This window comes from Paenisporosarcina quisquiliarum (assembly GCF_043641925.1).
In the GTDB taxonomy this organism is placed as follows: domain Bacteria; phylum Bacillota; class Bacilli; order Bacillales_A; family Planococcaceae; genus Paenisporosarcina; species Paenisporosarcina quisquiliarum_A.
The window spans coordinates 1-86,482 of record NZ_JBHZRU010000017.1 but is presented as its reverse complement, the minus strand read 5'-3'; the positions used below and the strand labels follow the sequence as shown (position 1 = coordinate 86,482).

At 36.7% G+C, this 86,482-nt stretch carries 98 protein-coding genes and 3 pseudogenes; 30 read left to right on the top strand and 71 right to left on the bottom strand.

Annotated features, from left to right (window positions below; all coding sequences use genetic code 11):
* Nucleotides 1-353: 353 nt before the first annotated feature.
* The 3 genes from ACHUE4_RS13045 to ACHUE4_RS13035 form a co-directional block, all read right to left on the bottom strand.
* Nucleotides 354-935: a hypothetical protein gene (locus ACHUE4_RS13045; RefSeq protein WP_394190727.1), complete on the bottom strand. Its 582-nt coding sequence runs from the start codon at nucleotides 933-935 to the stop codon at nucleotides 354-356.
* A complete protein-coding gene (locus ACHUE4_RS13040; protein ID WP_394190725.1) occupies nucleotides 935-1,522 on the bottom strand; it encodes a hypothetical protein in 588 nt (195 codons plus the stop codon). The genes ACHUE4_RS13045 and ACHUE4_RS13040 overlap by 1 nt, the downstream gene beginning before the upstream one ends.
* A 123-nt stretch (nucleotides 1,523-1,645) precedes the next feature.
* Entirely contained in the window at nucleotides 1,646-3,073 is a 1,428-nt protein-coding gene (locus ACHUE4_RS13035; protein WP_394190723.1) for an aldehyde dehydrogenase family protein, read from the bottom strand.
* 187 nt (nucleotides 3,074-3,260) lie between these two features.
* Here ACHUE4_RS13035 and ACHUE4_RS13030 point away from each other — a divergent pair, with 187 nt between their 5' ends.
* The gene (locus ACHUE4_RS13030; protein WP_394190721.1) at nucleotides 3,261-3,752 is read left to right on the top strand and encodes a YusW family protein; all 492 of its coding nucleotides are present in this window, start codon (nucleotides 3,261-3,263) and stop codon (nucleotides 3,750-3,752) included.
* 215 nt (nucleotides 3,753-3,967) lie between these two features.
* Here the strand turns inward: ACHUE4_RS13030 and ACHUE4_RS13025 are convergent, their stop codons facing one another.
* The 5 genes from ACHUE4_RS13025 to ACHUE4_RS13005 form a co-directional block, all read right to left on the bottom strand.
* On the bottom strand, nucleotides 3,968-4,588 hold the full coding sequence (locus ACHUE4_RS13025; RefSeq protein WP_394190719.1) for a cyclase family protein: 621 nt from the start codon (nucleotides 4,586-4,588) through the stop codon (nucleotides 3,968-3,970).
* Nucleotides 4,589-4,741: 153 nt separating this feature from the next.
* The gene (zwf, locus tag ACHUE4_RS13020) at nucleotides 4,742-6,199 is read right to left on the bottom strand and encodes a glucose-6-phosphate dehydrogenase (protein ID WP_394190717.1); all 1,458 of its coding nucleotides are present in this window, start codon (nucleotides 6,197-6,199) and stop codon (nucleotides 4,742-4,744) included.
* 192 nt (nucleotides 6,200-6,391) lie between these two features.
* Nucleotides 6,392-7,480 (bottom strand): ABC transporter ATP-binding protein, encoded by a 1,089-nt coding sequence (locus ACHUE4_RS13015; RefSeq protein ID WP_394190715.1) that lies wholly within the window; start codon nucleotides 7,478-7,480, stop codon nucleotides 6,392-6,394.
* Nucleotides 7,481-8,407, bottom strand: a complete 927-nt coding sequence (locus ACHUE4_RS13010) for an ROK family protein (RefSeq protein ID WP_394190713.1) — start codon at nucleotides 8,405-8,407, stop codon at nucleotides 7,481-7,483. It lies immediately after the preceding gene.
* A 103-nt stretch (nucleotides 8,408-8,510) separates the two neighbouring features.
* Nucleotides 8,511-10,211: a glycoside hydrolase family 13 protein gene (locus ACHUE4_RS13005; protein ID WP_394190711.1), complete on the bottom strand. Its 1,701-nt coding sequence runs from the start codon at nucleotides 10,209-10,211 to the stop codon at nucleotides 8,511-8,513.
* 185 nt (nucleotides 10,212-10,396) lie between these two features.
* Here ACHUE4_RS13005 and ACHUE4_RS13000 point away from each other — a divergent pair, with 185 nt between their 5' ends.
* Complete coding sequence (locus tag ACHUE4_RS13000; protein ID WP_394190709.1) at nucleotides 10,397-11,215, top strand: AAC(3) family N-acetyltransferase; 819 nt, start codon at nucleotides 10,397-10,399, stop codon at nucleotides 11,213-11,215.
* 351 nt (nucleotides 11,216-11,566) lie between these two features.
* Here the strand turns inward: ACHUE4_RS13000 and ACHUE4_RS12995 are convergent, their stop codons facing one another.
* Nucleotides 11,567-12,502, bottom strand: coding sequence for an HD-GYP domain-containing protein (locus ACHUE4_RS12995; protein ID WP_394190707.1), 936 nt, complete (start codon nucleotides 12,500-12,502; stop codon nucleotides 11,567-11,569).
* A 158-nt stretch (nucleotides 12,503-12,660) separates the two neighbouring features.
* Here ACHUE4_RS12995 and ACHUE4_RS12990 point away from each other — a divergent pair, with 158 nt between their 5' ends.
* The 6 genes from ACHUE4_RS12990 to ACHUE4_RS12965 all read left to right on the top strand — a co-directional run bounded on the left by ACHUE4_RS12990 (nucleotide 12,661) and on the right by ACHUE4_RS12965 (nucleotide 16,042).
* Complete coding sequence (locus ACHUE4_RS12990) at nucleotides 12,661-13,095, top strand: GNAT family N-acetyltransferase (protein WP_394190705.1); 435 nt, start codon at nucleotides 12,661-12,663, stop codon at nucleotides 13,093-13,095.
* Nucleotides 13,096-13,184: 89 nt separating this feature from the next.
* Nucleotides 13,185-13,652, top strand: coding sequence for an NUDIX domain-containing protein (locus tag ACHUE4_RS12985; RefSeq protein ID WP_394190703.1), 468 nt, complete (start codon nucleotides 13,185-13,187; stop codon nucleotides 13,650-13,652).
* A 6-nt stretch (nucleotides 13,653-13,658) separates the two neighbouring features.
* Nucleotides 13,659-14,207, top strand: a complete 549-nt coding sequence (locus ACHUE4_RS12980; RefSeq protein WP_394190701.1) for an NUDIX hydrolase — start codon at nucleotides 13,659-13,661, stop codon at nucleotides 14,205-14,207.
* Between the two features lie 74 nt (nucleotides 14,208-14,281).
* The gene (locus tag ACHUE4_RS12975; protein WP_394190699.1) at nucleotides 14,282-14,749 is read left to right on the top strand and encodes a GNAT family N-acetyltransferase; all 468 of its coding nucleotides are present in this window, start codon (nucleotides 14,282-14,284) and stop codon (nucleotides 14,747-14,749) included.
* A complete protein-coding gene (locus ACHUE4_RS12970; protein WP_394190697.1) occupies nucleotides 14,746-15,255 on the top strand; it encodes an NUDIX hydrolase in 510 nt (169 codons plus the stop codon). The genes ACHUE4_RS12975 and ACHUE4_RS12970 overlap by 4 nt, the downstream gene beginning before the upstream one ends.
* 16 nt (nucleotides 15,256-15,271) lie before the next feature.
* The gene (locus tag ACHUE4_RS12965) at nucleotides 15,272-16,042 is read left to right on the top strand and encodes an alpha/beta hydrolase (RefSeq protein WP_394190695.1); all 771 of its coding nucleotides are present in this window, start codon (nucleotides 15,272-15,274) and stop codon (nucleotides 16,040-16,042) included.
* 61 nt (nucleotides 16,043-16,103) lie between these two features.
* Here the strand turns inward: ACHUE4_RS12965 and ACHUE4_RS12960 are convergent, their stop codons facing one another.
* Nucleotides 16,104-16,817 carry an alpha/beta hydrolase family protein gene (locus ACHUE4_RS12960; RefSeq protein WP_394190693.1) on the bottom strand — a complete coding sequence of 238 codons (714 nt, stop codon included), beginning with the start codon at nucleotides 16,815-16,817 and terminating at the stop codon, nucleotides 16,104-16,106.
* A gap of 146 nt (nucleotides 16,818-16,963) precedes the next feature.
* On the opposite strand from ACHUE4_RS12960, the gene ACHUE4_RS12955 reads away from it, so the two are divergent.
* Both ACHUE4_RS12955 and ACHUE4_RS12950 read left to right on the top strand, forming a co-directional pair.
* Entirely contained in the window at nucleotides 16,964-17,500 is a 537-nt protein-coding gene (locus tag ACHUE4_RS12955; protein WP_394190691.1) for a sigma-70 family RNA polymerase sigma factor, read from the top strand.
* Between the two features lie 2 nt (nucleotides 17,501-17,502).
* Complete coding sequence (locus tag ACHUE4_RS12950) at nucleotides 17,503-18,576, top strand: hypothetical protein (RefSeq protein ID WP_394190690.1); 1,074 nt, start codon at nucleotides 17,503-17,505, stop codon at nucleotides 18,574-18,576.
* A gap of 136 nt (nucleotides 18,577-18,712) precedes the next feature.
* Here ACHUE4_RS12950 and ACHUE4_RS12945 read toward each other — a convergent pair whose 3' ends face one another.
* The 7 genes from ACHUE4_RS12945 to ACHUE4_RS12915 all read right to left on the bottom strand — a co-directional run bounded on the left by ACHUE4_RS12945 (nucleotide 18,713) and on the right by ACHUE4_RS12915 (nucleotide 24,431).
* Nucleotides 18,713-18,925 (bottom strand): hypothetical protein, encoded by a 213-nt coding sequence (locus ACHUE4_RS12945; protein WP_394190688.1) that lies wholly within the window; start codon nucleotides 18,923-18,925, stop codon nucleotides 18,713-18,715.
* Between the two features lie 211 nt (nucleotides 18,926-19,136).
* Nucleotides 19,137-19,502: a DUF779 domain-containing protein gene (locus tag ACHUE4_RS12940; protein ID WP_394190686.1), complete on the bottom strand. Its 366-nt coding sequence runs from the start codon at nucleotides 19,500-19,502 to the stop codon at nucleotides 19,137-19,139.
* An 18-nt stretch (nucleotides 19,503-19,520) separates the two neighbouring features.
* Entirely contained in the window at nucleotides 19,521-21,041 is a 1,521-nt protein-coding gene (adh, locus tag ACHUE4_RS12935; RefSeq protein ID WP_394190684.1) for an aldehyde dehydrogenase, read from the bottom strand.
* A gap of 293 nt (nucleotides 21,042-21,334) precedes the next feature.
* Complete coding sequence (locus ACHUE4_RS12930) at nucleotides 21,335-22,987, bottom strand: b(o/a)3-type cytochrome-c oxidase subunit 1 (protein WP_394190682.1); 1,653 nt, start codon at nucleotides 22,985-22,987, stop codon at nucleotides 21,335-21,337.
* A gap of 2 nt (nucleotides 22,988-22,989) precedes the next feature.
* The gene (locus ACHUE4_RS12925; protein WP_394190680.1) at nucleotides 22,990-23,457 is read right to left on the bottom strand and encodes a cytochrome c oxidase subunit II; all 468 of its coding nucleotides are present in this window, start codon (nucleotides 23,455-23,457) and stop codon (nucleotides 22,990-22,992) included.
* Between the two features lie 16 nt (nucleotides 23,458-23,473).
* Nucleotides 23,474-23,605 carry a cytochrome C oxidase subunit II gene (locus tag ACHUE4_RS12920; RefSeq protein ID WP_394190678.1) on the bottom strand — a complete coding sequence of 44 codons (132 nt, stop codon included), beginning with the start codon at nucleotides 23,603-23,605 and terminating at the stop codon, nucleotides 23,474-23,476.
* A 151-nt stretch (nucleotides 23,606-23,756) separates the two neighbouring features.
* The gene (locus ACHUE4_RS12915; RefSeq protein ID WP_394190730.1) at nucleotides 23,757-24,431 is read right to left on the bottom strand and encodes a Crp/Fnr family transcriptional regulator; all 675 of its coding nucleotides are present in this window, start codon (nucleotides 24,429-24,431) and stop codon (nucleotides 23,757-23,759) included.
* A gap of 177 nt (nucleotides 24,432-24,608) precedes the next feature.
* On the opposite strand from ACHUE4_RS12915, the gene rluF reads away from it, so the two are divergent.
* Complete coding sequence (rluF, locus tag ACHUE4_RS12910) at nucleotides 24,609-25,313, top strand: 23S rRNA pseudouridine(2604) synthase RluF (RefSeq protein WP_394190676.1); 705 nt, start codon at nucleotides 24,609-24,611, stop codon at nucleotides 25,311-25,313.
* 29 nt (nucleotides 25,314-25,342) lie between these two features.
* Nucleotides 25,343-26,062, top strand: coding sequence for a DUF6904 family protein (locus tag ACHUE4_RS12905; RefSeq protein WP_394190674.1), 720 nt, complete (start codon nucleotides 25,343-25,345; stop codon nucleotides 26,060-26,062).
* Nucleotides 26,063-26,224: 162 nt separating this feature from the next.
* On the opposite strand, the gene ACHUE4_RS12900 is transcribed toward ACHUE4_RS12905, so the two are convergent.
* From ACHUE4_RS12900 to ACHUE4_RS12865, 8 genes are all read right to left on the bottom strand, one after another.
* Entirely contained in the window at nucleotides 26,225-27,706 is a 1,482-nt protein-coding gene (locus ACHUE4_RS12900) for a hypothetical protein (RefSeq protein WP_394190672.1), read from the bottom strand.
* Entirely contained in the window at nucleotides 27,707-28,240 is a 534-nt protein-coding gene (locus tag ACHUE4_RS12895; protein ID WP_394190670.1) for a sigma-70 family RNA polymerase sigma factor, read from the bottom strand. It abuts the gene before it with no gap.
* 214 nt (nucleotides 28,241-28,454) lie between these two features.
* Nucleotides 28,455-29,021 (bottom strand): hypothetical protein, encoded by a 567-nt coding sequence (locus tag ACHUE4_RS12890; protein WP_394190668.1) that lies wholly within the window; start codon nucleotides 29,019-29,021, stop codon nucleotides 28,455-28,457.
* Between the two features lie 597 nt (nucleotides 29,022-29,618).
* The gene (locus ACHUE4_RS12885) at nucleotides 29,619-30,668 is read right to left on the bottom strand and encodes an ABC transporter permease subunit (protein WP_394190666.1); all 1,050 of its coding nucleotides are present in this window, start codon (nucleotides 30,666-30,668) and stop codon (nucleotides 29,619-29,621) included.
* Between the two features lie 5 nt (nucleotides 30,669-30,673).
* Complete coding sequence (locus tag ACHUE4_RS12880) at nucleotides 30,674-31,543, bottom strand: ABC transporter permease subunit (RefSeq protein WP_394190664.1); 870 nt, start codon at nucleotides 31,541-31,543, stop codon at nucleotides 30,674-30,676.
* A gap of 124 nt (nucleotides 31,544-31,667) precedes the next feature.
* On the bottom strand, nucleotides 31,668-32,501 hold the full coding sequence (locus ACHUE4_RS12875; RefSeq protein ID WP_394190662.1) for a hypothetical protein: 834 nt from the start codon (nucleotides 32,499-32,501) through the stop codon (nucleotides 31,668-31,670).
* A gap of 258 nt (nucleotides 32,502-32,759) precedes the next feature.
* The gene (locus ACHUE4_RS12870) at nucleotides 32,760-33,029 is read right to left on the bottom strand and encodes an RNA polymerase sigma factor (protein WP_394190660.1); all 270 of its coding nucleotides are present in this window, start codon (nucleotides 33,027-33,029) and stop codon (nucleotides 32,760-32,762) included.
* 116 nt (nucleotides 33,030-33,145) lie between these two features.
* A complete protein-coding gene (locus tag ACHUE4_RS12865) occupies nucleotides 33,146-34,330 on the bottom strand; it encodes an MFS transporter (protein ID WP_394190658.1) in 1,185 nt (394 codons plus the stop codon).
* A gap of 199 nt (nucleotides 34,331-34,529) precedes the next feature.
* Between ACHUE4_RS12865 and ACHUE4_RS12860 the strand changes: the two genes are divergently transcribed.
* Nucleotides 34,530-34,772: a hypothetical protein gene (locus ACHUE4_RS12860; protein WP_394190656.1), complete on the top strand. Its 243-nt coding sequence runs from the start codon at nucleotides 34,530-34,532 to the stop codon at nucleotides 34,770-34,772.
* A 286-nt stretch (nucleotides 34,773-35,058) separates the two neighbouring features.
* Here ACHUE4_RS12860 and ACHUE4_RS12855 read toward each other — a convergent pair whose 3' ends face one another.
* The 7 genes from ACHUE4_RS12855 to ACHUE4_RS12825 form a co-directional block, all read right to left on the bottom strand.
* Entirely contained in the window at nucleotides 35,059-35,781 is a 723-nt protein-coding gene (locus ACHUE4_RS12855) for an amino acid ABC transporter ATP-binding protein (protein ID WP_394190654.1), read from the bottom strand.
* 12 nt (nucleotides 35,782-35,793) lie between these two features.
* The gene (locus ACHUE4_RS12850; RefSeq protein WP_394190652.1) at nucleotides 35,794-36,456 is read right to left on the bottom strand and encodes an amino acid ABC transporter permease; all 663 of its coding nucleotides are present in this window, start codon (nucleotides 36,454-36,456) and stop codon (nucleotides 35,794-35,796) included.
* 24 nt (nucleotides 36,457-36,480) lie between these two features.
* Entirely contained in the window at nucleotides 36,481-37,305 is an 825-nt protein-coding gene (locus tag ACHUE4_RS12845; protein WP_394190650.1) for a transporter substrate-binding domain-containing protein, read from the bottom strand.
* A 22-nt stretch (nucleotides 37,306-37,327) separates the two neighbouring features.
* On the bottom strand, nucleotides 37,328-38,200 hold the full coding sequence (locus ACHUE4_RS12840; RefSeq protein WP_394190648.1) for a MurR/RpiR family transcriptional regulator: 873 nt from the start codon (nucleotides 38,198-38,200) through the stop codon (nucleotides 37,328-37,330).
* Nucleotides 38,201-38,578: 378 nt separating this feature from the next.
* Nucleotides 38,579-39,172 carry a 3D domain-containing protein gene (locus ACHUE4_RS12835; RefSeq protein ID WP_394190646.1) on the bottom strand — a complete coding sequence of 198 codons (594 nt, stop codon included), beginning with the start codon at nucleotides 39,170-39,172 and terminating at the stop codon, nucleotides 38,579-38,581.
* Between the two features lie 201 nt (nucleotides 39,173-39,373).
* A complete protein-coding gene (locus ACHUE4_RS12830) occupies nucleotides 39,374-40,294 on the bottom strand; it encodes an NAD(P)/FAD-dependent oxidoreductase (protein WP_394190644.1) in 921 nt (306 codons plus the stop codon).
* Nucleotides 40,295-40,307: 13 nt separating this feature from the next.
* A complete protein-coding gene (locus ACHUE4_RS12825; RefSeq protein WP_394190642.1) occupies nucleotides 40,308-41,000 on the bottom strand; it encodes a GNAT family N-acetyltransferase in 693 nt (230 codons plus the stop codon).
* A gap of 87 nt (nucleotides 41,001-41,087) precedes the next feature.
* Here ACHUE4_RS12825 and ACHUE4_RS12820 point away from each other — a divergent pair, with 87 nt between their 5' ends.
* Nucleotides 41,088-41,606 carry a cupin domain-containing protein gene (locus ACHUE4_RS12820; RefSeq protein ID WP_394190640.1) on the top strand — a complete coding sequence of 173 codons (519 nt, stop codon included), beginning with the start codon at nucleotides 41,088-41,090 and terminating at the stop codon, nucleotides 41,604-41,606.
* Nucleotides 41,607-41,620: 14 nt separating this feature from the next.
* On the opposite strand, the gene ACHUE4_RS12815 is transcribed toward ACHUE4_RS12820, so the two are convergent.
* The 3 genes from ACHUE4_RS12815 to ACHUE4_RS12805 all read right to left on the bottom strand — a co-directional run bounded on the left by ACHUE4_RS12815 (nucleotide 41,621) and on the right by ACHUE4_RS12805 (nucleotide 47,548).
* The gene (locus ACHUE4_RS12815) at nucleotides 41,621-43,324 is read right to left on the bottom strand and encodes a methyl-accepting chemotaxis protein (RefSeq protein ID WP_394190638.1); all 1,704 of its coding nucleotides are present in this window, start codon (nucleotides 43,322-43,324) and stop codon (nucleotides 41,621-41,623) included.
* A gap of 225 nt (nucleotides 43,325-43,549) precedes the next feature.
* Nucleotides 43,550-44,179, bottom strand: coding sequence for a spore coat protein (locus tag ACHUE4_RS12810; protein ID WP_394190636.1), 630 nt, complete (start codon nucleotides 44,177-44,179; stop codon nucleotides 43,550-43,552).
* 297 nt (nucleotides 44,180-44,476) lie between these two features.
* Nucleotides 44,477-47,548 carry an efflux RND transporter permease subunit gene (locus ACHUE4_RS12805; protein ID WP_394190634.1) on the bottom strand — a complete coding sequence of 1,024 codons (3,072 nt, stop codon included), beginning with the start codon at nucleotides 47,546-47,548 and terminating at the stop codon, nucleotides 44,477-44,479.
* A 133-nt stretch (nucleotides 47,549-47,681) separates the two neighbouring features.
* Here ACHUE4_RS12805 and ACHUE4_RS12800 point away from each other — a divergent pair, with 133 nt between their 5' ends.
* A complete protein-coding gene (locus tag ACHUE4_RS12800; RefSeq protein WP_394190632.1) occupies nucleotides 47,682-48,542 on the top strand; it encodes a TetR/AcrR family transcriptional regulator in 861 nt (286 codons plus the stop codon).
* Nucleotides 48,543-48,886: 344 nt separating this feature from the next.
* Here ACHUE4_RS12800 and ACHUE4_RS12795 read toward each other — a convergent pair whose 3' ends face one another.
* The 6 genes from ACHUE4_RS12795 to ACHUE4_RS12770 all read right to left on the bottom strand — a co-directional run bounded on the left by ACHUE4_RS12795 (nucleotide 48,887) and on the right by ACHUE4_RS12770 (nucleotide 54,058).
* Nucleotides 48,887-49,279, bottom strand: coding sequence for a DUF1761 domain-containing protein (locus tag ACHUE4_RS12795; RefSeq protein ID WP_394190630.1), 393 nt, complete (start codon nucleotides 49,277-49,279; stop codon nucleotides 48,887-48,889).
* 478 nt (nucleotides 49,280-49,757) lie between these two features.
* Nucleotides 49,758-50,711 (bottom strand): TRM11 family SAM-dependent methyltransferase, encoded by a 954-nt coding sequence (locus ACHUE4_RS12790; protein ID WP_394190628.1) that lies wholly within the window; start codon nucleotides 50,709-50,711, stop codon nucleotides 49,758-49,760.
* Between the two features lie 159 nt (nucleotides 50,712-50,870).
* Entirely contained in the window at nucleotides 50,871-51,536 is a 666-nt protein-coding gene (locus ACHUE4_RS12785; protein ID WP_394190626.1) for a hypothetical protein, read from the bottom strand.
* Between the two features lie 18 nt (nucleotides 51,537-51,554).
* Nucleotides 51,555-52,901 (bottom strand): arsenic transporter, encoded by a 1,347-nt coding sequence (locus ACHUE4_RS12780; protein WP_394190624.1) that lies wholly within the window; start codon nucleotides 52,899-52,901, stop codon nucleotides 51,555-51,557.
* Nucleotides 52,894-53,040 (bottom strand): hypothetical protein, encoded by a 147-nt coding sequence (locus tag ACHUE4_RS12775; protein ID WP_394190622.1) that lies wholly within the window; start codon nucleotides 53,038-53,040, stop codon nucleotides 52,894-52,896. Before ACHUE4_RS12775 ends, ACHUE4_RS12780 begins: the two co-directional genes overlap by 8 nt.
* A 37-nt stretch (nucleotides 53,041-53,077) precedes the next feature.
* Nucleotides 53,078-54,058 carry a hypothetical protein gene (locus ACHUE4_RS12770; RefSeq protein WP_394190620.1) on the bottom strand — a complete coding sequence of 327 codons (981 nt, stop codon included), beginning with the start codon at nucleotides 54,056-54,058 and terminating at the stop codon, nucleotides 53,078-53,080.
* Nucleotides 54,059-54,240: 182 nt separating this feature from the next.
* Here ACHUE4_RS12770 and ACHUE4_RS12765 point away from each other — a divergent pair, with 182 nt between their 5' ends.
* The 3 genes from ACHUE4_RS12765 to ACHUE4_RS12755 all read left to right on the top strand — a co-directional run bounded on the left by ACHUE4_RS12765 (nucleotide 54,241) and on the right by ACHUE4_RS12755 (nucleotide 55,049).
* Nucleotides 54,241-54,549 carry a YciI family protein gene (locus ACHUE4_RS12765; RefSeq protein WP_394190618.1) on the top strand — a complete coding sequence of 103 codons (309 nt, stop codon included), beginning with the start codon at nucleotides 54,241-54,243 and terminating at the stop codon, nucleotides 54,547-54,549.
* 93 nt (nucleotides 54,550-54,642) lie between these two features.
* The gene (locus ACHUE4_RS12760; RefSeq protein ID WP_394190616.1) at nucleotides 54,643-54,834 is read left to right on the top strand and encodes a hypothetical protein; all 192 of its coding nucleotides are present in this window, start codon (nucleotides 54,643-54,645) and stop codon (nucleotides 54,832-54,834) included.
* 29 nt (nucleotides 54,835-54,863) lie between these two features.
* Nucleotides 54,864-55,049, top strand: a complete 186-nt coding sequence (locus ACHUE4_RS12755; protein ID WP_394190614.1) for a hypothetical protein — start codon at nucleotides 54,864-54,866, stop codon at nucleotides 55,047-55,049.
* Between the two features lie 23 nt (nucleotides 55,050-55,072).
* Here ACHUE4_RS12755 and ACHUE4_RS12750 read toward each other — a convergent pair whose 3' ends face one another.
* Together ACHUE4_RS12750 and ACHUE4_RS12745 are read right to left on the bottom strand one after the other, a co-directional pair.
* Nucleotides 55,073-55,612 (bottom strand): GNAT family N-acetyltransferase, encoded by a 540-nt coding sequence (locus ACHUE4_RS12750; protein WP_394190612.1) that lies wholly within the window; start codon nucleotides 55,610-55,612, stop codon nucleotides 55,073-55,075.
* A gap of 97 nt (nucleotides 55,613-55,709) precedes the next feature.
* A complete protein-coding gene (locus ACHUE4_RS12745; RefSeq protein ID WP_394190610.1) occupies nucleotides 55,710-56,921 on the bottom strand; it encodes a NupC/NupG family nucleoside CNT transporter in 1,212 nt (403 codons plus the stop codon).
* Nucleotides 56,922-57,248: 327 nt separating this feature from the next.
* Between ACHUE4_RS12745 and ACHUE4_RS12740 the strand changes: the two genes are divergently transcribed.
* A complete protein-coding gene (locus tag ACHUE4_RS12740) occupies nucleotides 57,249-58,922 on the top strand; it encodes a ribonuclease J (RefSeq protein ID WP_394190608.1) in 1,674 nt (557 codons plus the stop codon).
* Between the two features lie 192 nt (nucleotides 58,923-59,114).
* Here the strand turns inward: ACHUE4_RS12740 and ACHUE4_RS12735 are convergent, their stop codons facing one another.
* Entirely contained in the window at nucleotides 59,115-59,705 is a 591-nt protein-coding gene (locus tag ACHUE4_RS12735; protein ID WP_394190606.1) for an SET domain-containing protein, read from the bottom strand.
* 156 nt (nucleotides 59,706-59,861) lie between these two features.
* Here ACHUE4_RS12735 and ACHUE4_RS12730 point away from each other — a divergent pair, with 156 nt between their 5' ends.
* On the top strand, nucleotides 59,862-60,659 hold the full coding sequence (locus ACHUE4_RS12730; RefSeq protein WP_394190605.1) for a DUF817 domain-containing protein: 798 nt from the start codon (nucleotides 59,862-59,864) through the stop codon (nucleotides 60,657-60,659).
* Between the two features lie 204 nt (nucleotides 60,660-60,863).
* Here ACHUE4_RS12730 and ACHUE4_RS12725 read toward each other — a convergent pair whose 3' ends face one another.
* The 9 genes from ACHUE4_RS12725 to ACHUE4_RS12685 all read right to left on the bottom strand — a co-directional run bounded on the left by ACHUE4_RS12725 (nucleotide 60,864) and on the right by ACHUE4_RS12685 (nucleotide 66,510).
* A complete protein-coding gene (locus tag ACHUE4_RS12725) occupies nucleotides 60,864-61,754 on the bottom strand; it encodes a TIGR01777 family oxidoreductase (RefSeq protein ID WP_394190603.1) in 891 nt (296 codons plus the stop codon).
* A 309-nt stretch (nucleotides 61,755-62,063) separates the two neighbouring features.
* A complete protein-coding gene (locus ACHUE4_RS12720) occupies nucleotides 62,064-62,444 on the bottom strand; it encodes a peroxiredoxin family protein (protein ID WP_394190601.1) in 381 nt (126 codons plus the stop codon).
* Nucleotides 62,445-62,460: 16 nt separating this feature from the next.
* Nucleotides 62,461-62,805, bottom strand: coding sequence for a DsrE/DsrF/DrsH-like family protein (locus ACHUE4_RS12715; protein ID WP_394190599.1), 345 nt, complete (start codon nucleotides 62,803-62,805; stop codon nucleotides 62,461-62,463).
* Nucleotides 62,806-62,836: 31 nt separating this feature from the next.
* Complete coding sequence (locus tag ACHUE4_RS12710) at nucleotides 62,837-63,613, bottom strand: sulfite exporter TauE/SafE family protein (RefSeq protein ID WP_394190597.1); 777 nt, start codon at nucleotides 63,611-63,613, stop codon at nucleotides 62,837-62,839.
* 49 nt (nucleotides 63,614-63,662) lie between these two features.
* Complete coding sequence (locus ACHUE4_RS12705; protein ID WP_394190595.1) at nucleotides 63,663-64,790, bottom strand: MBL fold metallo-hydrolase; 1,128 nt, start codon at nucleotides 64,788-64,790, stop codon at nucleotides 63,663-63,665.
* A 36-nt stretch (nucleotides 64,791-64,826) separates the two neighbouring features.
* A complete protein-coding gene (locus ACHUE4_RS12700; RefSeq protein WP_394190593.1) occupies nucleotides 64,827-65,222 on the bottom strand; it encodes a DsrE/DsrF/DrsH-like family protein in 396 nt (131 codons plus the stop codon).
* A 38-nt stretch (nucleotides 65,223-65,260) separates the two neighbouring features.
* On the bottom strand, nucleotides 65,261-65,830 hold the full coding sequence (locus ACHUE4_RS12695) for a sulfurtransferase TusA family protein (RefSeq protein WP_394190591.1): 570 nt from the start codon (nucleotides 65,828-65,830) through the stop codon (nucleotides 65,261-65,263).
* Nucleotides 65,831-65,881: 51 nt separating this feature from the next.
* Entirely contained in the window at nucleotides 65,882-66,178 is a 297-nt protein-coding gene (locus ACHUE4_RS12690) for a rhodanese-like domain-containing protein (RefSeq protein WP_394190589.1), read from the bottom strand.
* A 104-nt stretch (nucleotides 66,179-66,282) separates the two neighbouring features.
* Entirely contained in the window at nucleotides 66,283-66,510 is a 228-nt protein-coding gene (locus ACHUE4_RS12685; RefSeq protein ID WP_394190587.1) for a sulfurtransferase TusA family protein, read from the bottom strand.
* Between the two features lie 205 nt (nucleotides 66,511-66,715).
* Here ACHUE4_RS12685 and ACHUE4_RS12680 point away from each other — a divergent pair, with 205 nt between their 5' ends.
* From ACHUE4_RS12680 to ACHUE4_RS12670, 3 genes are read left to right on the top strand one after another with little or no spacing between them, the layout of a single operon-like run.
* Nucleotides 66,716-66,994, top strand: a complete 279-nt coding sequence (locus ACHUE4_RS12680) for a hypothetical protein (RefSeq protein ID WP_394190585.1) — start codon at nucleotides 66,716-66,718, stop codon at nucleotides 66,992-66,994.
* A 56-nt stretch (nucleotides 66,995-67,050) separates the two neighbouring features.
* Nucleotides 67,051-67,398 carry a MerR family transcriptional regulator gene (locus ACHUE4_RS12675; protein WP_394190583.1) on the top strand — a complete coding sequence of 116 codons (348 nt, stop codon included), beginning with the start codon at nucleotides 67,051-67,053 and terminating at the stop codon, nucleotides 67,396-67,398.
* Nucleotides 67,395-67,862, top strand: coding sequence for an SRPBCC family protein (locus ACHUE4_RS12670; RefSeq protein ID WP_394190581.1), 468 nt, complete (start codon nucleotides 67,395-67,397; stop codon nucleotides 67,860-67,862). The genes ACHUE4_RS12675 and ACHUE4_RS12670 overlap by 4 nt, the downstream gene beginning before the upstream one ends.
* A gap of 54 nt (nucleotides 67,863-67,916) precedes the next feature.
* On the opposite strand, the gene ACHUE4_RS12665 is transcribed toward ACHUE4_RS12670, so the two are convergent.
* The 3 genes and pseudogenes from ACHUE4_RS12665 to ACHUE4_RS12655 form a co-directional block, all read right to left on the bottom strand.
* Complete coding sequence (locus tag ACHUE4_RS12665) at nucleotides 67,917-68,648, bottom strand: hypothetical protein (RefSeq protein WP_394190579.1); 732 nt, start codon at nucleotides 68,646-68,648, stop codon at nucleotides 67,917-67,919.
* A 65-nt stretch (nucleotides 68,649-68,713) separates the two neighbouring features.
* A pseudogene (locus ACHUE4_RS12660) lies at nucleotides 68,714-68,869 on the bottom strand (exodeoxyribonuclease III); the annotation flags it as partial.
* An 82-nt stretch (nucleotides 68,870-68,951) separates the two neighbouring features.
* Nucleotides 68,952-69,074 (bottom strand): hypothetical protein, encoded by a 123-nt coding sequence (locus tag ACHUE4_RS12655; RefSeq protein ID WP_394190577.1) that lies wholly within the window; start codon nucleotides 69,072-69,074, stop codon nucleotides 68,952-68,954.
* 225 nt (nucleotides 69,075-69,299) lie between these two features.
* On the opposite strand from ACHUE4_RS12655, the gene ACHUE4_RS12650 reads away from it, so the two are divergent.
* The 4 genes from ACHUE4_RS12650 to ACHUE4_RS12635 all read left to right on the top strand — a co-directional run bounded on the left by ACHUE4_RS12650 (nucleotide 69,300) and on the right by ACHUE4_RS12635 (nucleotide 71,227).
* A complete protein-coding gene (locus ACHUE4_RS12650; protein ID WP_394190575.1) occupies nucleotides 69,300-69,575 on the top strand; it encodes an XRE family transcriptional regulator in 276 nt (91 codons plus the stop codon).
* On the top strand, nucleotides 69,575-70,213 hold the full coding sequence (locus ACHUE4_RS12645) for a hypothetical protein (protein WP_394190573.1): 639 nt from the start codon (nucleotides 69,575-69,577) through the stop codon (nucleotides 70,211-70,213). The genes ACHUE4_RS12650 and ACHUE4_RS12645 overlap by 1 nt, the downstream gene beginning before the upstream one ends.
* Nucleotides 70,214-70,534 carry a hypothetical protein gene (locus ACHUE4_RS12640; RefSeq protein ID WP_394190571.1) on the top strand — a complete coding sequence of 107 codons (321 nt, stop codon included), beginning with the start codon at nucleotides 70,214-70,216 and terminating at the stop codon, nucleotides 70,532-70,534.
* A 78-nt stretch (nucleotides 70,535-70,612) separates the two neighbouring features.
* Nucleotides 70,613-71,227 carry a hypothetical protein gene (locus ACHUE4_RS12635; protein ID WP_394190569.1) on the top strand — a complete coding sequence of 205 codons (615 nt, stop codon included), beginning with the start codon at nucleotides 70,613-70,615 and terminating at the stop codon, nucleotides 71,225-71,227.
* Between the two features lie 654 nt (nucleotides 71,228-71,881).
* On the opposite strand, the gene ACHUE4_RS12630 is transcribed toward ACHUE4_RS12635, so the two are convergent.
* Nucleotides 71,882-72,010: a hypothetical protein gene (locus ACHUE4_RS12630; protein ID WP_394190567.1), complete on the bottom strand. Its 129-nt coding sequence runs from the start codon at nucleotides 72,008-72,010 to the stop codon at nucleotides 71,882-71,884.
* 296 nt (nucleotides 72,011-72,306) lie between these two features.
* On the opposite strand from ACHUE4_RS12630, the gene ACHUE4_RS12625 reads away from it, so the two are divergent.
* Nucleotides 72,307-72,873 carry a tyrosine-type recombinase/integrase gene (locus tag ACHUE4_RS12625; RefSeq protein WP_394190565.1) on the top strand — a complete coding sequence of 189 codons (567 nt, stop codon included), beginning with the start codon at nucleotides 72,307-72,309 and terminating at the stop codon, nucleotides 72,871-72,873.
* 683 nt (nucleotides 72,874-73,556) lie between these two features.
* On the opposite strand, the gene ACHUE4_RS12620 is transcribed toward ACHUE4_RS12625, so the two are convergent.
* From ACHUE4_RS12620 to xth, 3 genes and pseudogenes are all read right to left on the bottom strand, one after another.
* The gene (locus ACHUE4_RS12620; protein WP_394190563.1) at nucleotides 73,557-73,742 is read right to left on the bottom strand and encodes a hypothetical protein; all 186 of its coding nucleotides are present in this window, start codon (nucleotides 73,740-73,742) and stop codon (nucleotides 73,557-73,559) included.
* Between the two features lie 911 nt (nucleotides 73,743-74,653).
* The gene (locus tag ACHUE4_RS12615; protein ID WP_394190561.1) at nucleotides 74,654-76,081 is read right to left on the bottom strand and encodes a recombinase family protein; all 1,428 of its coding nucleotides are present in this window, start codon (nucleotides 76,079-76,081) and stop codon (nucleotides 74,654-74,656) included.
* Between the two features lie 36 nt (nucleotides 76,082-76,117).
* A pseudogene (xth, locus tag ACHUE4_RS12610) lies at nucleotides 76,118-76,735 on the bottom strand (exodeoxyribonuclease III); the annotation flags it as partial.
* 84 nt (nucleotides 76,736-76,819) lie between these two features.
* Here xth and ACHUE4_RS12605 point away from each other — a divergent pair.
* A complete protein-coding gene (locus ACHUE4_RS12605; protein WP_394190728.1) occupies nucleotides 76,820-78,775 on the top strand; it encodes a GTP-binding protein in 1,956 nt (651 codons plus the stop codon).
* 338 nt (nucleotides 78,776-79,113) lie between these two features.
* On the opposite strand, the gene ACHUE4_RS12600 is transcribed toward ACHUE4_RS12605, so the two are convergent.
* From ACHUE4_RS12600 to ACHUE4_RS12555, 10 genes and pseudogenes are all read right to left on the bottom strand, one after another.
* Nucleotides 79,114-79,569, bottom strand: coding sequence for an NUDIX domain-containing protein (locus ACHUE4_RS12600; protein WP_394190559.1), 456 nt, complete (start codon nucleotides 79,567-79,569; stop codon nucleotides 79,114-79,116).
* Nucleotides 79,570-79,727: 158 nt separating this feature from the next.
* A complete protein-coding gene (locus ACHUE4_RS12595) occupies nucleotides 79,728-80,174 on the bottom strand; it encodes a DUF4871 domain-containing protein (protein WP_394190557.1) in 447 nt (148 codons plus the stop codon).
* A 151-nt stretch (nucleotides 80,175-80,325) separates the two neighbouring features.
* Nucleotides 80,326-80,832, bottom strand: coding sequence for a DUF3916 domain-containing protein (locus tag ACHUE4_RS12590; protein ID WP_394190555.1), 507 nt, complete (start codon nucleotides 80,830-80,832; stop codon nucleotides 80,326-80,328).
* A gap of 126 nt (nucleotides 80,833-80,958) precedes the next feature.
* Complete coding sequence (locus ACHUE4_RS12585; protein WP_394190553.1) at nucleotides 80,959-81,405, bottom strand: hypothetical protein; 447 nt, start codon at nucleotides 81,403-81,405, stop codon at nucleotides 80,959-80,961.
* A 146-nt stretch (nucleotides 81,406-81,551) separates the two neighbouring features.
* Nucleotides 81,552-81,890, bottom strand: coding sequence for a hypothetical protein (locus ACHUE4_RS12580; protein WP_394190551.1), 339 nt, complete (start codon nucleotides 81,888-81,890; stop codon nucleotides 81,552-81,554).
* 155 nt (nucleotides 81,891-82,045) lie between these two features.
* Nucleotides 82,046-82,390: a hypothetical protein gene (locus ACHUE4_RS12575; protein WP_394190549.1), complete on the bottom strand. Its 345-nt coding sequence runs from the start codon at nucleotides 82,388-82,390 to the stop codon at nucleotides 82,046-82,048.
* A gap of 154 nt (nucleotides 82,391-82,544) precedes the next feature.
* Nucleotides 82,545-83,066: pseudogene (locus ACHUE4_RS12570) on the bottom strand (SMI1/KNR4 family protein).
* A 147-nt stretch (nucleotides 83,067-83,213) separates the two neighbouring features.
* A complete protein-coding gene (locus ACHUE4_RS12565) occupies nucleotides 83,214-83,348 on the bottom strand; it encodes a hypothetical protein (RefSeq protein WP_394190548.1) in 135 nt (44 codons plus the stop codon).
* 13 nt (nucleotides 83,349-83,361) lie between these two features.
* Complete coding sequence (locus ACHUE4_RS12560) at nucleotides 83,362-83,577, bottom strand: hypothetical protein (RefSeq protein WP_394190546.1); 216 nt, start codon at nucleotides 83,575-83,577, stop codon at nucleotides 83,362-83,364.
* A 20-nt stretch (nucleotides 83,578-83,597) separates the two neighbouring features.
* Nucleotides 83,598-84,206 carry a class I SAM-dependent methyltransferase gene (locus tag ACHUE4_RS12555; protein ID WP_394190544.1) on the bottom strand — a complete coding sequence of 203 codons (609 nt, stop codon included), beginning with the start codon at nucleotides 84,204-84,206 and terminating at the stop codon, nucleotides 83,598-83,600.
* Nucleotides 84,207-84,362: 156 nt separating this feature from the next.
* Here ACHUE4_RS12555 and ACHUE4_RS12550 point away from each other — a divergent pair, with 156 nt between their 5' ends.
* Nucleotides 84,363-84,686, top strand: a complete 324-nt coding sequence (locus tag ACHUE4_RS12550) for a hypothetical protein (RefSeq protein WP_394190542.1) — start codon at nucleotides 84,363-84,365, stop codon at nucleotides 84,684-84,686.
* A 58-nt stretch (nucleotides 84,687-84,744) separates the two neighbouring features.
* Here ACHUE4_RS12550 and ACHUE4_RS12545 read toward each other — a convergent pair whose 3' ends face one another.
* Nucleotides 84,745-86,361 (bottom strand): hypothetical protein, encoded by a 1,617-nt coding sequence (locus ACHUE4_RS12545; protein WP_394190540.1) that lies wholly within the window; start codon nucleotides 86,359-86,361, stop codon nucleotides 84,745-84,747.
* Between the last annotated feature and the right edge of the window lie 121 nt (nucleotides 86,362-86,482).

The following is an 86,482-nucleotide window of genomic DNA, read 5'->3' as shown; positions in this document are numbered from 1 at the left end:
TATTTAAAATTATAGCATATTAGCCCCTGCGAAAAAAATATTAACCGTCAGGTTTATTTGGCATGCTTATTTATACATATTTCGTGATACTTGGAGTGTAGGCGAGTGACTCCTGCGGGAACCGCGCGAGCTGAAGACCCTGCAGCGAGCGGAGCGAGTGAAGCGGCTGAAGCCGTGCCCGCGGAAAGCGAGTGCCGAAACGGAAAGCAATAGGCTTATATCAGTGAACTACCTATACTTTTTTATAAAATTCCAGGAAAACGATTGACTAATGGTAAGAAAGCGTCCGACGTAATGGAATTCAATATTTTTTAATTATCTACAGTTTAATAACTTGACTGCAACTCCTTGTATTAAGGGATATATTTTTCGGCAATCAGGACAACTTTATTGTTCACGAAGTACAGATCGTATAATCCTTCGTGATCTGTTGGATCAAACTCAGCAAAGGGTTTATAGCCGATTGTGGCTCCATATAAAATGTATACTTCCACATTTGAGTGAAGGTTCACTTTTTCATGATCTCCTTCTTGATCGACAATATGACCTCCATTTGGTTCATCTGCTTTCTGTTCCCAGTTAGCATAATCCACAATCATATCACGTTCATTCACTTCTAATATAAAACCTTGCTTTCGTGTAATATCAGGTAAATGTTTAATTAATTTTTCATTCATAGCAACCAATGTACTAAGCTGATTGATGCTTTCTCTATCATAATTTTTGAGAGACTCAACCAACTCTTCTAATTCCACCATCTTTTTTGTTTTTTCCGCTAACTGATTTTCAAAGCTTAATAGCTCTTTATTCAATCTCTCAATTTCACTGTTTACTTTTTCTAGTTGTTTCGTTATTATCTCCTCATTTCTAGAAGCTTTATTAGAACAACTCGTTAAAACAACCACACTTAGTATAAGAATAAGTAACTTCTTCATTATGCTTTATTCCGCTGATATCGTTTAAACCAACTCGTTAAGATCGTTCCCACAATTAAGATAATACCGATGTATAAAAGCATGTTAATGGTGGGGTTTTTTAAATTCGATTCTTCTGTAGAACTTGCTAAAACGTTGGGTTCTTGTGATGAACTCTCTAATACGTTTTGATAAAACAATCTTTTTTCCTCATCACTTTCAACCACTTGACCATCTTGAACTTGAACCATTCCATTTGGACCGCCAACGGGTAATAAGAAATCTTCCCCTTCTTCTAAAAATAAAAGAAATTCTCCCCCGTCGTTTTGAAACTCATCCACCCATCCAATATCGAATGGATCAATGCCTACCGTTATTTGACTAGCCGATTCACCTTTATAAACTTCTTTAACTTTAAATGCTGTTCCGTGAAAAACCATTTCAGTGCCATTCGTTAATTCATCTGAAAAGTCATACGTGCCATACACAATCACGTTTGCACGTTCAGTCACTTCTTCAACTGAAAGCTCTACCCAAGATGTTGCGAGAACCTGAGTGAATGTGAATAAAGATAAGAAAACAGTTAATAGTCCAATACGTTTTTTCAAAGGGACATTCTCCTTAAACATCGATTAATTTCTTCTGAATAGTTCTATGTATATTCTACAAAGCACCTCAAAAATCCTGTTTAATATTTCCAAGATCAAAAAAAGAGCTGCCGAAGCAACTCATTAAAAAACCGTTTTCATTGTAATAAATTTCGTTTCTGTCATTTCGTCGACCGCAAACTTAACACCTTCACGCCCGTAACCACTCATTTTAACGCCACCATAAGGCATATGATCCACACGGAAAGTAGGAATGTCATTAATAATGACTGCTCCCGCTTCAATTTGATCCGCTGCCTTCATGGCATCGGTCAACACATTCGTATAAATAGCAGCATTTAATCCAAACTGAGAGTCATTGACGAGCCCAATCGCTTCCTCTAAAGTGTCATACGGAATAAGAGAGACGATTGGAGCAAATACTTCTTCACATACCACATTCATATCAGCCATCACATTCGTCAAGACAGTTGGAGAAAGGGATCGGTCGGTAAAGTCGCCACCTGTTGCAACTTCGGCACCTTGGGATTTTGCTTCCTCAATCCACTTCACGATGCGATCCACTTCACCTGGGTGAATCATCGAACTAACATCCGTCTCTTCATTGAGCGGATCGCCAACCTTTAACTTCTTCGTTTCTTCAATGAATAACTTCGCGAAATCCTCGTAAATTTCTTGATTCACATAAATACGTTGCAAAGATATACATACTTGTCCCGAGAAACTAAATGCACCCTCTGCACATCGCTTCACGATTTTTTCAATCGGTACACTTGGCTCTACGATCAGTGCGGAGTTCGATCCAAGTTCTAAGGTGATCTTACGTAAACCAACTTTTTCTTTTATTTTTAATCCGACAGGAACGCTGCCCGTAAACGTCACTTTTTTAACATCGGGATGCGTAATTAGTGAATCACTTAACTCGCTTCCACTTCCCGTTATGATTTGTAAAACTCCATCAGGTAATCCTGCTTCTTTAAAGATTTCAGCCATTGCTAAAGCACTTAAAGGCGTTTGAGTAGCCGGTTTTAAAACGACTGTATTTCCAACTGCAAACGCTGGTCCTAATTTATGTGCAACTAAATTGAATGGAAAGTTAAAAGGTGTAATTGCCGAAATGACGCCAATCGCCTCTTTTTTCGTCCATCCAATTCTGTCAGTCACGCCAGGCGCCGCATCCATTGGAATCGTTTCACCACGGTATTGCTTCGCTTCCTCTGCAGAAAATTGATACGTTGCGATCGTACGGTCAATCTCTGCTCGTGCCGTTTTTAGTGGCTTACCTGCTTCTGAAGCTAATATTCGAGCAAGATCTTCCTTCTGCTCACGCATAATCGTTACCACTTTATATAACATCTCAGCTCGATTATAAGCTGTCCACTTTTTGAATGAATGAAAAGCTTGCTCTGCACCTGCAATTGCGACTTTAACATCTTCAGCGGAACCTTTTGCTACTTTAGCAATCAAGTTCCCATCATACGGGGCTTTCAATTCATACGTCTCCGTAGATTCTCTCCAAGCACCGTTAATCCACAATTTTGTTTCTCTCAAAAGAAACACCTCCCAATATAAAGGATATACCCAAATTATCTAACCTATATGAATACGATAGCACATTATGTGATTGAATTTATTATAATATTTCGAATTTGACCGTTTGCAAATAAAAAAGTTAAAAGAGTAGTTTCAGTAATATTGGGCAAAACAATACTAATATATGTTGAAAGGATGTTTATTCATGGCAAAGTTGATGAAAGCTTTATTACCATCCGCATTCCTCATTTCCATCATCTTGTTAGGCGCTTGTGCAAATGACGATGAAGTAACAAATGACACGACTAATAATAATACGGCTGATGATATTGAAGATACGGAAACGGGTGAAAATCCAGCGAATGTAGTTGGAGAATCGTTTGATTTCAAAGGAATAGATATTGAAATTGACGTGGCTGATCAAGAAGATGCGATTATCGTGCATTACGAGGAAAAGAAAGATGCGACAGATGTTCAGTATAAAAATACTTTAACGAATGAAGATGTGCAGGGTTCAGATGCCATGACATTGTTAGAACCTATATTTGAGAAGTTGTCTATCGCTGAATCCCATACAAACGAAGAAGTCGTACGTCAGCTCGCTGAAGGATTTGGCGTAGCGGATAAATACACGGAATTAAAAGCTGAAATCACCTTTTTTAATGAACATAAACAAGCTTATGAAGGGAAAAAGTAGTGGTGAAATTGTGTGGATTTCATGAATACTTGAATAACAACTGCGAATCCTAGAATGAGGCGTGTGAATTCGAGAATAGCCCCATTGAAATGGAGAACAGACCCATCGAAGCCTTGAATGCACCCTTTGAATCCCTTGAATACCTCTCTACCTCATCACTCCCCAAATAAAAAGCCGAGTAAGGAATCTACATTCCTACACTCGGCCTTTATTCATTATCCTTGAAAATCCTCAATCAATATAACGCGTGCGGGTGCTGCGTCAGTACCTACTAATTTTAATGGTGCCGCAACCATGAAATACGATCCTGCATTTACTTCACTTAAGCGCAATCCTTCAATCACAAGAATATTTGCTCCAAACAATGCTTTATGTGTTGGATGATTAGGTTGGCTACGTTCAACGCCAAGTGCATCAATGCCGACACCTTTAATTTTAAGTTCAGCTAAGTATTGCGCACCGTCTTCTTTTAAAAAGATAAACTCTGGATTAAAGTCTTCATCAAGTGAATTTTTTGTTTTAAACAATATGAAATCATTCTCTTGAAGGTCGAGAGTTGCCAAGTCATCTTTCGTGATCCCGTCTTCAACATGCATGAAATCGAGAACTTTAACTGGACCAACCAATTGGTCAAGCGTGATTGTTTCAAAAGTCGCACCATCATTCATCATGTGTAAAGGTGCATCGATATGTGTTCCTGTGTGAACGTCAATCTCAAGACGTGATTCCGTAACATGTGCATTCGTTACACGAGAAATCTTCGGTTGTTTTTCGGGTTTGTTTTTGTAAACTGGCATCCCTTCAAAAATAGGAGCCGTAATGTCATAAATTTTCATCGTATCCTCCTTCTTTTATATCGATGCAGAATTGTAGTCTAAGTCACTTTACCTGTAAGTGTATCATTATCTAATGAACACACGTATCAATATACACATTGCGGTTACTTCAGTAGCCAACTCATTCCGATGACTACCCATCGTAAGAAACAACTATCTCCAAACAAATCCGTTCTCTTCCAATAATTCGTCGGCCGCTTTTGGTCCCATTGTTCCTGCTGAGTAAGTGTGTAGAGGTAAGCTATTTTCTTCAAATGCTTCCAAAATCGGTTGCACCCATTTCCACGAAAGTTCGACTTCGTCCCAGTGCGCAAAGAATGTAGAGTCTCCTTGTAAAGCATCCTCAATCAGCAATTCATAAGCTTCAGGCATTTCCTTCGTGTCTGCAGAGAATTCGACCGTAATTGGATCTACTTTGCCGTGATCGTTTTGATTATGACTATTCAGCTGCATCGTAATTCCTTCATAAGGACCGATATTAATAATAAGCAAATTTGGTTCAGCTTGTTGGTTCACCAACGGGTACAGCCTGTTAAAGTGATTATTAAACTCAATCACAATACGAGTAGATTTTTCCTTTAAGCGTTTTCCTGTTCGTAAATAAAACGGGACACCTATCCAAAACGGATTATCAATCCATGCTCTTGTTGCGATAAACGTGTCATTAGTAGATGATTCAGGAATTCCAGGTTCATCTTTATAGCCGACTACTGGATTTCCAACGATTTCACCATGCTCATATTGTCCTCGAATGACAGAAAGACTCACATCTTCTTTTGATAAAGACCGTAATGACCCCATTACATGTTTTTTCTCTGAACGAATATCATTCGCACTAATACTTCTCGGCAAATTCATCGTCGTCATCATGAGCATTTGTAACATATGATTTTGGAACATATCTCGAATAGCTCCAGCTTGATCATAATAACCTGCGCGCTCCTCGACACCGACTGTTTCACTTGCCGTGATTTGGATATTCGCTATGTACTCACGATTCCAAATGGCATGAATAACAGGATTCAAAATAACAAGGGTCGCTAAGTTTTGAACCATGGACTTCCCTAAATAATGATCAATACGGTAAATCTCATCTTCTTTAAAGACTTTACTCAGTTGGTCATTTAATCGTCTTGCAGAGGCTAAATCGTGTCCAAAAGGCTTTTCAATGACTAATCGTCTCCAGCCCATTGTCGAACCTAAGCCACTTTGTTCAATGTTGTAGGCAATAACCTCAAACAATGAAGGACCAACTGACAAATAAAACATTCGATTTTGAGGGATATCTAGAAGTTCTTCTGTCTGTTGAATACCTGCTAATAAGCGTTGGTATCCTTCAGGCTTTGTTACGTCAATGTGCATATACTGCAGTGTTTTAGAAAATTCAAGTAGCTGTTGTTCATCCACTTTTGTTGTTCGTGAATACATTTGAACAGACTCCATCACGTACAACTGAAAGTCATATGTGGACATCTCTTCTAATCCTGTTCCAAAAACAGAAAATGCTTTGGGCATTTTTTTATCTACGAATAAATGATATAGCGCAGGAAAGATTTTTCTCTTAGCTAAATCTCCACTCGCACCAAATAATACAAATGTCATTGAATCCATCTAGAGATCACATCCTTCCATTACACATTTAAATCTTAAAGTAATAAGCAAAATATTGCTCTTTAGTAATGTTTGAAATTCTGGCACACCAAAAAAACAGGGGGTTATCCTGTTTTTGGTTTACCTACTATTCATCATCATACCAGTGAAATCGTTTGCACAATCAAACAATTTCACTGATTTCATCTGCTTTTATACGCGAATACGAATTTCGCTTTCTTCATCAAAGAAGTGAGAACGCTCCATATTGATTGAAAGGTCAATCATTTCACCAGGATTCACGATTTCACTTGAATCTATTCTTGCGATAAATTCTTGACCTTCAATTGTAGAATAAATCATAATTTCAGCACCTGTTAATTCAGAAACTTCAACTAAAGTACGGATTTTATAGTGTTCATTTGTTACTTCGTTTGTAATTTGCTCAGGGCGCACACCAAGAATAAGGTTTTTACCTTCATATCCTTTTTCAACAAGTACTTTTGCTTGATGATCAGGTATTTTAATTGATTGTTGACCTAAAACGAATTCTCCATTTACAAAACTACCTTTTAAGAAGTTCATCGATGGTGACCCAATAAATCCGCCAACAAATACGTTTTCAGGTAAGTCATAGACTTCTTTAGGTGTTCCAACTTGTTGAATAACGCCATCTTTCATAATGACAATTCGTGACGCCATCGTCATTGCTTCCGTTTGGTCATGTGTCACATAAATCGTTGTTGTTTTTAGACGTTGATGTAATTTTGCAATTTCAGAACGCATTTGCACACGTAGTTTTGAGTCAAGATTTGATAAAGGCTCATCCATTAAGAAGATTTTCGCATCACGTACAATCGCACGACCTAAAGCAACACGCTGACGTTGACCACCAGATAGAGCTTTTGGTTTACGATCTAAGTAAGGTTGTAAGCCTAAGATGCCAGCTGCTTTTTGAACGCGTTCATCAATCTCTTCTTTAGAGAATTTACGAAGCTTTAATCCAAACGCCATATTATCGTATACCGTCATATGTGGATACAAGGCATAGTTCTGGAATACCATCGCAATGTCGCGTTCCTTTGGTGGTACATCATTCATTTTCTTTCCATCAATCAAGAAATCACCTTTAGAAATTTCTTCAAGACCCGCAATCATGCGTAATGTTGTTGATTTACCGCACCCAGATGGTCCTACAAAAACGATAAATTCTTCATCATTGATAGATAAATTAAAATCCGAAACGGCTGTTACTTTGTTGTCGTATACTTTTGAAATACTGTTTAATTCTATTTTCGCCATTTATCTCACATCCTCTATATTTTTCGAAGCGCTTTCATTTACATTATCGATTACAAGTAAGGCTGCACCAAGCATCCCTGCTTCATTTCTAAACTGAGCTTTCTTCACCGTAAGTGGTTTCAATAATAAAGGTTCCAAAGCTTCCTCTAAATAATGCCACCATTCGTTCGCTGATTCAGAAACTCCACCACCAATGACCACGCAATCCATATCTAATACTGCTTGAAGCGAACTAATCACAATCGCTAAATCACTCGTGAATTTTTTCGTTAATGACAGTGCTTCTACATGACCTGCGTTTGCCATACCGAACAATTGATGCGGTGAAATAAGCTGTTGATTGTCATCTAAGATTTGTCGTTCTCCGATTTGTCGTCTTAACGCCGTTCCAGATACATATTGCTCACTGCAACCTGGACGTCCACAAGTACAAACATGACCATTTGGATATAAAATCAAATGTCCAACTTCGCCACCACCACCGTGTGCTCCATTCAAAATCTGACCATCTAAGACGATTCCGCCACCTAATCCAGTTCCAACTGTTAAACAAACCGTTCGTCGGAAACCTTTAGCAGCACCTAATCTAGCTTCTGCAAGACCTGCGCAGTTTGCATCATTGTTAACTTCAACGCGGAGACCCGTCGCTTTTTCCAACAATGATTTCACTTCAGTACCCTGCCAACCTGGTAATGTTTCTGTTTCAAACGTGATGACGCCATTTTCAGCATCCACCATTCCACGTGTTCCAATACCAATTGCTTGAATTTGTGGATATTTCTCAATTAATTCTAGAACGTTTTCTTCTAGAAAAGGATAAAGAGGGACTTGAGTAGGCACCACATGGTCCGCTACTACTTGGCCATCCGAATCGATAATTCCCATTCGAATTTTTGTCCCCCCGATGTCTACACCAAGGACTACCATTTACACTTACCCTCCAGTTAACTAAAGTCTATAAAATATTGAATATATCCTTTAATCATACCTTATTTTAGGGATTCGTCCATCTATGATTTGTCCCATATTCCTATTCGTTATGTGATAAGTAAAAAGCTACGGCTTCATATGGACGTAAACGAATTGATTTATTCGCCAAAAGATCCTTATAATTTTGAATCAACACTTCTCCATTTTCAAGATACGGCAGAATGTCTTGGTGTTCAAAAAGAATTTCTTGATCACTAAAATGACAGATGACGAGCAGTGATTCTTGATCAGTTTTACGTTCATACGCAAAGACATTCGGGTTTTCTCGGTCAATTAATCGGAAATCCCCTGTTGTAATCACATCCACATTTTTTCTAAATTGAATCAACTGTTGATAGTAAGCAAAAATTGAATCTTTCGATTGAGTGGCTTGTGCGACATTAATTTTTGTGAAATTTGGGTTTGCCTCAATCCAAGGAGTCCCTTCACTAAAGCCACCATTCTTTTCATTCGTCCATTGCATTGGTGTGCGGGCATTGTCTCTTCCTTTTACATAAATAGACTCAAAAATTTTGTGCTCGTCGATTCCTTGCTCCATTTTTTCGTTGTACATATTTAGTGTTTCTAAATCTCGATATTGATCAATCGATTCAAACTTCACATTTGTCATACCAATTTCTTCTCCTTGGTAAATATAAGGAGTTCCTTGAAGCAAATGTAAGCACGTAGCGAGCATTTTTGCTGACTCGACTCTGTATTCACCGTCGTTCCCAAATCGAGATACAATACGAGGCTGATCATGGTTATTCCAGTACAAGCTATTCCAACCAGTTCCGTGTAAATTCGTTTGCCATTTTTCGAAGTTCTCTTTCAAATCCACCAGATGCAACGGTTTAAGATCCCACTTTTCAAACGGACCACTATCTAAACTCATATGCTCAAATGTAAATACCATATTCAACTCTTTATTCGCAGGGTTGGTATAGATTGACGCATCCTCTGGCGTTACCCCTGGCATTTCTCCGACGGTTAAAATGTCATACTTCGATAACACTTCTTCATTCATTTCTTGTAAATAATCATGAATTTTTGGTCCATTCATATAATAAGGGCTGCCGTCACCAAAACGTTGACCTTCGTTCTTTGCGCCGTTTGGAAGATCTGGATGCTTGGAAATTAAATTAATAACGTCCATTCGGAAACCGTCAATTCCTTTGTCTAACCAAAATTTCATCATGTCATATACTTCGTGTCGAAGTGGTTCATGCTCCCAGTTCAAATCCGGTTGCTTTTTAGAGAATAAATGCAAGAAAGATTCTTCGGTATTTTGATCATACTCCCAAGCAGAGCCACCGAAAAATGATCCCCAGTTATTCGGGGCTTGGTCACCTTCCCCTTTTTCCCACACATAATAGTTTCGATATGGACTTTCTTTCGAAGACTTGGACTCAACAAACCATTCATGTTCATCTGACGTATGATTGACTACCAAATCCATAATAATCTTGAGTCCGCGTTCTTTTGCTTGAGCAAGAAGCTCATCAAAATCTTCCATCGTGCCAAATTCATTCATGATTTCAATGTAGTTACGGATGTCGTATCCATTATCATCATTTGGTGAATCATAAATCGGGCTTAACCAAATCACATCGATTCCTAATTCTTTTAAGTAATCTAGTTTTTGAATGATTCCTTGAATGTCCCCTATCCCATCTCCGTTGCTATCGTAAAAGCTTCTAGGATAAATTTGATAGACCACACTTTTCTTCCACCACTCAATTTCGGATTGTTTTAATTCCAACTTGAGAGCCCCCATTCTTTTTCAATTTTATATAGGATGTCTTAAAATCATGTTCAGTTTTACTTTTATATTGTAACAAAAAACAGGAGAACTCATTTTGATTTTATTTGAATCACTTTCTGACATTCCTTCATTTGGAATAGTCTTATACAATGGAAGTATAAAACAATTGGAGGCAACAACTTATGAGTGAATTCGACACAGTACAAGCCACAAAATCATTTCAATCCGTTGACACCTTAAAAAAACAATTACACGCACTGGGAATAAAAGCTGGAGACTCTATAATGGTCCATTCTTCATTAAAACAAATCGGATGGCTACCAGGGGGAGCGAAAGCCGTAATAGATGCCTTGCTTGAAACGATTACGGAGGAAGGTACGATTGTCATGGCAGCTCAATCTGCAGAGAACTCGGAACCGTCATACTGGATGCTACCTCCAGTACCTGCAGATTGGCACGAACCAATCCGCCAACATATGCCTGCCTATGATCCTCACCTAACTCCTTTACGAGGGATGGGTAAAATCGCGGAATGTTTCCATCGCCATCCTAAAACGATTCGAAGCTATCATCCCGTTCATAGTTTCATGGCTTGGGGCAAACATGCCGAAGAATGGATGTTAGAACACCCACTGGAAGACTCATTTGGTATGAGCTCCCCACTTGGAAAGTTGGTAAATGAAGACGTGAAAATCCTCTTACTCGGCGTAGGATATGATTCTTGTACAGCTCTGCACTTATCCGAACATTTACTTGAGAATAAAACCTATACAAACCAAGCAGCAGCCATGATGGTTGACGGAGAACGTCAATGGATAGAGTTTCAATCTACAGATGGTGATTCTGATCGTTTCCCAGAAATAGGTGAAGCTTTCGAACAAGCACATCCTGAAGCCATCATTCTTGGTGTTATCGGACAAGCGAAAAGCCGTTTAATCGACATGAAACCACTAATTGAGTTTGGGGTGGAGTGGTTAAAAGAGCATCCGGTTGAAGAATAGATTGCAGACCAGCAGCTTAATAGCACAACACAAACATTCATAACAAAAAAGGACTGTCTACTAAGCCAGATGGTCCTGGATTCAATCCCGTTACAGACGGACGCGTTCCGCGGGCATGGCTTCAGTCTCCTCATCACTACGTTCTTCCGGGGCCTTCAGCTCATGCTATTCCCGCCGGAGTCGCCGTCTTCCACTACAATCTGTCAAGATTAAATAAGCAATTTACTAAAAAGATAAATAAACAGGGATAGGAAAAATCTTTCTTTTTCTATCCCTGTTTATAGCATTTCTAATTTCAGAAAAAGCTTTACCCCATCTTGTTAAAATAATCGTTTGTAATCGCCCTCATAATTATCTCCATTTAAATTGTTGGTCATGAAGTAATTGTAAAAATGCATCGACGACTTGCGGGTGAAATTGTGAGCCTCTGCCCTTTATAATTTCTTCAATTGCTTGATCCACCGTTAAAGCATCGCGATAAGGACGATTTGTCGTCATTGCATCAAAAGAATCTACCACGGCAATTATGTATGCTTCTAGTGAAACTTCTTCTTCTTTCAAACCAAAAGGATATCCTTTTCCGTCATATCGCTCATGGTGCTGCTCAACGATAAAAGCTGCTTCACGTAACCAGGCAATCTCATGATTGCGCATCATGTCTGCTCCGTTGGTTGTATGTGCTTTCATCAATTCCCATTCCTCTGGTGTAAGTTTACCTGCTTTATTCAAAATATCTAAAGGCACTGAGAGCTTTCCAATGTCGTGAAAATAAGCTCCCCATATTAACATGGTCACCCGGTCAATAGGTTGGTCGAGTTTCTTCCAAAGGTCAATCGAATAATCTTTAATTCTTGAGCAGTGCTGATATGTATAGCCATCTATTTTTTCGATTTCTTCTGCTTCCTTTTGAATCATTTCGATATCACTAAACGTTGATTCAAATACACTTTCTGTCGTCTCTACTAAAATTTCCGCACCTAATTCACTATAAATAGTTAATAATTCTTCATATTGTGAAGCATCAAGAGTTTCACCGGCGTGCAAAGTAAACATCTGATTCTCATGCTCTACCTCGACTTGTCCAAGAACGACCGTATATTTTTCAATCACTTCAATCTCTTCTTCAGGATATCTTATCCAAAATGATCGATCTGGACGGACAGAATGTAAGACGTAAGCAATTTCATCTGACTTCCCGATGTATGTAGATACCGCATTACCCATATCTAATCGATAGAGTGAAGATCGTTCTTTAATATCTTTAATTTGTTGTCTAGTAAGTGGCATGATGATCTCCTTACGGTGATTAATTCAGAATAATCAATTTTTTATTAATTATACCTTTTTTATATCCATTAGTCATTAGTATTTGCATAATATTGTATGAAAACACATTCTTTTGTTATGTTTAATGAAGAAATTCGAAGACGGGAAGGATAACTAAAATGGCTGATATACGAATTCAAGAATTAAGAACAGAGACACAATGGATTGACGCCTTCTCTCTCATGTCTCAATTAAGAACTGAGCTAAATGTTGATGAGTATTTAAAACTCTTAAAGAAAATGACATCAGAAGGCTATCAACTCTTTGCTTTATACGAAGAGAATCAAATGAAATCCTTAATTGGATTAACTATAAGAACCAATTTTTATAATAAATCACACGCATACATATATGATTTCGTTTCAGATCAAAACGAACGTTCAAAAGGTTATGGACAACAGTTGTTGTTATATATTCATCAATGGGCAAAAGAGCAAGGAGTAGAATATATCGCTCTTGAATCAGGCATTCAAAGAACAGAAGCTCATCGCTTTTATGAAGAAAAAATGGAATATGACAAGTGGTGCTATTCATTCCGCAAAAAATTGAATTGACTTTTATTGGATATAAAAGGAAGGTTTTCAGTTTAGTAGTAGCGAATAATATAGTTAACAAACTACTAAAACTAATAGGAGCATGAGAAATGGTCGATCCACCGCTACAATTTATTGAATTTATTCGTAAGAACGAAAAAGATATGATTTCATTTAGCCACTTAGCTGGCTCATATGCCATCATCCAAGTTCGTGACGAGATTCTATTTGGTTATAATCGATTCCGAAAAAGATGGGAGTTGCCGGCAGGTAGACGAGAAGGAAATGAAACACCTAAAGAGTGTGCCATTCGCGAATTATTCGAAGAAACTGGACAAAAAGTTGACCATCTATCATTTCAAGGAATCGCTAAAATAAAAAACCTGGATAAACAAATCATAAAATACAATCCAATTTTCTATTGTAAGATTGACGAACTGAGTGACTTTATTCCAAATGAAGAAATGGATCGGATTACACTATGGGACTTAACAAGAGATATTGGTCCCGTCGATCAAGTCGACCTGCAAATTTGGAAGGCTTTAAGGAGTTCACCAAAAATGTGCTTTAAGTTTTAGGAGATGATGAATCTGGAACACTGGAAAACGATTAGCTCACATTATATTTATCAATCCCCTTTTGGAAACTTACGCAAAGATACATGTGAATTACCCAATGGTCAGATCATTCATGATTATTATGTAAATGAATATAGTGATTGGGTCAATGCGGTTGTCGTTACCAAAAAGAAGGAAATTGTATTAGTTAAACAATACCGCCATGGCACTCAAAGTAGTTTTCTAGAAGTTCCTGCTGGGAAGCCTGAAAATAATGAGACATTGGCAGAAGCAATTGTTCGGGAAGTAAAAGAAGAAACTGGATTTGTCTCAAATCTGCCGCCTATTTTATTAGGTGAATTTTATGTAAATCCAGCAACACAAAACAACAGAGTCTATAGCTTTCTAATAACTGAAGCTGAATTAGTTGCTGAGCAAGAGCTAGATGACACTGAAATAATTGATGTACATACGTTTGACATGAAAACCATGAGCCGTTTAATAAAAACAAATGAAATTAATCATTTATTTACGGTTAATGCTTTTAATCTAAGTAAGGAATTTTTGATGACTTAGAGTGACCAAATTTATTCACTCCTGAACATCTATTAACTAAAGGATTCTTTAACGAGGAAAGTTGAGGGGATTTCTTGAAACAACCCACCTTTGAATTCTTTCCTTTCGATACGATTAAAGGGGAAGAAATTGATTTACTTATTGAACGAAAAGTACCGGGAAATGTGGACAAAAACTATGTCCCCGCTTATTGGTATGCCATAAATTTATCTGGTACGAACCTGACGATCGGAACGATAGATCTCCGAATTGGGACCAATTCACGTACTTATTATGGTGGAAACATTGGATATGCAATTGATACAAAGTATAGAGGAAACCATTACGCTGCAAAGGCGTGCCAATTGCTTAAACAAGTAGCCCTTGCACACGGAATGCATGAAATCATCATCACTTGCAACCCTGACAATATCGCTTCCAATAAAACTTGTATTCGTCTTGGAGCAGAACTACTAGAAGTTGTCGATTTGCCTATAGATAATGATATGTATTTAGAAGGTGAGTTTCAAAAATGCATTTATAATTGGAGGATTTCTTCATGACGATAGTCTATGTAAACTGGGGTCAGTCTCTTGTGAAATTAACATGGATCCCAAAACAAGAACCACCTCAACGTGAAAATATCACAAGCGTTCATGGAATGTGCTTTTATGAAGAAAAATTACTGTTAGTGAATATTAAAAACCGAGAGTGGAATATCCCTGGAGGACATATTGAAATAAACGAAACCCCTTTGGAATGTTTTAAGTGCGAAGTTTTAGAAGAAGCTTGTGTCGAAGGTGACTGTGAATATCTTGGATTCGTTGAGGTTAATCATTCCGAGAATCCAGCATGGAGCTCTGACAGCCCCTACCCTTTAATCGGTTATCAAGCTTTTTTTCGTATGAATGTAACGACAGTCCACCCGTTTGATGCGAACTACGAATCTTCTCATAGAAAGTTCATTCATCCACATGAAGCATCTACTCACAATGCGGATTGGCATGAGGTTTATGAAGGGATTTTGCAATCTGCTCTCTTGGTCAATTCGAAATTTACATATTTATAAAAAGGGGTTGTCCGATATGATTGAAAAAATCTCTTTCCCAATTAAAGCATTTAATCACAATAGAACAATTCGAGTTTTTACACCTAGAGGTTATCAAGATGCGACAAAATGTTACCCCGTTCTGTATATGCATGATGGGCAAAATGTCTTTGAAGATCAAGATGCTATACATGGAGTTTCTTTAGGTTTAAAAGATTACTTGGATTCAAACGAGATAGAAATTATTGTTGTTGGAATAGACACGAATACTGAAGGAGAAGAAAGAAAAAACGAGTATTGTCCATGGGTCGACGGTGAATTTAGTAAGAATTTATTAGGTAAGCCAAGTTACACTGGCGGTAAAGGAGATGCTTACGTAGATTTTATTGTAAGTGAACTTAAACCCTACATTGATTCTACATATCGCACATTAAGCGAGTCGACCAGTATCGGAGGAGTTTCATTAGGTGGATTAATTTCAACCTACGCCGCATGTAAATACCCCGATATCTTTAGAAACGTGATTAGCATTTCTTCAGCTTTTTGGCGCAATCAAGAAGAAATTGAGAAGCTCTTAAGAAACACAAATTTATCTTCTATAGAAAAATTCTACATGGATAGTGGAACAACGGAAGTAAAAAATGATGAACGAATTAGTAAGGGATTCTTAGAATCTAACCACCGAATTTATAATATTGTTAAAGAAAAAATACCGAACTCAACATTCCTTGTTATTGAGGATGCTGAACACCACTATTCTTATTTTAAAGATAGAGTACCAGGTATTTTCACATATCTACTCTCTTAAATACATTGGTGACAATCTAGAACCATAAAAACGCTTGGAATACCCAAGCGTTTTTTATGCTTTAAACTTCATCTAGCCACTCGAGTAAATCTTTTACCATTTCTAAAGAAAATTGATGGTTATTATTTTCATGAATTATAAAGTCAACATTATCTCGGCCTTCATTTTCAATAAGATATTGATAATAATCCTGCTGACCTTTTATTGAAATAATTGCATCTGAATCACCATGCATGAGAAGTACAGGAGCATTACACGAAGTTCGACCAATCGGGTTATACTTCTTCATCACCTGTTCTTCTTCAATCGGTAGTGCACTTCGATGGTCCTTTTCCCTAAACAGTTTTTCCGACAATAGGAAAGAACCTGATCCGTTAATGTTGACTAAACCACCTATGTTTTTGTGATTAGAAAAAATACCATTCGCGATAAAGCCACCCATAGAGCTCCCAACTAGAATCACTTCCTCCATTGGGACATTTAAATGTTCAATGAAATCATCAAATTCATCGATTGTCTTGTATATGGTTTTCCAAAAATAACGTTGAGTAGTTTCAATACTGAAATGGTTTTCTAACGGCTTTCTAGTGTCGTGATAAATAATTTCTGGAACAACAACTCTATGCCCCCTAAATGCCATTTCTTGAGCAACATCATGATTACTCTCCACACTTGTTCCCCAACCATGATAAAAGATGACGGTCTTACCGCCAGAGCTTTGTACTTCTGGTTCAAATAACTTAAATTTAAAATCTTGAATCTGCATTTTATTCATGAACATTACCTCTGTCATTTGTTCTTTTTAATTACCTTATCATTTGCATCATTTGTTTAAAAGGATAGGTTTGTAAAATTTTTGAAACCTGAAACTTTTGCACTCCGTCTAATGTTTAAAGTTTTTTATTGGAGGCATCGAAATGAATGTTACCAGTTAGGGAAAGTTCTTCTTATGAGTACCATATTTTATTTGAAGATTTAATTGATCAATACAGTGAAGAGCTATTAAGGTTAGCTTTTACGTATGTAAAAAATCGTCAAGCGGCTGAAGACGTTGTGCAAGATGTCTTTTTGAGGGCCTATGAAAAAAGGGACGATTTTAAAGGACTGTCATCTTATAAAACTTATTTATACCGCATGACGATTAATCGTTGTTATGACCATTTGAGAAGTTGGTCATTTAAAAACATTCAAATCTCTAATAAAATCGCTTTAATTTTCCATGGGGATAATTCTACTGAAACATTAGCCATAACTAAAAATGAAAAGTTCTTGCTCGGCAAAGAAATTCTAACCTTAGCTCTTAAATATCGAGAAGTTCTTATTCTTTATTATTATAAAGATCTCAATGTTGATGAAATCGCTACAATACTAAATTGTTCTACTAATACGGTTAAAACAAGACTTAAAAGAGCACGTGAGAAATTAAAAGTCAAACTTGAAAAGAGAGGAGGATACTAATTATGGATAACAAAATAAAAGAAGGCATTAATTCATACATTGGGGAAGAAAATTTATATACCAACCAGTTTAGAAATCGCTTGTTATTATCCAAACCAAAAAGCAAAACTACTGGATTTCCCCTTTTTAATAAACTAAAACCAGTATTAGCCTTAGTATTTCTTATCGTTGGTGGGGTAACCTATTTTATCCTCTCAAATGACTTGAATGATGACAGTACAACTGCAAGTAAAGATATAGTAGATAAACCCATTATTGAAGAACCTAAAACAGAGCCTTTTACTGAAAACTCTAACGAAGAATTTTATGAATTAGATAAACACGGATTACCCTTTCCTAAACTTGAAAGTGATTTAAATAATTTAATGTCTCATGGATATCAAACAGAACAACTAAATTCTCGAAATGTTGAAGTCTTAGAGAATTCGCTCAATGGTGTAGCAATTGATGAAAATGGAACTTTAGTAGTTGAATTTAAAGATTTTCGAAATGAGTTCGGCAGCCTTGCTACCAATGAAATGGGTGTTTTTCTTTGGCCGCTGCATGATACTATCTTTAAATACGCTGAAGTAAAACATGTTTATTTCACTTTTGAAGGAAGCTTCACCGACTGGTATATGTGGGGGCAGTCAGGGCCTCTACCTATGGTCAGAAATATAGAACGGTATTTAGACGATAACAAAGTTTTATTTGACGAATTAATAAAAAATCATGCTTTCCACAAAAACATGTATCAAAAACTTCAAGAGGCAAATATGCCAAATAAACATGCTGCTGCAGTATTTATTCTATATATTGAAGCACTAAGAAATAATGATGTTTATGAAGCTACTAGATTTTCAAGTTCTACAGAATCTGAAATTGAAGATGTCTTGGAGAAATATGATTTAATGGACTATACCTCTCTTTCAATCGAAAGCATAACTCCTAGTCAAGGTGAACCTGAGTATTTAGTCCGTCTTAACTTCAAACAAAAAGATGGTAGCACAGGTTCAAAGTCAATATTCATTCAGTTTTGGAGTCCAGATGAAATCACAATAGCTGATCACATTAAAATAGATAATGTTACTTATTAAAAAACCGCAAAATTGATTGTTGTGGAAGACGGAGACTACAAGGTTATAAGCGTGTCTTAGTGAGGAGTCACAGCGATAACAAATATACAAAAAAGGTCTTACACCTTCAATGGCAGTAAGACCTTTCGCATGTGTATTAAATTACATCATCTTTTTTAGGCGTTGTTTCTTCATACTCCACTTCATGCTTTGTATCATGAAGGGATGATCTATCGCTATCATCTTTTTTACCTTCCATTGCATCATGGAATGGAGCGTATTGATTAAGAGGAAGTCTGCGATGAGTAAACAATCGGCTTAATGTCCAAACAATTACACCAATTAAGATAATCAGCATGATATATCCCATGTTCTCTCACTCCTTTTCTTTTATTGTACATCACGATCAACTTGAGGAAGAATGTTTAATGTTGTAATTTTTGCACCTAATGTAATAATTTTTAAAGCTAATCTAGTAATTTTCGCACCTAATCTAGTAATTTCCAAGTCTAATCTCGTAAAACAGCCCATCTCACCACTAAAAAACCGCCTCCAAAGAAAGACTGGAGGCGGCAAAATCTTTAATTAGAATTAGCTTGCACTTCTTTAAATTCATCGTCGGTGAAAGCACGCGATCTTGTTAAAAACCGCTTACCTTCGACGCCTTCTAATGAAAACATGCCACCTCGTCCATCGACAACGTCAATAATAAGCTGGGTATGCTTCCAATAGTCGTATTGGCTTTTGTGCATATAGAAAGGACTGTCGCCGATTGAACCGAGTAGCACGTCTTGGTCTCCTACCATTAAATCGCCTTCTGGGTAGCACATAGGTGCTGAACCGTCGCAGCAACCGCCTGATTGGTGGAACATGACTGGACCGTGCTTGCTTTTGAGTAATTCAATTAGTTCAAGCGTCGCGTCCGTTGCGATAACACGTTCAATCATTGGTCATTCCCCTTTCGATCAAAAGAATCCTAATTTGTTTTCATTGTAGCTAACTAGCAAGTTTTTCGTTTGTTGGTAATGGCTTAGCATCATCAAATGATTTTCGCGACCGATACCAGACATTTTGTATCCACCAAACGCAGCGTGTGCTGGATATGCATGGTAACAGTTTGTCCAAACACGACCCGCTTGAATCGCACGACCGAAACGGTAAGCTGTGTTCATGTTACGGGACCAAACACCTGCACCTAGACCATATAAAGTGTCGTTCGCAATTTCAAGTGCTTCTTCATGTGTTTTAAATGTTGTTACTGACACAACTGGACCAAAAATTTCTTCTTGGAAAATACGCATTTTGTTGTTGCCTTTGAAGACAGTTGGTTTTACATAGTAACCGTCAGTGAAGTCTCCATCGATATTGTTTCGTTCTCCACCAATTAGACATTCTGCGCCTTCTTGTTTACCAATATCCAAGTAAGACAAGATTTTCTCTAATTGTTCATTAGATGCTTGTGCGCCCATCATTGTGTTTGGATCTAATGGATTACCTGTTTTAATCGCTTCAACGCGTGCCAAAACTTTTTCCATGAACTTGTCATAGATTGATTCTTGAACCAATGCACGTGAAGGGCATGTACAAACTTCCCCTTGGTTTAATGCGAATAAAACAAATCCTTCTACTGCTTTATCTAAGAATGCATCATCATGATCCATTACATCTTCGAAGAAAATGTTTGGTGACTTCCCACCTAATTCAAGCGTCACTGGAATTAAGTTTTGAGATGCATATTGCATTATCATACGACCAGTTGTTGTTTCACCAGTGAAGGCAATTTTACCGATACGAGGATTTGATGCTAGTGGTTTACCAGCTTCTAATCCAAAGCCATTCACGATATTTAGAACACCCGGAGGTAATAAATCCCCAACTAGTTCAGCGAATACGAGAATACTTGCAGGTGTTTGCTCTGCAGGTTTTAATACCACACAGTTCCCTGCTGCTAATGCTGGTGCTAACTTCCATACAGCCATTAATAACGGGAAGTTCCAAGGGATAATTTGTCCCACTACACCGATTGGCTCATGGAAATGATAAGCAACCGTATCGTCGTCAATTTGGCTCAATGAACCTTCCTGCGCACGGATTGCACCTGCGAAATAACGGAAGTGATCGATCGCTAAAGGCAAGTCCGCATTAAGTGTTTCACGTACCGCTTTCCCGTTATCCCATGTTTCAGCTACAGCTAACATTTCTAAATTTTCTTCCATGATGTCTGCAATTTTATTTAAAATAACCGCACGTTCAGCTACTGACGTTTTTCCCCAAGCGTCTTTTGCTGCATGCGCTGCGTCTAATGCTAATTCAATATCTTCTGAAGTTGAACGAGCAACTTGTGTGAAGTTTTTACCAGTGACAGGTGTCACGTTATCAAAGTATTGACCCTTAACAGGGGCTGTCCATTTACCGTTAATGTAATTATCATATTTCTCTTTAAATGTTACGAGTGAACCTTCTGTGTTTGGAAATGCATATACCATTCTCATGTTCCTCCCTTTGTACGAGTAATTCCCATTGTATGCGCTTTCACTAGTTTTCATGAAAACTATTAATCTAGGAAATCCTTCCCTTCAATATTGTCAGATAAAATAGAAAATTACAACTTATTTATATGTTTGGTGTTTATCTACATCAAAAAAGGTTTGTAGCCATTTTGCTACAAACCTCTTTTCTTCTATCAATCTTCTAATGTGTTTAATTCAACAATCATGCCGACTAATATGATGAATACGATGAAAAATGAGATTAACATTAAGACCATTTCACTCAACTCCTACCAAGTTTTGAATCCTTCTGATCCAGGAGGTGCATGGTGAATCATGCCGTATAACGGGATAGCATAGGCAATGATGATCAATGCAAATGCGATACCAATCCAAATCCACCAGTTTTCCAAGAATTTCGGTGTATGTTCTTTGTCACTATCAGCTAATGGGAATTCTACGAAGTCCGCTTCAAGTTCAGCTTTTGGTGATAAGAACATTGTCATCACAACAATGTAAATCAATAACATAGCTGATAAGAACAAGATACTTCCGCCGACAGCCATAGTTACGTGATTTGTTAAAATGCCATCAAACCATTCTAAAGCAGAAGGATGATTGTTATAACCAGTGTAAGCAGTTCTTCTAGGTGCGCCAAGAAGACCTAAAATATGTTGAGATGTAGACATTAACAACATACCAATTGTCCATGTGATGATTTGAATAAAACCTAATTTCTGCATTACTTTCGAGAATTTACGACCAGTTAAGTAAGGAACTAACCAGAAAGTAAGACCCATAAATGTCATCGCTACTGGTGTTCCAACTGTAATGTGGAAATGTCCGACAATCCACATCGTGTTATGAACGACTTCGTTTAATTGGAAACTTGCATTGATAATTCCTCCCGCTCCACCAGGAATGAAGAAGGCCATCGCGACAAATATAGAAGTAAAACGAACATCTTTCCAAGGTAACTTTGTAAACCAACCAAACAGTCCTTGACCACCATTTTTACGTCCAGCTCTTTCAAACGTGCCAAACATAGAGAATGCTGTTAAAAGTGATGGAATGATAACCATAAATGTTAATACGACTTGCAAGAACTTCCAGAAATTCGAGATACCTGGTTCTGTCAACTGGTGATGGAACCCAACCGGTATTGAGAACAAGATGAATAACACAAATGCTAAACGTGCTAATGAATCACTAAATACTTTAACGCCAAGTAATTTTGGAACAATCACATACCAGGCCATATAAGCAGGAAGTAACCAAAAATACACAAGTGGATGACCGAAATACCAGAACAATGAACGGCTTAACTCAACGTTAATTGTTTCGACCCAACCGAATGCCCAAGGAATGTATTGGAATAAAACCGTAGCAACTACCCCTAAACATGCGATAATCCACATAATAATTGTTGTGATGGTCATGAAAGCAAATAGTGGACTCAATTCACCTTTATGAGCTTTGCGCCAAACCACATAATGTCCGACCAAAGCGAAGCTGCTTATCCATGTTCCAACAATCACCAATGCAAGACCGACATAGTACCATCCGCTCGCTTTAAGTGGTGCATAGAAAGTATAGAGCACAGAAGCTTCACCAGAAATGATCATGACAGTCGCCATCACCGTTCCGATTGTCGTAACCCAGAATCCGATCCATGAATAAAGAAGAACTTTAGGTCCGAAACTTCCTAAGCTTTTACTCATTCCTGTAACAAAGAATCCAAAAATAAAGTATGTTGTAAAAATAAGGGCAAGTAGCACACCATGTGCCGTTAAAATTTGATAATAATCTAACCAGCTTGGTAATTGTAGGGCATCATTTCGAATGAAAACCTGTAATAATCCGCATAATGTTCCGATAAGGAATGCGATATAAGCAACGCCGATATTCCATAGAGCTAATTTGCGATCTTGTGCAGCAATCATGATCAATACACCTCAATTTCTGTAGACATGAAATGATGTCCAGAACCACAGTATTCATTGCAAAGAATTAAATACTTTCCAGGTTTGTCAAACGTATATGACTTCGTTGTGATTTGACCCGGAACGACCATCATATTCACTTTCGTGTTATCTATCGTAAAACTGTGAACGACATCTGTACTCGTCACTTTAAAAATAATTTCTTTTCCAGCAGGCACTTTCAATTCAGGTGCTGTGTAACTAAAAGCCATCGCTACAATCGCCACTTGATACGTATCATCATCTAATTGTGTCACTCCTGGGTTATCAAATGGTGCTGTTTCATTTACTTTTTTCGGATCAATCGTATCCATTCCTCCTGCAGGCGTATGGCCATGAGAAAAGGCACTGATACCTACAACACTTAAGAAAACAACAAGTGATGCGATACCAAAAATCAACCATATTTTTTCATATTTATGAAGATGCATTTTTTCCACTCCTTATTTAACGTGCTACATACATGTAATAAACGACTACCCACATGACAATGATGATTACGCCAACAGACATGACGCTTACAAATGTTCCTTTTAGATTCTCTTCCTTAGCTGGCTTCGTTTTCTTCAAATTCCTCACCTCGAAATTCATTCTTCCATTAAGTTATGTTCAGCCTAATTGATTAAGAGGTAAATCATTGTGACTTTTATCACACTCAAGACGGATTTCATACAAGTGTCAATAAATAGACAAAAAAAAAAGCGATTCACCTCGAAGGGCAAATCACTTGCTAATCAATTTTACAAAATGCTATTGGGCAATCTTCACATAGAATTTCATCTTTTAAATATTGGAGATCATGAATATAAATTTTCCCATTCACCATCGATACTTTACCTAGTTTCTTCAACTCGTTTAATAACCGATTCACCACTTCTCTCGTCATTCCACAGAAGTTAGCCAGTTCTTGGTTCGTCAACACCATATCAATTAAAATACCATGTTCATCTTTCTCGCCATAACTATTCGTGAGACGGATTAAGGTTGAATAAAGCGCACCCTTTTTCCCATGTAATAGTAAGTCCCTAAATTTAGTCTGGGTTTTCTGATGGTTCACACCCATCCATTTCATAAACGCAACAGCTAAATCCGCATTTTCAGCTAATTCCTTTTCAAGGTCATCAATGCTTACTTTGACGCACGTAACATCCTCTAATGCTTTTGCATCTAACATATATTTGGCATCTATCGAAAAGAGCGTAACTTCCCCAACCAATTGGTTTCTTCCGCAAATTCTCAAGGTCAATTCTCTACCTTCAGAAGTCACCTTACCAATTTGAACTTTTCCTTGTTGAATGAAATAAACACCTTTTATCGAATCGCCTTCTCTAAAAAGATAACTGTCTTTTTTATATTCTTTCACACTATGCCGAATGGAAAGTAACTCTTTTAATTCTGAAGAAATAACTCTTTTTTCTTCACTCAAAATAAGTCCTCCTTCCTCAATTTCTCTCTTATTTAAATGGTATCATAGTCTTTATTTTAAAGGTAGGGAATTCCAACTGTCTGCTGACTCACCTAAATCATACAACTGTTCATAATAGGTTATAATGAAGGTACTAAAAAAAGCAGGTGATGATAGATGCGTATCAATAAATATTTAAGTGAAGCTGGAATCGTTTCTAGACGCGGTGCGGATAAATGGATCGAGGATGGCCGAATTATGATAAACGGCGTAAAAGCTGAATTAGGTAGCAAAGTTGAGCCTGGGGATGAGGTCCGTGCAGACGGAAATCTAGTTAAACATGAAGATCCTTATGTCTATATCGTGTTAAACAAACCCGTTGGAATAACAAGTACTACGGAACGTCATATTCAAGGGAATATAGTCGACTTCGTCAATCACCCTTTGCGTATTTTTCATATTGGTCGCCTCGATAAAGATTCACATGGTCTGATTTTATTAACAAATGACGGTGACATTGTGAATGAAATTCTTCGAGCTGAAAATGAACATGAAAAAGAGTACATTGTGAAGGTAGATCAACCAATTACACAGGATTTCCTTCAAGAAATGGCAGAAGGTGTAGAAATATTAGATACAAAAACACTCCCTTGTAAAGTAGAGAAATTGTCATCTAATATCTTCAAAATCACGCTAACACAAGGATTGAATCGTCAAATTCGTCGCATGTGTACAGCCCTCGGTTATGAGGTAAAAAGCTTGCAACGTGTACGCATTATGAACATCTCAATTGATAACTTACAAATTGGACAATGGCGCGAACTAACGAAAGATGAATTAAGCGAATTATTTTCCATGCTTAACTATACGCCAAAGAGGTAATAGAAGAGTAAGAGATGGAGGCGATTTAGATGCTATCAATTACACATACTAAAAATCTGACAGGCGCCATTGTAAGCGGAGACTATTGGGATATCGATGAACTCAATCATGCTATCTATGCTGTGATTGGTGAAGAAGGAAAATACTATGATCTAGAGGGTTCACGAGCACGCATCCTCAAAGTATGTCATGACTTCCGCCAAGCAAGCCAAGGAGAGCGTAACATTGAATTTGTTAGGAACGGTCTTCATAAAGATTCAATGAAAGAACACGATTTGGTCGCTCCAGAAAAAAATGTGTATTTTACGGTTGAAATATTATGGCCAGAACTCATTTTTGCAGCGATTGCTTTAAACGATTTCATCAAGCTATACCAAAAGAAACATTCATTCCCTTTACTCGACGCTCACGTAACAACAATTCGCAAGTTCCAATCAGCGATTGGTGCATCCTTAAGTGAAACGCTTGATGAAGAAGAATTTCAGAATTTCATGAAATTGCTAAACAATCAAGAAACGAATGTGCATAAGTACGCCATTCAATTTGTCGACGTGTTAAATTTAAACTACATTAAAATGACGAAAGAACAACGTGAAGAAAGCTTAGGAAAGTATGCATTAAAACTAGCAGTTCAGGATAATGAGTATGTAGCTTTTCGTAATCAAGTCATTAAATCTGCCAACGTTACAAAGAGTACAATTCATGATTTAGCACTTACAGCTGAATACCCAGAAGACATTGAATGGTAAAAGAGTGCATTTCTGCACTCTTTTTTCTTTGACCAAAAATTCATTTCGAGTAATTTCTTATTCTTTGGATCGTTAATTACTTCATCAATTTCACATCTTCAGTAAGGACTTGAAATTCCAAATCATTAAGTGATCGCGAAATGTCAGGTGTCCTTAATAATTTCACAGAAATTCATTAATTCTTATCTCAGACTCATAAAACTCAATATAAAGCTGACTAGAATTCGAACTACCGTCTTTTTGTTTAAAGTTCAGATTAACTTCTGTCACAGGTTCTCCTTCGCTATGAATAATACTCTCAATTGAAAATGAACTGTAATCAATATTTTTATACATTTCGATAAGTGATTCTATGTCAGTATCCATGGTAAGTGAATGCTGTGCATACTTTTTAACTTCTTTTTTATCTTTATTCTTAAGCCCTTCTAAATACAAAATAAATATGCCCGCTGCTTCATCATCAATTAGTTTTCCATCTAGAAGAATTTGATACATTTTTTTGTAATATGAGTGTTTGGCTACTAAAGATTTAACTTCAAACTCATTTGGGTTAGGGTAACCTATTGCTTTTAATTCATCTGGAGTCATCTTAGCTAACTCTTCTAGAGAATAAAAATTAGGGCTATCAGTATTTAAATCACCCATATCGAGTGATTCACCATATCGATTCATTGGTTCGTAAGTAAACTCTAACCATTCACACCAATCGTTAAAACTTTCTTCAAATGTAAAGTAGACTGCATTTACTTTTGGATATTTAAAAACAATATCACTTAAAGGAGCGAGGAATAACCCTTTTTCATTTGAAGTCAGGCTTCCAAAATCACTACGGAAGTCTTTAAATTCAATCACAACAATTCCCTCTTCATTGATCGACACACCATTTACCGAATTCTTCAAAACCTCAGTATTTCGAAAACTCAATTGTTTAAAACCATCTTGCATAAGATTGTTCAAATCGTTTTCTAGTTCAGGAAATGCTTGACCATGTGTATTTAAATCAAATACATATTGTCTGAACATAGGCTCCATAATTCCTATCCATTCCTGCCAAGCGGTAAGATTACCATCAAAACTAAATTGAGTAGATTTAACTTCCGAGTATTTAAAAATAGCGTCATAAAGTGTCCCTAAAAATGCAGTTTTTAATTCTGAAGAAGGACTAGGAACTTCACTTCTAAAATCTTTGAATTCTACTAGTACCATGCCTTTTTCATCAATGGAAACACCATTAATAGAATCATTCATTGACTCTAAAATTCCTAATTCTAAATTTGGCGTTAACATAATTTTTCTTAAATCATCCTCTAATTTTTGAAATTGTTCCCCGTGGCTACTCAATTCCATTACAAGGTGACTAGGATCTACAGGTTCTACTATTACAGGTTTTTCTACTGTTTCCTTATTCCCTTTATTTGCAGTAGAAAGTTCGTCATTTTGTCCAATAGAGAAGAAAACAAAAATGACAGCCCCAATACTAAGAAATAATAATGTAAATGTAGGCAATAACCTATTTATTAGAGGATTTCGCTGAGGCTTACTCTTATGTGCATTGGATAGAACTCGATTTCTTACTTGGGGGGTAAACAGTTTTTCTTTCCCAATGTAATGTTCAATGCTTTCTTTGATTTTTTTCTCATCCATTTATAGTTCTCCTCTCTTTTCAAGATGGACTTTTAATTGTTCACGAGCCCTGCGTAGCCTAGTTTTAATGGTATTTCTCGAACAAGCTAAAATTGTTGCAACTTCTTCAATACTTAGCTCTTTAAAATAGTAAAGAACAATCACTTCTCGATATTTGAGATCTAAAGACAAGACCTCTTTCCCTATCGTGTGTCGATCATCGTTTGTAATAACTTCACCTTCAGTTGTATTTCCACTTTGAAAAAATGAACTAATTTTATCTGAAATTCTTTCATTTTTATAAGACCAACTTCTTAAATGATCGTAACAACGATTTATGGTCATACGGTATAAGTAGGTTCTATAAGTTGAATGACCTCTAAAGGCTTCTCTTTTCTCGTATGCTCGTAAAAAGACATCTTGTATGATATCTTCGGCTGCTTGCTTATTTTTCACATAGGTATATGCCAATCTCATGAGTTCTTCACCATATTGGTCAACTAAGTCCTCAAAAAAGAAATGGTTAAACTCTGAACTCTCACTACTCGATAACATCCATTTTTCAACCTCCTGTAAAACGTTGAACATTAGACGGAGCACTTCAGTTCAAGGTTTCAAGTTTTATAGAAAAAATAAAACGCTAACGATTGTTAGCGTTTCTATCTTTAATACTGTGGTATTAAGAATTTTTAGGAGTTAAATAAAATCAATCCAAATGAACAATTTCAAGCGTAAGAAAAATATCATTCGTCCTAATTCTAATAGTCCTTTATTTTGTTCTCCCATAAAAGTAACCTTCTTCATAAATGCCATCTTTCCAATACATATTCCCTTCATTATCATACGCTTCGATTTTTAGAGGGTCTGACTTACCATTGTCAGCTTTTTCTAAAACATCAAATGTTGTAAACCATATTCTTTTCCCTTCATTTATTTCAATAATTTTCGCATTTCTTTTTAATGTCTTTTGTTTTACAATCACTTCTTTTATTTCCTCATCAGTAATAACACCTGCAAACAAGACCAATGGAATCTTAGGGGAATTTCTCATCGTCCAATTAAACCCATCTTTCGGATTTCCGTTAGCATTACCGCCACCTGAGAAGTAATCATCTTTTATTGAAAAGAAATCTGCCCTAAACCCAGTTTGATCTTCATATAAAATAATTGTTCCATCCTTATAATTTTCTGTGTGAAGTATGTTTGTAGATTGAGGAAAAGGTACTTTTTTCATAATTTGATTTTCGACGTTGTCACTATCTTTTAAATTACAAGCACTTGTTATTAGAACTATTGAAATAATAATAACCAAGATACTTAAATATCTTAATTTCAACGCGTATCTCCTCCTTATTTAAATTTTCCCCAAAAATACATCACAGTTCTTCATATGTATGATCTAACGTAATCGTCATATCACCAAGTGTGATAATATTGCTTGGTCTGCAAAGACCATCCATGTAAACACTAATGATTCCTTCTATTACCAGCATCAAAAAAACAGAAGACTACCCACATCACTGAAGACGGAATAACCAGAAGACATTGAATGGTAAAAGAGTGCATTTCTGCACTCTTTTTTCTTCGCTGTTTTCGCAAAGTCTTTTGTTTTAGGGTTGATTGATTTATATGCAAAATACCATATAATGGAATTGATCGTTGTTCAAAAAAAGAGAAAAGAGCAGATTAATTAAGTAAGGGGGAGTAAGATATGTTAATCTACGCTATATTTTTTGCGGGAATTCTACCAACAGTTTTTATCTGGAATTTAACAAGAGAAATTAAAGAAGACAATAAACGTTTGATAAAATTACTAGAAGAAAGGAAATAAATCTTTCCTCTGTAGTTTTAACCTTAGTTTATGAAGGACCAGAATGCGACAGTCCTTTTAAATTTCCACAGGGGTTTTCTTTGATTTTTGGCACTTATAAATTCATTTGGAGTAATTTCTTATTCTTTCAAATGGAGCTAATGTTTCTGGTAATAGCAGGTTTTCCTTTTTTAAAGGTGTCTCTCTTAAATTATCCATCAAAGCTAGTTCCACCTTCAAGCCTTCCATCATGCCTTTAGCAGATAAGATAAGAATGGTAATAAACAAAATTGGGATGAAGGAAATCCAGGGATAAGTTGTCCAAAGGAATTCCCACCACATGCCTAGCAATCCTGCCCACTCGTTTGATAAAGACACCTTTTGCGTTTGGCCAAATAAATCTTCTCGGAAATAATACCCACCTATAAATAATCCAAGTACAGCCAAATGCGACATCAAAATGAGAGACTGAATAAAATCTCGAATAAAAATAATCGCTATTTGAGGGACTAAAAAGGGCTTAATATGTTTCGATACGATTCTCCAGTTAGTAGCACCTAAAACTCTAGAACACTCAATGAATTCTTTGTTCATGATTATCTTCACTTCATTTGCGATTAATACCGAATTCGTTGGCACGAAAAGTGAGGCTAATATAATGATAAATAATACGACACGATGCCAATAAGGCAGTGGCTGTGCACCTTCAACCAGTGCCCCATCAACTAAGATCATGCTGACATCTTGTATGAGAATCACATTTAAGAGAAGATAGGCAAGCAAGGTCATTGGAAAATAATTTAATGAGTCAACCATAGATTTGATTGGTCTCTCGAGTTTATTAAAATAAAAATGAAGAATTAAACCGAAAATGATCGAAGGAAAAACTCGTAAGAATGTAATGATTAATGCAGCTGCAATTGTATATTTGGTTCCAACAATCATCACAATTAACAAATGCCGTCCAAACCCATCTGTTCCAAATGGAGGAAATTTTTTAAAACTATATGGTGCAGGTAACGGCTTTCCGTCAGCCGCAAAAAGTAACGAAGTTGTAGGAATATGATCCTTAAAAACGATAAAGTAAAAAATACTAACAAGGAATAAGCCACTAATTATGACAAAACCGGTTAGAAATAATTTATTTAATAGAAGTTTTTTCATTAAATTCATCTAACTCACCACTCCAATCTTTTGCCGGTCTGTTTTTCTATTAAGTTAGTGATTATGGCATATAATACGAAAACAGGCACAAAGAACATGATTAATGTAAAGGCAATCACATTTGGATTGGGATAAGTAATGATGAACGTAAAGATTCCATAAATGTTGAAGAGTTTTTCGAAAATCACCATTGAAGATAATAAATACAAAACTATCATTTTACTATGACTAAATAGGCTAGGTGTTATATTTCTCAACACATGATTGAAGAAAATAAACGTTTTGTTGTGTCCCTTACTTCTAGCTAACTCTACATAAGATTTTTCCCATTCTTCATTTACTAAATGGAGATTGATGCGATAAATCATAAATGCCGGAATTAATGATAAAGCTATGATGGGTAAGAAGTAAGTTTTCGTTCGAGATGAACCGGCAACTGGGAAAAGCAAATCCCCTGTTACATTTAAGTAATAAATAACACTAAATTGGATAATCATGATTATGAATAAATCAGGTAACGATTCTAATAATGAAACAATTTTGGATATATGATGAATAAGTTTTTTGGGCAATAGAATTGTGAAATAGGTAATGAATAAACCAACAACAAAGGAAATGAAGAGTGCTGACAGAAAAATAGTAAGAGAGTATAAATAGTAATCCCAAAAGTTCAGAAAAATGGAATACTCAAATTGAGTAGGACCTAAAATGATCAGTCTATCGGGGAAGATTAAAGACATCACGATATCCAGTATATTTTGAATAAATACGTTCCACTCCAAATGAATACCATTAATGGTGAACATCCCTACAAATGCGCTTAATAAGATAATACCGATCACCACAAATAAAAAACGACTCAATACAGATAAAGTTGTCCTCATAGAAACCCCCATTTTCCAACGTTGAATGAAATGTGATCCATCATCCAACATTACCATATAATAACAAAAAGAAAAAACACATTTTTTTAAATGTGTTTTTTCTTTTTCTATAAAGTTATTAAGTCTATTGCTTCATCAACATCACATCTTCAGTCAGTACAAGGAACCCCAAATCTCCAAGTGATTCCTTATGTGGTAAATGTGACTCTGCAATTCCTACCACTTTAACTCCTCTATTTTGACATTCCTTTAAAACGTGATTTACCATGGCCAAGAATTTTGTCGTGTCCTTTTTCAAAGCTACAGCTAAAATTTCTGCGTAGTCCGTATCACTTCGAATTGTTACACCAAAATAGCCTTCATTTTCAAAAGAAATAGAGAAATCAAATTGAACAGACCCATAATATTCTTTCATCATGGATAGCTGTTCTTCAGTTACAACTTCATTTTGTTTTATTACATTTGCCCACTTATCAAACTGAAAATCATTTTCTATTTTTGATGCATTAGTATGATTACTTTCACTTAATTCTTTAATTAAAATCGGAGAACGTCTGGTTACTTCAAACCCTTTGGATAGGAAAAAGTCGATTTGCTTTTTCCAGTCGCTTCTAAATCGTTGCGCAAACAGTTTAGCTCCAAACTCATCACTTTCCGCAAAGCCATATACACGTTTATATAATTCATCTTGAACAATACCTTCATATCCTGGTAACACCCATGGATACCCGAGAGATACAAATTCCTTACTCCCCGTGAAGCTCATATACCCTATCATTTGATTTCCATCAAAAGCGAAGCAACGTGATTTTGGATGGAAGTTCTCGTGTTCAATGAATAAATTCGGTGAAATCGTAGGTTTCCATGCATAGGGAAGTAGTTTTGTACACTTAATCCAGAAGTCTATTTGTCTTTGCAAATCTTTCTTGCCCACATAAAATCGATAAGTAATCGTCATGACAGTTTTTCACTCTCACTTCTATCGGATATAAATTGAAGTTGGGGATAAGATGTTAATAATTTCACTTTAGTGAATAGCTTCTTTAAAGTATTATTCACAATTGGATTGTGCATAAATATACTCCCTCCCTTTTAGGTATATATTTATTGTGTTGCATAGGGACAGAGTAATCAATCACTTTCGAAAATCCGGCTTATTAATAGAGGTTTAAATTATGAGAGAATTTAGCAATTTAGATATGAGGTAGTTGAAGGGTTAAGAAGTTTTTGACATCGAAAATAAACTAAGTTGAGATTTACAACACTCAATCAGCAGAGAAGAAAGTTTTCTTCCATTATTAAAATCTTGTGGATTGTTCCATAGTTCTTGAAAAACTTGAGTAATGACCTGCTCACAGATGTCAGGTTCCGTAGTTGTTTTAGTCACAATATTCCATAGCAGTTTCTCATAGCGGTTATAAATTTCTTCTAAAGACTGACGGTCTTTATTACAAAGACGGAAAATTAAACGCTCATCAGTGGTCACATGATCACACTCCTTCTATTAGTTTGTACCCATATATCTCGAATGCAAACTTTTCGATGTGCTAAATGGTTTTTACGGTATTAAAAAGCACTTGGATTTCTCCAAGTGCTTCACTATTACTCAACTAATTCATATGTGAGAGATTTTCTTTTCATCAATGCAAAAACTCCAGCACCAATTGAGATGAATGCTGATAGATAGAAAGCAACTTCAATCCCTTGGTATTCGGCTAACCAACCAAAAAGAAATGTAGCAATTCCAAAAGCACCCGTAGTTAATACGGTTTGAACTGAAAACACATGACCTAGTTCATCAATTTCCGTTTGAGTCTGCAACACCATCAACTGGGCAAGCATTTGTAACTGTCCAACCACTCCCAGAAGTAAGGATAAAATCAATGCGACCACCGCAAATACGGGATAGATAAACCATATCGTTAGTACACCTGTTACAAGACATCCAATTAGAATGAGCCAATGTGCGGACACGCGAGATAGCTTAGCGAAAAAATAACCACCAATGATAAAACCACCTGAGTAAAACGCATTAATATATCCCCACCAGGCTTCACTCTTGCCTAAAATGCTGTCGACATACACATATAAAATAGCAGAAATCCAAACCGCTCCCGCAAAAGCGACTACCGTATCAAGAATGAGAATATGGCGAATGGATTTGTTTGAGAAACTATATGTCCATCCTCCAGACAATTGTTCTCGAATGGAATGAACAGCTTTCTTTACCTGTTGAATTGGTTTTATTCCAAAAGTTAAAATCCAACCGATTAAATAGAGAAGAATTGTTATGACAATAAGCGGACCTCCGCCATAATAAGCGACAAAGAACGCTCCAAGTGGCCAACTCACCAAATTAACGGTGTTATCTGAAATTGCCACTAAGCTATTGGCTTTAGGTAACTCGGCTTTCCCAACAAATTCAGGAAGCATAGCTTGACGAACAGGAGCTGCCCATCCATCAAGAAAAGCGATGATACTAACTAAGAGTAAAATCCATGACAATGCCTCATCTTTCAATAAAAAGACAGCACCCAACACCACGATTTTCCCCACCATAGAAGCATGCAATATACGATGTAAAGCAAATCGATGCAATAATAGTGGTGTTAAAAAACTACCGATTAACCGAGAGAAGGTAATCGTTAACGGAATATACGTTAAAGCTAAAATAGATCCAGTTGATGCATATACAACTTGAATTAACCCCACGATGTATAAGATATCACCCGCGTTAGCGAGTATTTGACTCACCCATAAAAATAAAAAAGAACGACGATCATTCATGTAGATCACTCCCTAAATCTATTCAATTTTCATTTAGAAAGATAAAATTCTACACTCGTCGCACCCTTTCCCCGTTAATAGGCATATTATATTCATTATAAGTGACTTCAAATTCACCTTCAATAAATGATTTGACCGCCGTTTCCAAATCTTCTTATCTCGCATTTATTAAGAGAGATAGATTGGAGGTGAAATCTTTATGTATCGACCTATGAATCAGTCCCGCCATTGCAGACAACATGGAGTTCAACCGATTGTTTGCCCACCTTTGTGTCGCTATACAGATTCTTTTGTACAACGGGAGGTTCCTTATATCCAACCTCTAATTAATGTAAATCGTCAACATATTGTTGATGTTCCTAGAACTTACTACGAACAAATCAATCAAACTGTTATCGTTCCTCCAAACCAAATGCGTCCAAACCGTTTCCGTCGTTTTTAAAGACCCCCTATATTAGAAAGAAAGACATCCTCTTCCATTATTGTTGTGAAAGAGGATGTCTTTATCTTAACAATAGTTAATATGGCGATTTGCTTAATTAATATGGCGTTTAGCGCGAATAATTTGGCGTTACGGACTGATAATTTGGCGCAACAGTCCAGTAATTTGGCGTTACTCATTGATTTATTGGCGTTAGATGAAATTTTGGGCTTTTGAAGTGGCAGAAGATGCGGAATCAATAAATATTTTTAAAAAACGCGTAGACGACAATCGTCTACGCGCTTTTTCAGTCTACCAATTGAATAAATTGTTTCGTACGTTCATGACTTGGGTTCTCAAAGAATGTCGCCGGATCAGCTGATTCGATGATACGTCCTTCGTCTAACATGATGACACGGTCCGCTACTTCTTTTGCGAACTTCATTTCATGTGTCACAACAACCATTGTCATACCTTCTTGTGCTAATTGTTGCATAACCGCTAGAACTTCCCCAACCAATTCAGGATCGAGTGCAGAAGTTGGTTCATCAAACAATAACACTTTAGGTTCCATTGCTAGGGAACGAGCAATCGCAACACGTTGCTTTTGTCCACCTGACAATTTACTTGGATAGACATCTGCTTTATCAGAAAGACCTACTTTTTCAAGTAATTGTTTTCCTAATACAATCGCATCCGCCTTCTTCATTTTTTTCACAATTATCGGTGCTTCAATGACATTTTCCAATACCGTCATATGCGGAAACAAGTTAAAGTGTTGGAACACCATGCCGACTTCAGCACGAATTTCTGAAAGCTTATGTTTCTTCGGATCGATTACTTGACCATCAATTTCAATCGTCCCTTTATTGATGCGCTCTAAAAAGTTAAAACACCTTAATAACGTACTTTTACCTGATCCACTAACACCGACAAGAACAACCACTTCAGAAGGAGCGACTTCGAGATCAATGCCTTTTAACACTTCTAAATCGCCGAACGATTTATGAATATTTGATCCTTTTAACATGAGCGTCCCTCCTTATTTGTCGACATTCAATTTATTTTCATACAGTTTCAATAGATACGTGAAGATCATAACAAGCACTAAATAATATGCCCCAACCACTAAATACGTTTCGAGTGACTGCCAATTTTGTGCTGCTTCTCTATTAGCCATCGCAAACAATTCAGGAACACTAATAATATAGACAAGTGAAGAGTCTTTTAGCGTAATAATGAATTGATTGCCAAGTGGTGGAATTGACCGTTTTAAAGCTTGCGGGAATACAATTCGACGCATACTTTGAGAACGAGTCATCCCAAGTGAACTACTCGCTTCACGTTGACCTTTATCAATACCTTGAATGGCACCACGGAAAATTTCTGCAATATAGGCACCATTATGAATACCTAAAGCAATCGCACCTGCCCAAAATCCAGACAGCACAATTAGTGAAGTAATCCCAAAGTATAAAAACATAATTTGTACGATTAGTGGTGTTCCTCTAATAATCGTAATATACAAGTTTGCGATAGTTTGTAATATTTTTGAACGAGAAATTTTCATTAACGCAAATATTAAACCTAGGACTGTCCCTAACACTAAAGCAACTGCAGTAATTTTTAACGTTGTGAGTGTCGCCTCTAAAAATCCTGGATACGTTCGTAAAAACACTTCAAAAACGGTTTGAATTAATTCCATATTGTTCTCCTTTCCTGAATGTGATTAGTTCAGAATTTCGATTCCTTCTAAATCAACATCAAGAAGATTACGTTCAAACCATTTGTTTGAAATTTCATCGTATGTGCCATCTTCAACAATTTCTTGAATCGCTTTATTAATTTCTTCTAATAATTTTTCGTCTTCTTTACGTACAGCTACAGCCGCTTGCTCAATCCATAGTGGATCTCCGACTTCTTTGATTTCCATTCCGTTTGCAATGGCTTCAAAACCAACAACGTCAGCCGTAATAACTGCATCTAAACGTCCTTCAACTGTTAAATCTTTTAATGCTACAACATCTGAGTTGTAGTATTTAATATCATCTGTATATTCTTGAGCAGCTGTGTCATACGTACTTTGTGCCACAACCCCAATTGTTTTGCCTTCTAAATCTTCAGCTGATGCGATATCGCTACCTTCAGGAGTGAAAATCATTCCACCTGAATAGTAGTAAGGATCAGAGAAGTTTACGCGTTCAGCACGTTCTGCAGTAATCGCCATCGATCCAATAATGACATCGAATTTATTACCAAGAAGTGATTGTGTAATTGTTTCCCATGGAGTTGTTACTGGGTTTGGCTCTAATCCCATTTTTTCTGCAATTGCAGCACCGATTTCAACATCAAAACCAGTTAATTCACCAGCTTCTGTAAAGTTAAACGGCTTGTATAGACCACTTGAAGCATACGTCAACTTACCGTCTTCTAATAAGTTCATGTCAGATCCAGAACCTGAAGATGTACCTTTCGTTTCTTCGTCACTTCCACACCCTGTAATTAGCATAGCTGTTGCTGCGATTGCTGTTAAAAATGATAATTTTTTCTTCAAAATAATCTCCCCTTTTGTGTGTTTAGTCATCAATTGGTTTATTGGATTCGGCTGAATAAAAAATACCTTTTCTGTCGTACATACTATCTATACGTGCAAGATTCGCTTTCACTTTTTCATGCTCTTTCACATAAATGAAGCGCATTATCGAGGTTAATAAAGCATGAACCGCTGTATAGGAGTCTATGCTTAAATTGGTAGAGACCGGAACAAACAGAACTTCATCTGCAAACTGTGTTACAGGTGAATCTGATGAATCGGTAATGACAATAATCGTTGTGCCTTGTTCTTTGGCTGTTCGCAAGGTGTTCATGACGTTTTTCGTATATCGCGGAAATGCAAAAGCAATGAGTACATCCTCAGGAGTCATTTTAGACAGCTGGTGATAATACTGAACATCTCCTTGCATTAATAATTCCGTGCTATCGAGTACCATGTTCATCCAATGCGTAAAGGAATGTGCGAGACCGTAATCGAAAAAATTGCTTGTCACATATATCTTCTTAGCAGAGCCAATTAAATCTACTACTTGAAGAAGTTGCTCTTCTTGGAGTGATTCTTTTAAATTTGTAATGCTCTTTATATCTGCATCAAGCAAATTTTTCAAAATTGAAGGAGAAGAGTAAATCGTGGTTTCCTCATCTTCGACTTGTTCAATTCGTTGTTCAGCAAGTTTTTGTTGCACAACATGCTGAAACTCCGCATACCCCTTAAAACCAAGCTTTTGTGCCCAACGTATTACTGTAGATTCACTAACCTCTACTTTTTTACCGACTTCTAAAGCTGAAGAAAAAGCGAGCACAATTTGATTGTCTTTGAACAAATCGGCTATTCTCTTTTGCCCTGCTGAAAATTCCTTATAGGAATTTTCTATTTTATGCAGTAAATCCTTCATGACTATTCCCCCGAAAACCATAATTTAAACCTACCAATGTAATAATTGTATCATTTTGCAGGGTTTCCTGCAATTGAGATGTCACACGTTTGTAATATATGGATATTTGGTGACTGAAGTTCTCGTATTTGTTATTAGCTAAATATGGCGATAACCCTGAATAATATGGCGTTGGGTACTTAGAATTTTGCGTTTCAAGCCAATAATATGGCGCAACTATCTAGTAATTTGGCGTTAGCGACTGATTTATTGGCGTTAGACCTAATTTCGAAGCTTCTGCTGAGGCAGAAGCTTCCTTTTTTGTTTTAACGCAACAACGATTTCAAGCCAACAAAAAAGCCTGCCCGCCTTATCGGCAAGCAAGCTTTAATCATGGTTTTATTTGAATACTTTAATTTTCACAGTTTTGCGTCCCCAGTTAAGTGCTCCTGATTTCGTAGGGATGAAGACGTCAATTTTGTTGCCTTTGATAGCTCCGCCAGTATCACCAGCAATTGCATATCCGTAACCTTCAACATATACTTTCGAACCTAACGGAATGACACGTGGATCGACCGCGATTACTTTTAGGCCTGGATTTTTCTTTAAATTAATGCCTGTTGAAGTAATTCCTGAACAACCATTGCAACCAGCTGTATAAGCAGATGCTGAAACTGTAATTTCTTTCAAGATTGTATCATTATCAGAACGTGATGGTGCTTTTTTAGCGGCCTTAGCTTTTGGTTTTGCTTTTGCTTTAGCCTTCGCTACCACTTTTTTTGTAACCTTTAGTTTTTGATTCGGTTTAATTAAATTAGATTTTAAATTGTTAGCTGATTTAATTGAAGCCACTGAGATATTGTATTGTCTTGCAATTTTATAAAGGGTATCCCCTTTTTTCACGGTGTGTACAGAAGACGCTGCTTCTGAATCATTGGCAAATGCGACGAGGAACATTAGTACAAAACTTAGTACGAAACTGAATTTTTTCAAGTTGTGTCTCCTTTTATTTCTCGTTGATAGAAATAAAATAACACTTAAACATTACAGTTTCATGACAGTATGACTGAAATTTGGTTACATTTTAGGTAAGTTTATATTACTAGTTGTAAATAATGGAAGAATTTTTACCAATATTATACCTGTCCTAATACCTAATTACATCTAAATTTTTATTAAAAATAGTCGTTTTCTTTACTTTTTCTCTATTGGTTTACTACCAAATATTCCATCATGAGTTAACTCCACATTGACCGCCATGGCAGCTTGAACACCGCTTGCAGCCGCTATTATCAATTGGGACGGATATATTTTAGATGCTTCTCCTGCCACAAACAAATGAGGAATGTCAGTATGACCGACTTCATCCGATTTATAGCCACCCATATCATCCATTACAAGCCCAATCTGTTGACCAAGGTCGGACGCTTGAACCAATTCTGGGGTTATAAATCCACCGACTCTTTCAATATGCTGTCCAGATTCTAGTTCTACGCTAGATAAATGCCCAGCTTCACCGTGTAATCGTTTGATTGTTTCTGTTTCAACTTGGATATTTAACGTTTGAATTTCCTTCTTTTGAGAGCGAGTTAATTCTTCCCCATTTGTAAAAATGATTAAATCTTGAGACCAATTTTTCAAGATTCCCGCCATATGTATCGTGTAATCTACTCGGCCAAACACCCCTAAAGGCTGGTCATTATATTCCCACCCATCACAATATGGGCAATTAAAAATACTCGTTCCATAAAAGTCTTGTAGTGTTGGAATATTGGGGAACTTCTCCTTAACGCCTGTTGCCAATATGACTTTCCGGCACTCCCATTCATATCCTCTATCAGTTGTTACCTTAAATCCGTCTTTCACTGTTTCCAATTTCACTACTTGCTCAGAAACAATTTCAACAGATGTATAAACTTTTAATTCTTGATGGGCAATTTCACGAAATTCGGACGGTTTGATTCCTTCTCTTGTAATAAAACCGTGTGCTGCTTGCGTGACTTTATTTCGAGCATTGTTATGATCGACAACTAAAATATCTCTCCTCGCTCTTCCAAGTACTAAAGCAGCGTTCAATCCTGCTGGTCCCCCACCAATAATAATGCAATCCTTCATCCCTTCTCCTCCTTTAGTTAACTTTTTCCTTATAAACAACAAACCATTCGTCCCGTATACACTGTATTCCCACACCTCGCCATCCTAAATCCAACACGGCTTGTTGTTTTTCGATATTTCCCATGGGAATAAGCTGTTTTCTTTTCGCAAATTCAGAATCTAATTTCAAATCTTTCACAAATATATAACGAAGCATTCCACCATATTTAAACTTTAAAGCAGCAATTTCTAAGCCATGTAAGAATTTATCTTTAAGACTGGGAATATTAAATGGAGCAACCGTGGCCAAAACAAATCGATAATTCTTTTCTTTCACTTCTTTCATTAATAATTGTCCCATCAATTGTTGGAGTCCCATTCCTCGAAAATTTGGATGCACAATAGAGATCTCTTGATAAATAGCTTCACTTAATTGTTGATTCTTTAAACCGATGTCTAAACCTAAATGTTCATCATCCAAGGGTGGTTCCAGTAAGACACGAAATGCAACCAACGCTTCATTTGAATAAACACCTACCACTAGACCTTTCCCCGATAAAATTACATCTACTTCACCCTCTGATAAAGGTTGAAGTGAATCGGGTATATCGATCGAATCTATCGTATCAACTTGTAAAGAAAGTATTTCAGATTTATTTGCTAAGGACAAAGTCTTTAGTTGGTAGACTTTCCCATTGTCTATCTTTCCTCCAAAAAGGATAGTCATTTTGACTCCCTCCTATTCGTTTAGCTTATTTAATCATGAGCTTGGGTAAATGTCTTTTAACAAGTATTTTTTAAGGAGTTGATGTCGATGAGTACTCTTGTGTTTAATTTCAAAGATGACGGGTTCATTCCCAATAACCCGACCTTGCCCGTCCTTATCGTTCAAGGAGCTTTTCAAGGCAGCACAGACATTGAGGATACTTTTAACAAACATAATTGGAAGAACAGCTGGGTTAATGGTGTATTTCCGTATCATCATTATCACAGTAACACTCATGAAGTTTTAGGCGTGAAAGCCGGAACTGCTCGGTTAATCATAGGTGGTGAAAATGGTGAGGAACTAACCGTTCAAACTGGAGACGTCCTTCTATTACCTGCTGGCACAGGACACAAAAAGTTAGAATGCAGTGATGATTTCAAAATCGTAGGTGCTTATCCTGAAGGAATGTCTTACAATGTCAAAACCGGCGAAGAAAGCGACCGACCTCAAGTTTTGCATGATATTGAGCAAGTCCCGCTCCCTATGACCGATCCGGTTTTTGGCAATAAAGGACCTATATTCGACTATTGGCACACAAACGAAAACCCGCAAATCAGTTCAAACTGATCGCGGGTTTTTCTTTATACTTTGAATTTATTAATCATCACTTGCAAATCTTCTGCCATTTGAGAAAGAGCAGATGAAGAAGAAGCGATTTCTTCCATACTTGCTAATTGCTCTTCTGAAGCCGCGGATACATTTTGAGTTCCTGCTGATACCGTCTCAGATACTTCTACAATCACATCTACATTCGAAACGATTTGATCTGTACTCTTAGAAATTTGTTCAATCGCTACAGACACTTCTTGTATTTCATTTGCCACTTGTGAAACAGAGTGCTGAATTTGTTGGAATGACTCTCCGGCTTTATTCACCACAGTAATTCCAGTGTCAACTTCCTCTGTTGCTTGGTCCATTGACTGAACAGCTTCCTGTGTCTGACCTTGAATAGAGGATATTAAACTAGCAATTTGTTGAGCAGATTTAGCCGATTCTTCAGCTAGCTTACGAACTTCATCAGCTACTACAGCAAATCCTCTGCCTTGCTCTCCAGCACGTGCAGCTTCAATCGCTGCATTTAATGCCAATAAATTCGTTTGAGAAGCTATATTCGTAATGGATTCAATGATCTGACCAATTTCGTTTGACTTCTCACCTAAACCTCTTACGACACCTGACAACCCATTCACTGTATTGTTAATCGATTTCATTTGTGAAATGGCTTGACCAATTGCTTCATTTCCAAGAACTGCTTTTTCAGATGCTTCGTTTGCTGTAATTTCAACTTGTCTAGCATTTGAGGCAATTTGGGTTACACCTGTTGAAACTTCTTTAACAATGACAACTGTTTCTTCAACACTTTGAATTTGTTGCGTTGAACCATTCGCCATTTCTTCCATCGTATGTGCAATCATTTCAGTTGCTTTCGTTGTTTCTTCTGAGTTCGCTGTTAACTCTTCAGAAGAAGCTGCAACTAGTTCAGATGTGTTTGTAACTTGTTGTAAGATTGTTCTTAAGGTAGATGTCATGTCGTTAAATGATATGTTCAACTGACCTACTTCGTCTTTCGAACGATAATCCCCTTGAACTGTTAAATCGCCATCTCCAGCTTGCTTCATTAAAGCTTGTAATTTCTTAATCGGATTGACAATCATTCTAGCAATATACCAGCCCAATATCCCAAACAACACGACGGATAAAAGAATGACTAAGTTTGAAATCAGGGAAGCTTGTGTTACAAATGATTTATTATTCTCACTTAATTTTTCTGAAGAGGCAATGATATTTGCCCCAATTTGGTCACCAATTTCATTCAATGCTCGACGAGTTTCCTTAATATCTGTTGTATAAACTTCGTATGCATCTTCTTTATTAAGGCTGACACCTCTACTTTGAAGAGAGTAAACTTTTACGATGTATGTATCAAATAATTCTTCAAACTGAGTGATTAGATCTTGATTGGCTTGCGTATTGGAAGCCGCTCGAAAAGATGCGATTAACTCTCTTGTTTCCGCTTCTTTCGCTTGAGTACTAGTTAGTAATTCTTTCGTTACACTCGAATCTTCGTTAAGTATGTATTCTAATGTGTAGGAATCTAATGAGCGGTTATTCGTTTTAATTTGATCCACATATTGCAAAGGTAACAATCGATGATCATACATATCTTCCGAGTTTTGCGCCATTTGGTTCATATAAATAAAGCCAGTTGCACCTACCGCTAAAATACTAACAACTGCAATCGCAAGCAGTAACAAGATTTTTTTGCCTATTTTTAAATTCTTCAAGAGTTTTATTCCATCCTTTTGATTAAATTTTCTGTCAAATTATTACTGATTTATCTCACTATTTTATTATACAGAAAATCCATCCAAATGTAATAGATATTATGTATCTAAAGTGCCAATTCAGATAATATTAATTGAATTTATGTAGGTCTTAATACTTAATATATCGCCGACATTACAGTAAAAAACCTTCTACATATATATGCAGAAGGTTTCGTAATTGGTTTATTGTGTCATGCCATTAGGTTGGATATGAGAAGGTGCAAATGCATTTGAAATTTGTTGCATATCTTGCTGAGCTAATTGCGGCATTTGATAGTAATGATGTTTATTTTGATAAATAGACATCTCATAGGCCATTTCAATACAGTTTGGAACGGAATCCGCTAGGACTCGACGAACCACTGGGTTTGTTGTTTCAAGAGCAGACATTGCTTTTAATGAAGCACCAGATTTATGAACACCTAGTAAATAACCAGAAATCACTTCATCGTTAATTTCATTAGCCGTTTGCATCGGTTTCTTAGGTGGAGATGGTTTCATTCCGAAGATAAAATCGTTGTTCTCTTTCATCATATATCTTTGGGTATGTTTCGAAGGGTCTTGTCCTGTCCGGAAACATTCAGACGTGATGTTGTACTCTTCTTGCATGAAATGGAATTGTCTGTCCAAAATAGTAAGAAGTTCTTGATCCTGTACATGTGGACGTAAAATCGTGAACAAGTTTAAACCTGCAATAGCAGCTCCCAAAACTTCATGAACATCGAACATTTCATGGCCGCCGTGATTCATCTCTGGTGGTACTGGACCGGTATGCATATTTTGATGCATTTGACCTTGTGGGTTTTGCGTCATTTACTTATTCCTCCTATTTTCAATGTAATGTGCATCGAAAATAGTTTGTGTTAAAGCATCCATGTTATGCATTTCTTTTTAATAAAGCTTGCTACCACTTATCTATAATGATGACTGCTGTCAATAAATCGTTGTTTTACGGGATTAGCACCCATTTTTACTAGATTAGCCTTCAAATTTACAGGATTCACACATAAAATTACGGGATTTGATGAATAATTTACGGGATTATCTTTAAAACAGCTCCATATAAAAAACGTGCAGAAGGATACTTTCTACCCTCTACACGCTTCGATTTTACTCTACTTCTTCAGAAAGCTTTTTCTTGCGGAATTTACTTAAGAATTCATAGACCACAGGAACAATGATGAGCGTTAACAAGGTTGAACTTGTTAGACCACCAATTACCGTTACACCTAGCCCTTTTGAAATTAAACCACTACCTTCAGCTCCAATAGCCAACGGAATTAAAGCACCAATTGTAGCTATTGCCGTCATCAAAATCGGACGAAGTCTTGTAACACCCGCTTCTAAAATGGCTTCGCGAGTAGTTGTTCCTTCTTTTTCTTTATGAATCACTCGGTCAATTAAAACAATCGCATTTGTTACAACGATTCCAATCAACATCAATGCTCCAATCATTGTCGAAATACTGATTGTTTCACCAGCAATCAATAATGCAAGAAGTGCACCACTAATTGTAAATGGTAGTGAGAATAGAATTGCAAGTGGAGCTATTGCACCACCAAACGTTATAACTAAAATAAGGTAAACGATGGCGATTGCTGCTAACATAGCTAAGCCCAACTGAGTAAAGGACTCTTGCATATCAGCTGTTACACCAGCAGTTTCAATATCCACATTTTGTGGAAGATTAATTTTATCTACTTTTTCTTGAATCGCAGTAGAATCCTTCGATATATCTTCAGCAATTAATGTTCCAGTAACGCTCGCATAAATTTGACCATCTCTTCTTAAAACTGTATCTGAGGTTTCTCCTTCAACTACCGTTACTACGTCTTCAACTGGTACTTCCATGCCCATTGGTGAAGCAATAGTTTTCTTCAATAACTCATCTAGCGTTTCAGGCTTTTCTGTATTCGATTCAATATACACATCAAAAGTATCGCCATCTTGTTCAACGGTCGTTAACATTTCACGCTGTCCATTTGGATTTAACGCCATTCCAACTTGTGCAGTCGTTAAGCCATATTGAATAAGTTTTGGTTGGTCCACCACTAATGTATGTTCTTGATATGAATCTGAAATACTTGAACTTACATTCTTGATATTTTTTGTTTCATTAAAAATCGATTCAATCTCGTTAATAATTGGTTCAATTGTCTCCAGGTCTTTACCATATACATAATAATTCAAGTCATTACTTCCACCACTTGTACTGAAATCTTGAGATTTCCATTCACCAGCTGCATCGAATTTTTGAACATCGCTCATCACATTTTCTTTTTCAGCAGCAAATTCAGGTGTTTCATCTTCATAAATCACGTACAATAACGCGCCGTTATTTTGTCCCGGCATCATTGGATTTTCTCCACCAATGGAAACTTGAACACTATCAACATTTTCTCTTTCCATAAAGAAGGTTTCAATATCAGAAACCGTTTCTTCCACGTCTTCTCTCGTCTCGCCCGCTTCAGGCGTATACGTGATGTACATCATTTTTTCTTCTTCCTCAGGCAAGAAGCTCGTTCCGACAAACGGAACTAATGCTAAACTTCCGATGAAAAGTGCAATAGCAAGAATTGTTGTGACTAACTTATGATTCAAAGTCCATTTTAGGATTTTCAAATAAGCTCCAGCTAATTTACCAGGTTTCTCATGATCATGCGTATGTTTTGCACTTAATCCTTTTTTGAATAAAGAATGGGATAACATTGGCACTAGTGTAATAGCTACTAACAATGAAGCTAATAATGCAAACACAATCGTTAAGGCAAACGGTAAGAATAATTCACCAACCATGCCTCCTACTAAACCGATTGGTAAGAACACGGCAATGGTTACTAAAGTAGAAGAAAGAATCGGAACAAACATTTCTTTCGTTGCTTCGCGAATTAAAGCTCTTCCTTTTAATTTTTCAGTTGGAGATGCCATTCGGCGGTAAATATTTTCAACAACAACGATCGAGTCATCGATCACGCGACCAATCGCAACTGTCATCGCACCAAGGGTCATCATATTTAACGTGATGTCCAACTGTTTAATAAGCAATACTGCGATCAACAATGACAATGGAATCGAAATGATGGCAATCAATGTGGATCGAATATTTCGTAGGAATAATAAAATAATCAATACAGCAAATCCTGCACCAAACAAGGCTTTGCTCATCATCGTCTCGACTGATTTCTCAATTGGTTCACCTTGATCTAATGTAAAAATGATTTCGAAGTCTGTATGATTATCTCCAAATTCCTTCATTTCTTCTTTAACCAGATTCACGACATCAACCGTGTTTGCCCCTTGAGACTTTACGACTTGAACAGCAATCGCTTCCTTACCATTTGTACGTGAAATGGATTCCGCTTTACCAACGAGTTCAATGTCTGCAACCTCGCCAAGTGCAACAGTTGTCGGTTGAGCAGGAACTCCATTCGTAGCTGGTGGTACAACTGGAAGTTCTAACGTTTTCAAATCATCAATTGATGCTAGTTTCCCATCGAGAACCACAGATTGTTCTTCTCCCTCAAATGGGAATAAACCTAATGGGAAAATAATATCTGATCCTTTAATAATACCTTTAACTGTTTCTTCAGTTAGCCCGAATTCAGCGAGTTTGTCTTGATTAAACCTAAAACTCACTTCATTTAATTGTTGTCCAGAAACAGCAACAGATGAAACACCTTCTAATCCTTCAAGTGTTGGCACCAAGTTTGTTTCTACTGTTTCCGTTAATTCAGCAAGAGTTTCTTTATCACTCGAGACACTTAATGCGACAACAGGAAAGGCATTAATGCTGATTCTATCAACCGATGGCTCTTGTGCACCTTGTGGTAATGGAAGGCTATTAAGTGCAGCTACTACTTCGGTTTCAGCTTCTTTCATGTCAGTCCCAAATTCAAATTCGATTTGGAGTGATGATGCATTTTGATAGGAAGATGAAGTAACTAATTTAACTCCCTCTAAATTACGAACCGCTTTTTCATGTGGTTCCGAAATTTCTTTGACTACCTGGTCAGGTGTTGCACCCGGGTATACCGTAGTAGCTGTTATAACTGGAATTGTTATATCAGGAATCGTCTCTAATTTCATTTGCGTACCAGCTGTTATACCAGCAACGGTTATTACAATCGTTAATAACCATACGGCAAATTTATTCTTCAATACAAAGTTAATAATGGAATTCATTCTAATTATTCACTTCCACCCTACATTATTTGACCGACGGGTCATATTACTTCATAATATAACTGACCGGTCATTCATAGGTCAATCTTAAACTATCTATTTAATTCGCATTTTATAAATAAGGGGTATGAATATGTCTAAAAAGAAAACTTTAATCATTGAGAAGGCGATGCATTTATTTGCCACCAAAGGTTTTGAATCAACCTCTATTCAAGAAATCACAGACGCATGCGGGATTTCCAAAGGTTCCTTTTATTTATCTTTTAAATCGAAAGAAGAATTGCATATCTCCATTTTTGAATATTTTTTCGAAAAACTTTCCCACCGCTTAAACAATCTAGACCAATTAAAACACAACACGCCACGAGAAAAATTCCTTTCATTATTGATGATTCAATTTGAGGAAATCGACAGTCACGCAGATTTCATATTGATGCAAATTCGAGAACAGACGAATCCATTGAATTCAAATATGATTGAGCTTCTTGGCAAGGTGCAGGAGCAGCATCACACACTTTTACACCACATGTTCATAGATGTATACGGAGAAAAGGTCCAACCTTATTTAACCGATTTAATCGTGATGACCAAAGGACTTCTTCATGGATATATTGAAGTGATCCTCTTACATCGCAAACAACTCGATTATCAATTAATGGCAACATTTATCTTGGACCGATTGGACGACATTGTGGATGGGCTTTTATCCAAACAACCTACACCCTTTTTAAACAAGCAGATGCTCAACAATCATTTATTACAACCAGCGAACTTAAATTCTCCAAAGCAATCTTTACTACAATATGTAAACCTATGTATTTCCGAAACGGATGATGAAGATTTGCTGGTTACGTTAGAAGTAATTGCTGATGAGTTAAAAAGAGAGCAGCCGAGAATTCCGGTATTAAAAGGAATGATCGCTAATGTAGAAACCATCGATTCGATGAATGAATTGCATTCAAACGTAACGAACTATCTGGATACTAACAAATAGGCAAAGAAAAAAGACTTGTCATTGGACAAGTCTCAAAATCTAAACAATTTAAATGTTGATTTCCTTTGCGGTGGACGATTTCCGGGTGGCACGGCTTTAGCCGCTTCCCTCGCGATGCTCAGTCCAGGGTCTAAAGCTCGTGCTGATCACCTCGGAGTCGCCACCTCCATTCCAATCAATTGAAAACGCTATAAATATACTGCACTAATTCTCATATAAAGTTGTGTTCAGTTATTAGTTACGTGGTTTGCTATTTCTGAAGACTCTTGCGGAAAAAAGAAACAAGGTAGACCCCACAGGCTCAACTGTCAAAGACAGCTGTCATAGGACAGCCCCGTTTCAAATTACATCAATCCATGAAGAGCTCCTAAAAGTGTGAAAATGACTAAATGATCACCGATTGCGATTAGGAAAGATCGATGAGTCATTAATCCAAACAAACGATTTTTTAAATAAACAAGAGTGATAATAACACCAATCATCAATCCGACAAGTAATCCCTCAGTGATACTCTCTGCACCAGTCGCTTGAACCAAAACAGCAACTACAAACGAACTAATGAACGCCACTATAACTGAAACGATATATTTCATTGGCCCTGCCATTTCCAATTGTTTCTTTTCAGGATATTTATCTCCGCCAAGTCTTACTGAATAATAAATCCCACCGTACACCATGTACAACAACGTCCCAAGAATAATTGCTATTACATTTAACTCGTCCCACTCTACGACCATACGAACACCCCATTGCTATTCAGTACCTATTGTTGCCTAGTAAAACCTAGCTTCTCTTAGAGTTTTAAAGCGCTATTGTTGGCCTAGGTTACATATAGGTCAATTTCATCATAGCTCATACCATACAAGCAATCCATACTTGCTTTTAAGAATTATTTGCTACTTCGTCATCTATAAAGTTTTAATTAATAGGTTTGATGTTGCAGGATTGAAAAAGGATTTGAGGATTTGTTAGAGAATAAGGTTAAAAAAAGGTGGAGGATTTTAGATGCTTAATTTTGAGAAGATAAAGGTTGTAAGTTTAGTTGTTATTGTAATTTGTTTAGTACTCATCGTTTGGAGGTTAGGTGAAATCGCAAATTATTTATCACAAATTTACCAGCGCGGTTGAAGTCAATAAAAAAGAGAAAGAATCCATTTTGTTCGTTTTATAAAATGGATTCTTTCTCTTTTACAGATTGTATTATCATACTCGACTCTATTTACAAACAAGTATTTCTCTCGAAAATATCCCTTTTTTTGCGACACATCGATCGATAATATCAAAACCAGCGTCTTTGATCATATGGTCAATATTTTCTATCGTGACGACTACTAGTTTTTTAGAAAATGGACGTGCGCTTTTTAAAATAGACAGTTGTTCTTCTGGAGTCGCATGCGTGTACAGATTGTAGGGCATATCAATAATGGTGACATCATATGTCTCTTTTACTTCTGCGATGGGTCCTAAATCAACATCTCCTGTTAAACCAAAATGAGCTATATTTTCCCTAGATCCAAGAACCACAAGCGGATTTATATCTCGACCCACAATATTAATTCCCATCGATAAGGCTTCAACTAACACTGTCCCGATTCCACAACAAGGATCAATTGCTTTAACGTCTTTAGGATTCGGGACGGCAATATTCGCAACAGCTCTAGCCACTCGTGTGCTCAAAGCAGTTGAATATTCTCTAGGTTTCTTCTGATGATGCAGCCAAACAGCTTCGTTCTTCTCGTACAAACCAAAGTACCATTTTCCTTTAAACGGAACCAAACCGAATGTAACTTCCGGACGATGAACATCCGCTTCACCCTCAATAATCAGGCCGATTTCCCGTTCGATTTCTCGTTTTTGTTTGTATTCAACTTTTTCAGTGGAAGCTAAATCATTTATTTTCACAAAAAGGACTTTGAATGTTAACTCTCCCATATCCACTACTTCAACTTGCTTAAGGATCTCGGAGAGTTCATTTCCTTCAAATAAAACCTCGATTCGTTCTTTAATAAAAGGACTTCGACTCGGATTTATGTCATACGTACTTTTGATAACTTTCGTTTGTGTGTCTTCTCCAAATAACGAACGCATTTCTAAATAACACAGTGATTCTTCGTCGGGCTTATACGCGTATGTATAAATATAGTCACCGGTTCTAGGGTATTGGTTCAATTCATTCTCATCCTTTAGTCTAACGTGATTCCATTAATTATATCACTGACTTGAAGTTCAGATACGAGTTTGGAACACTTTGCAATAATGAAACAGCCATCCTGGCACTTGGCGAAGGGTGGCTGATTTATATGTGCATGAGGTTTTAATCCACGGAAATCACCCAAGAGCTTTTTGGACAGATTTGATATGAGAAATGTTCAAATACAGTTTTTGACCATTCCCTATAGTGAGTTCTGCTAAGTCATTTTCTACATGTGTAAGGACACCCATTTTGTATGCATTTTTTCCCCCATCAAACTGAACCATTTCACCTTGTAATTGTTTCACTTGTTTCGTAAAACTGTCTGTGAGTAATTGATTTACCGGAAAAATCATGGACGTTAACGGGAGGTCATACGGGGTTTTATTCAAATAAGGGGTGATTGATTTTAGATGATGGATAGGAATGAATAGTTGGTTCAGTGCAGGGGAATAAAAAACGAAATAGTCGCTCATGACGTGCGTAACGTAGCCAAAAATCGCTCCAATCCCACTAATGTCTACTTCAACGAATATCCCTTTTGCGTTGTTTAGGACGGCCATTAAAGTTAATCCATCACTCGTTTGCTTAATGGGCGACGGCTCAGACTGAATAATGTCATATTCATTTTCTTCACATCTTTTGATGACATGAATATGTTTTTGCGGCAAATAGGCATAATATTGACCAGTAAGAACAACGAGAATATCCGAACCACATTCAATTAATTTTCCAGAGATATGTTTTTTTGAAGAAAGTTCGACTTCAATCATTTTCCCTTCATATTGATCGAAAAATCTCATAGTAAGCGTCTCCTTTCCTCATAAAATCAACCAGAGCCATATATTTAATGCAATAAGCGTGACTACAAGCGTAATAGGAATGACCATCAATGCCACTCTAAAATAAGCACTCCAGGTGATCGCAACGCCGTTTTTTTTCAAGACAAACATCCATAGCAAAGTGGCAAGTGTCCCAAGTGGCGTTAATAATGCACCAATATCACTTCCTATGATCATTGAGATATAGGCAACTTGTAACGTTTGCGTGTCGAGTCCAATTTCAGTAATCAATAAAGTCCCAAGCATTACAGAAGGTAAATTGTTCATGAGATTGGAAAGAACACTAATTAGTATGCCTGATGCAAAGCTTGCTGACATAAGACTTTGTGTCATAACTCCATCTAATATGGACATCATATAACTCGTTACACCTGTATTTTTTAGTGCGTAAACGGTCACATACATCCCAAAAGCAAAGACCAAAATATACCAAGGGGCTTTCCATAAAACATCAACGGGACTTATTTTTAAACTTATCCAGCGAATTCCGATGAGTAATAAAGCTCCGGTAATAGCGATCCATTCGATTGAAAAACCGTATGCTGGCAAGATAAAGTAGCTCCCTCGAATGAGTACAACTAGAAAAATACACGTTCGGAATAGGGGCCAGTTCATCGATTCAACTGTTTTTTTCACACCTGAAAGAGGATGATTTTTAAAAGTAGGATCAGATATCGAATCTTGGATGTCTGGTATTTTACGAGGAATTTCATTTCTAAATAACAAATACAGAAGCAAACTTAACGTTGCAATTCCAATCATCGAAGGAACAAAAGCTAAATTCGTATAGGATACCAAATTCAAACCAACCATCTGCAAGCCGATTAAGTTAGCGATGTTACTGACACCTATCGGCAAACTTGCAGACGTTGCAATAAACACACCCGCAAATAAGTAAGGTAGTTTTTGCTGTGGTTTAATACGAATGATTTGAACAATGTGTAAAATGATTGGCGTGGTGATGAGGATACTCCCGTCATTGTTAAAAAAAACGGTCATTAAAAAACACAACAGCATAATCGACCAAAACAGACGAATACCCGATCCCTTAGCTCTCTTCACGACATTTAAAGCTGCCCAGCGAAATACTCCGATGCTTTCTAAGACAATACACATGACAATTGTCGATATGATGGTAATGGAAGGTCCGCTCACGATCTTAAAGATATAGACAATATCATGTAAAGGGACAATACCTGCTATAAACAAAAGAATCGCTCCGCTTATGGCAGGTATTGCTTCATTGATGCCTTGAGGTCTCCATAAGATACATAATGTGGTTAAGGCAAAAATCGCAAATGTATATACGATGAGACTATCATGCATTGGACTGAACCCCATTAATACGGAATTTCCTTTTCGCTTTCGTCACCATGTTTGTTGGAGCCACAGCCTTTTCGGTGGGAGGAGTTAATAGATGATAGAAGATTAAACCTGATCCCATCAATAGTGAAAATATGATCATGTCCACCCTCCTTTCCACAAGTTTAGGTAGAACGAATTTATCTTTTCTTATTTTGTAGGGCATTTTTTCGAATACGTCGATTGCGTTTTCTTGCAGCTACTTTTAAGCGTTCTTCAAATAACTTTTGAGCTTCACTTACGTCTTCCGAATTTTGTTCTTTTGACTCATTATTGTCTGAATCTTTTTGTTTGGACTCTTTTTGTTCGCTAGACTCATCTTTAGACTCATCTTTTGAATTTTTCGAGTCTTCTTTTGAATCGTTCTTTTCTTCAGGTTCTTCTTTTGACGTTTTGGTATTTACACTGAAATTTTTGATGTGATAAGTTGAAATTCTAAGAATCTCATTATCCACCGCTAATACTAAATGTTGATCACTCGAATCAACTAAAAGTCCTTCAACGCTTTCTGGCCCTTTTCGATTCACTTTAATCCATGAATATTTTAAATTTGATAACAAATCATTCATACTAGCCGCTGCTGAAAGCTTAAGAAGATTTTCAAGTTCCGTGTTCACCTTAGGAACTTCTCCTTCTTCTAGTAATTCTTCTGTATTTTGCTCTGTTTCATTTTCCCCAGAATCATTTGTTGACTCCAATTTTTCTAAAGGCGTACTCAAGCTTTTAATATGCTGATCTTTGTAAAAAATTAGCCCGTCATCTTCTGTATAAATGATGACATAATCATCTCTTACATCGACTAATTTCCCTACCCTGGACTCCGGACCTTTCCCATTTATTCGAACGTTTTGTTCTTTTAATTGAGAAGCCATTTCCTGAAATTTGCTCGCTTTAATAAATAAAGTTTCGTCCGTATTTAAAAGTGAGTTAAATTTAATCATGGCATTCTCACGAATACTTTTAATATGTGAGGTTTTAAAGTAAATGATTTCTCCATCGTCTTTTTGCAACGCAACGTAATCTTCTGTCACATCAAGTAATTTCCCAGTGTTAGAATCAGGTCCTCCTCTATGGATTTGGACACCTTTTCCAACCAACGATTGCAAATAATTATCTTCCACTCTGTTTCTTCCCCTTTCTTTTACACCTATCAAAGTTCATATAAAAAACATGGCAGGACTGCGTATTGTTATATATATGCCTACTACATCATTCATGCATAGGTATATACCGTGAACTCAAATTAAAGGGATTTGTTTGTAGGTGTGGAATATATACGAATCAGTACATTGGAGGTTTGTTCATGGAGAAATTACAATTCTTATATCAACTTAAATTGATTCCCTCTTTATTAAGCGAAGAAAATTGGACTGATAGTGAAAATGACATTGTGGCTCGCCATTTTGAAGCGTTAAAGAAAGCAGAACAAGAAGGAACGGTGATATTAGCAGGAAGAACATTAAATATGGATTCCGATGGTTTTGGAATTGTAATTTTTGAAGTGGATTCCGAGGAAGAAGCTCAATTATTTATGGAGACTGATCCTGCTGTGAAAGAAGGAATTATGACTGCCACATTGTTTCCTTACAGAGTTGCACTCATACGTTCGTAAAATGGAGTAAATTACTAATTTCTTCTTACATAGACCTACTCATTTTGAGCCATACTTTTTACGAATACAATTCTTAGAAAGTAGGCGAAACAAATGGGACAAAACAACAATAATTCAACAAACAACAATAATAACTCTTCACCTAAAACACAAAAAACGGCACCAAAGACCACTACGTCAACTACTCGAAAAGAAGAATTCTCTAGAGAGTTCACGGAAATTATCAACAAAACACTAAAACAAAATGGGAACGGTACAAACGAGCGTAACAACAATAAGCGATAATTGAGCTTAGGTTAATGGAGTGGATTAGTTTGAATCCAGATCGTGCAAAAGAATATTCCTCAGAAGCAAATCAGTTGCTTTTCACATTAAATGGCGTTCAAGTTTGGCTTGATAACAAGTTTGAAGAAGAAGCGATTGCCGATCAAATTTCGGATTCTACTGAAAATAATCGACAAGAAGCGATCGCCAATTACGAAAAGAGACATACACATTAAACAAAAATCACCCACTCACTTGTTTAAAATGAGGGGGTGATTTTTCGTTCCAATTGAATATCTAGAGGTTCTTTAGATAAAATGTCTTTTTCGATATGGCAGGCCAAAGTGCAACCCATTTTCTTATAAAACAACTGAGATTCAATCGAGGGATGGGCTGCAATATAGAGTTTTTGAGCTCCTAATTTACTTCCCATTTCAAAACACGCCTTAAATAATTTCTTCCCAATTCCGATTCCTCTAAATTCTTTCGAAACATGAATATATGATAACTCTACATATTCAAGTTGAGGTCCGAACCGAGTAGGTTTAATATTGGCAAATCCTATAAGAGACTGATTGTCATATGCTCCAAGGACTATTCCACCTGCGGTCAAACAGGTACGCAATTCTTGAACAATTGCTACTTTTATTAATGTATCCCAATCGTCAATGAATGAGTCGTTCTTTTCAAATAAACGATTATCTATATCAACCAGAACTTTATGCGTTTCTTGATATCGCTGGAATGTTAATAAAAAATCATCCGTTAAATCCTGCATGGTTATGAGTTTAATTTCCACTTTAATTCACCTTTTTATTTTTAGTGTATCAAAAAAAGAGTGCTGGTTTTTAAAACCAGCACTCCTCTTTATTCTCATTTATTTATTTAAGGTTTAATTAAAGAAACATACCAGCAATTGCTGCGCTTAATAAAGATGCAAGCATACCAGCTGCTACTGCGCGAATACCTAATCTTGCTATGTCACTTCGGCGATTGGGAGCAAGTGCTCCTAAACCACCTAGTAAGATAGCCATTGAACTAAGGTTAGCGAATCCACATAGTGCAAAGCTGACCACAATAACCGTTTTAGGAGACAGGTTGGCAATTTCAGGTGCAAATGAAGAATAAGCTACAAATTCATTTAATACTAATTTTTGGCCAATATAACTACCGGCTTGTACTGCTTCTTCCCAAGGTACACCTATTGCAAAAGCAAGAGGTGCAAAGACAAATCCTAAAATCCCTTCAATTGAAAGCGAATCATAGTCGAAGAAACTACCAATACCGCCTAATAATCCATTTACAAGTGCAATCAGTGCGATAAAGGCTAGAAGCATCGCACCAACATTCAATGCTAAATGCAACCCATCACTCGCCCCTCTAGCAGCAGCATCGATTACGTTAGTAGAAGCGTCGTCTTTCTCTAGCTCAAATTCTGATTCATCCACTTCTTCTGTTTCTGGAATCATAATTTTAGCCAAAATCAAACCTGCTGGAGCTGCCATAAAGCTCGCTGCAAGTAAGTATTCAAGAGGTACTCCGAGTAATGCATATCCGACTAAAACTGAACCAGCTACTGAAGCCAAACCACCAGTCATAACCGCAAATAATTCTGATTTTGTCATTTTTGCGATAAATGGACGAACGATTAAAGGTGCTTCTGTTTGACCGACAAAGATGTTGGCTGCAGCTGAAATCGATTCTGCTTTACTTGTTCCAAGTAGCCAAGACAATCCTCCACCAATGAAACGAATTAAGACTTGCATGATCCCTAAATAGTAGAGTACAGATATTAAAGAAGAGAAGAAGATGATAACCGTCAATACTTGAAAAGCAAAGACAAACCCGAAACCTTCTACATCAGCTGCTGGACCAAATAGAAAACCTATTCCTTCGTTCGCATAACCAATTATATTTTGAACGCCTTCAGCAAATTTCTTTAATGCTTCACGTCCAAGTTCCCACTTTAGCACGATAAATGCAAAGAGAACCTGAATGGTCAATCCACCTAATACTGTTCGTAAATTAATGGATTTCTTAGCACTTGATAATAAAAACGCAATTCCTAAAACAACGAAAATCCCGCCTATTCCCCAAATGATATTCATGTATGACACCTCTTTTATTGGTATTTGATTTAACAAAAGAAAGTAAACGCTTTCTTTCGCAATTAAGTTGAATTTAAGGTTGTCGGTCGTCAGACAACTCATCGGAATGGTAACAAATCTATTGAAAGAAGTAAATGGATAATATGTGTAAAGAACGCATGAATGTTGATATGTGAGGATTTTAAGTCGATTAAAAGAGTATTGCTAAAATTAGAAAGAATGATACATTATTTTGTTTTATATAAATTTCGCCTACTTCTAACCGAGTAAAAACACTCTTACTTGACCATACTTTTGTTAGTCATTTAAAAGTAGGAGGATTCTATTTTGACATCAGCTGAAAATTCACTCGCTATTTTCGCCTTAGGTGGCGTAAATGAAATCGGTAAAAATATGTATGTACTAGAAGTTGAAAATGAGATTGTCATCATCGACTGCGGAGGAAAGTTTCCCGATGAAAGTTTACTTGGCATTGATTTAATCATTCAAGATATTTCTTATTTACAACAGAATAAAGATAAGGTTCGAGCACTGATTGTCACCCATGGCCATGAAGATCATATTGGAGGAATTCCATACTTTTTAAAACAAATGAGTGTTCCGATTTACGCAACTAGGCTGACTCTCGGTTTAATCGAGATTAAGCTAAAGGAGCATGGTTTATTACGCGATACAGAGCTTCACTTGATTGACTCGAATTCCAATTTATCTTTTGATGCGATTTCTTGTACATTTTTCAAAACGAACCACAGCATACCGGATTGTTTAGGAATCGCTTTTGAAACGCCTTTCGGAACGGTTGTCCATACTGGTGATTTCAAGTTTGATCTAACTCCAGTTAACGGAGAATATGCGGATATTCATGAAATGGCGGCAATCGGACAAAAAGGCGTACTGGTTTTATTATCCGAAAGTACGAACGCCGAACGTCCAGGCTTCACACCTTCAGAAAGTTTAGTTGGCGGACATTTAGAAGAAGCATTTCGAAAAGCTAGAGGAAAGATTTTCGTCACTACCTTTGCCTCCAACGTCCACCGTCTACAACAAGCTGTGGATGCGGCCATATTAACCAATCGAAAAATCGCTTTACTTGGTCGCAGCATGGTTAATGTGGTTTCCGTCGCACTTGAACGAGGGTATTTGAATATGCCGGAAGACATGCTCATCGACGCACAAGAAATTGGTCGCATGGATCCCGAGCGTGTTGCGATTCTTTGTACCGGAAGCCAAGGTGAACCAATGGCGGCGTTATCACGACTTGCCAGTGGAAATTATCGACAAGCTGAGGTCTTGCCCGGAGACACAGTTATTTTTGCAGCTACCCCTATTCCAGGAAATGAACGCGGCGTCTCTAAGATTATTGACCAATTGTATCAACGGAGAGCACATGTCATTTACGGGTCAGGTAACGCAACCGGAATGCATGTTTCAGGACATGCTTGTCAGGAAGAACTCAAACTCATGCTGACACTTATGAAGCCAAAGTACTTCATTCCTATTCACGGAGAATACCGCATGCTACACCTACACAGCCAATTAGCTCAGGCAGTTGGTGTGGAAGGTGAAAATATCTTTATTCTTAAAAATGGTGACGTCGTGGATGTTACAAGTGATACTGTTCGCCACACAAGAAGTGTCTCTGCAGGAGATGTGTATGTGGATGGCTTAGGAATTGGTGACATTGGAAACATGGTGTTGCGTGATCGTAAGCTATTATCTGAAGACGGCATGTTAGTCATCGTTGTCACCATTTCGAAAGTTGATGGGCAAATCATCTCAGGTCCAGATACAATTTCACGTGGGTTTGTCTATGTTCGGGAGTCAGAAGAGTTGATGAAAGAAGTCGATCGCTTGGTTTTATCGACCATGCAAAGCATTCAAATTGCTGATCGAAATCAAAGAAGCGTCTTAAAACAAAGCATCAAAGCAACGATTGGCAAAATGTTATATGCGAAAACTAAACGCAGACCCATGATATTGCCGATTGTTATAGAGGTTTAACGAGGAATTCAAAAGCGCAATCCTGTTTTACCGGGGTTGCGCTTTTTTGTATTGAGGAATATGGCGTTAGGGAAGAATAATCTGTCTTTATTTGAGGATTATATGGCGATAGCCTTCGATAATTTGGCGTTACGAGCGAATAATTTGGCGCAACCAGCGAATTTATTGGCTTTCGACTTCAAAATGGCGATTTTAGGAACGGTCGTAATAAATGTTTTTAATGGAATCCTGAAGCTTTCCATTTTCAGCAGCTTGTTTAAACACCTTGATAAAATCCGGTCGCACAAGGGAAAGCAAAGGTTGTTCCACCTGGTCAAAATAATGACTCGCCTCCACAACTTGGCGATCCCATTCTTCATGATAATAAAGCAGATCATCTGGATACACGATCTCTCGCTTTGTTCCCTGTTCTGGGATACAAGCAAATGGTTCTTCTATATTCAAAGTTCCATAGTCATCCGTAAGTTCTTCCCCCGGGTATATATCTCGTATCGCAACTTCAAAATCATAGGCTGTCCCCATACAATTCGCGTGAAAACTATGATTCACGTACCTCCCCAAATCCCAGCAAAGAATGTATAACCCATCTTGATTTCGATAGGCATATTTTTTTATAACTTCCTGACAAAAAGATGAAGTTGAATTCACGAATTCCGGTTCCAATATTTGATCCAACTCATCTAAAGCCCAAGTAATCGTTCCTTTGGGAATCAATTTTGTAGCAAATACACCGAAACCAATTTCTTTATTAATAAAACGTAATTCAGTATGTGGATGAATCATGATGTTGAGTATTCCCCTTTACATAGTTGGTTTTAATTCATAACGTATGCATCTAGGGAAACGAATGTTGATTGAAGAACCTTTCAGACAACATAACGTCTTATTCATAACCGCAATTGTCGTATTAAAAATTACAAAGGTAGGTGATTTATACTCATGAGAAATCTTCTACAATTCACTTATTTACAAGCTCTATCTTGCGTATTTCCCGTAATCATTTTTGCAGCTTTGGCTTTATCCAAATTTATAGAAATCACCTTTTTGCCCCGCTATGATTTCATCCTAATTATTTGTGTGCTGGCGCAAATCGGGATGCTCGTATCAAAATTAGAAACGTTTGATGAGTTTAAAGTCATTTGTTTATTTCACATCATCGGTCTTGCCCTGGAGTTATATAAAGTTCATATGGGTTCGTGGTCATACCCAGAGGAAGCTTATAGCAAAATAATGGGAGTTCCTTTGTACAGCGGCTTTATGTACGCAAGTGTTGCAAGCTACATTTGCCAAAGTTGGCGAAGAATGAAGTTGCAAATAATTAATTGGCCGAAATCCATCTATGCGATCTTAATAAGTTCTCTCATTTATCTCAATTTCTTTACTCATCATTATCTCTATGATGCAAGATGGGTACTAACTGTACTTCTATTAGTCATCTTCTTTAGAACCGCCGTCACCTATCAAATCTTTGAGCAACGATATAAAATGTCGTTAACCTTGTCCTTTCTTCTGATTGGCTTCTTTATTTGGATCGCCGAAAATATCACAACATTTTTAGGGGCATGGCAATATCCTAATCAAGAAGCAGCATGGTCGCTCGTTCATATCGGGAAAATTAGTTCTTGGTTTTTATTAGTCGTAATCAGCGTCATCATTGTCGCTCAATTAAAACGAGTCAAACACGAATCCACTCAGACTGAAATAGTGAAAACCGGTTGGCTTGCACGCATTTATTAGTCTGTTTTGGGCAGGAATTCACTTTATCAATCAGTTTCGTACATTTATCAATCAAACTGGAGATTTATCAATCAATCTGAGGATTTATCAATCAAAATCACACTTTTATCAATCAAACCCGTCTCATAATCAAGTCTACTTTTTGAGAAAACCCACTACACAAAACACCTTCCACAAAGTTAATTTCGTGGAAGGTGTTTTGTATTAGTTCTTCACAATTTGTTTAAGTGCTTGATCTAACGTGGCATAAGTAAACGTATACCCTTCTTCCTCTAGTCTCTCGGGAAGTACCCAGCGACTTTTAAGGATGAGTTCTGTTTCGGTTCTCATAAATACAGCACCGATTTCTAACATCCATTTCGGAGAAGGTAATCCAAAATTTTGATTTTTTGCTTTTCGCAAATGATTCATAAAGTCTTTATTACTGACCGGTTGTGGAGCTGATGCATTGAAGACCCCACTCAATTCTTTATTAGCCTGAATGAATTGAACGATTTGGTACACATCTTCAATATGAATCCAACTGAACATTTGCGTACCCGTACCTTGCACGCCTCCGAGTCCAAATCGAACTAAATTCATATAAGGTTCCATTACCCCACCATCCTTACCCAACACAATAGCAATACGTAAAGCCACTTTTCGCGTTTGAGGCAAATGAAAGGCGAATAATGATTGTTCCCACGCTTTTGCCACATCCACCGAAAATCCTTCACCGATTTCTCCATTCGTTTCCGTCATCGGACGATCTTCTGCATGACGATAAATTGTTGCTGTACTCGAGTTAACCCAAAGTTCTGGCGGATGTTCACAAGCTAAAATCGCTAAGCCAATCGTATCCGTCGTCTCAGTTCGAGAATGTATAATTTCTTTTTTATTCTTTTCATTGTATCGACAATTAACGGATTTTCCAGCTAGATTAATGACAAGCTCTGCGCCATTGAGTGCTGAAATAATCTTGTCTTGGTCATTCCAAGAGATATGTTGGGTCTGCCTTGAAATAATGAAAACTTCATACCCCTGTTCTTTATATTTCTTTTCGAAGTATTGGCCAATAAATCCGGTTCCACCGGCTAAAACAACTTTCTTTTTCACGGTTGTTCCTCCTCTTAAAAGCATTACTACTTATTGAGACGAAAACAATCGGATAAAGATGCTTTAGTACCTGAGAAAAAAACATTCTCCATTTGGTGGGGGCTATTCGAGGATTCGATTGGTGTATTCAAGAATTCATTGGACCTATTCAAGCATTGACCGGTCCTATTCAAGGATTCGACTACCACTTTCTAAAATTCATCATTTTCACACATTTTCTAATCCGCTTTTTTATTAGATAAAGAAAAAGGAGAGTCCCAAAAGTCACTTTATATGACTTTTGGGACTCTCCCCTTCTAATCTATCAATTTAAAAATGAACAAATAGATCAGCTTTGGCTGCTTCATTTAATACCCATTTAATCGACACTTGGTCTGCGTCAAATTTAAATGATGTATCCGTATGAATATCCAAATCGACTACGTATAATTGGACGCCCAAATCCACTGCGATTTCTAGTAATTCGTGTACAGAGGATACTTCGAAATTCTTCAGTGCATTTGATAAATACTCAAGTCCTTTTGACGGGAGAGGTACATAATTTTCAGCTAGTATGTCTATTCCTTTTCGAGAAAAGACTAAGCTAACCTCAGCACCTGAAGCAGCGGCTCCAACGGCAATATTCAATGGAGGGTATGCTGATTCCAATTCGTTGTGCATGGCGAGTACTAACACTTTTTTTGTTTCCATAGAAGTGATTCCTCCTTTAATAACTCAAGACAGCGTCTGCTTCATAAGCTATCTCTAGGAAAGAAGCAACACCTGATAGTTCAGCACCGTCTATAAGTTCTAGGCCATCTGCTATCAAGACATTCATTTGGCAACCAAATAGTTTAATGCCACTTTGGATAGCTGTTTTTAAAAGCATTTCTAGGTCCTTACCATGAGTTCGATTTAGTTTTCTCAAGTAGCGCATGTCTAAAACATGGGCTCCATCTAAATCGAAGAATATTGAAATGGCGTGATTTGCACTTTTTTCGATTGCTTCTGTTAATACTGCTGGTGCATTTGAACTTAAGGAAACAAAGTATACGAGTGTTTGCTTCGCCACGCTCTTCACTTCTTTCTATTCAAGCTAGTGCTTATAAAATATCAATCCAGATTTTGATTGCTGTAACCGCAATCAGGATTGCTAAAATGACTTGCAAGATTTTCGTGTTTATCTTCTTACCAGCCATTGCGCCAAGTGGTGCTGCGATTAAACTAGCGACAATCATAATAGCCGCAGGGTAGTAATCGACTTGACCCGTTGTTAATTTCCCGATGGTTGCACCAATGGATGAAATAAACGTAATCGCTAGTGATGAAGCGATGGTCATACGCGTTGGAATTTTAAGGACAACTAACATGATTGGTACCAGTAAGAAAGCACCTGCCGCTCCAACAATCCCTGACCCGATCCCTACGATGAATGCCAATGAGGCAGCAATCCATTTATTAAATGTAACTTGGTCAAATGGAATGTCATCAATATTCTTTTTCGGAATAAACATCATAACCGCAGCAATCACAGCTAGTATTCCGTACACCAAGTTAATTCCAGACTCACTCATTAAACGTGATCCAAAACTACCGATAAAGCTACCTAGTAGAATCGCTCCACCCATATAGATGATTAATGATTTATTTAAATAACCACCCTTACGATAAGCCCAAACACCACCAATGGTCGCAAAGAATACTTGTACTGCACTAATCCCAGAAACTTCATGAGCACTGAATGCAGCCAAGCCAAACAATGATGGAATATATAAGAGCATTGGGTACTTGATAATGGAGCCACCAATACCTAACATACCTGATATATAGGATCCTACAAATCCAATTAGAAAAATAACAACTACAAATGTTAAATCCATAGAAAATCCTCCTTTAGAAAAAGGGAACACAAAGGTTCCCTTTTAGACATTATCTTACTGCACAACGATTTGGACCAATTTCCATTTCGCGTTGGTTATCTTCATCAGGCGTCATAATGCCCATATTGGTTTGACGAATTTCCTGATAAGCATTTGGTTGAGGTGGCAAGTTTTTTGTAACCATATCACGGAATACTTGCTCATCCTCAATGTTTAAACCATGATTTTCTGCATATAACGTACCTAGTTTTTTAGCAACTGTTCCATTATCATTTAACTCTTCAATCACCATGAAATGTGCTGGAAGAACGATAAGTTCAGATGACAATTCTTTGTAACGACTATACAGACTCTCTCTTAAGTCACCAACCCAGTCTTCTGCCAAACCAGCAAGATCTGGGCGTCCAATTGAATCGATGAATAAAATATCACCTGAAAGTAAATACGTTCCGTCGATTACAAATGAAGTCGATCCAATTGTATGGCCTGGAGAATACAGTGCATCAATCGAAATAGTCGTTTGACCGATCTGGACAGTTTCTCCATCCTCAAGAGGCTTATACTCAAACACAACTTCAGTTGCATCTTTTGGAGGCAACCAGTATGTTGCATTTGTCGTCTCAGCGATCGTGCGTCCACCTGAAATATGATCAGCATGTAAATGCGTATCAAATACATGTGTAATTTTCGCATCCAACTTGTTTGCGAAGTCTACATAAACATCAGTCATGCGAGTAGAATCAATAATCGCAGCTTCACCATTTGAAACCACCATATAAGAAAGACAACCCTTACCGATGCGTACAAATTGATACAATTCGCCGCCACCTTGTAAGTCTCCCACTTTTACCGGTTCCAAATATTCACTCCAAGATTTCATTCCACCTTGAAGATACGAAACATCCATGCCTTCATCTGAAAGCATTTCAGCAATCATAATTGAAGATCCTTCTTTCGCACAAACCACTAAGACTTCTTTATTCGAAGGGATTTGTGGAAGAATTTCCTCTACGCCATCTAAGAGGTCAAAGTATGGCACGTTTAAATAATCAAATTTTTCGCCTTCGATTTTCCAATCTTGAAAAGCGTCTTGATTACGCACATCCAAAATGAACAATGATTCTTTGTTGAAAACTTTTTTTGCTACTTCTTGTGAAGTCTTTGCATGTACAGCCAATTTTATATCCTCCTACCTAAACATAAGTTTTGTTAATTAAAACGTTAAAGTAACGTCAGCTTCGTTAGCGAATGCAAGGAATGTTACCGCTCCGCCTACTTCAATACCATCTACAAAATTTTCTTTTTCAAGACCCATAACATCCATTGTCATTTGGCAACCAATGAATTTCACGCCTAAATCTTGTGCCATTTCAACTAGTTCAGGAATAGCTGGTACATTTGCTTTTGCGAATCCTTCTGCAAAATGCTCTTTTCCTTCAGGCATTTGTAATTGTTGGTATGCTTGATTGTGAATTAAGTTTAACCCTTCAAACGTGAAGAAAATTTGTACTTCTTGATCGGTAGCAGCTGCTGCCGTTGCGATATTGAAAACCTTATATGCGTCGAATAATCCACCATTACTTGCGATAATTGCTACTTTTTTAGTCATTTAAAATTCCCCCTGATAATTTGATAGTTTGCTTTGCATTAAAGATTTGTTGTGTTTCCTGTCCATTCACTCATGCCAGGTACCACATTGGTTACTTTTGTAAATCCTTGTTTTGTTAATTGTTGAGCAGCGAAATCGCTACGATTTCCTGTTCTACACACCACATAAATATCTTGTTCACTATTTAGTTCACCGATGCGCGTCTCTAATTCACCTAAAGGAATAGAGATTGCGTTTGGAATGTGATTAAAAGCATATTCTGCTGCTTCACGAACATCCAAAACAACAGCATTCGGTTGACTTGATAAAATAGATTCAAGCTCGGCATTACTCATTACTTGCGTATGCTGACGAGGAGCTGCCTCTTCACCAGTCGATTTTCGAATATAATGTTTTAACACTTTATCAATTTCGACTGTACCTAAATATTGGTGACCCATACTGTCAGCCCATGCTTGTAAATCAGCTCGTGATCCTTGATCAGTAGCTAATATTTCTAATACTTGACCACCTTCAAGGTTGGTCATTGCTTTTTTAGTTTTAACAATCGGCATTGGACATGCTAATCCTTTTGCGTCGACTGAAACATCAGATTTAATAGTCTCCATATTTACCCCCAGTTAATATACCCGTTTGGGTAATAAATTTGGTTCAGTGTTTTACTCAGTTTCGCCTTCCCAAGAAAGCATTCCACCGTCCATGTTAATTACGTTATACCCTTGGCTTGCAAGGAAATGTGATGCTTGACCGCTTCTTCCGCCTGAACGACAAACCATGATATATTCTTTTGATTTATCTAATTCATTCATACGGAATTCAATTAAACCTAAAGGAATATTGACTGCTCCAGGAATTTTCCCTTCTGCTACTTCCCCAACTTCACGAACGTCGATAATTGAAGGATTTTTTCCTTCTTTTAATAAATTTTCTACTTCCATTGGTGATATTGATTTCATTATAAGTTCCTCCTTAAATTGTCTGATTCGATTTAGAATCGTTTAGATTTTATGTTTGTTGCCCATGTATTATACCCTGTTAGGTATTATTTAAGGCAAAAAAATTACCCTTTTTGTATCCAAAATTTTAAAACGTCATTTTCTTCTTCGTGTTTCAATAACTCATGACCGCCAGATTTTGCCCAGGCTGTTAAATCATTTAATGCACCTTTATCTGTCGTATGAATTTCCAACACTTGGCCCGATGACATATCGGTCATACTTTTCTTTGTTTTAACAATCGGCATTGGACAAGCTAGTCCTTTTGCGTCTAAAACTTTATCTGCCAACATGAAAGACCCTCCAATAGTTTACCCACTCGCGTTTGATAAAGAATAGAAACGGCATTTTTTCATGCCTTCGTACTCTTTTGTACTTGTGTACCTAACATATAATATACCCCCTTAGGTATAATGTCAAACATTTTATTCACATTAATAAAGGGTTTGATCTTAAAAATAACGAATTACTTATAACACAACGAATACAGGAGGATTTATGAAAAAATTATCTACGCAGTTTGCAGCTCTACTGTTTATATCTGGTGTCCTATTATTCGGGCTCATGCATGTGGCCATTGCCATTGCTTCTTCAGGAAGTTTTTTTATTGATGGCTTTATGAATAAAGTTTCAAGTATTAGTGGATGGATTCCTTATCTACTGAGCATTGTTTTAATGGCGTGTGGAGGATTCATCTTAATGGATGAAATAGTAAATGATCGATATCGTAATGAAAGCCAAGGAAAAGTTTATAACTATGTGGGAGAAAAAGAATAATTCATTTGACTCTGTGGTGCACCCTAGCCTTTAAACTTTAGGAGAGGAGGAATCCTATGTATAAAATAAGTGAATTTAGCGAACTTACTGGACTTAGTAAAGAGACATTACGTTATTATGAACAAGAAAAACTACTGGAACCTGCATACGTAGATCCTAGCAATCATTATCGCTATTACGATGATGGCTCGTTTTTTTTAGCAGTATTGCTTCAAAAACTGAGGAATTTCGAGTGCACCATTCAAGAAATGAAGGTTGTTATGGATAATGAGTCCTTTAAAGATCTAGAGGGTTTATTGGAACGAAAGAAGACGCGCCTCGAAGAAGAAGTACAACAAAAACAGCAAAAAATCCGAGAAATTGAAGCATTCATACGCTCGGGACAGGAGGAATCAGATACATGAAGTGGAAAGAAGAACGAATCATTGATGCACCAATTGAAGTGGTATGGACGTTGTTTGAAGAAGAAAATGCGCAACGTATTATGCCAAAAGTGGTTGAAAACCGCTGGCTTGAAAAGAAACCAGGTATTTTGGGGTCGACTTACGAGCAAACGTACCAAGAAGGAAAACGAAAAGAAACGTACGTGGTGGAAATCATCGAATTTGAAAATACAGACGATCGAAAACACAAGCGTATTCAATTCCGTCTCGCTGGCGCTTTTGAAATGAACTTATTATTTACATTAGAACGATTGAATGAGAAACAAACGAAATTCATATATGCCGGTTCAAACACGGGCATTAACTTTGTAGGTCGTGCGATGTTAAAACTAGGGAATAAAAAAGCAGGCGATAAGGTCGTAACTGACTTTTTAGATCGTGTAGAACAAGAAGCCATGGCTGATTACACTGTTTCGTCTAATTAAGAAATGCCAGCAACCTTTGCGCGTTGCTGGCATTTTTGACGGATATTCATGAAATTATTCGATTTCAGGGGATTTCGGTTCATATTTTAATTGTTCTGCTTTTGCCGCTCGAGCTTTGCCGGTAAGCATTTGCGTAAAAGTTGTATATCCTGCATCAATTTTCTCCGCTAAATAATTGGTTCTCTCAAAAAGAACCGAACGAAAATAATCGATTTGTCGCATGATTTTTTCCATAAACGCTTCCTGGTTTTCTAACCGATTCCCCATCTCCACTTGGATTTCTTCTTGCTTTGCTAATTGCTGAACCAATTGATTTTGCAGTTGAACTTGTTCATCCATCTTCAACTGAAGCTGTACATTCGCTTCTTCAGCTTGCTTCAATTTGAGTAGAACATCTTGATTTGCTTGTGTCATCAAGTTCATAAGATCTTTCGCAAATGGCTCCTGATTTTCGAACGAAGATTGCAGTTTCCCTTGTCTATCCTCAACATTTTTTAATTTCTCCAACACTTGATGGTCAATGTTTTTCTGTTGAGTATTCATTTGTCTTTGATGATTCATTTTCGATTGGACATATTTCCACCGTGAAGTCTGCATGGAGGCGTGCTTTTCAACTGAATCTTTTAAATCTATATAGGACTGTTGAAGTAAATCATTTGTTTTTTGTTGCGCTTCTAACATATCCGCTAAGGTATCTTGCTTAAAATAAGATTGATTCACTTCAACAACCGTTGCCGGATTCTTTAGTATGTCCGGGTGTTTTCCCGAATTGATATAAAGGCCCATATTCCGTTACACCCCTTTTTGTTCATCTTATGCAGACACTTAAGAAGTGGGGATAGTTCTTGATTTTAATCGTTTATTTCCAAAACAATCGGGCAGTGATCGCTCCCTAAAACATGGGGATGAATGGTAGCGCTCTTTAGTTGTGGCACCAACTGATTTGAGGCGATAAAATAGTCAATTCTCCAACCGATATTTCGCTCACGAACCTTACTCACAAAGTTTTAATTACGCATAACTAATTATGCCATAAAAAAATGGAAGTGACAATACATCACCCCCATTAGATTATTAAATATCTATATTTTACTTACCTTTATAAGACCCTATATTTAAAAGGTGTTTAGCAATTTCAACCCCACCTAATTCTTTACTAACTTTTACAGTAACGGTGATAGGTTGTTTTTTCTTAGTTGCTGTCTTTTCCATTACAGTCCGTTCCCCTTAATACGAATGTTAGAGGTTGTCTAAAAACCTCTACACACAGGAACTTGCAATTTAGGACTGAAATAGGACATTCTCTAAGAAACTTTTAAAAGACCCTGTCTTTTTGTGGTCTTTCATAAACTTAATATTAAGGAAAGTTAAACTGGTGAGGCTATTCAGCTTCGCCTTTTTTATTGGCTTTTTAATTCTTAATAAAGGAGTGAAAACATGGAAGATAAAAACCGTATTCCGTACAATCAAGAATTTGATTTTAGATACATCAAATACATTCGACACGCTAGAAATAAAACTCAGACTGAATTTGTTCACTTTAGGAACGTTGACCAAAGCACCATAGGGAAACTGGAACGAGGACTTTTAGAGTTCACGCCTTACTATGAAGGGAAATTAAAGGACGCTATTAAACGCCTACGAGTGTCCAGCATTGAAATAGCAAGTATTCGTAAGATTATCGAAATGAAAGAACAAAGGGGATATAAGTAATGGGGAAAATTGAAGTGAAAAACCTATTTGTTGAGACGGAAAAAGTGGTCGCTGCTTATCAAGAAAAGGTTAACAAGCTAGACCGACAAGAACGAGAATTAAACGCAGAACTAAACGTATTACAAGAAGAAATGACTAGTAACATTTTAAACCAGGAAGGGGCAACTATTTCTGAACTGGTATATTTAAAGATCAGTGCAAAAGAGATTGTTCAAAAGACTGAAATCATTAAGGTTTTATTAGAGGAACTAGCTGAGGAACGTACAGCTTTAAAATTACAGTTCACACCTATTTACCGTACAGCACTCAGAACAGACATAGCTAATCGTAATGGTCGTTACAATGCTAATGATATTGTGGAACGTCATCGCTATGAAATGCTTAAAGAGATAGCTGGAATTGGTAAGCAAATGCAGAAACAATATTTTGCTATTGCTGAGGACATTTATGAGGTGTTTGAGGATAGCGAAGTTAAGACAGAATTTCCTCGTTTAGAGTACGCATTTAACCAAGAACTTTTTATGCCATCATTCGGCTGGTTTGGTGACAGTGTCGTTTCTAAGAAAGAAGTTTTCAATGCAACTCGTGGCTATTTGCCTGAGGGTGTAAAAGAACCTAAAGAAAAGGACGTGCTATAAATGAGTAACTTAATGACAGCGACTAGCTTTGTTAAAAATGAAATCTTAGCAGAACTAAAGAAGGGTAACACTGAGGTGTTAAAAGGCTTACCCCCTGTAATGGCTTTAAACTTAGGGTTGGCTTTGCAGAAGGAGGCTGGTGACGTAAGAGAACCTTCACCTATCAATGACAAGGCTGTTGGCGAGGCTATGCTAGACCTTATGAAAGACAGTGGCGTTAAGGAACAGCTAATAAAAAAGATTGAACAAGATGAAAAAGATCACGCTGAAAAGGTTGCACTAGCTAAACAAATATCGGCTGAGTTCAACGCTAACGCATAACCTTAATAAAACCCAAAATAGTCCACTGGCTTAATTGCTGGTGGATTTTTTTATTATCCTAAAAAGGTGGTTAACCATATGACGAATACATTAAATAAATTAGAATTTGAAGCCAAGTTAAATGAGGCTTATGACGGTACTGTGAAGCTGTTAACTAGGTATGTAAATGAACGTTCTACGCTGTGTTTCCACTGTTCTAACTGTGGTGTGAAGTTCTTCAATAAAGCTAGTTATATGGTAGGCAAGGAACACCAACGACACGCTTGTAATAAGCCGTATGGCACTGTTAACGGTGAAAGGACTTATCACGTTAGTACAATTAAGAAAACTAAGAATAAGAATGGCAAAGGACACATTAAGCAGATTATCCAGCAACTAGACGAACTAATTAAAGAGGGTGTACAGCCTAAAAGCATAGCTAGACAATTAGAGTTGAACTATCATTTAGTGATGGATTACATCAAGGGAAAGGAACAACGTAAAGAAGAAGTAACAGCTATTGAACTAACTGAATTTGTGGTTAATAAACGAGGACGTAAAGCATTTAAAGATCCGACTGGAAAGCTGTACTTTGAATGTAACAGCTGTGAAGAAATTAAGGACAGTAACAGTTTTCAAAACTTGCAGATAGGTTTTTTAGGTAAGCACCCCGACTGTAAACAATGTATGGCTAATAAGAGGGCAGAGGGTTAACACCTCTTAGCCTTCTTTTTTTATGTCCAAAAAGGTTAGAAAAACCACCACGAAAATTTTAAAAATGAACTCGCTGCTATTCAATTAGTGAAATCCATAACCACCCCCCTCTTAGATGAAACTAGATGGATAATCACCCACTAAGTAAAAGTTAAGTCGCTTAGAATCGTCCTCAGCGACACGCCTTGTGCATGGAATGGTTTTAAAAATGGTGCTTGTATTTTGTAACCATCAGACAGGGGGTTGGCGAGGGGTGTGTCCCCCTATGGTGGGGGTCTAGCGTCACTGGTTTATCTGTATGATCTTTACTATATGAGTATCTATATTAGTGCCTCAGTACGTTCATTCGTTCGCTGTTGTCGCTGTTGTCGCTGTTGTCTCATTGTCTTTGTCCTTACCTCGTGTCGTGTGCCTCGCTGTGCTGTTGTCCTTCCTTGTCTCACTATTGTCTATTGTGTCCTGTGGCGTCCCTATATGCCCTGTGGTGAGGTGTGAGGCTAGGCTATCGCTACCCCTGTTTTATAGCACCCACTATTGATAGAGACTTTTGATTGACCCCCACCCCTTGTTGTTCCGTTAGTAAAAGCACCCTGTCAAATGTGTTGACTTGTGAGGTGGTTATTTCCATTAAGAAAAATCCATAAAAAAACCCCCTTACTTAGGAGGTTTTTCTTTTTCATCTACTCTTCTGACCAATAAATAAATACTAACCCCTTGAAAAGTAACTTCCCCTACACTCGCCAATACGTCTAAAACAGCTTGTACCACTTCCAAAACAGCCATTAAAATTTCCCCTTTCTTTTTGCCTGTCTTATAGTTTCAAAAAACATTTGATAATCCTTTATTTAATTCTGACTTATTTTTCGCATTCAAAAGTGCAATAATAGTGCAATTTAAATATGGCAGATTTTCAAATGAACTTCGCTACACCTAAGAAGTTCACGTGGAATGTAACTTAATAGATAAAAAGTTACATTCATTTTAGCGAAAACACTAGACTTTACCCGATAGTGTGATATTCTTAGGAAGTGGTAAAAATATGTTACATTCAAAACAGCTAATTTAAAGGGGTCATAACAATGGCAAACAAGAAAGAAGAAATAAAAGACGTACAACCTATTCGGACACTAGAACAGTTAAATGATATGAAATGGTCACTAAAGAAATGGTGTGGCGAACGAGATTACATCCTCTTCCTTTTAGGTATCAATACTGGATTAAGGGTGGCTGACCTATTGAATCTAAAGATCAGTGACGTTAAGGGGAAAAAGAAACTGTCTGTTAAAGAGGGAAAAACAGAAAAAAATCGTGAAATATACCTCACTAATATCTATGATGAACTCAACACTTACATAGCGTCACTAGATGGCACTGAGTGGCTGTTTCCTTCACGTAAAGGCGATAAGGCTATATCACGTATTCAAGCATACAGACAGCTTAATAAAGCCTCTGAAATGGTCGATATAACTGACGGAATCGGAACGCATACCATGAGAAAGACTTTTGGTTACTGGCACTATAAACAATTTAAAGATGTGGCTGAACTTCAAAAGATTCTTAACCACTCACACCCTGCAATAACTCTAAAATATATTGGTATTACTGACGAACAGATAGAAAATAATCTTAAAAACTTTGTACTATAAGGACATTAGGCTGACGCTTAGTGTCTCCTTTTTTTATTTCTTTATTTAAGAACGAACTAAGGGAAATGGCTTAAAAGTGGGGTTGTGCATTGTGTGAAAGAGGTATGCGATCTTTGTTAGTGGTAAAGGTGAAACCCTTGACACTGTTGGGCTGTGCGTAAAAAAGTTTCTGAGGTAGTCTTTATAGGGTGCAAGTACGCACAAAAAAGCACAGTGAAGCTAAAAAATTCAGATTAAACAGAACGTACTGAACCGTCAAATCAATAAAAAAAATACGCTAGGAAATGTATCTCTTAGCGTATTTGTTAGACCGTCTTTTTTTACTAAAGCACCCGTTATTTCAATAAGACAGATAAAATAGGGAACAAAACAAGTAATACCACTATACTTAAAATCAAGGTTGATAAAATATCTTTTTTCCAAGTGTTATTTTGTGGATAACGGTTGTTCAACCTTTGGAAAATGAGTAGGAAACCCCACCAAATCAATAAACTTAATAAGAATTGACTAATGTTATCATAAAGCAACAAAACCCCTCCCCCCTTAAAATTAACCTACCGTTTTACTTTGATACGTTCGCAAGATAAAAACGGTTCCAATCTTATATGAATTTCCCTTCCTAAATAATCAAAAACCCATTTTTCTTATTAAACTAAACTGCTTCGTTAGTTGAACAAGTTGTTTTATTTATTATTATCTAAATCATCATCAAGAAAAGATTTTTTATCTTCTTTAATTCCATACTTCTCCCTAAATAAATCACCAATAATCGAATTGTTAATACCTCTTTGAACTGCTTTTTCAATAACCGCAAAAAGAATAAATAAGCCAATAATATAAAAGATAATATTTAGAACAATAGCCTCCATGATAATACCTCCCACTAAATATTTACCAAAAAATCTAATTTCTTTTTCAACTAACCTGCTTCGTTCGTATTATAAGTGAAAACCTTCACACTCTTATTTTCATTTTAACATAAATATCCAGTATCAATATTCATATTAAAGAAAAGTTGATTCCCTCTAATTTACAAATTTATTACTCAGTAAATCCCTACCATATGTGATTTATTAAAACTGTGTTTTCTTGTCATTCCTATACTCAACGCCATATAAAAAGTAAAGCCAATCACAGACATATGGTTACTGTGATTAACAACCTCTGAAAAGCCTTATGTATCAAGGGTTCATGGATTTTAATAATCACAGTGTTTAATAAACCACTTAATAGGATTAACACTTTTAACAATTCCCTAAAATTAGTACAGGTTCTTAGGGCAGCTTCATGTATAAATACGTCTAAATTGTGAACGCCTTAAAGCCAGTCATATCAAGGGTTTCAGTCACTCACTAAAAATAGTTAGAATTATTTTCAATTAGTACCAGTAAATCGAGGCTGTTCGCACACTATTAAGTATAGAACCCTAAGAGATATATAAATAAACTCTATAACAGTAATAAAGATAAAAACATTGTGGTGAACAAGTTCCCCACTGATTAAATAAACAATCTAAAATAATACTAATAACAGCTATCAAATAATATTAGTTATTCCTTTTAAAATATACACTGAATGAACGTAGTGAATGAAGTGACGTAAGTAATGTTTAAATACTTAATTAAATTTGTCACTATTTAATAGTGGTGATTATAGATACAGTTAATACTCTTTAACAGTAATAACAGTGTATTTCTCCTTCCCTCTAATTGCTTAACAAGCTGTTAGGGGGTTTTTCTTTTTGCCCATAAAAAAACTGTTAGGCATTAGCCCAACAGCATTATTCTTTAAACTGTATATCAATATCAATATGATTAACTTCCCTTTCATAAACAATCCTATCAATGATTTTCTTTAGTATCCTGTTTTGTTCGTCCACTGGTTTTAACTCTATATTTTCGATATGTTGTAAAAGCCCTTCAAGGTACTCAACATCATTTTGAACATTACTATTAGCGATTGCCTCTAAAGTGTCATTTTCTCTTTGTTTTAGTTTTTCAATTTCTTCTTCTATTTCCTTATTCTTATTAACGTAAACTGTTTCAGGTATGACTTTTCTAAGTAAGAAATTTAACAGATCCTCTTTTTCACTTTCCTTATTCTTTAACTGCCTAGATATCCCTTTTAATTCCTTTTCCAGTCGTTCTAAGCGTTCGTTGCTACTGCCCGCCTTTAACTTCTCTATTTGTTCCCTTATGACATTCTGACGCTTCTTCACTTCTTGATAAACTAAAGGTAATATATGATTTAAACTTGCCCCGCTATTTTCACATCGTTCACCGTACTTATACGCATTACATTTTTGTAAATGAATGTATTTTCCTTTAGCAAGATTAACTTGCATTAAACGACCACACTTTTTACAATGAATTAACTTGTCTAGCGGGCTTGTGACTGCGTGGGTACGTGTTTGGAACTGTTGTTTACTTGCCAATATAGAACGCACCTTTAAAAATTCCTCTAAACTTACAATAGGTTCATGAGTATTTTTCAAGGTTACTTCTTCACCAAACTTTTCCGATTTAAAGCTAGTCTCTCCTATATACGTTCTTCTTTCTAACAAGTTACTGATAGTGGAAGGGTGAAAGTTCTTTCCCTTACGTGTCTTTATTCCGTCTTTATGAAGTCCTACACTTATTTCAGTGATTGAATATCCTTCTATGACTTCCATAAATATACGCCTAGCAGTAGGGGCTTCGATTTCGTCAGGTTCTAATTTTAGTGCCTCTTTATTTTTCTTATATCCATATGGTGGCACGCCAACCCATTTACCTTCCCTAGCACTTATTAACCGACCTAAGTGCATTTTCTCACTGGTTTCCTCATAAGCCACTTCATTGAATAATCCTTTTATTACACCCCACATTTTATTGGCTTTTTCAGTGGGGTCAATGAAACCGTCAAGTATAGAGTGAATAACCATGTTATGATTAGTCAATAATTTAAAAATCATTATTTGTTGTTCTAAATCCCTGGTAAGTCTGCTTAAATCAGAAATAACTAAAACGTCATATTTGCCTGTTTTAATTTCACTTATTAACTTAGTGTATTCTTCACGTTCTCTATTCCTAGATGAACCAATTTCCTCAAAATATTTATACTTAAATCCTTCTCTTTCACAGTATTCAAGAAGTTCCTTCTTAAATTTTAGTAAGTCCTCATCTTCTCCCCTAGACTTACGATTATAAACTAAAGCTGTTGTTGTCATAGTTTCACCTCATGTATAAGTGTTCTACGCAATTATAACCTTATTCATGTAGGACCACCACGTATACGCATCTTCTTGAGTAGGATGAAAATGTCTGTAGGTATCGACGAATCCCGATTCCAGAAATGCTGTCATTTTCCCACGCTCTTCCATCGTAAACCCAGAGTTCCCTCTATTGGACTTCGCATTTTTTAAATCAATTTCTTCATGGGCTACATTTAAGTCCCCACATAGAATGACAGGTTTTATTGCATCCAGTTGGTTTAAATAAACCCACATGTCGTCTTCCCATTCTAAACGGTATGGCAAACGAGACAGATCTCGCTTTGAATTAGGTGTGTACACATTCACTAAGTAAAACTGCTCGAATTCAAGCGTCAATATACGTCCTTCCGCCTCTTCTGGCATATCTCCGACGCCGTATGTAACAGACAACGGTTCAACTTTAGTGAAAACTGCTGTACCGGAATAGCCTTTCTTCAATGCGTAATTCCAATATTGGTGATAGCCCTCTAATGGCAAATCGATTTGACCTGCTTGCAGTTTCACTTCTTGCATACAAAATATATCTGCATCAACCTCGGTGAAATAATCTAGAAATCCTTTATTCACACACGCTCTTAAGCCGTTTACATTCCAAGAAACAAACTTCATCTATTAAAAACTCCTTTTTCATAGGTTCAATCTATCTACTGTACTATAATTACATACAATGAGTTTGAAATGAACAGAGGTGACATGTTGAATAAAACAATTGGCATATTAGCACATGTGGATGCTGGGAAAACTACGTTTTCTGAGCAACTGCTTTTTCATACAAAAACAATTAAACAAAGAGGACGTGTTGACCATAAAGATGCGTTTCTCGATAGTCATGATATAGAGAAAAACCGCGGAATCACCGTTTTCGCCGACCAAGCTGTTTTTCAATTGAATGAGTCCACTTACTATCTAATCGATACCCCTGGACACGTCGACTTCTCCCCGGAGATGGAACGTGCCATTCAAGTCATGGATGTTGCGATCTTAATAGTAAGCGCAGTCGATGGCGTTCAAGGGCATACGGAAACCATTTGGCAATTACTAAGGAAGCACCAAGTACCGACTTTTATCTTTTTGAATAAAACCGATCAAGAAGGAGCACATATTGAACGAGTACTTGAAGATATACGCACTTCATTGACCAAAAACGTCTTTGATTGTACATCGTCATTTGAAAATGGTGTTATGACCGATCCTATAATTGAATTTCTAGCTGAACAGGATGAGACATTGTTTAATACATTCATGGAATCTGGCTATAACGAGGAATTATGGATGACGACAATGAAGGAATTGGTAAAACAAAACAGGTTTTTCCCCCTCATGTCGGGTTCAGCTTTAAAGGATTCAGGCGTAATCGAATGCATGGAACTCGTAGATGTATTAACTCAGACAAATTACGTAAGCGAAGGAGCGTTTGCTGGTCAAGTATATAAAATTCGCTATGACGAAAGTGAAACGAGACTGACGTTCATGAAGTGTTTGAGTGGTACATTGCGTGTACGAGATGAAGTAAGTTACGGAGCGGATAATCAACGATTAACCGAAAAAGTCACACAAATTCGCAAGGTGAATGGTCAAATATTTGAATCTGTTCAACAAGTGAGTGCCGGTGAACTATTCGCGATTACAGGTTTGACACAAGCTTCTGTTGGAGACGGCATTGGGGAAAATAAGGAAACCGCTCAATACGATATGGTTCCTACCTTAACTTCTAAAGTGATGTTCGATTCTTCCATTCATGTAAAAGACATATTGCGCTGTTTTCACCTATTTGACGCAGAAGACCCTTCCTTACGCGTTATCTGGAATGAACAATTCCAGGAAATCCACGTTCATGTCATGGGTGTCATTCAACTAGAAGTTCTCGAACACATGATTCAAGACCGTTTCAATTATCAGGTCACATTTGGTGACCCTCAAATTTTATATAAAGAAACAATTGAAGCAACTGTTACAGGATATGGACATTTTGAACCGTTAAAGCATTACGCAGAAGTTCATCTTCTCATCGAGCCCGCTGAACGGAATAGCGGGATTACATTTGAAAATGTCTGCCACGCTAATGACATGTCGATCGGCCATCAAAACTTAGTACACCATCATTTATTCGAACGAAACCATCATGGGCTACTTACTGGCTCCACGCTGACAGACGTGAAAATCACGTTGCTCACAGGAAGAGGTCATAATGAACATACTTCGGGAGGCGACTTCAGAGAAGCATCCTATCGAGCATTGCGACAAGGCTTAGAGAAAGCACAGAACGTGCTGCTCGAACCGTATTATGATTTCACAATTCGAGTGGAGCTTGATCAAATCGGAAAAGTCTTCTCCGATATTCAGCAAGCACATGGGACGTTCGAACCGCCTGAATCGATTGGCAGTAAAACGATTGTTAAAGGTAGAGTTCCTGTTGCAACGTTTATGAACTACAGCATCGAGTTCGCTTCCTTTACACATGGTAAAGGCAGTCTGCAAATGATTTTCAGCGGATATGACCGTTGTCATAATCCTGAAGAAGTCATTGAGAAAATGGGCTATAACAAAGATGCTGATCCTGAGTACAGTTCTACTTCTATTTTTTGCACCAAAGGGAAAGGCTATCCTGTTCCTTGGGACGAAGCAGAATCCATGATGCATTGTCTATGAGAAAACCGTCATCCATAAATTGGGTGACGGTTTTTTGGGGAGTTTACACGTTTAATTGACAATCTTCATGTGACTTATTTTCATTGCGGTGGACGCTTTTCGGGGGGCACGAGCTTTTGCCGCTTCCCTCGCGATGCTCCACCTCCATTTCAATCAGTAAAATATAAGATTTACTTATACTAGTAAAATCCTCTAGAATACAAAAATCCAAATGGCTCTTTTGCTAATAGATGAATTGCCCCTTTATAGACTTAATCACTCTTTACCTGATCTGCCCTCTAATTCAATAAGAAAAAGGCTTTACTCCTTCTTGAAGTAAAGCACCCAACAAGGGCGATTCAAATTAGTTGCTCAATATACACGCTAATTGGGTGTATTCTGTCATGTAGTAAGTTATTAATTATTTGCTTCATTACACTGGGTTCTCTTAAGTCATTATTTCCAAATGTCACTAGTTCATTTACTTTTATCCACTTGCTGTCAGAAATTATATCTTCTTCGAGATTTAGAGAACCTCCTGTAACCTCACCAACAAAATGAAATAAAATAACTTGATTGTTTGTATTACTAACAAAATTATATACACCAGTAGTACCAATTAGTTTTACATCAAACCCTGTTTCCTCTTTAACTTCCCTCTGAGCTGAATAAAGAATGTCCTCACCGTTTTCGACATGACCACTTGGAAAGTTCCACTTATCAATTGCAGTAGGTTTATTCTCCTTTATAATCAGGACTTTATCGTCATTAAAAATTGACACACTTGCTACTAAAACAAGTCCATCTTGCAACATCTGATTCTCCCCAATTCTCTTTTAAAATTACATTTTATCTCTTATACCTGTTTTAGCTTTTTTCACTAACTTGCTCCGTTAATTGAAGAAGAAAAAGGCTTTACTCCTTCTTGAAGTAAAGCACTTCGTTAGTTGAATAAGAGATAATTCTTTAATTATCATTCTTGGGAAATATCTACATTTATTTCATCAAAAAATTTCTCATCTATATAGACCTTTAACTTCCATATTCCTGATGATGGAAACAATACTGCTGAACGAGCGTGTCCATTTATCACATCACCACGAGGAGTTAATTCTTCATCTTTAAATGTTATCGGATTAACTGTTGCTTCTTCGCCGTGCTTAAACGCTTTTACTTCCCACTCTTTGTTAGATATATCTTCAGTACCCCAAAAATGCCACATCCACTTTTGTCCATTTTCCGTAACTGTTTTTGAACCGATTATTCCAATACTACCTTCTTTACCAAACATTTCTCCAAACTCTGATGTAAAGGTTGGACTATTATCTTCCCATTGTTCTTCTTTAATTGTTTCTTCTGATTGACAGGCTGTCAAAATAAAAAAAATAAACAGTATCAGCATCAACGAAGTTTTTCTCAAAGAACTTCCCCTACCTTTTTTAATAAACTTATACGTATTTTTCCTTGAACTTTCTTCTTTTACGTATCATTTTCCTTCCTAACTCCATATTTTTCTTATTTTTTTATTGAACTAATATGCTGCGTTAGTTAAAGAACAATGATTTTTCAATCTACTCCAATTCTCCAACAAACCAAATGTCTCTCTTATATTCTCCATCCTCATCAGCAATTTCTTCTCTAATCCCTTTTACGATTATATTTTGGGGGATGTTCAACTTCCATTCTCTTTCAAATTCTCTTTCTTTAGTTAAAGGAATCCACTTTTGAAATTCATTATTTCTATCAAAAAAACCTTCAAAGTGAGTATCTCCATGAAATACAATGATCTGAGCATTAAACAGTTTGGAAGTATCAATTGAAACAACCACTCGATACTTTTCATCAGTAAATGGTTTAATTCCAATCAAATGTTTTGCAGCCTTTAGAAGAGTTTGAACACATAATCGTTTAATTCCAATAGGAGTCTTTTCAGAATCAATAAAACTTTGAGATACTGGTAAATGAAGATGACAGTATCCGTTATAAAAATCGGAAGGGAACTCATTTGTTTCTTCCTCAATTCGCTTTATCATATCCTTTGTTTTTCGTCGTAGTCCTCTTACCTTCTTATTACGCATATATGTCTCCAATTTAACATCGATTTGTTATATTCTTCTTTAACTAACCTGCTGCGTTAGTTAAATATTCAACAAAAAGGACCCTAATCCTTTGATGGATCAACGCCCCAGTTAATTCAATAAGAATCATTTCACACTTAATACAACATCACCATACACTTTGTCATCCAGAACTATCTCACATTTCCATATTCCGGCAAAAGGAATTTCAAAAAAAGTGGTAAAACGATTTAAACTGGGATAGCCAGAACTTGGTTCAGTTATTTTTTTAGGAGATAATACTTCTATTCGTTCACCTATTTCTTTATTGTGAACATTAATAGCCAGTTCTTTTCCTTCATAGGTTCCAAAAGGTTCTTTGAAATCAAACATATATCCAAATTGTTTGCCCGCTGTAAGGGCTGGATCTGGAAATATACTAAATAAAATTTCATCATTCTCTTTATAATCATATCTAATTTCCCAGTTTTCTATTGTTTTTTCTTCAACTTTTTCATTTTTCGCTTCATTGTCAGATGAACATCCCGTAAATATCAAAAGTAAAAGGATAAGAAATAAACTTAATCGTTTCATTAAATCCCTCCCAATATAAAATAACCATTTATTAAACTTTATTTATCATTGTATCTAAATAATCCTTCTTCAACTAACCTGCTGCGTTAGTTTAAGTATAATCCTTCACAACCCAGATTACCGATTCCTTCTTGAAAACTTAATCTTTATTGAGTTTCTACTGTGTTCTTCCTTACAGATGAAAAACTTATTAAACCAAATAGTAAAAATAACATACTGACTGCCCATAAAACTCCTGCAATTCCAAGACGTAGAGAAATTTCTTCAGATGCCATTGGATGGTTAACATTAAAACTGATTGCATTTAATGCCTGGCTAATTGCCCAACTAAAAAATACAAAAAAACCAATAACCAATCCATAAGCCACTCTAAATGGCTTTCGTTTTTTTGAAAACATTAACAGTATTACAACAATAAACGCTATACCCATTATGATTGAAAATCCACCTATTAACATACCCATTGTTTCTTGTTCCATTGGCATATCTCTTCACTCCCCACAATTTACATATATTTACTCATTCGATACCATTCCCAAAAAAACCTCCTTGTTCAACTAAACTGCCGCGTTAGTTCAACAAGCAAAAGCCCTTACCTCTTCTTGAAGTTAAGCTCCCGTTAGTTGAAGAAGAAGTATTTTTACTCTCCGATTTGAAGTAAATATCTTACTTCTACTCCTCTATTATCTGCTATGAGAATATCTCTTCTCTCTTTTGGTGCAATAATTTTTGTTCCTAAAGGTAAATGACTTGCCATACCATCTTCTATTTCTCCAACAACCTCATCTTTGGTTAGTTTTACATCCTCTACCCAGCCGGTTTCTTTTACATAAATTTTATTATTGAGTTCGAAATAATCTGCTTCGGGTTCTGCCCTCAACACTTGTTCTTTAGTTAGATAACCTGGCGTATCTGCACCTGGAGTACAACCTGCTATTAGGAAGAAGAAACTTATCACTAAGATTATATTAATAAAATGCTTCATAATTCCCTCCTATAAGTTAACGTAGATATAGAATCTCTAATCTTGTTCAACTAACCTGCCGCGTTAGTTCAATAAGAAAAAAGCTTTACTCACATTGAAGTAAAGCAACCGTCGGTTTAACAAGGTATACCTATAAAACACCAAATGTATTTAATTACTTTCTGAAAAAGCGACCAAACAAGCCTTTTTTCTGAGGTTCAGTAGGCTCATCTGAATCTATTTCATTTTCCCAAATCGCCAAACCATTTAAAAATGATTCGAAATTAGGGGCTAATTCAAGGATCATTTCAATATCAACATCAATAAATATTACAGGAGGTTCTTCTTTGATACTTCTATAATCTAGAGCAATCCAACTATGTCCATCTCCAGAGATAATAATGATATTATTGGGTAAATTCCATTCCTCAATTAATTATTGGCTATCTAATATACCATTGCCCCTACCTATACCAAGGATATGTTCTATATTAACGTGGTCATCAGCCCAAGAGTTTGGAGTATCAGAAGGATATGAATCGAATTTTATATATCCTCCATTTTGTACTTTGAGGATCTTTATGTAAGACTCTGGCAACTTTATTTTGAATTCTACTTCTGCTTTTTTAACTATCTCATCTGTTAATGGTTCTAATTTATATTCGTCTGTATCGTCTCTCCATATATTTCTTTCCATTAAATTCTCCTTTTTAAGTAATAATTTCCTTTATTATAAATGATTTGTTACATGTTTTGTTTAACTAACCTGCTGCGTTAGTTCAATAAGAAAAAAGGCTTTACTCCTTGTTGAAGTAAAGCTCGCGTTAATTTAACAAATGACCTTTTAAAAAATCCATTCAAAAAACTTTGCGAGAAGGAAGAATAGCACGCCAACAATTAATGCTCCAAATAAAAAGTAGCAAATACTTTTAACAATATCCGATATCGCTCCAACGAAATCATTAATAAATTTAGTCATTTTCCATCATTCCTTAATGTTTTTCGTTTCTGATCTCATTCTCTTTAAGTTTATTATTGTACAAAACGTAAAACAGGTTAATGACTACTATAATCAGAGAACCCATCAATACTCCGTATATCGCGTACATATTACCAGGATTTACAATTGTTGCTCCAATAATTCCTCCAATGGCAATTAAGAATGCATATCCGCTAAATTTCCATTTAGAATTTAACATTTCTTTCATCATTCATTTCTCCATTCCTATTACGGATTATAGCGATAGATAACAAAACGTTCGTTTTCGTTGTTCGCAAAGAGTTCAGGAACTTGGACTTCTTTTAATAGTTCGAATACCGTGTTGTTTTCGAGATATTGAATATAGTCGGTTGTTGGGTAATAAAGTATGATATCCACTTGACGATTTTTTTGTTCAACAGATTGAAGGATTCGATCGATTACATTCATGAAAATTTGAATCGAAAATGGATTAAAAAAGTAAAAACGGTTATCGGTTTCTTCTATTATATATTCTTCTGCTAAGCCATTTTCGAAACGTATAAAACCTTTCATGTTTTTCCGTTTCTCCATATAACTCGATTGATTTTGAAGTGCGTCTAAATACAGCTGACCGCTCATTTCGACTCCGGTTACACTTGCTTTAAAGTGATGGTTCACATAAAACGGGAGTCTTCCCTTCCCACAACCAAAGTCCACGACGACATCTGTTTTCTTCAATTCATATTCTTCAAATAAAGCATCGAGGGCAACGAAAGGAGTCGCCTCATAGCGATTATAATGAACCATCTGGTTTCGGACTTCGTGTAAGCCTACCGTCTTTATTCCAAGATGTTGATCGTACTCAAACTCATCCATTCTAAAACCCCAGTTCTTAACTAATCTATCCTTTAATCAAAACATACAAGATGGCTATGAAACAACTATCCCTGTTACTTTAGGAAAAAAATGTTATTATTGGTATAAGATATAATTTTCTGATTTTTGTATAAATACTACATTGGAGGTTATTTCATGAATAAAGCGATCGTTCTAATATTGACTATATCGATATTAGCCCTAGTAAACTGGATCGTCTCTCTCTTTTTTGCTGCAAGTTTTATAGATACATCGATTCCATTTGCACTTGTGGCTATAGCCGTTCTTTATATCTTCACTAGCAAAGATAATACAGTTAGTCGTCATATGGATATGCAAATTCAGGGACAAACCGGCATAAGAATGGCTGCTTCTAAACGTGTTGGTGGTCAATCTCTATTCTTTATTGGTGCAGTGATCTATTTCGTCATTACCCTTGTCGCAACATTCGTTATGTATAGAGAGTATTTTATAAGTTAATTGGTACTATTAAAACCTTCGAGATCAGTACTAAACCAGTACCTACCTCGAAGGCTTTTCATTTTTTCGGAAATGTTACTCTCCAACCAAGAACGATTATTACGAGTAAAATCACAATATAAATATAAATCCCTAAAGGAATACTTAAAGCGATAAAGTGGCCAACTACAAAAAGTCCTGTAATGAGAAACTGAAGCAGGTTATTTGCTGTTTGTTGCTCTTGAGCAAATTCATACGACTGCGAGAATGGATAATCTTCATTGTTAATCATCCTGTATGTCAGGATGATTTGCACGACTGCAACTAACAAAATGATGACTATTTCAGGGATGATTCTTGGAGAGAATACCCAAATGAAAACCACACTATTAATTATAAATATCGGAATATATAGTTTTACAAAAAAAGCTTTTAACGTTGCACTATATATAGATGAGATGTATTGAATGGGAGTCGACCGATAGATCCAAGACCCTTTGTAAGTCCCAGAAAACTTCAACATATGAATGACCCCTGGAATCATCAGGTTACAAAAATAAAGAGCAAAATACGTTTTACCGTTAGACACCTCCGAAAGTGAATACATCCTCAAATCATTAAATACAAATAGTGTTGGAAATAATATAGATAACCCTAAGGCAGGATACACTTTCAATTTAAACTCGCGCTCTTGTGTCATCATTTTGGAAGCGAATCGGTAAAAGATTTGTTCTTCTTTCCTTCTACACATGATTTTTGAAAAGAACGAATCTATGCCAGCCCACTTCTTTTTATTGGAACCCGTCTCTGTCATTAGTTTTTGTAAATTCCGTTCAAAAGAAGGCATGACTCGACTGTATAGATAAAATGAAATTAGTGGTACACATATGGCAAGGCTTGAAAAGATAATCATAGTTGTTGAGATTTGTTGATGTAATAACATCTCAAAAGGAGCACCATACCACAAAGCTGGAATAAATAGATGCCACCAACTAAATACATACTGGACATCTATAGTGGCCAAATCAAATGAACGAAGCAGGATTTGATAGCCAATCACAATGCCCACTGATAAAAGAATTTGCACATAATTAATAATGTCCTTTAGCCGCTCTCCATCGAAAAAGCGCAAGACGAGCAAATATAAAATTGCGGTTAAAACAACAACAAATAAATTCACAATGATAATTTCAACCAAGAAAATAAGCGCAAATCCAATTCCTTTTGTGAATAAACCGACCGCAAACGGTATCGTCACAAATGCACTCGTGATGAAACTCATATAGATGATGACATGGATGATTTTCGCAGCATTAATGGTTTTCCTACTAATTGGTTTGGTGTTTAAAATACTTTTATCTCTCAAATCGAGAAGAACTGTTGAAAAATCCGAAATCATAGACGTCATGAGAATGAACAAAATCACGCCAAAAACTAAACTCATTTGAAACATGTAGTTTTCGCCAAGTATAATAAAAGGAATCAAGATTAACCCATAAAAAGCATACAAAGCTAACGTTTTGAGATAAATACTGCCTTCCTTCTTAACTTCTCCATTAAAAATACTCGGTACGCGACGTTCATCTAACGTCAATTTCACCTGCAAAATTCTTCTCATTACTGGATAATCGATGTCTAACTTTATAAATAAAGCCTTGAAGGTATCTAAGATTCTTAACGAACGAAAATCATCCATTCGGTTGTCCCTCTTTCACCTTCTCAACAAATTTTTCGGCAATATATAAATGATAACCTAACAATGTACTAAAACGCTTGAATAAATATGTACAACTTTGACTCCATTCTTCATACTATTC

What these genes read in the sequence shown, in the direction of transcription:
- ACHUE4_RS12655 (WP_394190577.1), bottom strand. Translation starts at nt 69,074, where the DNA reads ATGGAAAAGACAGCAACTAAGAAAAAACAACCTATCACCGTTACTGTA.
- ACHUE4_RS12900 (WP_394190672.1), bottom strand. Translation starts at nt 27,706, where the DNA reads ATGGATGAGAAAAAAATCAAAGAAAGCATTGAACATTACATTGGGAAA.
- ACHUE4_RS12590 (WP_394190555.1), bottom strand. Translation starts at nt 80,832, where the DNA reads ATGCGTAATAAGAAGGTAAGAGGACTACGACGAAAAACAAAGGATATG.
- ACHUE4_RS12795 (WP_394190630.1), bottom strand. Translation starts at nt 49,279, where the DNA reads ATGGTCGTAGAGTGGGACGAGTTAAATGTAATAGCAATTATTCTTGGG.
- ACHUE4_RS12885 (WP_394190666.1), bottom strand. Translation starts at nt 30,668, where the DNA reads ATGAATTTAATGAAAAAACTTCTATTAAATAAATTATTTCTAACCGGT.
- ACHUE4_RS13015 (WP_394190715.1), bottom strand. Translation starts at nt 7,480, where the DNA reads ATGGCGAAAATAGAATTAAACAGTATTTCAAAAGTATACGACAACAAA.
- ACHUE4_RS13025 (WP_394190719.1), bottom strand. Translation starts at nt 4,588, where the DNA reads ATGAAAATTTATGACATTACGGCTCCTATTTTTGAAGGGATGCCAGTT.
- ACHUE4_RS12555 (WP_394190544.1), bottom strand. Translation starts at nt 84,206, where the DNA reads ATGGATGAGTTTGAGTACGATCAACATCTTGGAATAAAGACGGTAGGC.
- ACHUE4_RS12780 (WP_394190624.1), bottom strand. Translation starts at nt 52,901, where the DNA reads ATGCATGATAGTCTCATCGTATATACATTTGCGATTTTTGCCTTAACC.
- ACHUE4_RS12720 (WP_394190601.1), bottom strand. Translation starts at nt 62,444, where the DNA reads ATGGAAACAAAAAAAGTGTTAGTACTCGCCATGCACAACGAATTGGAA.
- ACHUE4_RS12600 (WP_394190559.1), bottom strand. Translation starts at nt 79,569, where the DNA reads ATGTTGCAAGATGGACTTGTTTTAGTAGCAAGTGTGTCAATTTTTAAT.
- ACHUE4_RS12965 (WP_394190695.1), top strand. Translation starts at nt 15,272, where the DNA reads ATGATTGAAAAAATCTCTTTCCCAATTAAAGCATTTAATCACAATAGA.
- ACHUE4_RS12625 (WP_394190565.1), top strand. Translation starts at nt 72,307, where the DNA reads ATGGCAAACAAGAAAGAAGAAATAAAAGACGTACAACCTATTCGGACA.
- ACHUE4_RS12710 (WP_394190597.1), bottom strand. Translation starts at nt 63,613, where the DNA reads ATGGATTTAACATTTGTAGTTGTTATTTTTCTAATTGGATTTGTAGGA.
- ACHUE4_RS12675 (WP_394190583.1), top strand. Translation starts at nt 67,051, where the DNA reads ATGTATAAAATAAGTGAATTTAGCGAACTTACTGGACTTAGTAAAGAG.
- ACHUE4_RS12940 (WP_394190686.1), bottom strand. Translation starts at nt 19,502, where the DNA reads ATGATTGAACGTGTTATCGCAACGGACGCGACGCTTGAACTAATTGAA.
- ACHUE4_RS12670 (WP_394190581.1), top strand. Translation starts at nt 67,395, where the DNA reads ATGAAGTGGAAAGAAGAACGAATCATTGATGCACCAATTGAAGTGGTA.
- rluF (WP_394190676.1), top strand. Translation starts at nt 24,609, where the DNA reads ATGCGTATCAATAAATATTTAAGTGAAGCTGGAATCGTTTCTAGACGC.
- ACHUE4_RS12730 (WP_394190605.1), top strand. Translation starts at nt 59,862, where the DNA reads ATGAGAAATCTTCTACAATTCACTTATTTACAAGCTCTATCTTGCGTA.
- ACHUE4_RS12785 (WP_394190626.1), bottom strand. Translation starts at nt 51,536, where the DNA reads ATGAGATTTTTCGATCAATATGAAGGGAAAATGATTGAAGTCGAACTT.
- adh (WP_394190684.1), bottom strand. Translation starts at nt 21,041, where the DNA reads ATGGTATATGCATTTCCAAACACAGAAGGTTCACTCGTAACATTTAAA.
- ACHUE4_RS12805 (WP_394190634.1), bottom strand. Translation starts at nt 47,548, where the DNA reads ATGAATTCCATTATTAACTTTGTATTGAAGAATAAATTTGCCGTATGG.
- ACHUE4_RS12630 (WP_394190567.1), bottom strand. Translation starts at nt 72,010, where the DNA reads ATGGCTGTTTTGGAAGTGGTACAAGCTGTTTTAGACGTATTGGCGAGT.
- ACHUE4_RS12680 (WP_394190585.1), top strand. Translation starts at nt 66,716, where the DNA reads ATGAAAAAATTATCTACGCAGTTTGCAGCTCTACTGTTTATATCTGGT.
- ACHUE4_RS12765 (WP_394190618.1), top strand. Translation starts at nt 54,241, where the DNA reads ATGGAGAAATTACAATTCTTATATCAACTTAAATTGATTCCCTCTTTA.
- ACHUE4_RS12580 (WP_394190551.1), bottom strand. Translation starts at nt 81,890, where the DNA reads ATGCCAATGGAACAAGAAACAATGGGTATGTTAATAGGTGGATTTTCA.
- ACHUE4_RS12695 (WP_394190591.1), bottom strand. Translation starts at nt 65,830, where the DNA reads ATGGAGACTATTAAATCTGATGTTTCAGTCGACGCAAAAGGATTAGCA.
- ACHUE4_RS12565 (WP_394190548.1), bottom strand. Translation starts at nt 83,348, where the DNA reads ATGACTAAATTTATTAATGATTTCGTTGGAGCGATATCGGATATTGTT.
- ACHUE4_RS12850 (WP_394190652.1), bottom strand. Translation starts at nt 36,456, where the DNA reads ATGGAATTAATTCAAACCGTTTTTGAAGTGTTTTTACGAACGTATCCA.
- ACHUE4_RS12865 (WP_394190658.1), bottom strand. Translation starts at nt 34,330, where the DNA reads ATGAATGATCGTCGTTCTTTTTTATTTTTATGGGTGAGTCAAATACTC.
- ACHUE4_RS13030 (WP_394190721.1), top strand. Translation starts at nt 3,261, where the DNA reads ATGGCAAAGTTGATGAAAGCTTTATTACCATCCGCATTCCTCATTTCC.
- ACHUE4_RS12860 (WP_394190656.1), top strand. Translation starts at nt 34,530, where the DNA reads ATGTATCGACCTATGAATCAGTCCCGCCATTGCAGACAACATGGAGTT.
- ACHUE4_RS12810 (WP_394190636.1), bottom strand. Translation starts at nt 44,179, where the DNA reads ATGACGCAAAACCCACAAGGTCAAATGCATCAAAATATGCATACCGGT.
- ACHUE4_RS12735 (WP_394190606.1), bottom strand. Translation starts at nt 59,705, where the DNA reads ATGATTCATCCACATACTGAATTACGTTTTATTAATAAAGAAATTGGT.
- ACHUE4_RS12700 (WP_394190593.1), bottom strand. Translation starts at nt 65,222, where the DNA reads ATGACTAAAAAAGTAGCAATTATCGCAAGTAATGGTGGATTATTCGAC.
- ACHUE4_RS12880 (WP_394190664.1), bottom strand. Translation starts at nt 31,543, where the DNA reads ATGAGGACAACTTTATCTGTATTGAGTCGTTTTTTATTTGTGGTGATC.
- ACHUE4_RS13045 (WP_394190727.1), bottom strand. Translation starts at nt 935, where the DNA reads ATGAAGAAGTTACTTATTCTTATACTAAGTGTGGTTGTTTTAACGAGT.
- ACHUE4_RS12905 (WP_394190674.1), top strand. Translation starts at nt 25,343, where the DNA reads ATGCTATCAATTACACATACTAAAAATCTGACAGGCGCCATTGTAAGC.
- ACHUE4_RS12645 (WP_394190573.1), top strand. Translation starts at nt 69,575, where the DNA reads ATGGGGAAAATTGAAGTGAAAAACCTATTTGTTGAGACGGAAAAAGTG.
- ACHUE4_RS12640 (WP_394190571.1), top strand. Translation starts at nt 70,214, where the DNA reads ATGAGTAACTTAATGACAGCGACTAGCTTTGTTAAAAATGAAATCTTA.
- ACHUE4_RS12575 (WP_394190549.1), bottom strand. Translation starts at nt 82,390, where the DNA reads ATGAAGCATTTTATTAATATAATCTTAGTGATAAGTTTCTTCTTCCTA.
- ACHUE4_RS13010 (WP_394190713.1), bottom strand. Translation starts at nt 8,407, where the DNA reads ATGGTAGTCCTTGGTGTAGACATCGGGGGGACAAAAATTCGAATGGGA.
- ACHUE4_RS12980 (WP_394190701.1), top strand. Translation starts at nt 13,659, where the DNA reads ATGAATCTGGAACACTGGAAAACGATTAGCTCACATTATATTTATCAA.
- ACHUE4_RS12955 (WP_394190691.1), top strand. Translation starts at nt 16,964, where the DNA reads ATGTTACCAGTTAGGGAAAGTTCTTCTTATGAGTACCATATTTTATTT.
- ACHUE4_RS12895 (WP_394190670.1), bottom strand. Translation starts at nt 28,240, where the DNA reads ATGTTATCGAGTAGTGAGAGTTCAGAGTTTAACCATTTCTTTTTTGAG.
- ACHUE4_RS12960 (WP_394190693.1), bottom strand. Translation starts at nt 16,817, where the DNA reads ATGAATAAAATGCAGATTCAAGATTTTAAATTTAAGTTATTTGAACCA.
- ACHUE4_RS12945 (WP_394190688.1), bottom strand. Translation starts at nt 18,925, where the DNA reads ATGGGATATATCATGCTGATTATCTTAATTGGTGTAATTGTTTGGACA.
- ACHUE4_RS12930 (WP_394190682.1), bottom strand. Translation starts at nt 22,987, where the DNA reads ATGATTGCTGCACAAGATCGCAAATTAGCTCTATGGAATATCGGCGTT.
- ACHUE4_RS12650 (WP_394190575.1), top strand. Translation starts at nt 69,300, where the DNA reads ATGGAAGATAAAAACCGTATTCCGTACAATCAAGAATTTGATTTTAGA.
- ACHUE4_RS12550 (WP_394190542.1), top strand. Translation starts at nt 84,363, where the DNA reads ATGAATAAAGCGATCGTTCTAATATTGACTATATCGATATTAGCCCTA.
- ACHUE4_RS12970 (WP_394190697.1), top strand. Translation starts at nt 14,746, where the DNA reads ATGACGATAGTCTATGTAAACTGGGGTCAGTCTCTTGTGAAATTAACA.
- ACHUE4_RS12925 (WP_394190680.1), bottom strand. Translation starts at nt 23,457, where the DNA reads ATGCATCTTCATAAATATGAAAAAATATGGTTGATTTTTGGTATCGCA.
- ACHUE4_RS12950 (WP_394190690.1), top strand. Translation starts at nt 17,503, where the DNA reads ATGGATAACAAAATAAAAGAAGGCATTAATTCATACATTGGGGAAGAA.
- ACHUE4_RS12665 (WP_394190579.1), bottom strand. Translation starts at nt 68,648, where the DNA reads ATGGGCCTTTATATCAATTCGGGAAAACACCCGGACATACTAAAGAAT.
- ACHUE4_RS13000 (WP_394190709.1), top strand. Translation starts at nt 10,397, where the DNA reads ATGAGTGAATTCGACACAGTACAAGCCACAAAATCATTTCAATCCGTT.
- ACHUE4_RS12685 (WP_394190587.1), bottom strand. Translation starts at nt 66,510, where the DNA reads ATGTTGGCAGATAAAGTTTTAGACGCAAAAGGACTAGCTTGTCCAATG.
- ACHUE4_RS12605 (WP_394190728.1), top strand. Translation starts at nt 76,820, where the DNA reads ATGTTGAATAAAACAATTGGCATATTAGCACATGTGGATGCTGGGAAA.
- ACHUE4_RS12635 (WP_394190569.1), top strand. Translation starts at nt 70,613, where the DNA reads ATGACGAATACATTAAATAAATTAGAATTTGAAGCCAAGTTAAATGAG.
- ACHUE4_RS12560 (WP_394190546.1), bottom strand. Translation starts at nt 83,577, where the DNA reads ATGAAAGAAATGTTAAATTCTAAATGGAAATTTAGCGGATATGCATTC.
- ACHUE4_RS12690 (WP_394190589.1), bottom strand. Translation starts at nt 66,178, where the DNA reads ATGAAATCAATATCACCAATGGAAGTAGAAAATTTATTAAAAGAAGGA.
- zwf (WP_394190717.1), bottom strand. Translation starts at nt 6,199, where the DNA reads ATGGATTCAATGACATTTGTATTATTTGGTGCGAGTGGAGATTTAGCT.
- ACHUE4_RS12620 (WP_394190563.1), bottom strand. Translation starts at nt 73,742, where the DNA reads ATGGAGGCTATTGTTCTAAATATTATCTTTTATATTATTGGCTTATTT.
- ACHUE4_RS12775 (WP_394190622.1), bottom strand. Translation starts at nt 53,040, where the DNA reads ATGATCATATTTTCACTATTGATGGGATCAGGTTTAATCTTCTATCAT.
- ACHUE4_RS12985 (WP_394190703.1), top strand. Translation starts at nt 13,185, where the DNA reads ATGGTCGATCCACCGCTACAATTTATTGAATTTATTCGTAAGAACGAA.
- ACHUE4_RS12855 (WP_394190654.1), bottom strand. Translation starts at nt 35,781, where the DNA reads ATGTTAAAAGGATCAAATATTCATAAATCGTTCGGCGATTTAGAAGTG.
- ACHUE4_RS12995 (WP_394190707.1), bottom strand. Translation starts at nt 12,502, where the DNA reads ATGCCACTTACTAGACAACAAATTAAAGATATTAAAGAACGATCTTCA.
- ACHUE4_RS12830 (WP_394190644.1), bottom strand. Translation starts at nt 40,294, where the DNA reads ATGAAGGATTGCATTATTATTGGTGGGGGACCAGCAGGATTGAACGCT.
- ACHUE4_RS12760 (WP_394190616.1), top strand. Translation starts at nt 54,643, where the DNA reads ATGGGACAAAACAACAATAATTCAACAAACAACAATAATAACTCTTCA.
- ACHUE4_RS12825 (WP_394190642.1), bottom strand. Translation starts at nt 41,000, where the DNA reads ATGACTATCCTTTTTGGAGGAAAGATAGACAATGGGAAAGTCTACCAA.
- ACHUE4_RS12585 (WP_394190553.1), bottom strand. Translation starts at nt 81,405, where the DNA reads ATGAAACGATTAAGTTTATTTCTTATCCTTTTACTTTTGATATTTACG.
- ACHUE4_RS12615 (WP_394190561.1), bottom strand. Translation starts at nt 76,081, where the DNA reads ATGACAACAACAGCTTTAGTTTATAATCGTAAGTCTAGGGGAGAAGAT.
- ACHUE4_RS12875 (WP_394190662.1), bottom strand. Translation starts at nt 32,501, where the DNA reads ATGACGATTACTTATCGATTTTATGTGGGCAAGAAAGATTTGCAAAGA.
- ACHUE4_RS12840 (WP_394190648.1), bottom strand. Translation starts at nt 38,200, where the DNA reads ATGAAGGATTTACTGCATAAAATAGAAAATTCCTATAAGGAATTTTCA.
- ACHUE4_RS12820 (WP_394190640.1), top strand. Translation starts at nt 41,088, where the DNA reads ATGAGTACTCTTGTGTTTAATTTCAAAGATGACGGGTTCATTCCCAAT.
- ACHUE4_RS12545 (WP_394190540.1), bottom strand. Translation starts at nt 86,361, where the DNA reads ATGGATGATTTTCGTTCGTTAAGAATCTTAGATACCTTCAAGGCTTTA.
- ACHUE4_RS12990 (WP_394190705.1), top strand. Translation starts at nt 12,661, where the DNA reads ATGGCTGATATACGAATTCAAGAATTAAGAACAGAGACACAATGGATT.
- ACHUE4_RS12800 (WP_394190632.1), top strand. Translation starts at nt 47,682, where the DNA reads ATGTCTAAAAAGAAAACTTTAATCATTGAGAAGGCGATGCATTTATTT.
- ACHUE4_RS12745 (WP_394190610.1), bottom strand. Translation starts at nt 56,921, where the DNA reads ATGAATATCATTTGGGGAATAGGCGGGATTTTCGTTGTTTTAGGAATT.